The 112,919-nt window shown below is 62.8% G+C and carries 105 protein-coding genes and 1 tRNA gene (1 of these 106 running past the window's edge); 40 read left to right on the top strand and 66 right to left on the bottom strand.

Annotated elements, in window-relative coordinates; translation table 11 throughout:
- Window positions 1-101: 101 nt before the first annotated feature.
- Window positions 102-1,022 (bottom strand): polyphosphate kinase 2, encoded by a 921-nt coding sequence (gene ppk2, locus AC0L24_RS24315; RefSeq protein ID WP_473564206.1) that lies wholly within the window; start codon window positions 1,020-1,022, stop codon window positions 102-104.
- A gap of 277 nt (window positions 1,023-1,299) precedes the next feature.
- Between ppk2 and AC0L24_RS24320 the strand changes: the two genes are divergently transcribed.
- Window positions 1,300-2,343, top strand: a complete 1,044-nt coding sequence (locus AC0L24_RS24320; protein ID WP_127323004.1) for an aldo/keto reductase — start codon at window positions 1,300-1,302, stop codon at window positions 2,341-2,343.
- 176 nt (window positions 2,344-2,519) lie between these two features.
- A complete protein-coding gene (locus AC0L24_RS24325; RefSeq protein WP_013532262.1) occupies window positions 2,520-2,672 on the top strand; it encodes a hypothetical protein in 153 nt (50 codons plus the stop codon).
- Window positions 2,673-2,738: 66 nt separating this feature from the next.
- Here AC0L24_RS24325 and AC0L24_RS24330 read toward each other — a convergent pair whose 3' ends face one another.
- Window positions 2,739-2,972 (bottom strand): DUF982 domain-containing protein, encoded by a 234-nt coding sequence (locus AC0L24_RS24330; RefSeq protein ID WP_244506945.1) that lies wholly within the window; start codon window positions 2,970-2,972, stop codon window positions 2,739-2,741.
- A 113-nt stretch (window positions 2,973-3,085) separates the two neighbouring features.
- Entirely contained in the window at window positions 3,086-3,751 is a 666-nt protein-coding gene (locus tag AC0L24_RS24335; RefSeq protein ID WP_127810711.1) for a GntR family transcriptional regulator, read from the bottom strand.
- 180 nt (window positions 3,752-3,931) lie between these two features.
- On the opposite strand from AC0L24_RS24335, the gene AC0L24_RS24340 reads away from it, so the two are divergent.
- Window positions 3,932-5,194, top strand: a complete 1,263-nt coding sequence (locus AC0L24_RS24340; RefSeq protein ID WP_127810712.1) for a multidrug efflux MFS transporter — start codon at window positions 3,932-3,934, stop codon at window positions 5,192-5,194.
- A 38-nt stretch (window positions 5,195-5,232) separates the two neighbouring features.
- Window positions 5,233-5,607: a DUF423 domain-containing protein gene (locus AC0L24_RS24345; RefSeq protein WP_473564207.1), complete on the top strand. Its 375-nt coding sequence runs from the start codon at window positions 5,233-5,235 to the stop codon at window positions 5,605-5,607.
- Between the two features lie 34 nt (window positions 5,608-5,641).
- Here the strand turns inward: AC0L24_RS24345 and AC0L24_RS24350 are convergent, their stop codons facing one another.
- Window positions 5,642-5,791 (bottom strand): hypothetical protein, encoded by a 150-nt coding sequence (locus tag AC0L24_RS24350; protein WP_127321981.1) that lies wholly within the window; start codon window positions 5,789-5,791, stop codon window positions 5,642-5,644.
- 62 nt (window positions 5,792-5,853) lie between these two features.
- The gene (locus AC0L24_RS24355; RefSeq protein ID WP_473564208.1) at window positions 5,854-6,069 is read right to left on the bottom strand and encodes a hypothetical protein; all 216 of its coding nucleotides are present in this window, start codon (window positions 6,067-6,069) and stop codon (window positions 5,854-5,856) included.
- An 82-nt stretch (window positions 6,070-6,151) separates the two neighbouring features.
- Between AC0L24_RS24355 and AC0L24_RS24360 the strand changes: the two genes are divergently transcribed.
- Window positions 6,152-7,231, top strand: a complete 1,080-nt coding sequence (locus AC0L24_RS24360) for a LacI family DNA-binding transcriptional regulator (RefSeq protein ID WP_473564209.1) — start codon at window positions 6,152-6,154, stop codon at window positions 7,229-7,231.
- Window positions 7,232-7,233: 2 nt separating this feature from the next.
- On the opposite strand, the gene AC0L24_RS24365 is transcribed toward AC0L24_RS24360, so the two are convergent.
- Entirely contained in the window at window positions 7,234-8,490 is a 1,257-nt protein-coding gene (locus AC0L24_RS24365; protein WP_127810715.1) for an OpgC family protein, read from the bottom strand.
- Window positions 8,491-8,692: 202 nt separating this feature from the next.
- Here AC0L24_RS24365 and AC0L24_RS24370 point away from each other — a divergent pair, with 202 nt between their 5' ends.
- On the top strand, window positions 8,693-9,361 hold the full coding sequence (locus AC0L24_RS24370) for an alpha/beta hydrolase (protein ID WP_127810716.1): 669 nt from the start codon (window positions 8,693-8,695) through the stop codon (window positions 9,359-9,361).
- A gap of 26 nt (window positions 9,362-9,387) precedes the next feature.
- On the opposite strand, the gene sthA is transcribed toward AC0L24_RS24370, so the two are convergent.
- Window positions 9,388-10,776, bottom strand: coding sequence for a Si-specific NAD(P)(+) transhydrogenase (sthA, locus tag AC0L24_RS24375; RefSeq protein WP_127267508.1), 1,389 nt, complete (start codon window positions 10,774-10,776; stop codon window positions 9,388-9,390).
- Between the two features lie 208 nt (window positions 10,777-10,984).
- Here sthA and AC0L24_RS24380 point away from each other — a divergent pair, with 208 nt between their 5' ends.
- The 3 genes from AC0L24_RS24380 (at window position 10,985) to AC0L24_RS24390 (ending at window position 13,386) form a co-directional block, all read left to right on the top strand.
- Window positions 10,985-11,455 (top strand): RDD family protein, encoded by a 471-nt coding sequence (locus tag AC0L24_RS24380; protein ID WP_127322646.1) that lies wholly within the window; start codon window positions 10,985-10,987, stop codon window positions 11,453-11,455.
- A 140-nt stretch (window positions 11,456-11,595) separates the two neighbouring features.
- Window positions 11,596-12,360 carry an arginyltransferase gene (locus tag AC0L24_RS24385; RefSeq protein ID WP_023810205.1) on the top strand — a complete coding sequence of 255 codons (765 nt, stop codon included), beginning with the start codon at window positions 11,596-11,598 and terminating at the stop codon, window positions 12,358-12,360.
- A 129-nt stretch (window positions 12,361-12,489) separates the two neighbouring features.
- On the top strand, window positions 12,490-13,386 hold the full coding sequence (locus AC0L24_RS24390; RefSeq protein ID WP_127810717.1) for a DMT family transporter: 897 nt from the start codon (window positions 12,490-12,492) through the stop codon (window positions 13,384-13,386).
- A 12-nt stretch (window positions 13,387-13,398) separates the two neighbouring features.
- On the opposite strand, the gene AC0L24_RS24395 is transcribed toward AC0L24_RS24390, so the two are convergent.
- Both AC0L24_RS24395 and parC read right to left on the bottom strand, forming a co-directional pair.
- The gene (locus tag AC0L24_RS24395) at window positions 13,399-14,613 is read right to left on the bottom strand and encodes an AI-2E family transporter (RefSeq protein ID WP_127810718.1); all 1,215 of its coding nucleotides are present in this window, start codon (window positions 14,611-14,613) and stop codon (window positions 13,399-13,401) included.
- Between the two features lie 241 nt (window positions 14,614-14,854).
- A complete protein-coding gene (gene parC, locus AC0L24_RS24400; RefSeq protein ID WP_473564210.1) occupies window positions 14,855-17,107 on the bottom strand; it encodes a DNA topoisomerase IV subunit A in 2,253 nt (750 codons plus the stop codon).
- On the opposite strand from parC, the gene AC0L24_RS24405 reads away from it, so the two are divergent.
- Entirely contained in the window at window positions 17,063-17,332 is a 270-nt protein-coding gene (locus AC0L24_RS24405) for a hypothetical protein (protein ID WP_145967439.1), read from the top strand. The two genes, parC and AC0L24_RS24405, sit on opposite strands and share 45 nt — an antisense overlap.
- Window positions 17,333-17,435: 103 nt before the next feature.
- Window positions 17,436-18,626 (top strand): hypothetical protein, encoded by a 1,191-nt coding sequence (locus AC0L24_RS24410; RefSeq protein WP_127395851.1) that lies wholly within the window; start codon window positions 17,436-17,438, stop codon window positions 18,624-18,626.
- A 232-nt stretch (window positions 18,627-18,858) separates the two neighbouring features.
- Here the strand turns inward: AC0L24_RS24410 and aspS are convergent, their stop codons facing one another.
- A complete protein-coding gene (gene aspS, locus AC0L24_RS24415; RefSeq protein ID WP_164873999.1) occupies window positions 18,859-20,646 on the bottom strand; it encodes an aspartate--tRNA ligase in 1,788 nt (595 codons plus the stop codon).
- A 138-nt stretch (window positions 20,647-20,784) separates the two neighbouring features.
- Window positions 20,785-21,651 carry a LysR substrate-binding domain-containing protein gene (locus AC0L24_RS24420; protein WP_127810720.1) on the bottom strand — a complete coding sequence of 289 codons (867 nt, stop codon included), beginning with the start codon at window positions 21,649-21,651 and terminating at the stop codon, window positions 20,785-20,787.
- A gap of 92 nt (window positions 21,652-21,743) precedes the next feature.
- On the opposite strand from AC0L24_RS24420, the gene AC0L24_RS24425 reads away from it, so the two are divergent.
- The 3 genes from AC0L24_RS24425 to rnd all read left to right on the top strand — a co-directional run bounded on the left by AC0L24_RS24425 (window position 21,744) and on the right by rnd (window position 25,267).
- The gene (locus AC0L24_RS24425) at window positions 21,744-22,661 is read left to right on the top strand and encodes a DMT family transporter (protein ID WP_127810721.1); all 918 of its coding nucleotides are present in this window, start codon (window positions 21,744-21,746) and stop codon (window positions 22,659-22,661) included.
- Between the two features lie 134 nt (window positions 22,662-22,795).
- On the top strand, window positions 22,796-24,037 hold the full coding sequence (locus AC0L24_RS24430; RefSeq protein ID WP_127395849.1) for an MFS transporter: 1,242 nt from the start codon (window positions 22,796-22,798) through the stop codon (window positions 24,035-24,037).
- A 78-nt stretch (window positions 24,038-24,115) separates the two neighbouring features.
- Window positions 24,116-25,267 (top strand): ribonuclease D, encoded by a 1,152-nt coding sequence (gene rnd / locus AC0L24_RS24435; protein ID WP_127810722.1) that lies wholly within the window; start codon window positions 24,116-24,118, stop codon window positions 25,265-25,267.
- A 49-nt stretch (window positions 25,268-25,316) separates the two neighbouring features.
- Here the strand turns inward: rnd and AC0L24_RS24440 are convergent, their stop codons facing one another.
- The 5 genes from AC0L24_RS24440 to AC0L24_RS24460 all read right to left on the bottom strand — a co-directional run bounded on the left by AC0L24_RS24440 (window position 25,317) and on the right by AC0L24_RS24460 (window position 28,703).
- Window positions 25,317-25,736 (bottom strand): MAPEG family protein, encoded by a 420-nt coding sequence (locus tag AC0L24_RS24440; RefSeq protein ID WP_127321444.1) that lies wholly within the window; start codon window positions 25,734-25,736, stop codon window positions 25,317-25,319.
- Window positions 25,737-25,773: 37 nt separating this feature from the next.
- Window positions 25,774-26,397 carry a hypothetical protein gene (locus AC0L24_RS24445; RefSeq protein WP_127269488.1) on the bottom strand — a complete coding sequence of 208 codons (624 nt, stop codon included), beginning with the start codon at window positions 26,395-26,397 and terminating at the stop codon, window positions 25,774-25,776.
- Entirely contained in the window at window positions 26,348-27,850 is a 1,503-nt protein-coding gene (gene guaB / locus AC0L24_RS24450) for an IMP dehydrogenase (protein WP_127269487.1), read from the bottom strand. The genes AC0L24_RS24445 and guaB overlap by 50 nt, the downstream gene beginning before the upstream one ends.
- Before the next feature lie 155 nt (window positions 27,851-28,005).
- Window positions 28,006-28,461 carry a PIN domain-containing protein gene (locus AC0L24_RS24455; RefSeq protein WP_127329885.1) on the bottom strand — a complete coding sequence of 152 codons (456 nt, stop codon included), beginning with the start codon at window positions 28,459-28,461 and terminating at the stop codon, window positions 28,006-28,008.
- A complete protein-coding gene (locus tag AC0L24_RS24460; RefSeq protein ID WP_127810723.1) occupies window positions 28,458-28,703 on the bottom strand; it encodes a type II toxin-antitoxin system Phd/YefM family antitoxin in 246 nt (81 codons plus the stop codon). The genes AC0L24_RS24455 and AC0L24_RS24460 overlap by 4 nt, the downstream gene beginning before the upstream one ends.
- A gap of 287 nt (window positions 28,704-28,990) precedes the next feature.
- Between AC0L24_RS24460 and AC0L24_RS24465 the strand changes: the two genes are divergently transcribed.
- A complete protein-coding gene (locus AC0L24_RS24465; protein ID WP_127810724.1) occupies window positions 28,991-30,412 on the top strand; it encodes an MFS transporter in 1,422 nt (473 codons plus the stop codon).
- 70 nt (window positions 30,413-30,482) lie between these two features.
- Here the strand turns inward: AC0L24_RS24465 and AC0L24_RS24470 are convergent, their stop codons facing one another.
- Both AC0L24_RS24470 and AC0L24_RS24475 read right to left on the bottom strand, forming a co-directional pair.
- Window positions 30,483-31,280 carry an RlmE family RNA methyltransferase gene (locus tag AC0L24_RS24470; protein ID WP_127810725.1) on the bottom strand — a complete coding sequence of 266 codons (798 nt, stop codon included), beginning with the start codon at window positions 31,278-31,280 and terminating at the stop codon, window positions 30,483-30,485.
- A 22-nt stretch (window positions 31,281-31,302) separates the two neighbouring features.
- The gene (locus AC0L24_RS24475) at window positions 31,303-32,661 is read right to left on the bottom strand and encodes a Ppx/GppA phosphatase family protein (protein ID WP_127810726.1); all 1,359 of its coding nucleotides are present in this window, start codon (window positions 32,659-32,661) and stop codon (window positions 31,303-31,305) included.
- A gap of 376 nt (window positions 32,662-33,037) precedes the next feature.
- On the opposite strand from AC0L24_RS24475, the gene AC0L24_RS24480 reads away from it, so the two are divergent.
- Window positions 33,038-33,970: a lysylphosphatidylglycerol synthase domain-containing protein gene (locus AC0L24_RS24480; protein WP_127810727.1), complete on the top strand. Its 933-nt coding sequence runs from the start codon at window positions 33,038-33,040 to the stop codon at window positions 33,968-33,970.
- A gap of 187 nt (window positions 33,971-34,157) precedes the next feature.
- Window positions 34,158-34,231: transfer RNA gene (locus tag AC0L24_RS24485), tRNA-Gln, on the top strand.
- A gap of 227 nt (window positions 34,232-34,458) precedes the next feature.
- Here AC0L24_RS24485 and AC0L24_RS24490 read toward each other — a convergent pair.
- Entirely contained in the window at window positions 34,459-34,701 is a 243-nt protein-coding gene (locus AC0L24_RS24490; RefSeq protein WP_127810728.1) for a hypothetical protein, read from the bottom strand.
- Window positions 34,702-35,436: 735 nt separating this feature from the next.
- Between AC0L24_RS24490 and AC0L24_RS24495 the strand changes: the two genes are divergently transcribed.
- The gene (locus tag AC0L24_RS24495) at window positions 35,437-36,087 is read left to right on the top strand and encodes a hypothetical protein (RefSeq protein ID WP_127810729.1); all 651 of its coding nucleotides are present in this window, start codon (window positions 35,437-35,439) and stop codon (window positions 36,085-36,087) included.
- 106 nt (window positions 36,088-36,193) lie between these two features.
- A complete protein-coding gene (locus AC0L24_RS24500) occupies window positions 36,194-37,873 on the top strand; it encodes a tetratricopeptide repeat protein (protein ID WP_127810730.1) in 1,680 nt (559 codons plus the stop codon).
- Window positions 37,874-37,983: 110 nt separating this feature from the next.
- Here AC0L24_RS24500 and AC0L24_RS24505 read toward each other — a convergent pair whose 3' ends face one another.
- The gene (locus tag AC0L24_RS24505) at window positions 37,984-38,190 is read right to left on the bottom strand and encodes a hypothetical protein (RefSeq protein WP_164873861.1); all 207 of its coding nucleotides are present in this window, start codon (window positions 38,188-38,190) and stop codon (window positions 37,984-37,986) included.
- A 247-nt stretch (window positions 38,191-38,437) separates the two neighbouring features.
- Between AC0L24_RS24505 and AC0L24_RS24510 the strand changes: the two genes are divergently transcribed.
- Window positions 38,438-39,442 carry a L,D-transpeptidase family protein gene (locus AC0L24_RS24510; protein ID WP_127395491.1) on the top strand — a complete coding sequence of 335 codons (1,005 nt, stop codon included), beginning with the start codon at window positions 38,438-38,440 and terminating at the stop codon, window positions 39,440-39,442.
- A gap of 64 nt (window positions 39,443-39,506) precedes the next feature.
- Here the strand turns inward: AC0L24_RS24510 and AC0L24_RS24515 are convergent, their stop codons facing one another.
- Window positions 39,507-40,193 (bottom strand): D-lyxose/D-mannose family sugar isomerase, encoded by a 687-nt coding sequence (locus tag AC0L24_RS24515; protein WP_127395494.1) that lies wholly within the window; start codon window positions 40,191-40,193, stop codon window positions 39,507-39,509.
- 189 nt (window positions 40,194-40,382) lie between these two features.
- Between AC0L24_RS24515 and AC0L24_RS24520 the strand changes: the two genes are divergently transcribed.
- Window positions 40,383-41,441, top strand: coding sequence for a D-TA family PLP-dependent enzyme (locus AC0L24_RS24520; RefSeq protein WP_164874000.1), 1,059 nt, complete (start codon window positions 40,383-40,385; stop codon window positions 41,439-41,441).
- 115 nt (window positions 41,442-41,556) lie between these two features.
- Here AC0L24_RS24520 and AC0L24_RS24525 read toward each other — a convergent pair whose 3' ends face one another.
- The 8 genes from AC0L24_RS24525 to hutI all read right to left on the bottom strand — a co-directional run bounded on the left by AC0L24_RS24525 (window position 41,557) and on the right by hutI (window position 59,526).
- Window positions 41,557-42,360, bottom strand: a complete 804-nt coding sequence (locus AC0L24_RS24525) for a heme ABC transporter permease (protein ID WP_127322087.1) — start codon at window positions 42,358-42,360, stop codon at window positions 41,557-41,559.
- Window positions 42,361-42,496: 136 nt separating this feature from the next.
- Window positions 42,497-44,278 (bottom strand): glucan ABC transporter ATP-binding protein/ permease, encoded by a 1,782-nt coding sequence (locus AC0L24_RS24530; RefSeq protein ID WP_127267279.1) that lies wholly within the window; start codon window positions 44,276-44,278, stop codon window positions 42,497-42,499.
- Window positions 44,279-44,787: 509 nt separating this feature from the next.
- A complete protein-coding gene (locus AC0L24_RS24535; RefSeq protein WP_473564211.1) occupies window positions 44,788-53,370 on the bottom strand; it encodes a glycoside hydrolase family 94 protein in 8,583 nt (2,860 codons plus the stop codon).
- 267 nt (window positions 53,371-53,637) lie between these two features.
- On the bottom strand, window positions 53,638-54,225 hold the full coding sequence (locus tag AC0L24_RS24540) for a HutD/Ves family protein (protein WP_128362688.1): 588 nt from the start codon (window positions 54,223-54,225) through the stop codon (window positions 53,638-53,640).
- A 12-nt stretch (window positions 54,226-54,237) separates the two neighbouring features.
- Window positions 54,238-55,908, bottom strand: a complete 1,671-nt coding sequence (gene hutU, locus AC0L24_RS24545; protein ID WP_128362687.1) for a urocanate hydratase — start codon at window positions 55,906-55,908, stop codon at window positions 54,238-54,240.
- 26 nt (window positions 55,909-55,934) lie between these two features.
- Window positions 55,935-56,753: an N-formylglutamate deformylase gene (gene hutG / locus AC0L24_RS24550; RefSeq protein WP_127810735.1), complete on the bottom strand. Its 819-nt coding sequence runs from the start codon at window positions 56,751-56,753 to the stop codon at window positions 55,935-55,937.
- Window positions 56,753-58,294: a histidine ammonia-lyase gene (gene hutH / locus AC0L24_RS24555; protein WP_127810736.1), complete on the bottom strand. Its 1,542-nt coding sequence runs from the start codon at window positions 58,292-58,294 to the stop codon at window positions 56,753-56,755. The genes hutG and hutH overlap by 1 nt, the downstream gene beginning before the upstream one ends.
- The gene (gene hutI / locus AC0L24_RS24560; RefSeq protein ID WP_127810737.1) at window positions 58,291-59,526 is read right to left on the bottom strand and encodes an imidazolonepropionase; all 1,236 of its coding nucleotides are present in this window, start codon (window positions 59,524-59,526) and stop codon (window positions 58,291-58,293) included. Before hutI ends, hutH begins: the two co-directional genes overlap by 4 nt.
- A 98-nt stretch (window positions 59,527-59,624) precedes the next feature.
- On the opposite strand from hutI, the gene AC0L24_RS24565 reads away from it, so the two are divergent.
- Both AC0L24_RS24565 and hutC read left to right on the top strand, forming a co-directional pair.
- Window positions 59,625-60,977, top strand: coding sequence for a formimidoylglutamate deiminase (locus AC0L24_RS24565; RefSeq protein ID WP_128362686.1), 1,353 nt, complete (start codon window positions 59,625-59,627; stop codon window positions 60,975-60,977).
- Complete coding sequence (hutC, locus tag AC0L24_RS24570) at window positions 60,974-61,711, top strand: histidine utilization repressor (RefSeq protein WP_127810739.1); 738 nt, start codon at window positions 60,974-60,976, stop codon at window positions 61,709-61,711. Before AC0L24_RS24565 ends, hutC begins: the two co-directional genes overlap by 4 nt.
- Before the next feature lie 142 nt (window positions 61,712-61,853).
- Here hutC and AC0L24_RS24575 read toward each other — a convergent pair whose 3' ends face one another.
- Window positions 61,854-62,198 (bottom strand): RidA family protein, encoded by a 345-nt coding sequence (locus AC0L24_RS24575; RefSeq protein ID WP_127271894.1) that lies wholly within the window; start codon window positions 62,196-62,198, stop codon window positions 61,854-61,856.
- Window positions 62,199-62,423: 225 nt separating this feature from the next.
- On the opposite strand from AC0L24_RS24575, the gene aztA reads away from it, so the two are divergent.
- The 4 genes from aztA (at window position 62,424) to AC0L24_RS24595 (ending at window position 65,566) form a co-directional block, all read left to right on the top strand.
- Window positions 62,424-63,233 (top strand): zinc ABC transporter ATP-binding protein AztA, encoded by an 810-nt coding sequence (gene aztA / locus AC0L24_RS24580; protein ID WP_127322948.1) that lies wholly within the window; start codon window positions 62,424-62,426, stop codon window positions 63,231-63,233.
- On the top strand, window positions 63,233-64,108 hold the full coding sequence (aztB, locus tag AC0L24_RS24585) for a zinc ABC transporter permease AztB (RefSeq protein WP_031212890.1): 876 nt from the start codon (window positions 63,233-63,235) through the stop codon (window positions 64,106-64,108). Before aztA ends, aztB begins: the two co-directional genes overlap by 1 nt.
- A gap of 27 nt (window positions 64,109-64,135) precedes the next feature.
- Complete coding sequence (gene aztC, locus AC0L24_RS24590; RefSeq protein ID WP_292658999.1) at window positions 64,136-65,077, top strand: zinc ABC transporter substrate-binding protein AztC; 942 nt, start codon at window positions 64,136-64,138, stop codon at window positions 65,075-65,077.
- 150 nt (window positions 65,078-65,227) lie between these two features.
- Window positions 65,228-65,566: a protein tyrosine phosphatase family protein gene (locus AC0L24_RS24595; protein ID WP_127270126.1), complete on the top strand. Its 339-nt coding sequence runs from the start codon at window positions 65,228-65,230 to the stop codon at window positions 65,564-65,566.
- Between the two features lie 12 nt (window positions 65,567-65,578).
- On the opposite strand, the gene AC0L24_RS24600 is transcribed toward AC0L24_RS24595, so the two are convergent.
- Complete coding sequence (locus tag AC0L24_RS24600; RefSeq protein ID WP_127270128.1) at window positions 65,579-66,046, bottom strand: Lrp/AsnC family transcriptional regulator; 468 nt, start codon at window positions 66,044-66,046, stop codon at window positions 65,579-65,581.
- A 138-nt stretch (window positions 66,047-66,184) separates the two neighbouring features.
- Between AC0L24_RS24600 and hppD the strand changes: the two genes are divergently transcribed.
- Window positions 66,185-67,300: a 4-hydroxyphenylpyruvate dioxygenase gene (gene hppD, locus AC0L24_RS24605; protein ID WP_128362684.1), complete on the top strand. Its 1,116-nt coding sequence runs from the start codon at window positions 66,185-66,187 to the stop codon at window positions 67,298-67,300.
- 57 nt (window positions 67,301-67,357) lie between these two features.
- Entirely contained in the window at window positions 67,358-67,546 is a 189-nt protein-coding gene (locus tag AC0L24_RS24610) for a type II toxin-antitoxin system Phd/YefM family antitoxin (protein ID WP_127270132.1), read from the top strand.
- Here the strand turns inward: AC0L24_RS24610 and AC0L24_RS24615 are convergent.
- From AC0L24_RS24615 to hmgA, 5 genes are read right to left on the bottom strand one after another with little or no spacing between them, the layout of a single operon-like run.
- Window positions 67,543-68,079 (bottom strand): DinB family protein, encoded by a 537-nt coding sequence (locus AC0L24_RS24615; RefSeq protein WP_292631836.1) that lies wholly within the window; start codon window positions 68,077-68,079, stop codon window positions 67,543-67,545. The genes AC0L24_RS24610 and AC0L24_RS24615 overlap by 4 nt on opposite strands.
- Before the next feature lie 4 nt (window positions 68,080-68,083).
- A complete protein-coding gene (locus tag AC0L24_RS24620; protein WP_127270135.1) occupies window positions 68,084-68,371 on the bottom strand; it encodes a hypothetical protein in 288 nt (95 codons plus the stop codon).
- A gap of 4 nt (window positions 68,372-68,375) precedes the next feature.
- Window positions 68,376-69,389, bottom strand: coding sequence for a fumarylacetoacetate hydrolase family protein (locus AC0L24_RS24625; protein ID WP_127810743.1), 1,014 nt, complete (start codon window positions 69,387-69,389; stop codon window positions 68,376-68,378).
- The gene (locus tag AC0L24_RS24630) at window positions 69,386-70,273 is read right to left on the bottom strand and encodes an MBL fold metallo-hydrolase (RefSeq protein ID WP_164874002.1); all 888 of its coding nucleotides are present in this window, start codon (window positions 70,271-70,273) and stop codon (window positions 69,386-69,388) included. Before AC0L24_RS24630 ends, AC0L24_RS24625 begins: the two co-directional genes overlap by 4 nt.
- Window positions 70,274-70,284: 11 nt before the next feature.
- Window positions 70,285-71,598 carry a homogentisate 1,2-dioxygenase gene (gene hmgA, locus AC0L24_RS24635; protein WP_127810745.1) on the bottom strand — a complete coding sequence of 438 codons (1,314 nt, stop codon included), beginning with the start codon at window positions 71,596-71,598 and terminating at the stop codon, window positions 70,285-70,287.
- A gap of 88 nt (window positions 71,599-71,686) precedes the next feature.
- Here hmgA and AC0L24_RS24640 point away from each other — a divergent pair, with 88 nt between their 5' ends.
- Both AC0L24_RS24640 and AC0L24_RS24645 read left to right on the top strand, forming a co-directional pair.
- A complete protein-coding gene (locus tag AC0L24_RS24640; RefSeq protein ID WP_127810746.1) occupies window positions 71,687-72,160 on the top strand; it encodes a MarR family winged helix-turn-helix transcriptional regulator in 474 nt (157 codons plus the stop codon).
- A 154-nt stretch (window positions 72,161-72,314) separates the two neighbouring features.
- Window positions 72,315-72,821 (top strand): DUF2380 domain-containing protein, encoded by a 507-nt coding sequence (locus AC0L24_RS24645; RefSeq protein ID WP_127810747.1) that lies wholly within the window; start codon window positions 72,315-72,317, stop codon window positions 72,819-72,821.
- A 7-nt stretch (window positions 72,822-72,828) separates the two neighbouring features.
- Here the strand turns inward: AC0L24_RS24645 and tdh are convergent, their stop codons facing one another.
- Both tdh and AC0L24_RS24655 read right to left on the bottom strand, forming a co-directional pair.
- The gene (gene tdh / locus AC0L24_RS24650; protein ID WP_013533376.1) at window positions 72,829-73,863 is read right to left on the bottom strand and encodes an L-threonine 3-dehydrogenase; all 1,035 of its coding nucleotides are present in this window, start codon (window positions 73,861-73,863) and stop codon (window positions 72,829-72,831) included.
- 52 nt (window positions 73,864-73,915) lie between these two features.
- Window positions 73,916-75,103 (bottom strand): glycine C-acetyltransferase, encoded by a 1,188-nt coding sequence (locus tag AC0L24_RS24655; protein ID WP_292659467.1) that lies wholly within the window; start codon window positions 75,101-75,103, stop codon window positions 73,916-73,918.
- 331 nt (window positions 75,104-75,434) lie between these two features.
- Between AC0L24_RS24655 and AC0L24_RS24660 the strand changes: the two genes are divergently transcribed.
- Both AC0L24_RS24660 and AC0L24_RS24665 read left to right on the top strand, forming a co-directional pair.
- On the top strand, window positions 75,435-77,501 hold the full coding sequence (locus AC0L24_RS24660; RefSeq protein ID WP_127320491.1) for a putative bifunctional diguanylate cyclase/phosphodiesterase: 2,067 nt from the start codon (window positions 75,435-75,437) through the stop codon (window positions 77,499-77,501).
- A gap of 86 nt (window positions 77,502-77,587) precedes the next feature.
- Window positions 77,588-78,328: a polysaccharide deacetylase family protein gene (locus tag AC0L24_RS24665; protein ID WP_473564212.1), complete on the top strand. Its 741-nt coding sequence runs from the start codon at window positions 77,588-77,590 to the stop codon at window positions 78,326-78,328.
- 55 nt (window positions 78,329-78,383) lie between these two features.
- Here AC0L24_RS24665 and AC0L24_RS24670 read toward each other — a convergent pair whose 3' ends face one another.
- Both AC0L24_RS24670 and AC0L24_RS24675 read right to left on the bottom strand, forming a co-directional pair.
- The gene (locus AC0L24_RS24670) at window positions 78,384-79,121 is read right to left on the bottom strand and encodes a hypothetical protein (protein ID WP_473564213.1); all 738 of its coding nucleotides are present in this window, start codon (window positions 79,119-79,121) and stop codon (window positions 78,384-78,386) included.
- A gap of 212 nt (window positions 79,122-79,333) precedes the next feature.
- A complete protein-coding gene (locus AC0L24_RS24675) occupies window positions 79,334-81,379 on the bottom strand; it encodes an oxidoreductase (protein ID WP_473564214.1) in 2,046 nt (681 codons plus the stop codon).
- Window positions 81,380-81,479: 100 nt separating this feature from the next.
- On the opposite strand from AC0L24_RS24675, the gene queF reads away from it, so the two are divergent.
- A complete protein-coding gene (gene queF, locus AC0L24_RS24680) occupies window positions 81,480-81,941 on the top strand; it encodes a preQ(1) synthase (RefSeq protein WP_010915503.1) in 462 nt (153 codons plus the stop codon).
- A gap of 7 nt (window positions 81,942-81,948) precedes the next feature.
- Here the strand turns inward: queF and AC0L24_RS24685 are convergent, their stop codons facing one another.
- The 5 genes from AC0L24_RS24685 to AC0L24_RS24705 form a co-directional block, all read right to left on the bottom strand.
- Window positions 81,949-82,824, bottom strand: a complete 876-nt coding sequence (locus tag AC0L24_RS24685; RefSeq protein WP_473564215.1) for an alpha/beta hydrolase — start codon at window positions 82,822-82,824, stop codon at window positions 81,949-81,951.
- 7 nt (window positions 82,825-82,831) lie between these two features.
- Window positions 82,832-83,443, bottom strand: coding sequence for a hypothetical protein (locus AC0L24_RS24690; protein WP_473564216.1), 612 nt, complete (start codon window positions 83,441-83,443; stop codon window positions 82,832-82,834).
- A 4-nt stretch (window positions 83,444-83,447) separates the two neighbouring features.
- On the bottom strand, window positions 83,448-83,927 hold the full coding sequence (locus AC0L24_RS24695) for a DUF3828 domain-containing protein (protein WP_473564217.1): 480 nt from the start codon (window positions 83,925-83,927) through the stop codon (window positions 83,448-83,450).
- Between the two features lie 96 nt (window positions 83,928-84,023).
- On the bottom strand, window positions 84,024-85,673 hold the full coding sequence (locus AC0L24_RS24700) for an ABC transporter substrate-binding protein (protein ID WP_473564218.1): 1,650 nt from the start codon (window positions 85,671-85,673) through the stop codon (window positions 84,024-84,026).
- A gap of 42 nt (window positions 85,674-85,715) precedes the next feature.
- Window positions 85,716-87,266 carry a trimethylamine methyltransferase family protein gene (locus tag AC0L24_RS24705; RefSeq protein ID WP_128288677.1) on the bottom strand — a complete coding sequence of 517 codons (1,551 nt, stop codon included), beginning with the start codon at window positions 87,264-87,266 and terminating at the stop codon, window positions 85,716-85,718.
- A gap of 90 nt (window positions 87,267-87,356) precedes the next feature.
- On the opposite strand from AC0L24_RS24705, the gene AC0L24_RS24710 reads away from it, so the two are divergent.
- Both AC0L24_RS24710 and mutL read left to right on the top strand, forming a co-directional pair.
- Window positions 87,357-88,259, top strand: a complete 903-nt coding sequence (locus AC0L24_RS24710) for a LysR substrate-binding domain-containing protein (RefSeq protein ID WP_127408827.1) — start codon at window positions 87,357-87,359, stop codon at window positions 88,257-88,259.
- Window positions 88,260-88,345: 86 nt separating this feature from the next.
- Window positions 88,346-90,214 carry a DNA mismatch repair endonuclease MutL gene (mutL, locus tag AC0L24_RS24715; RefSeq protein ID WP_473564239.1) on the top strand — a complete coding sequence of 623 codons (1,869 nt, stop codon included), beginning with the start codon at window positions 88,346-88,348 and terminating at the stop codon, window positions 90,212-90,214.
- 26 nt (window positions 90,215-90,240) lie between these two features.
- Here mutL and AC0L24_RS24720 read toward each other — a convergent pair whose 3' ends face one another.
- The 4 genes from AC0L24_RS24720 to AC0L24_RS24735 all read right to left on the bottom strand — a co-directional run bounded on the left by AC0L24_RS24720 (window position 90,241) and on the right by AC0L24_RS24735 (window position 92,730).
- The gene (locus AC0L24_RS24720; RefSeq protein WP_127398926.1) at window positions 90,241-90,480 is read right to left on the bottom strand and encodes a hypothetical protein; all 240 of its coding nucleotides are present in this window, start codon (window positions 90,478-90,480) and stop codon (window positions 90,241-90,243) included.
- 12 nt (window positions 90,481-90,492) lie between these two features.
- Window positions 90,493-90,819 (bottom strand): antibiotic biosynthesis monooxygenase family protein, encoded by a 327-nt coding sequence (locus AC0L24_RS24725; protein ID WP_127810753.1) that lies wholly within the window; start codon window positions 90,817-90,819, stop codon window positions 90,493-90,495.
- 56 nt (window positions 90,820-90,875) lie between these two features.
- Window positions 90,876-91,751, bottom strand: a complete 876-nt coding sequence (locus AC0L24_RS24730; protein ID WP_127810754.1) for an alpha/beta fold hydrolase — start codon at window positions 91,749-91,751, stop codon at window positions 90,876-90,878.
- A gap of 85 nt (window positions 91,752-91,836) precedes the next feature.
- Window positions 91,837-92,730 carry a DMT family transporter gene (locus AC0L24_RS24735; protein ID WP_127810755.1) on the bottom strand — a complete coding sequence of 298 codons (894 nt, stop codon included), beginning with the start codon at window positions 92,728-92,730 and terminating at the stop codon, window positions 91,837-91,839.
- Between the two features lie 91 nt (window positions 92,731-92,821).
- On the opposite strand from AC0L24_RS24735, the gene AC0L24_RS24740 reads away from it, so the two are divergent.
- Window positions 92,822-93,748, top strand: a complete 927-nt coding sequence (locus AC0L24_RS24740; protein WP_127320850.1) for a LysR substrate-binding domain-containing protein — start codon at window positions 92,822-92,824, stop codon at window positions 93,746-93,748.
- 42 nt (window positions 93,749-93,790) lie between these two features.
- Here the strand turns inward: AC0L24_RS24740 and AC0L24_RS24745 are convergent, their stop codons facing one another.
- The gene (locus AC0L24_RS24745) at window positions 93,791-94,378 is read right to left on the bottom strand and encodes a hypothetical protein (protein ID WP_128288689.1); all 588 of its coding nucleotides are present in this window, start codon (window positions 94,376-94,378) and stop codon (window positions 93,791-93,793) included.
- Between the two features lie 125 nt (window positions 94,379-94,503).
- Between AC0L24_RS24745 and AC0L24_RS24750 the strand changes: the two genes are divergently transcribed.
- A complete protein-coding gene (locus tag AC0L24_RS24750) occupies window positions 94,504-94,737 on the top strand; it encodes a DUF2093 domain-containing protein (RefSeq protein WP_128288671.1) in 234 nt (77 codons plus the stop codon).
- On the opposite strand, the gene lpxK is transcribed toward AC0L24_RS24750, so the two are convergent.
- The 6 genes from lpxK to AC0L24_RS24780 all read right to left on the bottom strand — a co-directional run bounded on the left by lpxK (window position 94,734) and on the right by AC0L24_RS24780 (window position 100,353).
- Window positions 94,734-95,759 (bottom strand): tetraacyldisaccharide 4'-kinase, encoded by a 1,026-nt coding sequence (gene lpxK, locus AC0L24_RS24755; RefSeq protein WP_473564219.1) that lies wholly within the window; start codon window positions 95,757-95,759, stop codon window positions 94,734-94,736. The two genes, AC0L24_RS24750 and lpxK, sit on opposite strands and share 4 nt — an antisense overlap.
- Before the next feature lies 1 nt (window position 95,760).
- Window positions 95,761-97,077: a lipid IV(A) 3-deoxy-D-manno-octulosonic acid transferase gene (gene waaA, locus AC0L24_RS24760; protein ID WP_027038607.1), complete on the bottom strand. Its 1,317-nt coding sequence runs from the start codon at window positions 97,075-97,077 to the stop codon at window positions 95,761-95,763.
- Window positions 97,074-97,865, bottom strand: coding sequence for a lysophospholipid acyltransferase family protein (locus AC0L24_RS24765; RefSeq protein ID WP_127266858.1), 792 nt, complete (start codon window positions 97,863-97,865; stop codon window positions 97,074-97,076). Before AC0L24_RS24765 ends, waaA begins: the two co-directional genes overlap by 4 nt.
- A gap of 5 nt (window positions 97,866-97,870) precedes the next feature.
- On the bottom strand, window positions 97,871-98,116 hold the full coding sequence (locus AC0L24_RS24770) for a DUF4170 domain-containing protein (protein WP_027038609.1): 246 nt from the start codon (window positions 98,114-98,116) through the stop codon (window positions 97,871-97,873).
- 103 nt (window positions 98,117-98,219) lie between these two features.
- A complete protein-coding gene (locus AC0L24_RS24775; RefSeq protein ID WP_127810757.1) occupies window positions 98,220-99,023 on the bottom strand; it encodes a 3'(2'),5'-bisphosphate nucleotidase CysQ in 804 nt (267 codons plus the stop codon).
- On the bottom strand, window positions 99,010-100,353 hold the full coding sequence (locus AC0L24_RS24780; protein WP_473564220.1) for a TldD/PmbA family protein: 1,344 nt from the start codon (window positions 100,351-100,353) through the stop codon (window positions 99,010-99,012). Before AC0L24_RS24780 ends, AC0L24_RS24775 begins: the two co-directional genes overlap by 14 nt.
- Before the next feature lie 166 nt (window positions 100,354-100,519).
- Between AC0L24_RS24780 and AC0L24_RS24785 the strand changes: the two genes are divergently transcribed.
- Window positions 100,520-100,936, top strand: coding sequence for a VOC family protein (locus tag AC0L24_RS24785; protein WP_127266861.1), 417 nt, complete (start codon window positions 100,520-100,522; stop codon window positions 100,934-100,936).
- A 23-nt stretch (window positions 100,937-100,959) separates the two neighbouring features.
- On the opposite strand, the gene AC0L24_RS24790 is transcribed toward AC0L24_RS24785, so the two are convergent.
- Entirely contained in the window at window positions 100,960-102,210 is a 1,251-nt protein-coding gene (locus tag AC0L24_RS24790; RefSeq protein ID WP_292693426.1) for an NAD(P)/FAD-dependent oxidoreductase, read from the bottom strand.
- Window positions 102,211-102,314: 104 nt separating this feature from the next.
- Window positions 102,315-103,355 carry an EF-P lysine aminoacylase EpmA gene (epmA, locus tag AC0L24_RS24795; protein WP_473564221.1) on the bottom strand — a complete coding sequence of 347 codons (1,041 nt, stop codon included), beginning with the start codon at window positions 103,353-103,355 and terminating at the stop codon, window positions 102,315-102,317.
- A 117-nt stretch (window positions 103,356-103,472) separates the two neighbouring features.
- Here epmA and efp point away from each other — a divergent pair, with 117 nt between their 5' ends.
- Complete coding sequence (gene efp, locus AC0L24_RS24800) at window positions 103,473-104,042, top strand: elongation factor P (protein WP_027038615.1); 570 nt, start codon at window positions 103,473-103,475, stop codon at window positions 104,040-104,042.
- 295 nt (window positions 104,043-104,337) lie between these two features.
- On the opposite strand, the gene AC0L24_RS24805 is transcribed toward efp, so the two are convergent.
- From AC0L24_RS24805 to rsmD, 8 genes are all read right to left on the bottom strand, one after another.
- A complete protein-coding gene (locus AC0L24_RS24805; protein WP_473564222.1) occupies window positions 104,338-105,285 on the bottom strand; it encodes a DUF3732 domain-containing protein in 948 nt (315 codons plus the stop codon).
- Window positions 105,260-106,198: a hypothetical protein gene (locus AC0L24_RS24810; RefSeq protein WP_473564223.1), complete on the bottom strand. Its 939-nt coding sequence runs from the start codon at window positions 106,196-106,198 to the stop codon at window positions 105,260-105,262. The genes AC0L24_RS24805 and AC0L24_RS24810 overlap by 26 nt, the downstream gene beginning before the upstream one ends.
- Entirely contained in the window at window positions 106,195-106,641 is a 447-nt protein-coding gene (locus AC0L24_RS24815) for a three component ABC system middle component (protein ID WP_473564224.1), read from the bottom strand. The genes AC0L24_RS24810 and AC0L24_RS24815 overlap by 4 nt, the downstream gene beginning before the upstream one ends.
- Window positions 106,638-107,852: a hypothetical protein gene (locus tag AC0L24_RS24820; protein ID WP_473564226.1), complete on the bottom strand. Its 1,215-nt coding sequence runs from the start codon at window positions 107,850-107,852 to the stop codon at window positions 106,638-106,640. Before AC0L24_RS24820 ends, AC0L24_RS24815 begins: the two co-directional genes overlap by 4 nt.
- Window positions 107,853-108,308: 456 nt before the next feature.
- Window positions 108,309-109,172: a patatin-like phospholipase family protein gene (locus tag AC0L24_RS24825; RefSeq protein ID WP_473564227.1), complete on the bottom strand. Its 864-nt coding sequence runs from the start codon at window positions 109,170-109,172 to the stop codon at window positions 108,309-108,311.
- Between the two features lie 273 nt (window positions 109,173-109,445).
- Window positions 109,446-110,825, bottom strand: coding sequence for a M16 family metallopeptidase (locus tag AC0L24_RS24830; protein WP_473564240.1), 1,380 nt, complete (start codon window positions 110,823-110,825; stop codon window positions 109,446-109,448).
- Between the two features lie 190 nt (window positions 110,826-111,015).
- Window positions 111,016-112,404 carry a M16 family metallopeptidase gene (locus tag AC0L24_RS24835; RefSeq protein WP_473564228.1) on the bottom strand — a complete coding sequence of 463 codons (1,389 nt, stop codon included), beginning with the start codon at window positions 112,402-112,404 and terminating at the stop codon, window positions 111,016-111,018.
- A 137-nt stretch (window positions 112,405-112,541) separates the two neighbouring features.
- On the bottom strand, window positions 112,542-112,919 hold the 3' portion of the coding sequence (rsmD, locus tag AC0L24_RS24840; RefSeq protein WP_127810766.1) for a 16S rRNA (guanine(966)-N(2))-methyltransferase RsmD. It continues 177 nt past the right edge of the window; only the last 378 of its 555 coding nucleotides appear in the window; the start codon falls outside the window, past its right edge — the gene reads right to left on this strand; the stop codon is at window positions 112,542-112,544.

The following is a 112,919-nucleotide window of genomic DNA, read 5'->3' on the forward strand; positions in this document are numbered from 1 at the left end:
AAACTGTCACCCATCTAATCAGTCCATTCTGTTACCTATCTATCCGGTTCGGACACCGGCACCTTCTCCCCGTATAGTGACGGGGAGAAGGGAGCGATCCATTAATACTTCTCCGGCACGTAGAGCTCGCGCGGCAGCACTTGGCGCTCGTATTCGGGGTTGAAGACGCGCTCGGGCAGCGTGATCTCCTCATGCGGCACTTCCTCGTAAGGCAGCTGCTTGAGCAGATGGTCGATGCAGTTCAGCCGCGCGCGCTTCTTGTCGTTGCCCTCGACGATGAACCAGGGCGCTTCCGGGATGTTGGTGCGGGCGAAGGTCTCTTCCTTGGCCTTGGTGTACTGCTCCCAGCGCACGCGCGACTGCAGGTCCATCGGCGACAGTTTCCACTGCTTCATTGGGTCATGGATGCGCATCAGGAAGCGCATCTGCTGTTCCTCGTCGGTGATCGAGAACCAGTATTTGACCACGGTAATGCCCGAGCGGACCAGCATGCGCTCGAACTCCGGCACGTCGTGAAAGAATTCTTCGACCTGATCGGGCTGGGCAAAGTCCATCACCCGCTCGACGCCCGAGCGGTTGTACCATGAGCGGTCGAACAGCACGATCTCGCCGCCGGCCGGCAGATGCGGGACATAGCGCTGGAAATACCATTGCGACTTTTCGCGCTCGGTCGGTGCCGGCAGTGCCACGACGCGGCAGATGCGCGGATTGAGCCGCTGGGTGATGCGCTTGATGACGCCGCCCTTGCCGGCCGAATCGCGTCCCTCGAAGATCACCACCAGCTTCTTCTTGTGGTAGGCGACCCAGGACTGCAGCTTGATCAATTCGGACTGCAGGGTGATGAGGTCGCGAAAATACTGCATGCGATCGATCGAAGGCGGATGCGAGTTCTTGTAGATCTTGGCGATCTCCATCGACAGCGCCGGCTCCGACATTTCGAGCTCATAGTCTTCGTCGAGCGTGTCGGCGAGCTCGGCTTCAAGCCAATCCCTGGCCGGAGAATTCTGTTTTAGCTCGGTCATTATCGGCTGCTCCACTTGCAAGCTCTGTCGATCCACGTCCGGCGCCCCAAACTCCGGCTTACAGCCCGGAACGGCAACGCCTGAGCCGACTTCAATATAGGCCTGCAATGACGGTTTTATTGCAGCCCGAGCGTGATCGCCGCCGCTGCCAATCCCGCCAGGCATGATCGATCCGGCGTCCTGGCATGGCGACAAGTCGCGCAAATTGTCCTACAAATAGCGGCCACATTCGGGCACCCTCCCCAGCCCCTTTCTCAACGCAATCGCGAGGATCGACATGGAATACCGCACCCTCGGCCGTTCCGGCCTGAAAGTTTCGACGCTGACCATGGGGACCATGACGTTCGGCGGCGCCGGCGCATTTTCGGCTGTCGGCAAGACCGATCTCGACGAGGCGCGCCGGATGATCGATCTCTGCATCGACGCCGGCATTAATGTCATCGACACCGCCAACGTCTATTCGAATGGCATTTCCGAAGAAATCATCGGCGAAGCGCTCGGCGGCAAGCGCAAGGGCGACGTGCTGATCGCCTCCAAGGCACGGATGCGGATCGGCAAAGGCCCGAACGATGAAGGCCTGTCACGCCATCACCTGATCCGCGAATGCGAGAAAAGCCTGAAGCGGCTCAGGACCGACGTCATCGACATTTATTTCCTGCACGAATGGGATGGCGTGACACCGCTGGAGGAAACCATCGGCGCGCTCGACACGCTGGTTGCCCAGGGCAAGATCCGCTATGTCGGCTGCTCCAATTATTCCGGCTGGCAGGTGATGAAGGCGCTCGGCATCAGCGACAGCCATCATCAGCCGCGCTTCGTCACGCAGCAGATCCATTACACGCTGGAAGCGCGCGAGGCGGAGTACGAGTTGCTGCCGATTTCCGTCGACCAGGGGTTGGGCGTCCTGGTCTGGAGCCCGCTTGCCGGCGGATTGCTGTCCGGCAAATACCGCCGCGACAGCCCCACCGCCCGCCAGCTTGCCGGCTGGTCCGAACCGCCGATCCGCGACGAGGACCGGCTGTGGCGGATCGTCGACGTGCTTGTCGAGATCGGCGCGCAGCGCGGCGTGTCGGCAGCGCAGGTGGCGCTGGCCTGGCTGCTTGGCCGGCCGGCCGTCAGTTCGCTGGTGATCGGCGGCAGGACGGAAACGCAGTTCCGGGACAACATCGCGGCGGCAAGCCTGATGCTCTCCGGCGAGGAGCGCGAGCGCCTCGACGCGGTCAGCCGGCCACCCTTGCTCTATCCCTACTGGCACCAGCAGCTGACGGCAAAGGACCGTTTTGGTGCCGCCGATCTGGTGATTGACCGAAGCGGCATCTGACCGGCAAATCGATGGCGATAGGTATCGGCCGCCGCAATGATGAACCTGGCCTCTTCATTGCAACGCACATCTTGCAAGCCTGGCCATCATCGACGCACTATCGCTTCAGCTGTTGTGTTTGACGGCTAATGCTCCTAGGCAGGACCAGAGCCGCAAGGCAGTGAAAAGGAGCCGATATGGCGCGACCACCAAACTACGATCAGGAACGCAAGGAACGCGACCGCCAGAAGGCGGCCAAAAAGGCCGAGAAGCTGGCAGCCAAGGTTGCAGCGCGGGAACGTTCGAAGCCCGAAGACGAGACTGAAGCCGAAACCGAAACGGCAAAGTGACGGCAAACGGCCCGCAGATGCGGGCCGTGCCTCAATCCAGATTGCCGCCTCAAATGTCGGCTTGTGTCAGGCGGGCGCCTTGTCGCTGACGAACACGTCCACTTCGCGTGCTGCCGCGATGAAGGCGCGCCTGGCGTTCATCGCCGGCTTGTCGCCGGCGAGTGCGTCATGGCAGGCCTGCAGGGCCGCGCGATGCTTGGGGCTGCGCTTGCCGGGCCAGCTGTTGAGGAGGTAGTCGGAAGCCTCACGCGCCGTGCGCAAGAGCTGAGTGCTTCCCGCCGCGACTGACTTCACAGTCACAGGTGTTTCAAATCGGTTGTTTTCCATGGCCGCTCCTTACGCCATCGGCGTCTGCGAAGCGAGGCGAAAGTGCGCATACGTCCAGACGCCGCTTTGCGCCCCTTCATCCACCTTTAAGCAGCAACGACGGCAAAGCCTCTGGCGCGAAGACCGCGCCGATCGTTGGCGAGCGACGTCACCAGTCGGTCGCGGCTGCCGACGATGTGGCCTGACAGCAGGCGCGCGGCTTCATCGGCGTCGCCAAGGCGTGCCGACGCGAGTATGGCGCGATGTTCGGCCCAGGCGCGGCTGAGGGCCGCTTCGTCGCGGACCTCCAGCCAGCGCGCCCGCGACAGGCGCGTCATGGCATCGCGCACCGCCCGGAACAGGAATTCATTGCCCGACAGACGAGCCAGTTCGATGTGAAAATCCATGCCGACGCGATGCCATTCCTCGCGCGGCGTGTCGTTGTCGCAGGACTCGAGCATCGCCTCGATGACATCGACGGCGCTCCGGTCCGCCAGGCCGCATGTCAGGCGAAGTGCCGCAACCTCGACCGCCTCCCTGTAGACGGCGATCTGCTCGAGTTCAGCCAGATTGATCGGCGACACCGTCCAGCCACGTCCGTCCCTGCCGACCAGGCCCTCGGTCTCAAGCCGCAGAAGTGCTGCCCTGACCGGGGTTCGCGACGCGCCGAAGCGGCTCTCGATCCAGCGCTCGGTCAGCTTCTCGCCGGGACCGATCTCGAGGCCCAGGATCATTTGCCGAAGCTGTTTTTCGACGCTCTGCATCTGCGACATTGTCGTTTCCATTTTCTGATCGTTGCTGGCGATCGTCTTGCCGGCCGCCTTTTCCGATCACGTTTGAGACGGTCGCATTGACAGCGGTCAAGCTTGCGTCCATCAGGGGCACCATCTTGGTATCCCAAATTGGTATCCGCAGCAAGCATCGATAAGAGTTGCTGGGACAGGACATATGACATGCAGCAGCAGAACACGCCCCCGGCGACCGACAGCACCTACAACATCCACTGGCGGCGCAATCTGTTCGTGTGCGTTGCCGGATCGTTTTCGACGCTTGTCGCCATGACGCTGCTTTTGCCGTTCCTGCCGCTCTATATCGAGCAGCTCGGCGCCGAGGGCCACGCGGCGATCGTGCAATGGTCGGGGATTGCCTATGGCGCGACGTTCTTCGCGGCGGCGCTGGTGGCGCCGCTCTGGGGACGTCTCGGCGACCGCTACGGCCGCAAGGTGATGCTGGTTCGCGCCAGCTTCGGCATGGCCATATGCATGTCGCTGACCGGCATGGTGCAGACGGTCTGGCAACTGGTGCTGCTGCGGCTGCTGATCGGGTTTGCCGGTGGCTATTCCTCGGGATCGACCATCCTCGTTGCCATGCAGACGCCGAAGGAACGCTCCGGCTGGGCGCTGGGCCTGCTGTCGGCCGGCATCACGGGTGGGGCTCTGGTCGGCCCACTGGTGGGCGGCGCCCTGCCGCCGCTGATCGGCATCCGCGCCACCTTTCTCCTCTCCGGCGGCGTCATCTTCCTGGCGTTCCTGGCGACCACGTTTCTGATCAAGGAGAATCCCCGGCCGAAAACAGCGGACGCCGCAGCGAAGCAGAAGCAGAAAGGCGGCTGGGCACAAATCCCGGACAAGCGGCCTGTCGTCGCCATGCTGGCGACCGGCATGCTGTTGAGCTTCGCCACCATGTCGATCGAGCCGATCATCACCGTCTATGTGCAGCAGCTCATCGAGGACCAGAGCCGCGTCACGCTGATATCAGGCGTCGTCATGTCGGCGGCGGCCCTTGGCGCCATCCTGTCGGCTTCGCGCCTCGGCAAACTCGCCGACCGCGTCGGCCACTGGAACGTCATCATCGGCGCGCTTGCCGTCTCGGCACTGCTGCTGATCCCGCAGGCCTTCGTCACGCAAAGCTGGCAACTCATCGGCCTGCGTTTCCTGATGGGCCTGGCGCTGGGCGGGCTCTTGCCCTGCATCACCAGCGTGATCCGCCACAATGTTCCCTATGGGGTCGGCGGCAATGTGCTCGGGTTGTCGATTTCCGCCCAGTATGTCGGGCAGGTCGCCGGTCCCCTGCTCGGCGGCTTTGCCGGTGGCCATTTCGGCATGCGCTCGGTGTTTCTGGGCACATCCGTCTTGATGGCCGGGGGCGCGGTGTATAACTGGCTGGCACAGTCGCGCCGCGAGCAGGACATGCTCGCCAAAGCCGGCAAGTCCTGACGGGATTGGGCATCCCCTGATATCACGGAGCCATGGACATGAGCACGGCCGAACGACCTTCCGATAACAGCGGCCGTATCCTCGTCCTGGCCGGCGGCCTGTGCGGCGGCGCCGGCGTGGCGCTGTCGGCCGCGGCAGCGCATCTGGGCGGCGCCTTCGTCGGCACCGCCGCGTCCTTCCTGCTGATGCATGCGCCGGTCTTCCTTGCCGCCGGATTGCTTGGGGCGAACCGGATGCTGCGCATCGGCAGCCTGATCCTGCTGGTTGGGCTTCTGCTGTTCTGCGGCGATCTGCTGGCCCGCGATTTCGTCGGGTCGCGGCTGTTCCCGCTGTCGGCGCCGATCGGCGGCACGCTACTCATTACCGGCTGGCTGGCGATCGCCGCCTCGGCGCTGGTGCGCATGCGTTCCTGACGCCTGCCCGCGCCAAATGTAAAAGCGTGGGCTGCTAGTCCTGCCGGCGCTCGGGCTTGATGAGCAATTCGCGATTGCGTCGCCGCAGCTTCGCCAACCAATGCCGTTCCGGCCTCTTGGAGGCCGGCGCGATGCCCCAATAGTTGCGGTAGATGTCTTCGAACAGATAGCTGACGGGATGCATGATGTGCGCTCCTTCTAGTCCTTGAATCGATCCAATCGACAGGCGCGAAAAACCGACCCCGATCAGCTCCGCTTGCGCTCCACAAGGAACCGCAACTCGCGAACCCATGGGCTGGCTTTGCCACGGCGCTTCTGCGTCGTGGTGTTCGACGAGATGCTCCAGTCGTTGCGGTAAATATCTTCGAAGAGAAATTGACGGGATGCATGGCACAACTCCCCTAAATATGTTGAATCGATCCAATTTAGAGAACCGCCGTTCGCTTGGATCGATTCAAACATACGCCTTGCCGAGACTGTGATCAAGTCAAAATTTGAACCGATCCAACGAAAGTGTTAGATGGGAGGAATTCAGGAGACGAAGATGGCGCCATTGACCTCTGCAAAGACAAGACCGGTCCGTCTGGCGGACATTGCCAAGGCGGCCGGCGTGTCGCACGGCACCGCGTCCAACGTGTTCGCCCGGCCGGAGATCGTGCGCGAGGAGGTCCGCGAGCGGGTCAAGGCGGCAGCCGAGGCCATGGGATATGGCGGACCGGATCCCAAGGGCCGGCTGCTGCGCGCCGGCAAGGTCAATGCCATCGGTGTCGCGACCGCGGAACCCCTCTCCTATTTCTTCGACGACCCCTTTGCCCGGGTGATGATGGCCAGCATCTCGCAGGTCTGCGACGCGACCGGTGCGGGGATTTCGCTGGTCTCCGCAGCCAACAACGAACAGCTTGCCTGGAACATACAGAGTGCGTTGGTCGACGGTTTCATCGTCTTTTGCGTCGATGGCGGTTCAAGGCTGGTCGAACTGGCGCGTGAACGCAAACTCCCTTTTGTCGCGCTCGATCTCGATTCGGACGACGACGACGCCGTCGCGGCGATCGGCGTCGACAACATTGCCGGGGCTGGCCTGGCCGCCCGCCACCTGACCGAACTCGGACATCGCCGCTTTGCCGTGCTTACCCTGCCCTGTGCCGACGCAGGCTTCGGCCCTACCACAAGGGAGCAGGTGGAAATGGCCCTCTACTCCGCTACGCGCGACCGCTTGCGTGGCTATTTCGCTGAACTCTCCCGGGTCGGCGTCGACGTCTCGCGGGTGCCTATCTACGAAACCGTCAATGACGAGAAGAGCGTTTGGGCCGGCCTCGACCATATTTTCGCCGGTGCCGAGACGCCGACAGCCATTCTGGCGATGTCCGACAGGATGGCGCTCCATGCGCTGGACTGGCTGCGGCAGCACGACATTGCGGTGCCGGGCGATGTTTCGGTCGTCGGCTTCGACGGTGTTCCGGAAGGGGCGATTTCCAAGCCGCCGCTGACCACGATCGTCCAGCCGATCGCCGAGATGGGCCGCCTTGCCGTCAAGGCGATCCTTGAAAATGACGGTTCGTTCAGCCGGCAATCGCTGCCGGTCCAACTCGTGGTGCGAGCCTCATCCGGCCCCTCGCCCGCCTGAGCTCAACGGCCCATTCTTGTAGCCATGGCCGGCATCGCGAAGGATGCAGCATGGACGGGCGGTGCGGCGTTGTGAGCCGGCCTGCTTTTGCCGGACCAGCCAAGGCCCGATAGCCATTCGAGATAGTAGGCGAGCGCGAACTGCATGACGATGCCGGCCGATATCAACAGGCTGTCATAGGCAAATCCGCCCGGATTGATCAGCTTCAACACTTGCGCCGCCATTGCAAGCACCGTGCCGGCAATGAAAACCGGCAGCGATCGTTTGCCCAATATGGCAAGCGGATGATCGCGTCCGGTGCGAAACAGGTTCGAGACCGCCGGGAATGCCACGATCAGGTAGCTCACCGCCAATATATGCAGCAGCCTCGGCAGCGACAGGAACGTCTTGTCGAAGCCGGTCAGCACCGGAGGCAGGCCAAACCAGGAGATATGCCCCCAAAGCGGGCTGTGCACCCAGACCAGTGCCACAGCGGTGTAGGCCAAGGCCCCGCCAACCAGCCAGCGATTGACCGGGATGGTACCGCCGCGACGCACATGCAGCGTGCCTGCCAAGCCGATGTTGAAAAGGAACTGCCACGACAGCGGGTTGAGAAACCAGAAGCCGGGCTCGGGATAGTTGGGCGGGGCAATTTGGTAAACCCCCGCGACCAGCCACAGGGCGCCGGAGGCGACCAGTGCCAAGACCGGCCGATAGCTGACAATGAGCAGGAACACCGGCGTCAGCAAGAGCAGCACCGCATAGACGGGCAGTATGTTGTTGTAGCCGAGTTGGTGGCCGAGCGTCACGATGCCGATCAGCACCTGCGGCGTATTCTTGATCAACGGCTCGATGTTGATCATCGTCAAAAGCTCCGGCCGCCTGGCAAACACCGCCGCAGCGCAGAACATGGCCATCACCCCCATGGTGGTGACGATGTGGGTGGCATAAAGCACACCGGCGCGGCGCAACATCTTCAGGGTTGCCAGCAGCCGGTTTCCGGGCTCGAATTTCCTGCCATAGGCGAGCGCGACCGAAATGCCGGAGATCAGCACGAAGACTTCCGCCGCATCGGAAAAGCCGAAATTCTTGTAGGTCAGATACTCGAAGGCGGTACCTGGCACATGGTCGACAAAGATTGTCAGCAGAGCGAGAGCGCGGAACACATCTATGCGCGTATCGCGCTCAGTGCGATCCGGGATACGCGAATCGCGATCCGACACGCGCGACTCGCGGTCTGGGACACGCGCATCGCGGTCCGGGGAAATCTGGGTGGTCATCGACAAAAAGGCCTCAAAGGTGGTTGTTCATGCCGGGCAATGCGACCCCCGGCGCACCGCTTCGATTCCTCCCGAAGGAATGTTATCGGCGGAGAAACGGACTGTAATGCGCCCGGTTCAATCAACTTTCGCGGAGCTTGAAAATATTGCGTTTTGAAGCCGGCAAATTGAGCGAAACCTCATATAATCAAGAGGATACGCGATGATCGAAGAGACCTCACAAGATGGTGCGCTGCGGCGTGATCTGGCCTTCAGCTACCGGCTTTACAGCCCGGCGGATTCAACCGGCGAATGTCTCTTCCTGCTGCATGGATCGGGTGTCGACGAGACGACATTGGTACCGCTGGCGCGAGAGATCGCACCGCGGGCCAAGCTGATCGCGGTGCGTGGCCGCATTGTCCAGGAGGATGGTTTCCGCTGGTTCGCGCGCATCACGCCGACGCGCTTCGAACAGCACAGCATCCGCACCGAAACCGATGCCTTTGCGGGCTTCGTCGCCGACACGGCCACACACCACCATCTCGATCTCTCACGCGCGACGTTCCTCGGCTATTCGAACGGCGCCAATCTGGTTTCAAGCCTGATGCTGCTACATCCGGAGCTCGTCGAGCGCGCCGCGCTGCTGCGGCCGATGCCGGTGCTCGATCACGTGCCAGCGACGGATTTGTCAAAGGTGCGCGTCCTGATGATCGCCGGCGCCGCGGATCTCACCTATTCGCCCTTCGCCCCTGCTCTGGTGACATTGCTCAGCCAGCATGGCGCCGAGATCGACGCCCGGATTGTCCCATCAGGTCATGAATTCGGCAGCGCCGACGCCGCAATCGTCAGGCAATGGCTGTCGGGATCCGCGGCGGTGGCGCAGGCAAGCTGACAGGCTCGCCGCCACGACCAGCCGGCCTACCCTCGTCCCATCCTGTTCCAGGCGTCCAGCCCTGCAATCTTGTAGGCTTCGGCGAGCGTCGGATAGTTGAAGGTGTTGTTGACGAAGAAGTCGACGGTGCCGCCGAGATTGATCACCGCCTGGCCGATGTGGATGAGCTCGGTGGCGCCCTCGCCGATGATGTGCGCGCCGAGCAGACGGCGCGTTTCGACCGAGAACAACAGTTTCAGGAAACCGGTGTTGACGCCCATGATGTGGCCGCGCGAGGTTTCGCGAAAGCGCGCCACGCCGATCTCATAAGCCGCACCGCTCTCACGCACCTGTTCCTCGGACTGGCCGACCGTCGAGATTTCCGGCACCGCGTAGATGCCATAGGGAAAGGTCTCCGGTGGTGGCGGCAACGGCACGCCGAAGGCATGGCAGGCCGCCACTCTGCCCTGCTCCATCGAAGTCGAGGCCAGGCTCGGAAAGCCGATGACGTCGCCGGCGGCGTAGATGTTGGGCACGCTGGTCTGGAACGTATGCGGGTCGACCTTGATACGCCCTCTGGAGTCGGCATCGATGCCGACGACATCCAGGCCCAGGTTGCCGACATTGCCGGTGCGGCCGGCGGCGTAGAGCACGACCTCTGAACGAATGGTGCGGCCATCGGCCAGTTCCACTTCGGCGGCGTCCGGCTTGGAGCGGATTTCCTTCACCGCGCTGCCCAGCCGGATGGTCATGCCGCGATCGCGCATCTGGTGGATGAAATCGTCGACGATCTCGCGGTCGACGAAATCTAGGATGGAGTTCCGCGGCTCGACCAAGGTTACCGGCACGTCGAGCGCGGAAAAGATCGTTGCATATTCGACCCCGATGACGCCGGCGCCGATCACCGTCAGCGTGCGCGGCAAGCGGTCGAGTTCCAGCATCTCGTCGCTGTCGAAGATTCGGGTCTTGTCGAAAGGCACATCGCGCGGCCGGTGCGGCCTGGTGCCGACCGCGATCAGCGCATTGGCAAAACCGACCTCGCTGTAATCGCCGGTGTCGGTGGTCAGGCTGACCTTGTTGGGGCCAAGGAATTTCACCGCAGCCCGGGCGCTCTTGACCGTGTTGCGCATGAACTGGTGCTGCAGCACCTCGACCTCATGGTCGAGCGTCTTGTGCAGGCGCTCGACCAGATCGCCGACCGAGATATCCTGCTTGACCCGGTAGCCGCGCCCGTAGAAGCCGCGCTCACGCCAACCCGAAAGGTTGAGCACCGTTTCGCGCAGCGTTTTCGACGGGATGGTGCCGGTATGCACCGAGACACCGCCCAGACGCCGGCCGCGATCGACCACCAGCACCGATTTGCCGAGCTTGGCCGACTGCACCGCGGCCCGGCGACCGGAAGGGCCGCTGCCGATGACCAGCATGTCGTAGTCCATATTGCCCCGTCCCCTGCCATGTGCGCTTTTGCTGCGCCGCAGCAAGCTAATGCTATCCGCGCCGCAAATTCAACCGGTTCAGATTGCGCCTGGCGCCTTGAAGGCCGGCGCACCGCAAGAAGCCCGATCTTGATTCCGCCACAGGCCTTCACCATTTCATGGCTGAACGGTCCGCACCCTATGTCGGACCTTGTTACGAGGAAATGACATGAACGCGCGCGTTCTCGACGGCGAAATCATCACCAGCAGGCTCGACGATGTCAGGGCCTATGACGGCGTGCGCACGAAGCGCATCCTGGCTTTCGTGATCGACTATGTCATCGTCGCGCTGCTTACCATTCCGTTTGCCATTCTGGTGTTCTTCCTCGGGCTTTTGACCCTCGGGCTTGGCTGGATGCTGTTCGGTATCCTGTTGCCGACTGTGGCCATCCTCTACATCTGGAACACGCTGGGCAGCACCGACCAGGCCACCACGGGCATGAAGATGGTGGGCATCCGCCTCGACCGGCTCGACGGGAGGCCGATCGACGGCCTCACCGCGGTCGTCCATTCGGTGCTGTTCTGGGCCGGCAATGTCATCCTGTCGCCGCTCGTCCTGCTGGTGACGCTGTTTTCCGACCGCAAGCGCACCTTGCACGATCTTTTGCTTGGCACGGTCGTCAGCCGCACGGACCGCTGAAACGGCCCTCTGAAGAGCAGTCGCAACCGATTGAGCACAAATGTGAAGGCGTCGAGTCGACCACGCTCACATAATCCTGTTGAATTTTTCGCCGTCCGCGCCAAAGGTAGAGCGATTCGAAGGAGTGTTTCCAAGGCTCGATGACGCAGCATCCGACCCAGTCGCCGCAGTTCTTCCTGACCGCGCCGTCGCCGTGCCCCTATCTCGACGGCCAGTTCGAGCGCAAGGTGTTCACGCACCTGGTTGGCGACAAGGCGGCGGAGATGAACGACCTCTTGACCCAAGGCGGCTTCCGGCGCTCGCAGAACATCGCCTACAGGCCGGCCTGCGAGACCTGCCGCGCCTGCGTTTCGGTACGCATCCTCGCCCAGGAATTCGTCGCCAGCCGCAACATGAAGCGCGTGCTGCAGCACAATTCCGATCTCGTCGGCCACATGCACAATGCCGAGCCTTCGACCGAACAATATTCCCTGTTCCGCAGCTATCTCGATGCCCGCCACCGCCGTGGCGGCATGTCCGATATGACGGTGCTCGACTATGCGATGATGGTCGAGGATACCCATGTCGACACCAAGGTGATCGAGTATCGGCGGCGTGGACCAGACACGTTCATCACCGGCAAGGGACAGGGCGAGCTGATCGCGGTGGCGCTCACCGACAAGATGGCCGACGGCCTGTCGATGGTCTATTCCTACTTCAATCCCGATTTCGAGGAACGGTCGCTCGGCACGTTCATGATCCTCGACCACATCGCCCGCGCCAGGGCGATGGGCCTGCCCCATGTCTATCTCGGCTACTGGGTCAACGGCTCGCGCAAGATGAATTATAAGATGCGCTTCATGCCGCAGGAGCATCTCGGCCCGAAGGGCTGGGAGCGCTACACCAACGAAGCGGTCGCGCGCTGATTACTCTTTCCCAAGTCCGGGCTTAAACATTTTCAATCGAGACGATGCTGGTCTTTCCGCTGATTGGCGGAGAGCGTGCGATTGCGCCGGTCCGCCATCCTCTCCCGAATTCATTGTGAAAGTCGCTGCATGTCGTCTCACGATACTCACACCAAAGGACTTCTGCTCACCGCATTTGGCGGGCTGACGCTGACCGTGGACATCCCGCTGATCCGGCTCGCCCACGGCGAGGCGTGGACAATCTTGCTGCTGCGCACCGGCTGCACCTTGGCCGCGGCACTGATCATGTGGACCATCTGGCGCTCGTTCAGCAAGGATGCGCCGCAGCTGATACCTGGCTGGTCGGGCCTGATCGTTGCCGCGATCTACGGGCTCGGCGCGATTGCGTTCATCACAGGCGTCTACAACACCTCGACCGCCAACCTGGTGTTCATCCTGGCCTTCACAACCATGTTCGCCGCGCTGCTTTCATGGGTGTTCCTGAAGGAGCGACCGCGGCCGCTGACCTTTGCGGCATTGGCCATGATGATTGTCGGCGTCGTCATCATCGTCGGCGATTCCGTCGGCACCGGATATCTGTTCGGCGACCTGATGGCGTTGTGTTCGGCCTTCCTGATCGCCTGCGCCATCACCATCTCGCGCGCCAGCGGCAAGGATATGGGCTTTACCTCACTGATCGGCGTCGTCCTGCCTTTCGGGCTGGCGGCGTTCATGGTTTCCAAGACCGGCTTTCAGGTCGAGGCGCCCTGGTGGATCATCCTCAACGGCGCCGTCATCATGCCGATAGCGTTCTTCTGCCTTGCCGCCGGGCCGAAATACATTTCGGGCCCTGAAGTGGCGATGTTCTACCTGCTCGAAACCGTGCTGGCGCCGGTCTGGGTGTGGATGATCTTTGCCGAAACACCGACGCGCAACAGCCTGATCGGCGGCGCGATCCTGATCGTCACCCTGATTGCGCATTCGCTGTGGCAGCTTCACGAAGGACGCAAGCGGCGTGGCGACCTTGCGGTGCAACATCCGGTCTAAGGCGCGTTGAGATCAGGCGCTGGCCTTCTTCGCCACGTCAGGTTCCGGCAAGGCTTCTATTTGCAGGCCGGCTTCGATTTCGGCTGGCGAGCCGGGGGCGATTTCGTCGGCCAGTTCCACCTCGCGAAGCCATTCGCGCCAGATTGCGACCAGCAGGGCCATCAGCACCGGGCCGATGAACAGACCGAGAAACCCCATGGTCTTGACGCCGCCGATGAGGCCGAAAAACGTCGGCAGGAAGGGCAGTTTTATCGGCCCGCCGACCAGCTTCGGGCGCAGTGTCTTGTCGACGATGAACAGTTCGACCGCGCCCCAGAGGAACAGCGCCAGCCCGGCCATCGGCGACCCGCTGGCGGCGAGGTAGATCGAGACCAGTGTGAAGGACAGTGGTGCACCGCCCGGGATCAGCGCCATGACGCCGGTCAAGGCGCCAAGCGTGACCGGCGACGGCACGCCGGCCAGCCAGTAGGCGATGCCCAGCACCAGGCCTTCGCCGATGGCGATCACGGTCATGCCGGTCACCGTCGAGGAGATCGTCGCGGGCACGACGCGCGAAATCCGTTCCCATCTGGTCGGCAGGATGCGTTCGCCGAGACGATCGACCTGGCCGGCAAAATGCTCGCCGTCGCGATAGGCGAAGAACAACGCGATCATCATGAACAACAATGTCAGGAGCAAGCCGAAAGCGCTGCCGCCGGCGGCCAGCACACCGCGATAGATGCTGCCGATGTTGGCGCCGCTGACCAGCTGGATCAGTTCACCAATGCCGCCTGGATGGCCGAAATTGGTCGTCCATTGCTCGTTCAGCCACTCGCCCACGACAGGCATGGTGGCGATCCAGTGCGGCGTCACCGCGCCGTGACGGTTGGTCTCGATCGCCCAGGCGACCCATTCGCGGACCTCGTTGATCGCATAGGTGCCGGCGAGCGCGATCGGGATCACCAGGAAGGCGAGGATGAAGAGGATGGCTAAGGTCGCGGCGATGGTGCGGTTGCCACTGACCGCGACAAGCAGGCGGCGGTAAAGCGGCCAGCTGGCGAAAGCGATGACGAGCGCCGCCAGCACCGGAAACAGGAAGCCGTGGAAGAAATAGACGCCGGCGGCGACGATCAGCACCAGCAGCCAACGCGCCGCCGACAGCGGCGGAATGACGGCAGCCCTGAGCGGCGTCGACAGGCCGAACAGGCGCTGTTGCCGTTCCGGTTTCTGGATTTTTGCTTCCTTCAAACGCCTGGCTCTCCCAAACACCCCTCCTGTCTATGCACTGATATAGTGTAGCAATCGTGACGATAGTCCAAATGATTGGGGATCTCCCCCCTCGAGAGGGAGATGGCCGGCAGGCCAGAGGGGGTCGCCGCGCGTGAAGCGCTAGCATTCTCTGTTCGCAAAGCAGGAGGTCGCGTCCAGTCGTGCCGACCCCCTCTGTCGCCTTTGGCGACATCTCCCCCTCGAGGGGAGATTAGCAGCGCTACCCAAATTTCCCCGTCCTCGGGAATCCCTTCGGCACCATCCGTCCGGCCGACGCACGGGCACCGATCCACTCGGCCAGTTCCTCGCGTGACCTTGTGAAGGTGCGGTCGGCCGAATCCTGCCAGGAGAGGCCGGTCTCCAGCGTGAACGGTTTGAGATCGAGAAGGCCGCCATCCTTGTATTTCTGCAGCCGCACGCCCTTGCCGCGGCCCATCTCCGGAATCTCGGCGAGCGCGAACACCAGCATCTTGCGATTCTCGCCGACGATGGCGAGATGGTCGCCGGTGACCGGGATGCAGCGCTTGGCTTCGTCCGGCGCCTTGACGTTCATCACCTGCTTGCCCTTGCGGGTGTTGGCGACGACCTCCTCCTCCGGCACGATAAAACCGTTGGCGTCGTGCGAGGCCAGCAGCAGCTTGCGCTTCGGGTCGTGGACGAAGGCGGTGACGATGTCCTGGTCATTGTCCATATCGACGATGATCCGGATCGGCTCGCCATGGCCGCGCCCGCCAGGCAGCCGGTCGGCGCCGATGGTGTAGAATTTGCCGCCGGTGGTGAAGAGCAGCACCTTGTCGGTGGTCTGGGCATGGAAGGCGAGCTTGAGGCTGTCGCCCTCCTTGAAGGTCAGCGTCGAGAGATCGGCCAGATGCCCCTTCATCGCCCGCAGCCAGCCCTTTTCCGAGACAACGACGGTGACCGGCTCGCGCTCGATCATGGCATGTGCGATGTCGGTCAGATCATGCTCGGGCGCGTCGGCGAACTGGGTGCGGCGCTTGCCGAGTTCGGTCTCCGGGCCGAACTTGTCGCGGATGTTGGTGACTTCCCATTTGATCGTCGCCCACTGCTTCTCGTTCGAAGCAAGCAGTGCCTCGATCTGCTTTTTCTCGGCGCTCAGGCCGTCGAATTCCTTGCGGATCTCGAATTCTTCAAGCTTGCGCAGAGCGCGCAACCGCATATTGAGGATGGCTTCGGCCTGGGTGTCGGTGAGCGACCAGCGGGCCATCATCACCTGCTTTGGCTCATCCTCCTCGCGGATGATCCTGATCACCTCGTCGATGTTGAGGTAGGCGATCAGGTAGCCGGCAAGTATCTCCAGCCGTCTTTCGATCTCGCCAAGCCGATGTTTCGAGCGGCGGATCAAAACCTCGCGGCGATGCTCGAGCCACTCCTGCAGTACGCCCTTCAGCGACAGCACGTTGGGCACCTTGCCGCGCGACAGGACGTTCATGTTGAGCGGGAAGCGGCTTTCGAGCTCGGTCAGCTTGAACAACGATTCCATCAAGATGCCGGGATCGACCGAACGGCTCTTCGGCACCAGCACGACGCGGACGTCCTCGGCGCTTTCGTCCCTGATGTCCTCGAGCAGCGGCAGCTTGCGTGCCATCAGCAGTTCGGCGATCTTCTCGATCAGCCGCGCCTTCTGCACGCCGTAGGGTATTTCGGTGACGACGATGCTCCAGGTGCCCCTGCCCTGGTCCTCCTGGAACCACTTCGAGCGCACGCGAAAGCCACCGCGGCCGGTTTGATAGGCTTCGAGGATCGAGGCGCGGCTGTCGACGATGATGCCGCCGGTCGGGAAATCCGGCCCCTGGACAAACTCCATCAGCTTCGCCACCGGCGCGTCCCGGTTTTCGATCAGGTGAAGTGCGGCATCGCAAAGCTCGGCGGCGTTGTGGGGCGGGATCGATGTCGCCATGCCCACCGCGATGCCGGACGAGCCGTTGGCCAGCAGATTCGGAAAGGCGCCGGGCAAAACCACCGGCTCCTCGTCTTCTTCATTGTAGGTCGGCCGATAATCGACGGCATCCTCGGTGATGCCGGACAAGAGTTCGGTCGCCACATCGGTCATGCGCGCTTCGGTGTAGCGCATGGCGGCGGCGTTATCACCGTCGATGTTGCCGAAATTGCCCTGCCCGTCGACCAGCGGATAGCGCATCGAGAAATCCTGCGCCAACCGCACCAGCGCGTCATAGATCGACTGGTCCCCATGCGGGTGGAACTTGCCCATCACCTCGCCGACGATGCGGGCGCATTTGGCAAAGCCCTGGTCGGGGTTAAGCCGCAGCAGACGCATGGCGTGCATGATGCGGCGATGGACCGGCTTCAGTCCGTCGCGCACATCGGGCAGTGCCCGGTGCATGATGGTCGACAGCGCATAGGCCAGATAGCGCTCTTCCAGCGCCTTCTTCAGATCGACCGGTTCGATATGATCGCCACCGCCATTTTCAGGCGGCAAAAGCCTTTTTCCCATGGGCTCGGACTAGCCGAGCGGGTGATTCGCGGCAAGAGCCCGACAGAGATACCGGCCCTTCTGCAACATGAAACCGCACCCCGGGGGATGTTGGCCAACATCAGCCTGTTACATGCGGGTTCTATGGCCAAGCGCGACGGTATCCGGCTATCGGCTCTTCATGACAAATTCACCGGTTTGCGCAAAGACGGTGGGATCGGGTTTGCCTTTCACCGCGATTTTTGACCAATGTGCCGGGACACGCCTTTTTCCGGTCCAGTTCGTCACGGAATGGTGATGGCGCAAATAATTGAAAAAACAATTTCAGGACACTCTCAGGGACCTTGCGATGACAATCAAACGCTCAACTCTCAGGAAATTAGCCCTTTCGACCTTCTTGCTCACGCTGCCGCTGAATGCGGCCCTCGCACAGGATACGGCAGTGGCCGACCGGCTGAAGGCCGCGCTTGTCGCACAAGGTGTCGACATCACCTGGACTGGCGTGACCGGCGACAACACCAACATGGTGCTGCAGGGCGTTGCCATCAAACCGGCGGCGGAGAAGGAAGCGCTTCCCATCGGCGACGTCAAACTCGAAGGTGTGACCGAGGCAAATGGCGGCTATGACATCGCCACCGTATCGACGGCTGCCTTCACACACAGCAAGGACGGCGTCACCCTCGACCTCAGCCCCTTCGTCATTCATGACATGACAGTTCCGGCCGACGGCGCCACCGGCCCGCTCGGCTCGCTGATGATGTACAAGTCAGCCGAACTCTCGAACATGACCGTCAAGGTAGCCGACAAGACCGCCTTCTCGATGGACGGCCTTGCCATCGAAATCACGCCGCCGGCGGACGGCAAGGCGATGGAATTCACGGCCACCACGGAGAAATTCAACGCCGACCTGACGCTGGTGGACGATCCGAAGTCCAAGGAAGTCATCAACGCGCTCGGCTACCAGAACATCGCGGGCAATCTCGAAATGGCCGGCACCTGGCAGCCCACGGACGGCAAGATGGAACTGTCGAAATACGACATCTCGGTCGAGAATGCCGGCACGCTCGGCATGACCTTCAATCTCGGCGGCTACACGCTGGACTTTATCAAGTCGCTGCAGGAAATGCAGAAGAAGATGGCGGCACAGCCTGAAGGCGCCGACAATTCGGCGCAAGGCATGGCCATGCTCGGCCTGTTGCAGCAGCTTTCGTTCAACAGCGCCTCGATCCGCTTCGACGACGATTCGCTGACCAACAAGGTTCTGGACTATGTCGGCAAGCAGCAAGGCATGTCCGGCAAGGACATCGCCAACCAGGCCAAGGCGATCGTGCCGTTTGGCATGGCGCAGCTCAACAATCCGGAACTGACGGCGCAGGTTACGGCCGCGGTCAGCAAATTCCTCGATGATCCGAAGAGCCTCGAAATCTCGGCCGAGCCGCCGGCATCCGTGCCGTTCGCACTGATCATGGCGGGCGCCATGTCCAACCCGCTCGACCTACCGAAGACGCTCGGCGTCACCGTCAAGGCCAACGAAGACTGATCGAAGTAGTTCCCTTCTCCCCGTCACTATACGGGGAGAAGGTGCCGGCAGGCGGATGAGGGGCAGCGCCGACGCCTACAAATTGCAATTCATGCCGAACCGATTGCCTGTCAGAAGGCGTCAGCTGCAACGGCCGTTCGCCAATTGCCCGCATCCGCGCTGCCCCTCATTGTCCTGCCGGACATTTTTCCCCGTATAGAGACGGGGAGAAAGGGCAGTTGCAACGCCGCCGTCAGTCCTTCTTGGGCACGGCAACGCGCAGCGCCAGGTCGCGAAGCTGCTGCGGGCTCGCTTCCGACGGTGCGTTCATCAACAGATCGTAGGCCTGCTGGTTCATCGGGAACATGGTGATCTCACGCAGGTTCTTGGCGCCGAGCAGCAGCATGACGACGCGGTCGACACCGGCGGCCATGCCGCCATGCGGCGGCGCGCCATACTGGAAGGCGCGGTAGAGGCCGCCAAAGCGCTCCTCGACCGTGGCGCGATCCAGCCCGACCGTCTCGAATGCCTTGACCATGGTTTCGGGCAGATGGTTGCGGATACCGCCGCTGGCGATCTCGAAGCCGTTGCAGACCATATCGTACTGGAACGCCTTGATGCCGAGCAGGTCCTCGCCATTCAGCGCATCGATGCCACCTTGCGGCATCGAGAACGGGTTGTGGGCGAAGTCGATCTTCTTCTCTTCCTCGTTCCACTCGAAGAACGGGAAGTCGACGATCCAGCACAGTTCGAAACGCTCGCGGTCGACAAGGTTCAGCTCCTCGCCGGCACGGGTGCGCGCAGCCCCCGCGAAGGAGACGAACTTCTTCGGATCCCCGGCGACAAAAAAGGCCGCATCGCCGTCGGCAAGGCCGAGTTGAAGGCGGATCGCCTCTGTGCGCTCCTCGCCGATGTTCTTGGCGAGTGGGCCGGCGCCTTCGAGCTTGTCACCCTCCTTGCGCCAGAAGATATAACCCAGCCCCGGCTGGCCCTCGCCCTGCGCCCAGGAATTCATGCGGTCGCAGAAGGCGCGGCTGCCGCCGGTCTTTGCCGGAATGCCCCACACCTCGGCCTTCGGATCGTTGGCCAGGATGTTGGCGAACACCTTGAAGCCGGAATCGCGAAAATGGTCGGAAACGGCCTGCATTTCGATCGGGTTGCGCAGGTCCGGCTTGTCGGAACCGTATTTGCGCATGGCCACATCATAGGGGATGCGCTGGAAATTCTGCGTCACCGGCTTGCCGTTGGCGAAGGTCTCGAAGACCCCGCGCATGACAGGTTCCATGGTCGAAAGCACGTCGTCCTGCTCGACGAAGCTCATTTCAAGGTCGAGCTGGTAGAACTCACCAGGGAGACGATCGGCGCGCGGGTCCTCGTCGCGGAAGCAGGGCGCGATCTGGAAGTAGCGGTCGAAGCCCGACACCATGATCAGCTGCTTGTACTGCTGCGGCGCCTGCGGCAGCGCGTAGAAGGTGCCGGGATGGATGCGCGACGGCACCAGGAAGTCGCGCGCGCCCTCGGGCGACGACGCGGTGAGGATCGGCGTCGAGAATTCGGTGAAGCCGACCTCGCCCATGCGCTTGCGCATTTCCGCGATGATTTTTGTACGCGCAATGATGTTCTTGTGCAGCGTCTCGCGGCGCAGATCGAGGAAGCGGTATTTCAGCCTGATATCCTCGGGATAGTCAGGCTCGCCGAACACCGGCAGCGGCAATTCCTTGGCGGCCGACAGCACCTCGATCTCGCGGGCGAAGATCTCGATCTCGCCGGTCGGCAAATTGGCGTTGGCGGTCTCGGGCAAACGCGCCTTGACCTCGCCGTCGACCCGAATGACCCACTCGCCGCGCACGGTTTCGGCGACCTTGAAGGCAGGAGAATCCGGATCAGCGACGATCTGGGTCAGGCCATAATTGTCGCGCAGGTCGATGAAGAGAAGGCCGCCATGATCGCGCACGCGATGCACCCAGCCCGACAGGCGAACGGTCGAGCCGACGTCGCTCTTCCTCAACTGGGCACAGGTATGGCTGCGGTAACGGTGCATTGTCATTGGTAAGGTCCGGGGTGCTGGGTTGCAGGCCGAAGCATCCGGCCTGAAAATTTGCGCGAAAAGCGCATGGGAGGCCGGATTTGTCAAGGCAACAGCCCGGGTTGGTATCTCGGCCCCGCTTTCCCAGGCGACCTATGAGCCCAGTGCCGATAGGCGAAGACGCTGAGCAAGGTGATCGACGACCAATGCAGCGCTGGCGGACGACGTTGCGGCACGATGAAGGCGAATCTCCGCCCCCGGCAGCGGCGGTACATGCCGGCCGGGATGGACATCTCGCAGGCCTGGCGCAAGCATGCTGCCTTTAACCACGGTGACCGCCAGGCCCTGTTCGACAATTGCCTCCGTGGCTGAGAGGCTCGGGCTGACATAGGCCAACCGCCATGGCCGGCCTGCCTTGTTGAGCGCCTCAATGGCCCAGGAACGAAACAGGCAATCGGGGCTCGACAGAGCGACGGGCAGCGGATCGAGTTCCTCGACGGCCCGCGTCGCCGCCGCCGCCCAAATCGCCCTTTCGCGGCATATCAAATCCCCCTCGGTTGTGCCTTCCGGGTGCATGGCGATGACGGCGTCGAACGACGACCCAAGCCGTTTCAGGAGCCGGGTGGTGAGACCAATCTCCATTTCGACCTGCACCAACGGAAATCGCTCGGCGATGCCGGCAAGGAGGCGCGGCAGGATCTTGGTGCCATAATCTTCCATGACCCCGATGCGAACCTGTCCGGCCACCTGCTGACCGGAAACACGCGCAATCGCCTGCTCATTGAGAGCAAGTATGCGGCGGGCATCGATCAGAAAGCCCTCCCCGGCGGCGGTGAGTTCAACGCGGGCTGTCGAGCGCGCGAACAAGATGGTCTCGATGCGCTCCTCAAGACGTTTCACCTGCAAGCTGACGGCCGCCTGCGTTCTATTGAGCTGCTCGGCGGCTCGCGTGAACGAGAGGCGCTCGGCAACGACGACGAAGGCCCGCAGAAGGTCCGGATCCAGATTCGGGATACTCATAGTGGAATGTTATCAAACTCATTGAGCTTATTCGATTCCTTATGGCCCGCCTTCCCGATATTCCCGGTTCCGAGCCAGCAAGGTCGGGAACCATGGAAATCACAGGAGTGCTCGCCGCGATTCTCTCCAGCGCTTTCGGGGGCACCGCCGTTGGCGCAACGCGATATCTCGCGGGCACGCTCGATCCTCTGGCTATCGGTGCGGTCCGGTTCGGCGGCGGCTTTCTGGTTTTGGCCGCCGTCGCTCTCTGGCGGCGAGACAGGTGGCCGCCGAAGAGCGACTGGCTCGGCACTGGCGCATTGGGTCTTCTGTTCTTCGGGCTGTTTCCGGTGCTCTTCGATGGAGCCCTTGTCTACACGACGGCCGCGCGAGGTGCGCTTGCGCTTTCGACACTGCCTCTGCTCACGATGCTTGCCGCGGCAGTTCTGAAGATCGAGCCGCCGACCATCCGCAAGATCGTCGGTGTCCTGATCGCAATGGCAGGAGTGGCCGTAGCGCTCGGCACGAGCCTGACGACTGCTCCCCCAGATGCCTGGCGCGGAGATCTTCTCATGGTCGCGGCCGCTTTCTGCATGGCGCTCTACAACGTCTGGTCGAGACCATTTCTATCCCGCACCGCGCCAATCCCGTTCGTGGCGTTTGGCATGGGCGTGGGCGCGGTCTGCCTATCGGTGCTGGTGGTTTCGAGCGGAGGCTTCGCGCGACTTGCCACTCTCAGCGCACCTCAGTGGATCGCGAGCGCTTATCTGGCCATAATTTGCGGCGCCTTCATTTTCTTCCTCTGGGCATTCGCGCTCGAGCGCGCGTCGCCGACACTGGTTGCCGTTTCCGTTGCGGTGAATCCGGTGACGGCATCGATCTTCGGTGTTGTCTTCCTGGGCGAACAAGTGAGCGCGAACCTGATTGTCGGGCTGATGGCAGTCCTCGCAGGAATAGGCGTCGCAACGGGAGCAGCCGAGCGGCTTGGCCTGTGGCCCGACGATCGGCAGTCACGTCGAAGGCAGCCCTGAGCGCTGACCAAGCAAAACGGGGGAAACGAATCCAGGCGAATACAGCGATCATCCCTGTTGGCGCAGGGAATTGCTGCTGGCGTTGGCCAGGGCGATGGTCCAAGAAGGGATCACCGACACGTGATCGCCTCTTCATGTCCTCCATCCGCCCGATGATCCCGCTTCTTCTCGCCGCCGGCATCCTGCTCGGCGGCAATGGGCTGCAGAGCACGCTGATCGCGCTGCGCGGCGCGCAGGAAGGGTTTTCGGCTTCCGACATCGGCCTGATGGGCACCTTCTACTTCGCCGGCTTCCTGCTCGGCTGCCTGGCCATCACCCGCATCATGAAGGCGGTCGGCCATATCAGGGCATTTTCGGCGCTGGCGGCAATCGCCTCGGTCGGTACTTTGCTCCTGGTGCTGGTCATCGATCCGGTGATGTGGTGCGCGGTGCGCCTCGCCGGCGGCTTCTGCTTCGCCGGGCTGTTCACCATCGTCGAAAGCTGGCTGAATTCCGGCGTCGGCAATCACGACCGGGCACGCGTGCTGGCGATCTACCGGATGGTCGACATCGGTTCGGTGACATCAGCCCAGTTCCTGATCCCGGTCTTCGGCGCCGGCGGTTTCGCCATCTTCGCCATCATGTCGATGATGATCACCTTGTCGCTGGTGCCGGTGTCGCTCGGCGACCGCTCCAACCCGGCACCACCCGATGAGGTCAAGCTCGACCTGGCGCGCGTCTGGCGGATTTCGCCGCTGGGCTGCTTCGGCTGCATCGCCGTCGGCGTCACCAACAGCGCCTTTCGCACCTTGTCGCCGGTCTATGCCGAGCAGATCGGCATGTCGGTCGCCGATGTCGTCACCTTCGTCAGCGTCGGCATCTTCGGCGGCGCCATCATCCAGTATCCGCTTGGCTACCTCTCCGACCGCTGGGATCGGCGCCGCGTGCTCTTGATCACGACCTGCTGCGCGATGCTTTCGGCACTGGCGCTGGTGTTCATCGCCGGCAGCAATCCGGCGCTCAACTTCATCCTCATCTTCATCTTCGGCTGTTTCGCCATGCCGCTCTATTCGCTGTCGGCGGCGCATTCGAACGATCGCGCCGACACGGGCGAGTTCGTGCTGATCAATGCGGCGCTGATGCTGTTCTATTCCTTCGGCGCCATTGGCGGCCCGTTCGCCGCCTCGACGGCGATGCAATATTTCGGACCGGGCGCCCTGTTTGTATTCAGCGCGGTGGTCTATGCGATCTTCATCGCCGTCATCCTTTACCGCATGCAGGCCCGGTCCGGTGTGCCGGCAGGCAGGCGCGGCCGCTTCACCGCGCTTCTGCGCACTTCGACGGTTTTCGCGCGGCTGGCCAGGAGAAACGACGATTCCGATGGTCCGGGAACCTGATGATGGCGGTGCCAAAGCTTGACGAAAGCCCCGGCGGCTGAAATCTAGGAAGACCTTACTCCTGTCAAAAGCGATTTGATGCACGTCATCACCACCCAGAAAGAACTCGAGACCGTTCTCGCCGCTTTCGAAAAGTCGGATTTCGTCACCGTCGACACCGAATTCATACGAGAAACGACGTTTTGGCCGATCCTGTGCCTCATACAGATGGCCGCACCCGGCGTGACGGCGTTGATCGATCCGCTGGCTCCCGATATCAACCTGAAGCCGTTCTTCAGGCTGATGGCCAACGAGGCGGTGGTCAAAGTCTTCCACGCCGCGCGGCAGGACATCGAAATCATCGTCCACCTCGGCGATCTGGTTCCGCATCCGGTGTTCGACACGCAAGTGGCGGCGATGGTCTGCGGCTTCGGCGACAGTGTTTCCTACGATCAGCTCGTGCAGCGCATCACCGGCGCACGGCTCGACAAGTCATCGCGCTTCACCGACTGGCGCCACCGGCCGCTTTCCGACAAGCAGCTCGACTACGCGCTGGCCGACGTTACGCATCTCATCGAGGTCTATCAGCACCTCAGCGCCGAATTGGAGCGAGAAAACCGCGCCCATTGGCTCAACGAGGAGATGGAGGTCCTGACCTCCCGCGAGACCTATGATCCTCATCCCGAGGACGCTTGGAAGCGGCTGAAGATGCGGTTGCGGAAACCGCAGGAACTGGCGATCGTGCAAGGCGTTGCGGCGTGGCGCGAGCGCGAGGCGCGCGAACGCGACGTGCCGCGCGGCCGCGTTCTGAAAGACGACGCGATCTACGAGGTGGCGCAGCAGGCGCCGCGCGACGCGGCAGCCCTCGGCAAGCTGCGCACGACGCCGAAGGGCTGGGAGCGCTCCTCGACGGCAACGGCGCTGCTTGGCGCGGTCAACACCGCGCTTGCCTTGCCCAAGGAAGAGATGCCGAAACTGCCAAAGAGTTTCCAGCCGCCCGAGGGCTCGAGCGCCGCGGCGGAACTGTTGAAGGTGCTGCTGCGGATCGTTGCCGAAAAGGAGGGCGTCGCTTCCAAGGTGCTGGCCTCCAGCGACGACATCGACCGTATCGCCGCCGAGGGCGAGGAAGCCGACGTACCGGCGCTGCAAGGCTGGCGGCGCGCGGTGTTCGGCGAGGCCGCGCTCAAGCTGGTACGCGGCGAGATCGGCATCAAGTTCGACAAGCGCAAGATCGCGGTGTTCGACCTTTAGGCGAACGGACTTCCCTTCTCCCCTGTGGGAGAAGGCAGAAGCGCTCTGCTCAGACCGCGCCGAGCAGGTGCAGCGCGAACCAGATCCATCCCAGCAGGAGAATCACCGCACTGACGAAGAATGACCGGCTGCGCAGCAGCAGATTGTTGCTGGTCAGGTGAATCCAGGCATGGAAATAGCGGGACGCGACGAAAACCCACATCAGCGACAAGGTCAGATAGTTGACGCCGTTGGTCAGGTGCAGCGTCAGGCACAGCACGTAAAACAGCACCGGCAGTTCGAACTGGTTGGTGAGATTGGCGGCAACGGTGACGCTGGAGGCCGGTTCGGCCGAACGCACCTTGAACTGACCGGCCTTCGCCTCGCCTGACCTTATTGCGCCGTATCTGCGACGACCCAGGACGCAGTAGACGATGTAGATCAGCAGCACATGCGCGAGAACGGGCCAGAAGATCGTGGTCTGGTTCATCAAGTGCCCCCTGCCCGGTTGGGCTTCGCGTGCGGCATCAGGCCTGGCGTTTCTGGCCCGCCAGCCAGAAGGCCGCGATGACGATCACCGGTATGGCGAAAAGCGCGAATTTGGTGACGGTGAGCGCCGAGGCGAAAGACAGCGAGTCCGGGTTGGCCGACAGGAAATCGGACAGAAGCCGCGCCACCGCAAAGTTCTGAACGTAATGTGCAAGCGTGTAGGGAAGCACCAGGACCAACGCGAAAATCGACTGCAGCTGCGCTGGCAGCACGCGGAAAGCCTTCAATCGCCGGCCGGTGGCCAGGATGAGGCTGACCAGCGTGACCGACAGCAGCGCCGGGAACAACAGATCGAAGGTCAGATAGTGCCAGACGAGAATGATCTCGCCGCCGCGCCGGCCGAGCGCCGTCAGCCAGGCCATGCCTTCGTCCGGCGTAAACCCTAAAATGCGCATGTCGAGCGACGGCAAGCCGCCGCTCAACTGGCGGAAATAGAAGAATTCCAGAGCCGTCATGGCGATGAAAACCACCGCCGACAGGAAACAGAGCGCGCCTGCGTGGCGAGACAGCCGCAGGATCGTTGCCGTCAGGTTCCGCCCGAGCCCGTACTGGTCAGGCTCCACCGGGATAGTTCGGGCTTTCGCGGGTAATCGTGACGTCATGGGCGTGGCTTTCACGAAGTCCGGCATTGGATATGCGCACAAAAGTGGCGCGCTCGCGGAAATCGGCAAGGTCGCGGCCACCAACATAACCCATAGCGGCTTTCAAGCCGCCCGCAAGCTGGTGCAGCACGCCAGACACAGGTCCCTTGTAGGGAACCTGCCCTTCGATGCCTTCCGGAACCAGTTTCAGCGTGTCGCGCACCTCGGCCTGGAAGTAGCGATCGGCGGAGCCGCGGGCCATCGCGCCGACCGAGCCCATGCCGCGATACGCCTTGAAGGAGCGGCCCTGGTGCAGATAGACCTCGCCGGGGCTTTCGTCGGTCCCAGCCAGCAGCGAGCCGATCATGGCGGCACTTGCGCCGGCGGCGAGCGCCTTGGCGAGATCGCCGGAATATTTGATGCCGCCATCGGCGATAACCGAGACGCCGGATTTGTGCGCCGTCTCGACCGCCGACATGATCGCCGAGAGCTGCGGCACGCCGACGCCGGCGACGATGCGGGTGGTGCAGATGGAGCCCGGACCGATGCCGACCTTGACGGCGTCGGCACCGGCGTCGATCAGCGCCTGCGTGCCCGCGGCGGTGGCGACGTTGCCGGCCAGGATGCGAACTGAGTTGGAGAGTTTCTTGGCGCGCGTCACCGCGTCGAGCACGCGTTGCGAGTGGCCATGCGCGGTGTCGATCACCAGAAGGTCGACGCCGGCATCGATGAGACGTTCGGCGCGTTCATAGCCGTCATCGCCGACGCTGGTGGCCGCGGCGGCGCGCAAGCGGCCCTGTGCGTCCTTGCTGGCGTGCGGGTTGAGCTGCGACTTCTCGATGTCCTTGACGGTGATCAATCCGACGCAGTTGCCCTGCCTGTCGACGACAACCAGCTTTTCGATGCGGTGCTGATGCAGAAGCCGCTTGGCCTCGTCCTGGTCGACGTTCTCCTTGACCGTGATCAGGTTGTCACGGGTCATCAGCTCATGGACCTTCTGCGCTGGATCGGAGGCAAAGCGCACGTCGCGATTGGTCAGGATGCCGATCAGCCGCCCGACTTTGTGGCCGCCAGTGCCACCATTCTCGACCACCGGAATGCCCGAGATCGAATAGCTGCGCATCAGGCCCAGCGCGTCGGCGAGCGTCGCGTCGGGGCCGATGGTGACAGGATTGACCACCATGCCGGATTCGAATTTCTTGACCTGCCGCACCTGCTCGGCCTGTTCGGCCGGCGAGAAATTGCGGTGGATGACGCCAATGCCGCCGGCTTGGGCCATGGCGATGGCGAGCCTGGCCTCGGTGACGGTGTCCATCGCCGCCGAGAGGATCGGCACGTTGAGGTCGATGTCGCCGGCGATGCGGGTGCGGACATCGGTCTCGCCGGGCATGACCTCGGAATGGCCGGGCTGCAGCAGCACGTCGTCAAAGGTCAGCGCCAATGCGCCAGTGGACGTTTCGATGATTTTTGCCATGGCCAGTCCCTTGAATATAAAACGCGGTGGGGGAATACAAAAAAGCGCTGACCGGAATGGACAGCGCCGACTCGTTTCTTCCCTTTCAGGATTGGCGCTGGCTGGTACCACGTCCAAGCGCCAATGAAAAGCCGATCGTCTCGGTGTTTCGCGTTCTATCCAGAAGACTCCCCCAAGAGAGCATTGAGCAGTGCGTGACGCGGCGATGCGAAAGGGCTGACGACAGTTACCCCACCCCATGTGAAGCCATCTTGCAGGTCTTCCGAAAGGAGCATCCGACAACCGGTTTGGGAAGCGGTGGACAGAATGACCGCGTCCCAAATGCTGAAGTGGTGGTCCGTAGCCAGATCAGCCGCCATCATCATTACGTCTTGCACTGTCGCGGCAACTGGAAACGCGTCGCGCCAGCTCAGAAGGGCATCCCGAGCTTCCACAGGCGGTCTTCCGGCCTTGCGGACAAGAACATTGTACAGCTCACCAAGGACCTGGACAGGAATAACAGCAGCCTCTTGCGGCAGGTTGCGCAGCAGTTCGAGAACGATATCGCGCTTCTCGGCACCGTTGACCCCTTCCGCGTAGGCAAGGACATTGGTGTCGAGCGCGACCTTCATCGCTCGTCCCCGTAGAGCTCGTCACGGGTCCAACGTCCGACATCCAAAACAGGCTGGCGTTCGAGGCGCGACAACAACGCTAATCGCGAGCGGGAAGCCACACCCTGCTGTCGATCGGCGGGCACGATCCGCGCGACGGGTCGCCCATGACTGGTCACGACGTAGCTTTGTCCTTCGCGAACACCGCGCAGGATGAGAGAAAATCTACGGTTGGCATCGGCTGCCGAAACGGCTTCTTCCATGACAAAGTCCATATAGTAGTTATATACACTACAATAGCGTGGCGCATCTCCATTCGCAAGCTATTCTTTGCTGCTTGGCCAGCGCCTGGAGACGGAACGAGAAGACCTTGGCCGTCCCGGCAGTTCTGATTTAGGCACGGCGGCAGGCCAAGCGAACTGCCTGTCTCCCCGCAGTCGCACAAAAGTGACAGCAAATTAATGCGACATCAGAGCCAGCCCATGATAACCGCCCTGCATGTTGGCTTGCCTCCCGGTCAACCGTAAAAGAATCAAGTCGGACGCTTTTTGTGAACCGCACCATCCCGCTCATCCTGGCGGTCGCCCTTTTCATGGAAAACATGGATTCGACCGTCATTGCGACATCGCTGCCGGCGATCGCCGTCGACATCCACACCAGTCCGATCGCGCTCAAGCTGGCGTTGACTGCCTATCTCGTGTCGCTGGCGATCTTCATTCCGATCAGCGGCTGGATGGCAGACCGTTTCGGCGCCAAGAATATCTTTCGCGCCGCGATCGCGGTCTTCATCGTCGGGTCGATCGCTTGCGCCCTCTCCGGCTCGCTGCCGGCTTTCGTGGTGTCGCGCTTCCTGCAAGGCATCGGCGGCGCCATGATGACGCCGGTTGGGCGTCTGGTGCTGGTGCGCGCGACACCGAAAAGCGAACTCGTCGCGGCGATGTCCTGGCTGACCGTTCCGGCGCTGGTCGGGCCGCTGGTCGGACCGCCGGTCGGTGGCTTCATCACCACCTATTTCACCTGGCACTGGATCTTCCTGATCAATGTGCCGATCGGCGTGGTCGGCATCTGGTTGGCGACGCGTTTCCTGCCGGAGACCGAACCCGCGCAGACCCCGCCACTTGATTTCATCGGCTTCGTGCTGAGCGGGCTGGCGGCATCCGGGGTGGTGTTTGGCCTGTCGGTGGTCAGCTTGCCCTATCTGCCGCCAATCGTCGGTGTCACCACCGTAACGGTCGGCCTCGTGTCGGGGGCGCTCTATCTGCTGCACGCGCGGCGCGCCAAAAACCCGCTTCTGGCGCTCGAACTGTTCCGCAACCAGGTGTTCCGTTCTTCGGTGCTCGGCGGGTCGCTGTTTCGCATCGGCATCGGCGCGGTGCCGTTCCTCCTGCCGCTGATGTTCCAGATCGGCTTTGGGCTGACGCCATTCCAGTCCGGCATGATCACCTTCGTCTCTGCAATCGGCGCCATCGGCATGAAATTCGTCACCGCGCTGATCTTCCGCGTCGCCGGCTTCCGCCGCGTTCTGGTTGTCGGTTCGCTGGTCGCCGCCGCCTCGATCGCCATCAACGGCCTGTTCACACCCGACACACCTTATCTCTTGATGCTGGCCATGCTGCTCGTCGGCGGCTTCATCCGCTCGATGTTCTTCACTGGCGTCAATGCGCTCGCCTATGCCGAGGTTTCGGCTGAAGACACCAGCAAGGCGACGCCGATTACAGCCGTGTTCCAGCAGTTGTCGATCGCGCTCGGCGTGGCGCTGGCCGGCGGAATCCTGGAAGTATCGACGTCAATCCATGGCGGCCCGCTGTCGCTGGATGACTTCCACATTGCCTTCTTCATCGTTGCAGCGGTCTCGGCGGCGGCATCGCTATCCTTCGTCCGGCTGGCACCCGACGCCGGCAACGCCATTTCCGGTCACGGCCGGCTGACAACACCCAAGACGCTGGAAACGGTGAGCCCACCCGGCAACTGATGGCAGCCTACGCTTCGGCCTCGCCTTCTCGACGGCCCGATTCGCCCGACGGCGGACCGGCGGTGCCCTGTCAGTCGTCGGCGTCCCCCGGCCCTTCGCTATGGCTCCGGGCGCTCGAGGCCTTCGGAACGTCCACTGGACGTTCCGATCCGCCTGACGACGGACCGGCCTCTCGCCCTTTAAAATCTTTGGCCAGCAAATAGAGCTCGACCGATTCATCCCGCGACGCCGGCGGCTTGACGTGATGGACGGAACGGAAGTTCTTCTTGAGCATGGAGAGCAACTCGTTTTCGGCGCCGCCCTGGAAAGTCTTGGCGAGGAAATGCCCGCCCGGCTTTAGCACCGACAGCGCAAAATCGGCCGCCACCTCGCACAGATGCATGGTGCGGATGTGGTCGGTCCGCTTGTGCCCGGTGGTTGGCGCCGCCATGTCGGACAACACGATATCGGGATCGCCGCCCAGCGCCTCGGCCAGCTTTTGCGGTGCCAGCGGATCGAGGAAATCCATCAGCAGCACCGGGGCGCCTGGCACGGCGTCCATTTCCAGATAGTCGATGCCGATGACATGCGGCTTGTCGGCCGTCGATTTCGTCCGCGCGGCGGCGACCTGGCACCAGCCGCCGGGGGCGGCGCCGAGATCGATCACCTTCATGCCGGGTTTCAGGAGATGATGCTTGTCGTCGATCTCGATCAGCTTGTAGGCCGCGCGCGAGCGATAGCCGTCAGCCTTGGAGCGCTGGACATAGGGATCGTTGATGTGGCGCTGCAGCCAGCGGCGCGACGATTCCTTCAGCCCGCTCTTCTTCTTGATCCGCGTCTTCAGCACACGAATGCTGGCTGATCCTGGTTTTTCCGGTTTCTTGGTCATTGCTTATTTCTTCGGTTCGGGCTCACGCTCTGCCACGCCCATCGTTGCGCCAGACGCCATCATCGGCCATCAGTTCGCTCAAAATACCTTCGCGCAGGCCACGATCGGCGACTCGCAGCCGCTCGGACGGCCACACGGCGCGGATCGCCTCGAGGATAGCACAGCCGGCCAGCACCAGATCGGCGCGATCTGCACCGATGCAAGGGTTGGCGCAGCGCTGCTGGAAATCCCAGCCAACCAGTCTTTCGACCATGCGATCGACGCTGTCGCGGTCCATCCACAGCCCATCGACACGGCGGCGATCGTAGCGCTCGAGCTCGAGGTGGACACCGGCCAGCGTCGTCACGGTTCCGGACGTGCCCAGCAGATGGAAATTCGGGCTGGCCTTGAGATGGCTCAGCCGATCGCGACCGTCGAAGCTGGCCAGCCGGCCGGCAACGTCGTCGACCATGGCGGCGAAGATCTCGCGCGTCACCGTGCGGCCGCCAAAGCGCTCGGCCAGCGAGACGACGCCGACCGGCAGCGACGTCCACGACACGATGTGATTGGCCAACCTTGGCGAACGGCGGCCGGCGAGATCGATGAGCGCGATTTCCGACGAACCGCCGCCAATATCGAACAGGACGACGCCTTGGGTGTCGCGCTCGACCAGCGAGCCGCAGCCGGACACCGCCAGCCGAGCCTCGGTCTGGCGGTCGATGATCTCAAGCTTCAGGCCGGCCTCGCGTTCGACGCGGTCGATGAACTCGACGCCGTTTTCGGCCGTGCGGCAGGCCTCGGTGGCGATCAGCCGGGCTTTTCTGATCTTGCGGTTGCGCAATTTGTCGCCGCAGATTTTCAGCGCCTCGACCGCGCGGTCCATCGCCGGCTGGCCGAGCCGGCCATTGGCGGTGAGCCCCTCGCCCAGCCGGACGATGCGCGAAAAGGCGTCGATGACGCGGAACTGGCCATGCCGCGTCGGCACGGCGACCAACAGCCGGCAATTGTTGGTGCCGAGGTCAAGCGCCGCAAACACCGGAAGCTCCTGGACCGGCGGCCGACGGGCGCTCTGTTCCGGCCGTGGCACTACAGCGGCGGGCGAGGCCACCGATTCCGACGGTCTGTGGGCCTCCGCCGCCGGGGCACCGGTTTTGGCTGGCGCCGGCGATCGATTCTCCGCGGGACGCACTTCGTCGCGCGCAAAAACCTTGCGCCCGCGCCTTCGCTTGCGCCGCTTCTTGGGCTTGCCTTTGTGGGGTGCGTCGCCCGCCTGCCCGTCTGCGGAGCGGAGCTCCGTCGGGCGGCGTTGCTGCCAGCTTGCGTTCCCCGGGCCAGCCGACCGCTGGGAAGCGCTGGACACGCCCACCTCCGGCGCGCCCGCGCCGGTGTCGTGGTCTTCCACTGTCGTTCCTTCCGGCGCCGCGCGAACCTATGATGGACGCAGCAGGCGCTTCAGTGTTTTAAGTTGCCGCCAGACTAACAGCGCCGCGCCCGATCACCAAGAGCCGCATGCCGAATTTTGCCGGCAGGCCGCTGACCGCCGTTCCAGCGCGGCCGCGTAATGAACCCGCACGCCGCAGTTGCCGGCGCTACGCCTGCCGGCATCTCTTTCGGCCGCTCACTGCGGCAAATCTAGCCGGCCGACGCTGCGACAAGGGTTCGCGGTTGAATAGCCGGCTTCGATGAGGCATTTCTGAAATGAGCGGAAGAATCCGGCAAGGCCGGCCTCCCACCAGCCACGAAAAGGAAGCGGACCCGCAACGCATGGCAGTCAGGCAATGAACTGGAGACGCTATTTCTGGCCGGTTGTCGGCATCGCCGCCGTGATCTTCTCGCTGCTGCTGCTCTGGCACGAATTGCGCGGCGTTTCGCTCGACGACGTCTGGGACGGTATCACGGCCATTCCGACCCGGGGCTGGGTTCTTGCCGCGCTGAGTTCGATCATCGCCTATGCCTCGCTTGCCGGCTACGACCACATCGCGCTCCTGCATATCGGCAAGCGCGTGTCGTGGCTGTTCGTCACGCTGTGCTCCTTCACCACCTATGCGCTGTCGCACAACATTGGCGGTTCGGTGTTTTCGGGCGCCGTCATCCGCTATCGCGCCTATGGTACCAGGGGCCTGACCGGACAGGATGTCGGCGTGCTGGTGGCGGTCTGCTGGATCACCTTCGTGCTGTCGACGATTTTGGCCTCGGGCCTGGTTCTGGTGTTCGAGCCTGAGATACTCGACCGGTTTTCCGGCATCGCCCATCATGGCCTGTCGGAAGCGGCCGGCATCGCGATGCTGCTGCTCGTCGCCGCCTATGTCTTCGGCAGCTGGCTGCATCTGCGCCCGCTGAAGATCGCCAGTTTTCAGCTCCACTATCCGGCGCTGCCAATCGTCGCGCGGCAATTGCTGATCGGCCCGATCGAGCTGCTGGCCGCCGCCGCGATCATCTTCTTCGCCCTGCCCGCAGCCCAAAATCCCGGCTACTTCGTCATACTGGGCGTCTTCCTAGTCTCCTTCTCGATCGCGCAGATCTCACATGCGCCGGGCGGGCTCGGCGTGTTCGAGGTGGTGTTTCTCGCCGGCCTGTCGGACATGGATCCGGTCGGCGTGCTGGCGGCGCTGCTGGTGTTCCGGCTGTTCTACCTGATCATCCCGTTGATTCTGGGCCTGGGGGTGGTGCTGTTCTTCGAACGCTCGCAGTTCAGTCGGACGGAGGGTTGAGACGCGTCCAGCGGACTTCTCCCCGTTCGCGGGAGGAGGTGCCGGCAGGCGGATGAGGGGCAGCGCAAACTTGTGCGATTGCCCAATTTGAACCGCAGAGCAGGCTTGACTATTTTCCGCTGGCGGCTACAAGGCAGCGCTCAAGCGGCTCAGCCGCTCGGCCCGCGCGGTTCATTACCGCGCCTGCTGGGGAATAGGTTAACGGTAGACCCACGGACTCTGACTCCGTTAGTCCTGGTTCGAATCCAGGTTCCCCAGCCAGACATTTCTCAAGTATCTACCAGTGCGGAACCTCCCGACGCCGGCCACGTTCGGCTGCATGGCTTTCTTGACCGGGTTTTCATCTGCAGTGGTCGTTCTGTTTATCGTGCTGCTGTTCACCCACGCAGCCCGTGATCTTCAAAGCTCACCTATGTATCATCGGATATATCACCGACTCCGCCGAGGCTTTAGGTCTTCGTTTTGAAGCGCAACGATGGCTGAACGCGTTATCCCGCCGTCTGCGGCCTAACCGGCCCAGCAGTGTTCCACCGGATGAACTCGGCTTTCTTACGGGTGACGTGCCGCAAGGTCTTCAACAACACCTCATGCGGGACACCGGTCTGCCTGTAGTGGTCGTAATACGGCGATATGAATGGCTTAATGATGCTTAGGTGCAGCGCTTCCGCTGCCATTAGAAAGCGATCAATTTCAGCTTGTGATAATTGCTTTGAGGGTTTTGACCTAGTCATTGCGACACCTTTTGAGAGTCGCCACCCGAGGACAATTCCTACAGCACACCGAACCGGGCCGGCGAGCTTCCCGTCATGTCGAGATCGGCTCAGTCCGACGTAACAGGACCCGACTCGACGACTTGCGCCGTGACTGAGGAAAGGATTCCTCGCTTCGCCAGGACAGGCTTTTCATAGTTCTTTTTCATAAATGCTCCTCGCATCTTCCACTCGCCGAAGGTGCTTTGGAGCGATCAAGTTGTCAAGCTGATGCTAAAAAGCCGCCAAAAGGATAGGAAGTTGGCAAACTCGCCGGGCGAAGACCCCAACGCCCTCGGAGCCCGGCGAGCCTACTACCTAATCGGGTACGCGATCAGGACCGGGGTTCACCCAGTAACAGGTCCGGTGCAAGAGCAATGCCAGCAACCCTGTGCTGAAATGGGACGGGCGGCAAAATGACCGTAAACTTGGCCCCAGCGGAATATGGTCCTTTAATTAAATTAGCGTAGACGCATAAAAAGGCTTATAATTCGGACAGCCGGCACTGCCCCCTCCAAGCCGGTCAGGCTCGGCGCCAGTCCCCCTCGATACCCCCCGACGCCGGGCCGCTGCTCCTAAGCCGCTGGTCAGGACGAGCGCGCTAGCGATACGGCGCGTCATCGGTGTCTATGCGACGGAATCATGGAAGGCGAGATTGCCTGGTCGTTGCGTCCGCCTTAGTGAAGCTTCATGAAGGCTCCTCCACAAGGCCGCGTCATGCTCACTGATAGCCAGTACATTCTCGAACGCATGAGCCAAGGCTGCGTGACGCTCTCCGACGACGCGTTCGTCATCGACAGGCTGGTCAAGTATTTCGGCAATGGGAAGATCCGCTGGCATGTCGAAATCCGTGGGCATCGCATCGAGCTGACGACAGGCCAGCTTAAGAAGCAGCCGACCTTCCGCAGGAAGATACTCGAACAGGCTGGCGTGCTGCCGCCCCAGCGTGCCGGGACCGACTACAGGCGATGGGCACTCGATTTGAGGAAGAATGCCATCGAGCTTCCGTGGCGGGATAGGCCGGTGGACGTCGGCTTCGCCATCGACAGGCTCGCCAGCCACGGCGACGGGCGCTGGACGGTCGAATACCAGGGCAAGGCAATCAAATTCACGACGACCAAACTCCGCAGGCAGGTTAGTTTCCGCAAACGCATGTTGGCCAAGGCCAAGGTGCTGCCGCCCCAGTTGGACCCGGCTGCCTATCGCAAGTGGATGGACTGGATCATTCAAAACGCCACCGAGGCTGACCCGCAGGCCGGCGATGCCTCGATGACAGAAAAAAGTTGGCTGGACGACCTGCCAGAGCTGGCCGGCTGGCAAGACGAAACGCCGGCCAAACGACCAACCGGAGGTGGCGGAAATATCTAAGCAAAGCCGCAATGGCACTCGTTGCCACGCCTACGGATTTCGGCACACATCGATAGTGAGGACTCTGCGACAGGGGTCGCACCCCACAAGATTTGAGTGAGACCCCATGGACCGCTTCGACCTCGGCACCTACCGCCGCCCCATCTCCACTCGCTCCACAGAAACCCAGCGTTGGTTCGACGTTGGCCTCAACTGGTGCTACGGCTTCAACCATGAGGAAGGCATCAAGTGTTTTGAGAAGGCGCTCGAAACAGATCCTGAATGTCCGATGGTGCATTGGGGCATCGCCTATGCCGCCGGACCTTTCTACAATCTGACCTGGAAGGAACATGGCGAGGCCGAGGCCGACAGCGCGACAAGGCGCTGCTTCGAGCATGTCCAGCTGGCGCGGGCCAATGCGGCTTCCGCCAGTGAGATCGAGAAGCGGCTGATCGAGGCGCTGGCCGCCCGCTTTCAGAAGCCGCACCGGGTGAGCCCGGAGGACTTCGAACGGTGGGATGATGCCTATGCCGCCGCGATGCGGCTTGTGTATCGGGACTTTCCCGACGACCATGATGTGATGGCACTGCTGGTCGAAGCGCTGATGATGCGCACGGTGCGGCGGCTGTGGAACCTCAAGACCGGCGCGCCGGCGCCGAATTCCGATGTCGTCGAAGCGCTCGACGTCTGCGAGCGGTCGATCCGGCTTGCCGGTGCGGCCGGCGCAGCACAACATCCGGCGATCGTCCACCTGCACATCCATCTCCTGGAAATGTCCACCATGCCGGAGCGCGGCATCCGGTCGGCGGATTTGCTGGGCGAAATGTGCCCCGATGCCGGGCACATGAACCACATGCCGGGGCACATCTATGTGCTGTGCGGCGAGTATGAGAAAGCAAAACGTGCCAGCGAAAAGGCGGTACGCGCCAACGACCTCTATCTCGCCTATGCCGACGAGCCGACCTACTATTTGCTCGGCTGCTGCCACGATCTGCATCTGATGATGTTCACCTGCATGTTGTCGGGCCAATACCAGCCTGCACTGTGGGCCGCCGATCGAGTGCGCAGCCTGGTCGCGCGCGACGTGGTCGCCATCCAGGGCCGGCCCAAGCTCACGCAGACGGTCGAAGGCTACCATGCGATGAAATCGCATGTGCAAGTGCGCTTCGGCCGCTGGCAGGAGATCATCGACGAGCCTGAAACCGCGGAGCCGGGCCTCTATGTGCTGACGGCGGCCATGCAGCACTACGCCAAGGGTGTGGCGCATGCGACGCTCAGGCAATTTCCTGAAGCCGAGCGCGAGCGCGAAGCGTTCCATCGGCATCTGAAAGGCATTGCGCCCGAGCGGCGCTTCCTCAGCAACCCGGCGCAGGCTTCGCTGGCTGTCGGTGTCGCCCTGCTCGACGGCGAGCTGGCGTACCATCAGGGCCGGCATGACGAGGCCTATGGCCATTTGCGGCAGGCGGTCGAGCTTGACGACAATTTGTCCTACACCGAACCGTGGGCCTGGATGCACCCGCCGCGCCATGCGCTGGCGGCGCTGCTTCTCGACCAGGGCCACTCTGCAGAAGCTGAACAGGTCTATCGCGACGATCTCGGCCTGAGCGGCAAGGTGCAGCGCTGCGCCCAGCACCCGAACAATGTCTGGGCACTGCACGGGCTGGTGGAATGCATGAATCGGCGCGGCGAGACTGATGAATTGCCGATATTGCAGACAAGCCTTGCCGCGGCGCTGGCCAGGGCGGATGTGCCGATCACCTCGTCCTGCCTGTGCAGGACGGGCGCGCAGCAAGGCTGCTGTCACTGACGCGAAGTCAGCCTGCCGCCACTGTTGCGGCCGATCGGCTCGCCAAACAAATTGTCGACCGATCATCGTTGGCGGTGGAACCCTCGCCGCCCGGTCGTGTCACCTGCCGATCAGCCCAGGCTCCACGCTTTGTCTCGTATCACGCCTTCCTCGATCAGCACCGAGCAGTCTATCTCATCGTGAAGTTGGGCGTTTGGGTCGGACAAAAGCCAGGAAGCATAGGACCGAAGCTGCTTGAGCCTGGCTGTTTTCTCAAGCCGGGCCTGGCGCTCATCCTCGGCTGCCGGTCTTCTGTCCTTCTGGGCAGGAAATTGCATGCTGGCTCTCCTCGGTCACCGAGCTGCGCTTCGACTTGAAGCCAACACATGCGCTGGCGAGAGTCGCCATCCATCTGGATGATGGCGGACCCTTATCAACAATGCACCCGCGCCACCGCCGGGTGCTCCCTGGTCCGGGTTCGCTGCGGCGCATCGGCACTCGGCAGTCGGACGCAGCCAGGGGAATGGAACCAGATCGGCCGTGCGACGTCATAGAAGCAGGTGCTCATACAGGAGTGTGACCTCCATGATCAGGCTCGTTCTTGCCGCTGCCGCCATGCTCGTCATGGCATGGGATGCAACGGCGGCGGCAAAACTGGACGCGGTCACCGTCAACAACGCCCAATTTGACGGCAGCGAAGCGAAAGGCGTCAGTGCGACCGTTCTGAAGGCGCAAATCCTCCTGGATCGTGCACGCTTCTCGCCAGGCCTGATCGATGGCCGCCAAGCAGAGAACTTCAGCCGGGCAGTCAGTGCGTTTCAAGCGGCCAACGGATTGCCTGCCGACGGCAAGCTTACCCGCGAGACATGGGACAAGCTGGTCGCGAGCTCCTCGCGGCCCGCGCTTGAGACCTACGAGTTGACGCGCAAGGATGTGCAGGGACCGTTCACCAGGCGAATTCCGACGCGCATGGAGAGGATGGCCCGCCTGCCCAGGCTGGCCTACCACAATGCCCTGGAAAAGATGGCGGAGCGCTTCCACAGCAGCGAGGAACTGCTTGAACGCCTCAATCCCGGCATCGGCTTCAGGAGAGCGGGGCAAAAGCTGCTGGTGCCAGCTGTCGCCCGAGGTGATCCGCCGCAAGACATTGGGAACGTCGAGGTCGACAAGAGCGCTCGCCAGGTTCGCGTGCTCGACCCTTCCGGCAAAGTGCTTGCGACGTACCCCGCCTCGATCGGGAGCCAGGAGAAGCCCGCGCCGAGTGGCGAGGCAGAGGTCAAACGCGTGGTGCGCCACCCAACCTATCACTACGATCCCGAGTTTGCCTTCAAGGGGGTGAAGACGAAGCGCCCCTTCACGATCGCTGCCGGGCCAAACAATCCGGTGGGATCGGTCTGGATCGATTTGTCCATCGATAGTTATGGCATTCACGGGACTCCGGACCCAGGCAAGATCGGAAAGACCTTCTCGCATGGTTGCATCAGGCTGACCAACTGGGATGCCGAAGACCTCGCCTCCGAAGTGCAAAGAGGCACAAAGGTCGTCTTCAAAGAAGAAGCGGCAGGATCGGTCGAACAAGGATCGCAGTAGGCAGGCGCCACGGGCTAACTTTCGACCGTGTGACTGGCGTCACCGAAGGCGTAGGGCGGCGCCCCTACCCCAGCCACTTCTCGTAGTCGGACACCAGCAGATGGACCGGGGCAACGTCTTCGTCGATGTTGGAAAAACGGCCGATCGGTTCGCGAAACACATTGTCGGTGAGATCGTCATTGACGGTCGAGACCTCGCCGATCAGCACGTCCTTGCCCTCGGCCCAGAAGGCATGCCAGACGCCGGGAAGCAGCGTGACGCTCTGGCCCGGGTCGAGCTTCAGGAGCCCGCCCGCAGGCAGCCTGTGGATGGTTCCGTCGACCGGCACCGAAACCTCGGCCTTGGGATCGATGCCGCCGTCGCGGTCATGCATGAACAGTTCCAGCACCAGCTTGCCGCCGCCACGGTTGATGATGTCCTCGGCCTTGATGTTGTGGCGGTGCATCGGCGACAGCTGGTCCTTGCGCGAGATCATGATCTTCTCGGCATAGAGCATGCCCATGCCCTTCTTCATGTCCTCGTAGCGGCCGTTGCGAACGGTGAACAGGAACAGCCCGAGCTCCTTGAACTTCTCCTGGCCGTAATCGGTGATGTCCCAGCCGAGTCGCGAGGTAAACACGGCCGCGGAATCGGCTTGGCGTGCCTTCGCCTCCTGCGGCGACCAATAGGCGAAGGGCGGCATGATGTAGCCGAACGAGCGGATGAAAGCGTCGGCTTCGCGGATAATGTCGTTGATGGCGGAGCGCTTCATGATCATGATCCCTTCGTATCGATTTGTCTGGCAAATCGCATAGCCGAACGTCGATGCTGTGTCGATCCATCTCGCCGTCCAGTCCGGCGTTGCGCAGGGCGTATGGACCACAGATCCGCTTGCCTGGCCGCGTGACATCACGGATTTTCAGGGCCATAAAACCCGCGGTTCCTCATGGGGTGAAAGATGATGCCGACCGTCCAAGATCTCGATACGCCATCCATCCTGATCGACGCCGCGCGCGCGGAAGCCAACATTGCCCGCGCCCAGGCGCATGCCGACAAGAACGGGCTGAAGCTCCGGCCGCATATCAAGACGCACAAATTGCCCTACTGGGCGAAGAAGCAGATAGCGGCCGGCGCCGTCGGCATCACCTGCCAGAAGATCGGCGAGGCCGAGGTGATGGCCGATGCCGGGCTGACCGATATTTTTCTTCCCTACAACATCCTTGGGCGCGCCAAGCTGGAACGGCTTCTGGCGCTGCACGGGCGCGTCACCCTGTCGGTGACAGCGGACAGCATGGAGACGCTCGAAGGGCTGGCAACCACCTTCACCGATGCCGGCCATCGACTGCCGGTGCTGGTCGAATGCGACACCGGCATGGGCCGCTGCGGCGTGCAGACGGCTGATGAAGCAGTTGCGCTGGCAAGGCAGATCGACAGAGCCGGTGGCCTCACCTTCGGAGGACTGATGACCTACCCGGCCGCCGGGCGGGCGGCGGAGGCCGAAGCCTGGCTCGCCGGGGCCAAGCAGGCGCTGGCCGCGTCGGGCCTCGCCTGCGACCGCATCTCCAGCGGCGGCACGCCGGATATGTGGCGCTCCAGCGATACATCCGTTGTCACCGAGTATCGTCCAGGCACCTACATCTATCTCGACCGCTATCAAGTCGCCAAAGGCGTCGGCGGCCTCGACGACTGTGCGCTGACGGTGCTGTCGACGGTGGTCAGCCATCCCACAGCGACGCGCGCTATCCTCGATGCCGGGAGCAAGGCGCTGTCCAGCGACACGCTGGGTCTCGCCGATTTCGGCGAGTTGCTCGGCGTGTCGGGAGCGCGGGTGACGGGCCTGAGCGAGGAGCACGGCACCGTCACGCTTTCGGGCGAAGGCAAGCTGCGCATTGGCGAGCGCGTGCGTGTCGTGCCCGACCATTGCTGCGTCGTCACCAATTTGTTCAACGAGGTCAATCTGGTCGACGGCGACAAGGTGCTGGAAACGCTGCCGGTGGCCGCGCGGGGAAGGATGGGGTGAACTAAGAAGCGTCTTGCCTTCTTCCCCTGTGGGAGAAGGTGAATCGGCGCGCAGCGCCGAGACGGATGAGGGGTGTTCCAGCGGAATGAGACGTTGGCGTTCCCTGGAACACCCCTCATCCGTCGCCTTCGGCGACACCTTCTCCCACAAGGGGAGAAGGGGGAGAGCGCTCGGCCTGCCGAGCCGCGACCCGCCTCATGGCAATCACCCGGCGGCGGCGGATTTCGGTGCGCATCGCCATCAGGTGCAGCGCGAAGAACAGCACGGTGAAACCGAGCGCCATCACCAGCAGCGGCCATAGCAGGCTGGGGTCGATGGTGGAGCCGCCCATGCGGAACACCGAGGCCGGCTGATGCAGCGTGTTCCACCAGTCGACCGAGAACTTGATGATCGGGATGTTGATGAAGCCTACCAGCGTGATGATGGCCGCGGCCCAGGCGGCGCGGCTGGCATCGTCGAGCGCGCGGGTCAGCGCGATGATGCCGAGATACATCAGGAGCAGCACGAACACCGAGGTCAGCCGAGCATCCCAGACCCACCAGGTGCCCCACATCGGCTTGCCCCAGATCGAACCGGTGATCAGCGCCAGCGCGGTGAAGACGGCGCCGATGGGTGCGGCTGATTTCAGCGCGACATCGGCCAACGGATGCCGCCAGACGAGCGTGCCGAGCGCCGAGACCGCCATCAGCGTGTAGCACATCATGGCGAGCCAGGCGAAAGGCACGTGGATGTACATGATGCGGACGGTGATTCCTTGCTGGAAATCCTCAGGCGCGGCGAAGCTCATATAGAGCCCCACGGCGAGGATCAGTGTGGCGATCGTGGCCAGCCATGGCACGACCTTGTCCGCCAGCCCGACGAAGCGCGTCGGGTTGGCGAGGTCCATCCAGCCGGTCAGGCGTGAAGTCGTGTCGCTCATGCGGTTCTACATAAACCGCCGCGGCGTTCGGGGCAATCGAGCGGTGGTGTCGCAGACGCAATCGGGGCGGCCGTGCCTGTACTCTCACCCGGACCTAGGGTCCGACCTCCCACAAGAGGAGGTCGGAGAAAGAAGCTCAGGCGGCTGCTTCCTGCTGTTGCTGTACGGTGCGGCTGAGGCGGCGAACCTCCTCGTCGTTGAGCAGGCCGCCGGCGCGCAGCAGGCTGGCGAAGCGGCCATTGCGCAGCGACAGCTCGGTGAAGCCGCCCATCTCGACCACCCTGCCCTTGTCCATGAACACGACCAGATCGGCGTCGCGAACGGTGGTCAGGCGGTGGGCGATGATGAAGGTCGTGCGGTCGCGGCGCAACTCGTCGATCGCTTCCTTGACGCGGTCCTCGGTCTCGACGTCGAGCGCGCTGGTCGCCTCGTCGAGCACCAGGATCGGTGCGTCCTTCAGCACGGCGCGGGCAATGGCGATGCGCTGACGCTCGCCGCCCGAGAGCTGACCGCCACGTTCGCCAACCACCGTGTCGTAGCCATTGCTCTTGGACAGGATGAAGTCCTGTGCGGCAGCCGCATTGGCGGCGGCATGGATCTCGTCATTGCTTGCATCGGCGCGGCCAACACGGATGTTGTCCTCGATCGAGCGGTTGAGCAGCCCGGCATCCTGGAACACGGTGGCAATCGAATGGCGCACCGACTTGCGGGTCACGGTGCGGGTGTCGATGCCGTCGATCAGGATACGGCCATGGGACGGCGAGAAGACACGCTGCAGCAGGTTGATGAGCGTGGTCTTGCCGGCGCCCGTAGGGCCCACGATGGCGACGGTCTGGCCCGCCTGCACCTCGAAGGACACGTCGTCGATGCCTTGGCCGGAATTGGCGAATTCGAAGCCGACATTCTCGAAGCGGACATGGCCGGTGACGTTGGCAAGATCGCGCAGGCCGTCCGGCTCGGCGGCATCAGCCGCGGAGTCCTCGAGATGGTAGAAATCCTCGAGCTTGGCACGGGCCTCGGAAATCTGGTTGGCGAAAGCCGACATCTGGTCGAGGCGAGCGATCAACATCGTGGCAAAACCGGTGAAGGCAATGACGTCGCCGACACCCAACTGACCACGGGTGACGAGATAGGAGCCGATCGACAACACGATCAGCATCGAGATTGCCGATGACAGACGGTGCAAGGCATTGGCCAGCGCCCACCAGTCGAGAACAGGGTTCTGCGCGTCGAGCAGGTTCTTGACGTAGCGGCGCAGCGTATCGGCCTCGTGGCCGAGGCGATTGTAGCTCTGCAGCACCGCAACGTTGCTGACCGAGTCGGTCACATGCGCGAACACCTTGTGGTAGTGGCGCTCGACCGCGGCCTGACCCGCCTTGGTGCGGCGCATGACCATCCGGCCGATGCCGACATAGAGCAGCCCGAGGCCAAGCAGCACCAGCGACATGCGCAGGTCCATGCTGATCGCGGTCGGGACCAGCAGTACGAGGGCGACAGCCGTGGACAGATGCTGGCGCATGAATTCGAGCCAAAGGCTGAACAGGGTTTCGACGGCGCGCAGCATCGTATGCAGCGCATTGGAGGTGCCGTGCTGATGGTGCCAGGCGAGCGGCATGGTGATCACACGCTCGAAGGACTCGCAAAGCACTTCGCTGCGCCGCGCGTGTGCAAAGCGGTCAGCGCCGCGCGCCACCATGACGAAGGCAACGATGTTGAAGGCTCCGAGACCGGCCCACATGACCAGCGTGGTGAAGACAGAACCACGCTCGGAGATGGCGCCGATGACGCGACCGAACATGATCGGCTCGAGAAGCGCTACGATGGCGAGAGCCACGTTGGCCGAACAGATCAACGCAACGCGTTTCCTGTCCGCCGCCAGATAACCGAGAGCTCGCCAGTAGATTTGCAGAAGGGTCACCCCAGTTACTCCGCCACGCTGTTTATTGTGCACTGCATCATTTTATTCGTACCGGTTGATACGTCGCAAAACAATGGCCGTGTACCCCTTCAGTTCCCCTAGAGCGAACAAAAGATGGCGACGTTCCGAAATCTGCCGTGATCACCTAACGGTTTGAGAAGACAGGTAAAATGTCAGGCATGCGGCGAAATCATGGCAGTTGGCACGTACTGCCACAATTTTAATCAGCAACAATGTCGGGCGGATGACTAAGGCCGAAATCACCTTTTGCGAAGTATAGAGCGAAACAAAGCTGCAGTGCGCCCTTCCAGGTGAAGGGAGGCCAAACTCTCACTGCTCGTGGCGCCCCTGTCGGACGCCTCAAGCCTTTGATTTAATGCACTCCTCGGTGGCATGTCCTTCAATCGGCAGGCGGCAACGCCGGGCGGGACGGCCTCTCATCCCGCCGTGGCGGCAAAAGTCGCGCCCAAGATCCCAGGCCCGAGCGCATAGTTTTTGAGCAACATGCATCAGGCCGGGATCCTGATGACCACCTCGGCAACTTCGCCGTCCTTCAGTTCGACTGCCGAACCCTTGGTCTTTGCCCCATTCACCTCCAGCGACACGGCCTTGGCCTTATTGTCGCGGATCACGCGAATCTTGAGTTCCGCCCCCAGCATTTTGAGATTTGCCGAGTACCCATCCCAGTGTCTGGGTAGCTTCGGCTTGAACTGGACACGCTTGCCGCGCCGCTCGATGCCCAGAATGCCTTCGACCGCAGCCCTGTAGAGCCAGCCGGCGGAGCCGGTGTACCAGGTCCAGCCGCCACGGCCGCCCTTGCCGTTGCCGGCATTGTCGTCCCCGGCATAGATATCGGCCGCCACGACATAGGGCTCGACACGATAGTGCTCGGCCGTGGCCTCGTCGGTCGCATGGTTGACGGGGTTCAGCATCGAGAAACAGCGATAGGCCTCGTCGACCTGTCCCATCTCGGCGAGCGCGATGACGAACCATGTGGCGGCATGGGTGTACTGGCCGCCATTCTCGCGCACACCGGGCGGATAGCTCTTGATGTAACCCGGGTCCTTCTCCGTCTTCGAGAAGGGCGGCGTGAAAAGTTTGACGATCTTCAGCTTGTCGTCCACAAGCAGCTTCGTTGCTTGCTCCATCGCGGTGGTCGACCGTGCCGGATCGCCCTCTCCCGAAAGCACGCTCCAGGACTGGGCGATCGAGTCGATCTTGCACTCCTGCGAGTTGCGGGACCCCAAAGGGGTGCCGTCGTCGAAACTGCCGCGCCGGTACCATTCGCCGTCCCATGCGGTGCTCTCAAGCGCCCGCTTCAGAACATCGGCATGCTTTGCCCAGGCCTGTGCTCGCTTAGCGTCGCCCTCGGCCTTGGCGACGGGGGCGAAATCACCAAGCGTCTTCAGCAGGAACCAGCCGAGCCAGACGCTCTCGCCCTTGCCGTGCTCGCCGACGCGGTTCATGCCGTCGTTCCAGTCGCCGCCGAGGATCAGCGGCAGGCCCGCGGGGCTGCTGCGCTTGATGGCGAGATCGAGCGCACGCGCGCAATGGTCGTAGAGCGACGCCGTCTTCTTCGAGATTTCCGGGGTGAAGAAGGCATCGTGCTCGCCATCGCCCAGCGGCTGTCCATCGATGAACGCCAATTGCTCCTTGAGGATGGTGGCATCGCCGGTGACCAGCAAATAGCGCGCCGTGGCGTGGGCAAGCCAGACCACGTCGTCGGAGATCAGCGTGCGTACGCCAGCACCCGTGCGCGGCAGCCACCAGTGCTGCACGTCGCCTTCGGGGAACTGCCGCCGTGCCGCATTGAGTATCTGGTCGCGCGCCAGTTGCGGGTCATGCGCCAGCAGCGCCAGCGTATCCTGCAACTGGTCGCGGAAGCCGAAGGCACCGCTGGCCTGATAGAAGGCGGAGCGGGCACGGATGCGGCAGGCCAGGCTCTGATAGGGCAGCCAGTGATTGACCATGGCGTCGAGCGCCTTGTCAGGCGTCTCGACCTGGATGGTGTCGAGGAAGCCGCGCCATTCGCGCTCATTGTCGGTCAGCCGCTGGTCGAAGTCCTTGACCTTATGCTCCTGCACCAGCGCGCTCGCCTCCTCGGCGGACTCGGCGTCACCGAGCAGCCAGAGCAGCGTCACGTCGCCGCCAGCCGGGATCTCGACGTCGCGGGCAATCGCCGCGCATGGATCGTCGCCGGCCTCGACACGGCCAGACAGCGCTGCACCACTCAGCACCGCCTGCGGCAGCTCGCTGGAGCCATGCCGGCCCAGGAACTCCGTCCGGTCTGTCGTCACCGAATGAACGCCGCCGTCAGCCGCGAGGAATGCAACGCGCTCGCCGAAATCCAGCCCGTAGGGGTTTTGTGCCAGCAGCGCCCCGCTGGCGGCATCCCGCGACGGGACGATGGTTGCCGCAGTGCGCGACCGGTGCCCGCCGAGCACCCATTCGGCATAGGCATAGACACGCAGCCGCGCCGGCACCGAACCGGAATTCTGGATGCGCAGCCGCGAGATCTTCAGCGGATCGACCGGATCGACGACATGGGTGAGATCCATCGACAATGGTCCGCGCTTCGAGCGGAAGGTCGAGAAACCCTGGCCGTGCCAAGCCTCGTAGGTCATCGTGGGATCGCGCACCACGGCAGCGAGCGGCGAGAATGCCTTGCCGCTGGCCTGATCGTAGATATAGAGGCCCTCGCCCGGCCGGTTCGAGACCGGATCATTCGACCACGGCGTCAACTGGTAGTCGCGGCTGTTTCGGCTCCAGGTGAAGGCAGCGCCCTCGGCGGAGGTATGGAAGCCGAACGAGGCGTTGGAGACGACGTTGATCCACGGCTGCGGCGTCGTGCGGCGGCCGGCCAGGCGCACGACATAATGCCGCCCGTCGCCGTCGAAACCGCCAAAGCCGTTCCACTGGCTGAGACCGCTTCCATCGGCGCTGACATTGGCCACTGCCTGCGAGGCAGGAGTATGCGTCGTGGGTGTCGGCGACGGCAATTCACGCGGAATTGGCAATGCTGCCAGAGCGTCGCGCGCCTGCAGAGCCGCGGCCTCGGCGCGCTCGATCTGGTCGAAGATGGTGCCGTTGCGCGTGTGCAGGACCACCCGGGCGACAGCGAGCAGCGTCTTGTAGGTGGTCTCGTCCATGAGATCGCGGCGCACCGCGAATATGTGCTGGCGAGGTCCGAGCTCCTTGCCGCGCAGGCGGCTGTTTTCGCACAGCGTCTCGACCGCCCGCTGCAGGTCCTGGACATAGGAGGACGCCTGCTCGTTGACGACGACGAAGTCGATCATCATGCCGCGGGTGCGCATATATTCCTGGAAACGCAGCGCCTGGGCAACGATTTCGAGATCGGCGACGTCGCCGATCCTGACCAGGAAGATCGGGAAATCGCCGGAAATGCTTGTCGGCCACAGGCTCGACTGCTTGCCCAGCCCCGAGGCGATGGATTCAGCGGGAAGACGCAGGAACGGATCCGGATAGATCAGATAGCGCGCCAGCTTCTGCACATTGGCGGCATCGGTCAGACTGAGGCCCATATGGCGGGTCTGCACCTGGCTGCGCGTCCAGGCAAGCATGGCCTGGCGGGCAAAGCTCTCCGGATGGTCGAGGCGGGCGATGGCTTCGTCCAGCTCGGTGCGGCCAGCGCCGACGACGGTCCAGAAGGTCAGCGATATCTTCTTGTTGGCCGGCACGCGCACCTGGCGGCGCAGCGAGGCGACGGGATCGAGCGTAAAGCCTGAGTGGCCGCCCAGCCTGGCGCCCGGGTCGAAAGCGGCCGCATCGACGATGGTACGGCCACGGCCGATGAAGGCGCGCCTGTCGGTTTCGGCCTCGGCATCGCGCGCCGATCCGGACGGATCGGTGACGAAATGCACCATGGCGATATCGGGCTCACTGGTCTCGCGCTTGCGCCGCGTGGCGAAGATCGCCGCGTTGTTGGCAGAGATTTCGGTTTCCACGAACATCTTCGAGAAGGCCGGATGCGCGTTGTCGGACGCCTCCAGGCCGAGCACCAGTTCGGCAAAGGAGGTCACTTCGATGTGACGGTCGGACGGACCGTCATTGTAGAGCGTGACCCGACGACCCTCGCCATTGCCTTCCGAGATGACAATGCATTCGACCTCGGAGCGCAACGTGCCCACGGATTTGACGAAGCTCGCCTTGTCGTCGGAGAACAAGGTCTGCGCCTTTTCCTCGGCGGCGCGCTTCGGCTCGGCCGTAGCCGACCACCAATCGCCGGTGCCGGCGTCACGCAGGAAGATGTAGGAGCCGAGCCGGTCCTCGGTCGGATCCGGCTGCCAGCGTGTGACGGAGAGATCGCCCCAGCGGCTGTAGCCCGAGCCGGTCGCGGTGACCATCACCGAATAGCGGCCGTTCGACATGACGTTGGTCGACCGCAGAGACTGCAGCGGATTGAGCACGATGCGGGTGTCGGGGCTGTCGACTTCGGTCTCGTCCTTGGAGCGTTCGTCGGCCTCGGTCCTGACGGTCGCGGTCGGGATGTCGCGCGGCGCCCTCTCCTGCAGCAAGAGTTCGGCCGATTCGATGACCGGATCGCTGTGGAAGCGGTCGCGCATGCGACCTTCGAAGATGGCGTCGGCAACCGCCGCGATCGACATGCCCGAATGATGGGCCATGTAGTTCTGGACGACGACATGATCCGTGCCTTCCGGCACGCGCTGCGGCGTGAAGTCGACGGCATCGTAGTAGCCGTGGCGGCCGAGCGCCCCGATCTCCCGCAATCGGGCGAGATTCAGCACGGCTTCACGCGGATTGAACTGGGCCGCCAGTATGGTGGCGTAGGGCGCGATCACCGTGTTCTGGCCAAGGCCGCGCTTCAGCCCGAGGCCTGGAACGCCGAAATTTGTGTATTGGTAGGTCAGTTCTCGGTCGCGCGCATTGTAGGCGGCCTCCGAAATGCCCCACGGCACGTTCTTCTGGCGGCCATACTGGATCTGGCGCTTGATGATCAGCTTGCTGGTCTGGTTGAGGATCGAGCCCTGCGGCTCCTTCATCACCAGCGGCGGCATCAGATATTCGAACATCGAGCCGGACCAGGACATCAGGGCGCCCTGGAAACCGATTTCGACGATCGGCCGGCCAAGCCGGAACCAGTGCTCGGTCGGCAGGTCGCCCTTGGCGATGGCGAACAGGCTGGTCAGCCGCGCTTCGGAAGCCAGAAGGTCGTAGCAGCTCTCGTCGAGCTGGTGTTCCTCGACCCGGTAGCCGATCGACAACAGCTTGCGCTCCGGCCGCATCAGGAAGGAGAAATCCATCTCGAAGGCGTAACGGCGCGTGCGCTCGCGCAAGGTGAGCAGCTTGGCACGCAGCGCCTCGACGGCATTGTCGTCGCTGTGCGCGTCATGGACGTGCGCTTCGCAGGTGGCTTCCAGCCTTGCCGCCCAGTCGACGATAACGTCGCTCTGGGGCGACACCGCCTCGGTATGGATGGCGGTGGCCAATTTGCGGATCTCGCCGGCCAGCACAGCCAGGTTGATGGTGCGGATCGACGCCATTTCGGGCTGCGCCTTGATGGTGTCGACAGCGCGCCGCATGCCGTCGAGGCGGTCGGCGAGACGCTGGCGCAGCGGGCGCAACTGACGGCGGTCGTCGGGCAGATCATCGAGGCTTTCGCTGAGGATGGTGACCGTGTCGAGAATGCCTTCGAAATCGCCCTGGAGATGGACGGAAGGTGCTTCGGCCCATTCGGCGCAGGCCGCCGCCACCGCCACCAGATGGCCAGCGAGATTGCCGCTGTCGACAGCCGAGATGTAAAGCGGATAGAGCGGCTTCAGTGTCGTCGTGTCGTACCAGTTGAAGAGGTGACCGCGCTCACGCGGCATGCCCTCGATCGTCGCCATGGTGGCGTCGATGCGGGTGATGGCGTCGGACAGGCTGATCCAGCCGAAGTCGCGGGCGGAAACGACGGACAGCAGGTAGACGCCGATATTGGTCGGCGAGGTGCGTGGCGCCACCACCGGCGCCGGGCTTTCCTGGAAATTGTCCGGCGGCAGATGGTGATGCTCTGCCGTCACGAAGCTTTCGAAATAATGCCATGTGCGCCGCGCCACCGTGCGCAACGTATGGATGTCGGCCTGCGATATGCGCAGCCGATCCTCGGTTTCAGCCGAACGGCTGATCCAGCTGGCGATGGCCGGCGAGCCAATCCAGAACAGGGCGAAGAAGAAGGCGACGAAGGCGCCGGTCGAATCGGCCAACACCGGAATGGCAAGGCCGACGAAGCCGATGATCACGGCGCCATACATCATGCCGTAATACGACCCGACATCGTTGTCGCCCGCCTTGTGCGCCTGCGAGGCGGTGCGCCATTCCAAAAGGTTCTGGCGGCTGACGAACAGCCGGTAGAGCGTGCGCACGATGGCATCGCCCATCATCCAGGCATTGTGCGCCATCAGCACGATTTTCAGCGCCACCATGGCGGTGCCGAAGGCGACGTCGCGTGCCAGGGCCGAGAAATGGCCGCGTGGCGTCTGGTCGCCGCTCTTGGGCAGGATGGCGTTGACGATGTCGAATGTCGGCGCCATGAACAGGCTGAGGATCAGCAGGGCCTGCCATTGCGCGGCTTGCGTGAAGGGCAGCAGCGTCCAGCCGGCGATCGCCGCCATCACCCAGAAGATCGGCGTCAGCGAGCGGCGCAGATTGTCGATCATCTTCCAGCGCGACAGCGCCGGCACGCCGGAGCGCGGATCGAGCATGAAGCCGAGCAACTGCCAGTCGCCGCGCGCCCAGCGATGGTGGCGCGAGGCGTCCACCGAGTAGCGGGTCGGATAGTCCTCAACCAGTTCGACGTCGGTGACCAGCGCCGCGCGCGCCAGCGCGCCTTCCAGCAGATCGTGGCTGAGGATGGTGTTCTCCTCGATGCGGCCCTGCAGGGCGGCCTCGAAGGCGTCGACATGATAGAGGCCCTTGCCGGTGAAGGACCCGTCGCCGAAGACGTCCTGGTAGAGATCAGACACGGCAAAGACATAAGGGTCGAGGCCGCGATTGGCCGAAAAGACCCGCTGGAAGAACGACGCATCGTCGCCTGAGGTCAGCGACGCGGTGATGCGCGGCTGCAGGATCGCGTAGCCGGCGGTGACGACGCGCTTGCTGGCGTCGAAATGCGGCCGGTTGAGCGGGTGGCAAAGCTTGCCGACAAGAGTGGCGACCGCGTCACGGGTGGTGCGCGTGTCGGCATCGAGCGTCATCACATGGACGACGTTCTCCGGCAGCGGCACGTCGAGCGGCAGGAACGTGGTGTCGCTGTCGCCGCGCAGCAGAAGATCGAGCTCGTGCAGCTTGCCGCGCTTGCGCTCCCAGCCCATCCAGGCCCCTTGCGCCGCATTGAACAGCCGGCGCCGGTGCAGGATGTAGAAACGCGGCGCGCCTTCGGACGGATAGCGGGCGTTGAGACGAGCGATTTCGGTACGGGCGAATTCGAGGATTTCGGTGTCCGCCGCATCGATCTCGGTCTTCGAGTCTGGCCAGTCCGACAGCAGCGCGAAATGGATTTCATCGGCCGTGTTGGCGAGATGATGCACCTCGATGTTGCGGATGTTTTCCTCGACGTCGTCGCGCGAGCCGATCAGCGACGGCACCACCACCAGCGTGCGCGCCTCGGGCGGAACGCCGTGCCGGTAATCGTAGCCGACGAGACGCGTCGGTTTCAGGAACAGCGATACGACCGTGTTGAAGAAGGCGAGCGCGCCCTCGCTGGCCGGCACGGCAAAAAGCGCCAGCATGAGGACGATCGAGGGCACCGACAGGCCGAGATTGGCAAGCGCGTTGCCGGAAAGGACGAGAAGCAGGGCCGTCAGCGCAAACACGGGCACGACGATGCCGAGCCACCCGGTCTTGCGGAAGGCACGCTTGACTGTCTGGCTGATGGTGGGCCGATAGCCGATCGCCTTCTCCAGCTCCAGCCGGCGTGGGCCGACGAGAAAGAAGCCGACATCGGTGTGGGCGGACCCGGTTAAAACGACGTCGCCGTCACCATCGCTGGCGGCGTGGCCGGCCAACTCAATGGCCATCTCGGCAACGCGATATTCCGAAAGGTTCGAGCGGCGCGCCAATTCCTCGATCGCGGTCCGGTACTGATCGCGCGAGAAGAAGTCGAGCGCGGCGAAATCGGTGCGCTCGCGCAGCACGGTGTCGATGCGGCTGACGCCTTCGAACCACACCGTCCAGTCGACGTCGTTGATGAGGCGCAGGCCGCGGATGATGTTGCCCGTCGTCACATTGCCGCTGGACAGTGTGTGATGTTCGGAAATGATGATTTCCTCGGCATCGGAGCCGGTCTTTTCGAGCTCGCCTTCCAGCCATTCCAGAGCCTTGCCGGCATTCTGCGATCCATCGCGCAGGCGGTAGAGCAGTTGGGTGGCGAAGGTGGTGTCCTGCGCATGCGCGCTGAAATTGGACAGGATCGACTGCCGGTCGGCGCTGTCGTCGGTCGCCAGGACCTTGTCGGCCACATCGTTGGCGATCTGGCGCATCTGGCGGGTGCGATTGACCCTGACGGCCAGCCGGCGGAGATTTTCGATCAGGACGAAGCGCAACAGCGAAGGCAGCGCCCAGAGTTCGCCGATCTTCAGCGGCTCGACCGACTGAAAACCCTGGACGATGGACTTGAACATCGTCGCCGAAACGGAACTGTCTGAATGCGCCACATAGGTCCAGGCCAGCGCCAGCGCGCGCGGCACGCTGCCGTTGTCAGGCAGTTTCAGCGTCGGCAACTGACGATAGAAGCGGCGCGGCAGGTCGCGCTTGACCTGGAAAATGGTCTCTTCGACCAGGTAATTGTTGTCGAGCAGCCATTGTGCCGCCGGCGTGATCGTCTCGCCCCTCGCCTGCGCCGCATTGGTCGACCGGTAGACTTCCAAAATCTTCTTGGCGCTGTCGCGGACACGCGCCTGAAAATCGAAGGGCGTCAGGCCGAACAGATCGGTGAGGTCGCCTTTTGCCAGGCTTTCGCCAAGCAGCCGAAGGCGCTCTTCGGGCAGGTAATTGGAGCGAATCGGCTCTTCCGTGATGGCCGGGAAGCTCGCGCTTGTCTTCTCGATTTGGGCAGGATTCGTCTGAATATTCATTGAAAATTCCGTAAGCGGGCACTGAGCGGCGTCACCGCCACGGCAATGGCCCTAAAACCGGTTCAAATGCAATTGGTTGCATAAACCCCACTTGCCGAAAGTTTGTTTCCGCACCACGACAGGGCGTCGTCTCTCAGCAAAACTCAAAGACAAGCACCCCACTTCCCGCCAGGCCAGATCGGCGGAGAGGATTCAGGCTTTTTCGTGATGCCGCCAGCAGCTTACGCTATATTTCGCCGGTGCCGCGATCATGTTTGGAAACAAGCGTTAATCGTTGCCGGCAATGGCGCCGATCCGGATCACGAACAGCGTTGCCTCATGGGCGGGTTGGACGAGCAGGCCGGTGCTGACCGGACCGGACAGCAGCGTGTCGAGCGGACCGAGGCGGACCGGTTCAGCGGCGGGCACGCTGACGTCGCCCTCCAAGCATAGGATGAGCGTTGTGCCGGCTTCAGTCCGGACTTCCACGGGGGCCGAAATCACCAGGCGTTCGACCGAATGCGTCACCCGGCTTCGGCGGGTCATGACATTGAGATCGGTGATCGGCCCGCCGATCAGTGCAGCCGAGGTCTGCACGTCGGCAGGGAAAGAAAACAGGGCCGTCGTCCTGTTTATGGATGTCGGCGGGTGGCCGGCAATCTCAAGGACGATGCCCTCGCCTTCGAGCACGGCAAGGGTGCGATCGATCCCGGCAAATTGCGAGAAAGGACCGCTCAGTTCGACGCGCGCCATCGAGACGCGCCAGTCGAAGTCGTCGAGACCGGCACCCGAGGGCGAAACGGCGATTTCCGTCGTCACGCCGCCGCCGTTCTTCCACGGCATCGACCGGTATTCGGCTGCCCGCAGGATGCGCATCGGTTCAGCCAATCAGCCGAGAATGCCGGGCAAATTGAGCTGGTGCTCCTTGGCGCATTCGATGGCGACGTCGTAGCCGGCATCGGCATGGCGCATGACACCGGTCGCCGGATCGTTCCACAACACCCGCTCCAGGCGCCTTGCGGCGTCCGGCGTGCCGTCGGCGACGATGACCATGCCGGCGTGCTGCGAGAAACCCATGCCGACGCCGCCGCCATGGTGCAGCGACACCCAGGTGGCGCCGGACGCCGTGTTGAGCAACGCGTTGAGCAGCGGCCAATCGGACACAGCGTCCGAGCCGTCCTTCATGGATTCCGTTTCGCGGTTTGGCGAGGCGACCGAGCCGGAATCGAGGTGATCGCGGCCGATGACGACAGGCGCCTTCAGCTCACCCTTGGCCACCATCTCGTTGAAAGCGAGTCCGAGCCTGTGGCGGTCGCCAAGGCCGACCCAGCAGATGCGCGCCGGCAGGCCCTGGAAGGCGATGCGCTCGCGCGCCATGTCGAGCCAATTGTGCAGATGGGTGTTGCCGGGCGTCAGTTCGCGCACCTTGGCGTCGGTCTTGTAGATATCCTCAGGATCGCCGGAAAGGGCTGCCCAGCGGAACGGCCCGATGCCACGGCAGAACAGCGGGCGGATATAGGCCGGCACGAAGCCGGGGAAGGCAAAGGCGTTCTCGAACCCCTCCTCCTTGGCCACCTGGCGGATGTTGTTGCCGTAGTCGAGCGTCGGCACGCCGGCGTTCCAGAACGCCACCATCGCCTCGACATGTTCGCGCATGGAAGCGCGTGCCGCCTTCTCGACCACCTTGGGGTCGCTGACGCGCTTCTCGCGCCACTCGGCCATCGTCCAGCCCTTCGGCAGGTAGCCGTTGATGGGATCATGCGCCGAGGTCTGGTCGGTGACCATATCGGGGTGAATGCCACGCCGGAACATTTCCGGGACGATCTCGGCCGTATTGCCAAGCAGGCCGACCGATTTCGCCTCGCCGGCCTTGGTCCAGCGTTCGATCTTTTCCAGCGCCTCGTCGAGCGTGTCGGCGCGCTCGTCGACGTAGCGGGTGCGCAGGCGGAAATCGATCGAGTCCGGGTTGCATTCGATCGCCAGGCAGCAGGCGCCGGCCATGACGGCGGCGAGCGGCTGGGCGCCACCCATGCCGCCGAGACCGCCGGTCAGTATCCATTTTCCCTTGAGATTGCCGCCATAGTGCTGGCGGCCGGCCTCGACGAAGGTCTCGTAGGTGCCTTGCACGATGCCTTGCGTGCCGATGTAGATCCACGAGCCGGCCGTCATCTGGCCGTACATCATCAGGCCCTTCTTATCGAGCTCGTTGAACTTTTCCCAATTCGCCCAGTGCGGCACCAAATTGGAGTTGGCGATCAGCACGCGCGGGGCGTCCGGGTGGGTCCGGAACACGCCAACCGGCTTGCCGGACTGGACCAGCAAAGTCTCGTCATCGGCCAGCGTCCTCAAGGAGGCGACGATGCGGTCGAAGTCGTTCCAGGTGCGCGCCGCCCGGCCGATGCCGCCATAGACGACCAGCTCGTTGGGATTTTCTGCAACATCCGGGTCGAGATTGTTCATCAGCATGCGCAGCGGCGCTTCCGTCAGCCAGGAGCGCGCGCTGATTTCGGTGCCGCGCGGGCTGCGGACTTCGCGGATGTTGTGGCGAGGATTGTTCATGGCGTCACTCCATAAAGGACCTGATGTCAGACGCGCGCCCAGGATGTCGCGGTCTCGAGGATTTTCCGCAGCGTGGCGCGGATCGGTGCTGCGAACTCGGCGTCATAGGGCACCGGCCAATTGTCCGGCGTACCCTTGCCATCTGGCTCGCGCATATAGCCGCGGTTGGAGAGTTCCATCTGCAGCGCATGCACGCCTTGTTGCGGCTGGCCGAAATGGCGTGTGATCCAGCCGCCCTTGAAGCGGCCGTTGATGACAAAGGTTTCACCGGTTTCGGCCATGATCTGGCCGACCATCGCCTGCAGCGTCGGATCGGCGCTCCTGCCGTCATTGGTGCCGAGGTTGAAAACCGGCAGCGTGCCTTCAAACAGGCGCGGCAGCACTGAACGGATCGAGTGGCAGTCATAGAGGACGATCTTTTCGTGCAGGCCACGCAACCGGTCGATCTCGACCTGCAAGGCGGCATGGTAGGGCACGAAGAATTTCTCGCGACGCTCGTCGATCTCCGACGGCCCCGGTTCTTCGCCCTCGCGATAGAGCGGATCGCCATCGAAAGTCTCGGTCGGGCAAAGGCCGGTCGTCGCCTGGCCGGGGTAAAGCGAGGCGCCGGAGGGATCGCGGTTGACGTCGATGACGGTGCGCGAGATCGCGGTGTGCACCACCGTCGCCCCGAGGCCGGCAGCAAAGTCATAGAGATTATCGATCCACCAATCGCAGTCGCGGCGGCCGAGCCAGGGCGAGACCAGCCGATTCTCAAGGCCGGCGAGGTCGATGCCGGTGTGCGGGATCGACACCAGCAACGGCGCTGTGCCGGGCGTGACCGTCAGCCAGGGCGCGCTTGCCATCACATCGCTCCGGAAACCGACGGCAGAGCCACGCCGCCGGCGGCCTCGATGGCCGCACCGCTGCGCACCATGGCGATGGCTTTTTCCATATCGGGGTGGAAATGGCGGTCATTGTCGAGATGCGGCACTTCGGCCCGGACCAGCTTGCGCACTGCCTCCAGGGCGTCGCTCGAGGCCAGCGGCGCATGGAAATCGCAGCCTTGGGCCGCGGCCAGCAATTCGATGCCGATCACGGCGGTGGCGTTCTCGACCATCCCGATCAGCCGGCGCGCACCGTGCGCGGCCATCGAAACATGGTCTTCCTGGTTTGCCGAGGTGGGGATCGAATCGACGCTGGCCGGATAGGCTTTCTGCTTGTTCTCCGAAACGAGCGCCGCCGCCGTCACCTGCGGGATCATGAAGCCGGAGTTCAGGCCGGGCTTCGGCGTCAGGAAGGCCGGCATGCCGGACAGCGCCGGATCGACAAGCATGGCGATGCGGCGTTCCGACAGCGAACCGATTTCGCAGATGGCGAGCGCGATCATGTCGGCGGCGAAGGCCACCGGCTCGGCGTGGAAATTGCCGCCGGAAAGCGCGGTGTCATCCTCGGCGAAGATCAGCGGATTGTCGGTGACGCCATTGGCTTCGGTGCCCAGCGTGTCGGCCGCCTGGCGCAGCACGGTGAGTGCAGCGCCCATCACCTGCGGCTGGCAGCGCAGGCAATACGGATCCTGCACGCGTTCGTCGCCAACCCGATGCGATTCACGGATGGCGCTGCCGGCCATCAGATTGCGCAGGGCGTCGGCCGTCTCGATCTGGCCGGGATGCTTTCTCAGCACATGGATGCGCGGATCGAAGGGGGCGTCGGACCCTTTTGCCGCGTCGGTCGACAGGGCACCGGCGACCAGCGCCGATTGGTAGAGCACTTCGGCCTCGAACAAGGCGGCCAGCGCATAGGCGGTCGAAAACTGGGTGCCGTTGAGCAGCGCCAGGCCCTCCTTGGCGCCCAGCGTCACCGGTTCCAATCCATGCGAGACGAAGGCGACCTTGGCCGGGAAACGGCCATGCGGGGTGAAGCATTCGCCGACGCCGATCATCACCGCCGTCATGTGCGACAGCGGGGCGAGGTCGCCGGAGGCGCCGACGGAACCTTGCGCCGGCACCACCGGGATGACGTCGTTGGCCAGCATTGCTTCCAGCAATTCGATGGTTTGCGGCCGCACGCCCGACGCGCCCTGCGCCAGGCTGGCGAGCTTCAGCGCCATCATCAGCCTGCAGACAGCAACCGGCATCGGCTCGCCAACGCCGGCGGCGTGCGACAGGACGATGTTGCGCTGCAAGGTCTCGAGATCCTCGGCCGGGATGCGGACGCTGGCCAGTTTGCCGAAGCCGGTGTTGATGCCATAGACCGGCTCGCCCTTGGCAACGATCCTGGCGACAGCCTCGGCGCTCGCCTTGATCTTTGGCCGGCAGGCATTGTCCAGCTTGGGCACGGCGCCACGATAGATGGCGCGCCAGTCGGCCAGCGTCGCATTGCCGGGCTTCAGGGTCAGTTCGGTCATTGTCCTCTCCAGATGCGGGCATGCAGTGGGTTGAAGCCCATGCGATAGACGAGTTCGGCGGGGCGCTCGATGTCCCAGATCGCCAGGTCGGCGGATTTTCCGGCTTCCAGCGTGCCGGTTTCACCCAGCAAACCAAGCGCGCGGGCGGCCTCGCGGGTGACGCCGGCGAGGCATTCATCGACCGTCAGGCCGAACAGGGTCGCGGCCATGTTCATGGTCAGAAGCAGCGAGGTCAGCGGCGAAGTGCCGGGATTGTTGTCGGTGGCGACAGCCATCTTGACGCCGTGCTGGCGAAACAGGCCGATCGGCGGCTTCTTGGTTTCGCGAATGAAATAGTAGGCGCCGGGCAAGATCGTCGCCACGGTTCCGGCCTTGGCCATCGCCGCTGCACCGGCATCATCGGTGTATTCGAGATGGTCGGCCGACAGCGCACCGTAACGGGCGGCGAGTTCGGCGCCATGCAGGTTGGACAGCTGGTCGGCATGGAGCTTGACCGGCAGGCCTGCTGCTTTGGCCGCATCGAAGACGCGCGCCATCTGTTCCGGCGAAAAGGCGATGCCTTCGCAGAAACCGTCGACGGCATCGGCCAGCCCCTCGGCGGCAACCGATGGAAGAATCTTATTGGCGACCAGATCGATAAAGTAGTCCTTGTCGCCCTTGGCTTCCGGCGGCAGCGCGTGAGCGCCGAGGAAGGTGGTGCGGATCGTCACCGCCCGTTGCGCGCCCAGTTGGCGGGCTGCACGCAGCGATTTCTTCTCGTTTTCGAGGTCGAGGCCATAGCCGGACTTGATCTCGACGGTGGTCACGCCTTCGGCGATCAGCGCATCGAGGCGCGGCAGCGATTGAGTGACCAGTTCGTCTTCGCTGGCGGCGCGCAAGGATTTGACCGACGAAACAATGCCGCCGCCGGCCCGGGCGACCTCTTCATAGGTGGCGCCGGCCAGCCGCATCTCGAATTCGTTGGCGCGGTTGCCGGCGTGGACCAGATGGGTGTGGCAGTCGATCAGGCCAGGCGTGATCCAGCGGCCCTCGCAATCGACCGTTTCTGCGGCCAGGGCAAGTGTTGGGGGCAGCTCCGACTCGGGGCCGGCATAGACAATGCGGCCGTCACGCGCAGCGACCGCGCCATGTTCGACGACGCCAAGTCCGGCAGACCCGTCGGCCATTGTCGCTAGCCGCGCATTGCGCCACAGACGAAGATCCCCTGCCCGGCTTTTGCTCTGTCCAGCCATCATCTTTTCCGTTTCAATCGATGACGATTATGTATATACATATTGAAACGCACTGCAAGTGCCATCATCGCATGAGAGACAGAGAACCGGAGAGAAAAGTGGCAGCGATCTTTGCGGAACAGGCGCTCCTTCCCGATGGCTGGCGCGATAATGTGCGGCTCACCCTGGCCGAGGGACGCATTACAGCCGTTCAGCCTGGCGCCGCAGCAGCAGCCGGCGACGAACGCCACGCGATCCTGTTGCCCGGCATGCCCAATTTGCACAGCCACGCCTTCCAGCGCGGCATGGCCGGCCTTGCCGAACTTCGCGGCCCCTCCGCCGACAGTTTCTGGAGCTGGCGCGAGGTGATGTACCGTTTCGCCCTGTCGATGACACCCGATCAGGTCGAGGCGGTTGCCGCACAACTCTATGTCGAGATGCTGGAGGCCGGTTTTTCCCGCGTCGGCGAATTTCACTATCTACATCACGACCGGGATGGAAAATCCTACGCCAATCTTGCCGAGATGGCCGAGCGCATCGCGGCGGCGGCCGGCGAAACAGGTATCGGCCTGACGCTGCTGCCAGTGTTCTATGCGCACTCGTCTTTCGGCGGCGCCGCGCCAAACCAAGGCCAGCGGCGATTCATCAACGATGTGAATCGGTTCTCGCGGCTTGTTGAGAAATGCCGCGAATCGGTTCGCGCGTTGAATCAGGCTGTCGTCGGCGTCGCTCCGCACAGCCTTCGCGCCGCGACGCCGGAAGAACTGATTGAGGTGACTGCCCTAGCGCCGGATGGGCCTATCCACATCCACATTGCAGAGCAGGTGAAAGAGGTCGAGGATTGCCTTGCCTGGTCGGGCGCGCGGCCGGTCGAATTTCTGCTTGGCCATGCCAAGGTGGACAAGCGCTGGTGCCTAATCCACGCCACGCACATGACCGATGCTGAAACCGTTGCCATGGCCAGGAGCGGCGCCATCGCCGGTCTCTGCCCGATCACCGAAGCCAATCTCGGTGACGGCACTTTTGCCGCGCCACTGTTCAGAGACCATGGCGGCCGCTTTGGCGTCGGCTCCGATTCCAACGTGCTCATCGGCCTGCCCGACGAATTGCGCCAGCTCGAATATTCACAGCGCCTCGCCCACCGCGCCCGCAATGTGCTGGCGGTCGCGGGCGGCTCGACCGGCCGGGCGCTGTTCGATGCCGCGCTGGACGGGGGCAGCGTCGCCCTTGGCGCCGGCATCTCGCAGATCGCCGCCGGCGCATCCGCCGATCTCGTCTCGCTCGATCCCAAAAATCCCTCGCTGGCCGGCAAGAGCGGCGACGCGATCCTGGACGCCTGGATCTTCGCCAATGGCGGCAAGGTCGACTGCGTCTGGGTGCATGGGCTCAAGCAGGTCAGCGGCGGCAGGCATGTGGAGCGAGAGGCTATCGCCGAGCGGTTTCGCAGCGTGATGACGGCGCTTTCGGCATGAGCATGGCCGGCACAGTGGTAGCGGAAGGTGGCGGCTCGCTGCACCAGCGCATCCTGACCGACATTAGCGAGAAGATCACGTCCGGTGCCTGGGCGCCCGGCCATCGCATCCCGTTCGAGCACGAACTGAGCGTGCAATACAATTGCTCGCGCATGACGGTGAACAAGGCGCTGTCACAGCTTGCCAAGGCCGGGCTGATCGAACGACGCCGCCGCTCAGGCAGCTTTGTGCGCCGGCCGCAGTCGCAAGCGGCGGTGCTGGAAATCCACGATATCCGCATCGAGGTCGAAGCGCTCGGCTTGCCTTACCGCTACGAGCGCGTCGCTCGGCACAAAAGGCGCAGCAGCGCCGAGGATCGCGCCCTGCTGGAATTGGGCTTGGCCGGACCGGTTGTGGCGCTGGAATGCGGGCATTTCGCCGGCGAGCGGCCGTTCGCGCATGAACAGCGGCTGATCAACCTCACCGCCGTACCCGAGGCAGCAGACGTGGAATTCGTGGCCATCGCACCAGGACCATGGCTGATCGGCCGCGTGCCGTGGAGCGAAGCCGAGCACCGGATTCGCGCTGTCGCCGCCGACAGACATATAGCGGCCGCGCTCGACATCGAAGCCGGCGCGCCGTGCCTGGTGGTAGAGCGACGGACATGGAGCGCCGAACATCCGGTCACCCATGTGCGCTTTACCTACGCGGCCGAGAGCCACACGCTGGTGGCAAGGTTCAGGCCGCAGGGGTGAGGCGTGTCCAGCCGCAGGCTGGCGAAAAGCCAACGATTTGGCTTTTCGAACGCCGAACGCCCGGAGCCATAGCGGAGGGCAGCGGCGCCGACCTCCACCCGGACCCTCGGTCCGGCCTCCCCACAAGGGGGAGGCTAAAAACTCAAATCGCGGCGGTAATAATAATCTCGACCAGATAGTCCGGGGTGGCGAGCTTTGCTTCGCCGGTGGCACGGGCTGGCGTGTTGCCCTGCGGCACCCACTTGTCCCATTCCGCGTTCATCTCGGCAAAGGTGCTCATGTCGGCCAGCCAGATGATCGCCTGCAGGATCTTGGTCTTGTCGGAGCCAGCCTTGGCCAGCAATTCGTCGACAGCCGCCAGGATGTCCCTGGTCTGCGAAGCGACGTTGCCGGTTGGCTGGCCGACCTGACCAGCCAGATAGACGGTATTGCCATGGATGACGATCTGGCTCATGCGCGGGCCGACATCGATGCGACGAATGCTCATTGGATGGTTCCTTCCTGTGACGGTTGCGCTTCTTTAGAGTCGCGGCCGGCTTGGGGCAAGGTCGCCAGGTCGAATCCCCTTGGGCCAACGGCATATGGCATGCACACACGGCAAGTTGCCCCGCGGCCGCAATTCCGCCGGATTGGCTTGTTGACTAATGTAATAACATCACATATCCAATCGGCCGCTGCCAGCAGCCGGATTTCGCCGCCTACGGATCGCAGAATGACAAATACCTGCCTGACATTCCGCGACCTGACGCTTGGCTACGGCAGCCATCCGGCGATCCATCATCTCGACGGCACCATCCGCAAGGGCTCGCTGACCGCTGTGGTCGGCGCCAATGGCTCCGGCAAATCGACGCTGATGAAAGGCATTGTCGGCGTCCTGAAGCCAATGGCCGGCGAGGTTATCCGCGCGCCCGGTGTACGTGCCGCCTATCTGCCGCAGCAATCGGAGCTCGACCGCTCCTTTCCGGCACGGGTGGTCGATCTGGTTTCGCTCGGCCTGTGGCCACGACGCGGCCTGCTTGGCCGCTACACCAAGGAAGATCGCGATGACGTCAGCAAGGCGCTGATGGCGGTCGGCCTCGGCGGCTTTGAAAAGCGCCCGATCGACACGCTGTCGGGCGGTCAGTTGCAGCGCACGCTGTTTGCGCGCGTCCTGCTGCAGGACGCCGACCTCATCCTGCTCGACGAACCCTTCAACGCCGTCGACGCCAAGACGGTCGGCGACCTCATTGCCCTGATCAAGCACTGGCACGGCGAGGAACGCACCATCATGGTTGTCGTCCACGATCTGGACCTGGTGCGGCAGAATTTCCCCGAAACGCTGCTTCTCGCCCGCCAGCCGATCGCCTGGGGCGAAACCAGGGAAACGCTGAAACCTGACAACCTGTTGCGCGCCCGCCGCTTCCACGAAGCCTGGGAAGAAAATGCACCCTGGTGCGAGCCGGGCGAGGACGCTCATGGTGACGATCACCATGGCCACGATCACCATGACCATCGACACGGCGTCGGACCGAGGGCTGCCTGATGGACATGCTTTACGGTCTTGTCATCGCGCCCTTCGCCGATTTCGGCTTCATGCAGCGGGCTTTGATCGGTTCGCTGATGCTGTCGCTCGGCGCCTGCCCTATCGGCGTCTTCCTGATGCTGCGGCGCATGAGCCTGTCGGGCGACGCGATGGCGCATGCAATCCTGCCCGGCGCGGCCGCCGGCTTCCTGTTCTATGGGCTGGAGATCCTGCCGATGACCATCGGCGGCCTGATCGCCGGCGTCATCGTCGCGCTCGGCGCCGGCGCCGTCTCGCGCTTCACCATACAGCGCGAGGACGCCTCGATGGCGGCGTTCTATCTGATTTCGCTCGCCATCGGCGTGCTGATGGTGTCGATCCGCGGTTCCAGCGTCGATCTCATGCATGTGCTGTTCGGCACCGTGCTGGCGCTCAACGATGAGGCCCTGACGCTGATCGGCGGCATCGTCGCGGTGACGCTGGTCAGCCTCGCCATCTTCTGGCGGGCGCTGGTCGCCGAATGCCTCGACCCGCTGTTCCTGCGCTCGGTCAGCCGGCTCGGCAGTCCGGTGCATTTCATCTTCCTCGGCCTTGTCGTGCTCAACCTTGTCGGCGGCTTCCAGGCACTCGGCACGCTTCTGTCGGTTGGGCTGATGATGCTGCCGGCCGCAGCCGCCCGCTTCTGGACAGTTCGCGTCGAGCCGATGTGCGTGCTGGCGGTGCTGATCGGCTTTGCGTCCTGCGTCGCCGGGCTGCTTTTGTCCTATCACGCGTCGCTGCCATCCGGCCCGGCCATCATCCTGTCGGCCGGCGTCGTCTATTTCGCCTCGATCCTGTTTGGCACGCGCGGCATTCTGCGCGCGCGCATCATCCATCACCGTCACAGAACGGCCTGATCCCCGCCCCTAGAAGGAGACCCGTCTATGCTGAAATCGATCCATGCCGCCCTGGCGATGAGCGTTATAACATTAACCGCTTTTGGCGCATCGTCGGCCTTGGCCGCACCGCTGAAAGTGGTCGCCAGCTTCACCGTCATTGCCGATTTCGCCAAAAATGTCGGCGGCGACCGCATCGACGTCACCACCATCGTCGGGCCGGATGGCGACGCCCATGTCTACGAGCCGAGCCCGGCCGATGCGGTGGCCATGGCCAAGGCCGACATCGTTCTGGTCAACGGCCTGCATTTCGAAGGTTTCCTGCAGCGGCTGGTCGATGCCAGCGCCACCAAGGCGTCTATCATCACCTTGACCAAGGGCGTGACGCCGATCGATTTCAAACCTGAATTCGCGGATGCCGACGCGGCCGAAGGTGCCGGCACCGACGGCCGCAAGACGGTCACCGATCCGCACGCCTTCCAGTCGATCGCCAATGCCAGGATCTACGTGAAGAACATCGCCGAGGCTTTCTGCGCAGCGGATGCGGAAGGCTGCGTCAGCTACCAGACCAATGCCGCCGCCTACACGAAGAAGCTCGACGCGGTCGAAGGCGAAGTGAAAGCGGCGATCGCCTCAATCCCGGAGAGCAAGCGCGTCGTCATCACCTCGCATGACGCCTTCGGCTATTTCGAACACGCATACGGCCTGACCTTCCTCGCCCCGCAAGGCATCTCGACCGACTCCGAACCATCCGCCGCAGACGTCGCCAAACTGGTCACTCAGGTGAAGCAGGACAAGGCGGCTGCGATCTTCGTCGAGAACATCACCAACCCGCGCCTGATCGAACAGATCGCCAGCGAAACCGGCATCAAGGTCGGCGGCACGCTCTATTCGGATGCGCTGTCGCAGCCCGACGGCCCGGCCGCGACCTATATCGACATGATGCACAACAACATCCGTCAGATCAAAGGCGCCATTCTCGGCAGCTGAGTATGGAGGATTGTCCAGCCGGGCCGCATCGGCCCGGTTGGATTTTCCGGCACGCAGTGTCTATTTGGCAGAGAATTCCTTCGGTACGGATTGCCGCCCATGTCGGGGAGTGGCAAGACTGCCGCCTGACCAGTTTGCGAGGATGCTGCCATGGAATACCGCGAAATCAGCGAGGACTATTCGGTTTCGGGCCAGATCCAGCCTGAGGACGTCGCCGCCATCAAGGAAGCCGGCTTCAAGAGTGTCATCTGCAACCGGCCCGATGACGAACAGCCCGGCCAGCCTTCTGCCGACACCGTCAAGGCGGCGGTCGAAGCCGCAGGGCTCGCCTTCCGCTACATCCCCGTCATCAGCGGCCAGATCACCGCCGAGAATGTCGAGGATCAGGCCGAAGCGCTCGACGAGCTCGACGGCCCGGTCTTCGCCTATTGCCGCTCCGGCGCCCGCTGCACCAATCTCTATGGGCTGATCCAGCAGTCGAAGGGTTGATCCGCCCAAGATTTAGATCGGCAGCGCGCCGGTCTCCTTCAACGTCTCCAGCACGATCGCTGTCTTCACGTGCTGCACGGATTCGTGTGGCAGGAGCACGCCGTTGACGAATTCAGACAGCGATTTCAAGTCGGGCGTCACCACTTTCAGGATGTAATCCATCTCGCCGGTCAGCGCGTGCGCTTCCTGCACCTCAGGCAGCCGCGCCACCAGTTCACCGAAGCGCCGCGCATTGTCGCGGTTGTGCGTGGCGAGCGTGACCGAAATGACGTTGACCAGGGAAAAACCGAGCTTGTCGCGGTCGAGAACGGCGCGATAGCCCTTGATAAAGCCGTCCTCCTCCAGCCGCTGGCGGCGGCGCGAGCATTGCGACGCCGACAGGTTCACCCGCTCCGAAAGATCGTTGTTGGTCAGCCGCGCATCACCCTGCAACAGCGCCATTATCTTGCGGTCAAACTGGTCAATGCGCGCCTCATCCATGGTTTTTCCTCACATCATGCACGCTTCACGCATGACATCATCATTTCAAGCGTTTGAATGCAAGCACCGTGCGCCTCCTCCGCGTTATGATCGTGTCAAATGGCCTTTTCAGGCCAGGCCAGCTTTCGGAGGAATATCATGGGTCCATTCCCGCACGACGCCCCGCCCGCCAGGATCGGCAAGGACAACCCGGCCGGCACCGACGGCTTCGAGTTTGTCGAATTCGCGCATGCGGAGTCGGAGAAACTGGCCGAACTGTTCACCCGCATGGGCTATCTCGCCGTGGCCAGGCACCGCACGAAAGACGTCACCATCTGGCGGCAGGGCGACATCAACTATGTCGTCAATGCCGAGCCCGGCTCGCATGCGATGAAGTTCGTCGACAAGCACGGCCCCTGTGCTGCCTCGATGGCCTGGCGGGTGGTGGATGCCAAACACGCTTTCGATCATGCGGTTGCCAAGGGCGCCATGCCTTACGAAGGCGCCGACAAAGCGCTCGACGTGCCAGCAATCATCGGCATTGGCGGCTCGCTGCTCTACTTCATCGAGACCTATGGCAAGAAGGGTTCGGCCTATGATGCCGAGTTCGAATGGCTGGGCGCTCGCGACCCACGGCCGGAAGGCGTCGGCTTCTACTATCTCGATCACCTGACCCACAATGTCTATCGCGGCCAGATGGACAAATGGTGGGATTTCTACCGCAATCTGTTCGGCTTCAAGCAGATCCATTTCTTCGACATCGACGGCAAGATCACCGGCCTGGTGAGCCGCGCCATCACCTCGCCCTGCGGCAAGATCCGCATTCCGCTCAACGAGTCCAAGGACGAGACCAGCCAGATCGCCGAATATCTGAAGAAATACAATGGCGAGGGCATCCAGCACATCGCTGTCGGCACCGACGAGATCTATGCCGCCACCGACAGGCTGACCGAGAACGGGCTGAAATTCATGCCCGGTCCGCCGGAGACCTACTACGACATGTCGTACGACCGCGTGAACGGCCATGACGAACCGATCGAGCGCATGAAGAAGCACGGCATCCTGATCGATGGAGAAGGCGTCGTCGATGGCGGCACGACCAAGATCCTGCTGCAGATCTTTTCGAAAACCGTGATCGGGCCGATCTTTTTCGAGTTCATCCAGAGGAAGGGCGACGAAGGTTTTGGCGAAGGCAATTTCCGCGCGCTGTTCGAATCGATCGAGCAGGACCAGATCAAGCGCGGGGTGATCAAGGTGGACGGCAAAGCGGCGTAAGGTTACTCTCGCTGCGGCCCGGCTTTGGCTTAAGGTTGGGCCTAGCGAGGTCGAGCCGTGCACGTCTCTATTACGGAAGCCAGAGCCAAACTGTCGGAACTCGTCAGGCGTGCAAATGCCGGCGAGGAGATCGTAATCACCCGGCGCGGCAGGGTCGTAGCGCGTCTCTTGCCGCCCCCCGGCAAGGAAAGACCTATCGGCGCCACCGCTGCTCTGAAAGGGCCGAGCGGCTTGACGATTAATTAGAGCCCCAACCGCTCGACCTCTCTCTCCCTCAGCTTCGCATCATAATAGAGCAGAAACTCATCCAGTTGCGGCGGCTTGACCGACGTCCCCGAAAGCATGGCGTGCACCTGGCCGCGATGATGGATGTCGTGCAGGAAGACATGGGCGAGGATGTCGCCGATGCGCTCGGGGATCATGCCGTCCTCGCGCCGGTCGGTGATAACCTGCCGATCGAGGTCGTCGGCCGACAGTCTATAGCAAAAGGCGATCAGCCGCCGGTCGGCTGCGACCTGCACCGCAAACAACGCCCCCGGCTCGTCGAGGGGCACGAAGTCGTCATGGGCGGCAGCACCGAGACCACCCTCTTCGAGAAAATCGAGGTAGAGAAGATCGACCGCAAGGATGTGGTTGAGCGTCGCCTTGATCGATGGAAAGAAGCTGGTGCGTTCGGCCTCGAACTCGCCTGGCTGGAGCGACAGCACCGCGCGGTAGAGCCGGTCGTTCGACCACAGATTGTTGCCGGCCATACGGCGCAGATGGTCGAGCAGGTTCACGAGATCATCCCCCTGCCCGCATCAGATGCAAGCCTGCCCCCATGATCGCGAATCCGGCAAGAACGATCAGCAGAAGCCGGTTCATGCGCCGCCGCATGGCTTGCGTTTCCTCGTCGCGCGCGACGTTCATGTTGGTGATGGTGTGGAACATCATCGCCTTGCGCGGAAAGCCGCTGCGGTTGGTCAGGCCGGGCGATCGCGCCTCAATGCGGTAGCTCAGCCGGATCGCCTGGATGAAGACCGCCAGTATGGCGAGTGCCCAGACACCGGCCAGAAGATAGTCCCCCGTCATGCCCTTACCTCTCGTATTTCTCGACCTTCTGCTCAATGGCGCCGAAGATCGAATGCCCGGCTTTGTCCTTCATCTCGATGCGCACCGTGTCGCCGAAGCGCAGGAACGGCGTTTTGGGTTCGCCTGACACAATGGTCTCGATCATGCGCAGTTCGGCGATGCAGGAATAGCCAGCGCCACCGGCCGAAACAGGCTTGCCCGGCCCGCCGTCGAGCTTGTTGGAGACGGTCCCCGAGCCGATGATCGTGCCGGCCGCCAATGGCCGTGTCCTTGCTGCGTGAACGATCAGCGCCGGAAAATCGAAGGTCATGTCGATACCGGCATTGGCCCGGCCGAACGGCTTGCCGTTGAGATCGGCGAGCAGCGGCAGGCTGACCTTGCCGCCGTCCCAGGCATCACCCAGTTCGTCCGGCGTCACCGCGACAGGCGAAAACGCCGAGGACGGTTTTGACTGGAAAAAACCGAAACCTTTGGCCAGTTCCGGTCCGGTGAGCGCGCGCAGCGTGACGTCATTGACCAGCATGACCAGCCGGATCGCCGCGCGCGCCTCATCGACACTGGCGCCCATCGGCACGTCGTCGACAATGACGGCGACTTCGCCTTCCATGTCGATGCCGAAGGCTTCGTCAGCCATGCGGATCGGATCGCGTGGCGGAATGAAAGAATCTGAGCCGCCCTGGTAGATCAGCGGGTCGGTCCAGAAGCTCGCCGGCATCTCGGCGCCGCGCGCTTTGCGCACCAGTTCGACATGATTCACATAAGCCGAGCCGTCGGCCCATTGATAGGCGCGCGGCAGCGGCGAGTGGGCGTCATGCTCGTGGAAGCGCTCCGCCGGCATCGCATTGTTCTCAAGCGATTCCGCTATTGTCGCGAGATGCGGGGCGACGCGGCGCCAGTCGTCGAGCGCCGCCTGCAGCGTGCGCACCAGGAACGAGGCGTCGGTGAAGCGTGTCAGGTCGCGCGAGACGACGACGAGTTTTCCATTGCGCGTCCCGTCCTTCAATGTGGCAAGCTTCATGCGGTTTCCTCTCCTGCTGCAGCTTTGGCGCTGCTTAAGCCCACAACAAGACCGTCGCGGGCGATCGTCAAGTCGCCGGCCCATGTTTTCCTGACAGCGGCAGTCCAATCGGCCTCCCCGATCCCGGGATCGTCGGCCGGAATGAGGTGATTGAGCACCAGTCTCTTGACGCTGGCATCGCTGGCGATGCTGCCGGCCTCTTCGGCAAAGCTGTGGCTGGCGAGCAGGTGGTCTTTCAGCCGCGCACCATTGCCGGTCCTGGCCACTAGCCGCTCGATGCCTTCCTCCAGCATGGCTTCGTGGACGAGGATATCGGCGCTTTGGGCAAAATCCGCCAGCGGCGGAAAGAAGGCCGTGTCAGCGGAGAACACCACGCTTTTTCCGCCATGCTCGAAGCGCAGGGCAAAACAGTCGGTCACCGGCGGATGCTCGACGCGCAGCGCCGAAACCGTCAAGCCGCCCTGTTCGACCACCTGGCCTTCGCCGAATTCGCTGATCGAAACCAGGTCGCGAATATCCGGTCGGCCTTCATCGACGATGCGGATTTCGATATCGAACTCCATCGCCTGGCAAAAGCGCCGCCAGTAGTGGCCAGTGCCGGGCGGACCGAAGACGCCGACGGGCGTGGCCAGACCCGCCGTCCAGGCGGTGTGGATCAACGGCCCCAGTTCCAGGACATGGTCGGAGTGCAGATGCGTGATGAAGATCAGGTCGAGCGCCTTCAGGCTGATGCCCGCGTCGACCAGACCGCGCGTCACGCCAAGCCCGCAGTCGACGACGATGCTGCGGCCTCCGATCTGCAGCAGCGACGAACTCGGCCACGGACCACCCGGCCGCAATGCCGGGCCACCCTTCGAGCCCAAAAGCACCAGCCGATCCGGCATTGGCTCGGTGCTCAAGACCAGTCGCCCTCGGGCGTGCCATTGAAACGCTTCTTCAGATCCGCCCAGCAGTCGATATAATTGTCCTGCCGGGTTTCGAGTTCGGCGCCGTAGCGGGTCAGCATTTGCGGAAATCGGGTCTCGAACATGAACGCCATGGTGTTGTCGAGCTTGACCGGTTTCAGGTCCGCGCGCGAGGCCTTTTCGAAGCCAGGCGCATCCGGTCCATGGGCCAGCATCAGATTGTGCAGACTGATGCCGCCGGGCACAAAGCCCTCTTCCTTGGCATCGTACTGGCCATGGATCAGGCCCATGAACTCGCTCATGATGTTGCGGTGGTACCAGGGTGGCCGGAACGTGTCTTCGGCCACCAGCCAGCGTGGCGGGAAGATGACGAAGTCGATATTGGCCGTGCCCTCCTCGCCGCTGGGTGCCGTCAGCACAGTGAAGATGGACGGGTCGGGATGGTCGAACAGCAGCGCGCCGACAGGCGAAAAGGTAGCCAGATCATATTTGTAGGGGGCGTAATTGCCGTGCCAGGCAACGACGTCCAGCGGCGAATGGCCGATCTCGGTGACATGGAAATTGCCGCACCATTTCACCGTCAGCCGGCACGGCGTTTCCTTCTCCTCGAACCAGGCGCAAGGCGTCTTGAAATCGCGCGGATTGGCCAGGCAGTTGGCGCCGATCGGGCCGCGGTCGGGCAGCGTCAACTTGGCGCCGTAGTTCTCGCAGACGTAGCCGCGCACTTCCTTGTCGACCAGCTCGACCTTGAAGACCAGACCGCGTGGCAGCACCGCGATCTCGCCGGGCCGCAGCTCAATGACGCCCATCTCGGTGACGAAGCGCAATGCGCCGACCTGCGGTACGACCAGCAATTCACCGTCGGCGTTGAAGAAATGGTCGTCGACCATCGAGGTGTTGGCGACATAGACATGTGCCGCCATGCCCGTCTGCCCGAGCACGTCGCCAGCGGTGGTGATGCTGCGCATGCCGGCGATGAAATCGGTCGGCTCCTTCGGCATCGGCACCGGATTCCAGCGGTATTGGCCAAGCGCCAACTCATGGTCGCCGACATTGGGCGCACTCTTCCATAAGGGATAGCTCGCAGGCTTGAAGCGGCCAGTGTGCTTGACGCTCGGTCGGATGCGGTACAGCCAGGAGCGCTCATTGGTGCCGCGCGGCGCGGTGAAGGGAGAGCCGGAAAGCTGTTCGGCGTAAAGACCGTAGGCCGGCCGCTGCGGCGAATTCCGTCCCTGCGGCAGCGAGCCGGGCAGCGTCTCGGTTTCGAAGTCGTTGCCGAAGCCCGGCATATAGGAAAAGGCCATTGCTTCCTCCCCGGAATGGATCTCAATTGACCAAACTGGTTTCATTTGTAACCATTGAAAATGTAACCATCAATGGCGGCTTTGAAAAATGGCGATCAAGAGCGAAGCGTCCGACGCGCCTGAAATTCTCAATCTGGAAAATTTCCTGCCTTACCGGCTCTACCGGCTTGCCGACGCCGTCAGCCGCGAATTTTCGCGGATTTACAAGGATAGCCACGGCCTGACGCGGCCGGAATGGCGCACCCTTTCGGGGCTGGGGCAGCATGGAACGATGACGGCGTCTGCAATCGGTGAGCAATCGGCCATGCACAAGACAAAGGTTTCGCGCGCTGTCGCCGAGCTCGAACGGCGTCGCTGGCTGACGCGAAAACCGGACGAAAAAGACGGCCGTATCGAACATCTGACGCTGACCGGAACGGGACTTGCCGCCTATCGCGAGATGGTGCCGCTGGCCAAGGCGTTCGAAGGGGATTTGCTGGCAAGGCTCAGCGCTGAAGAGCGCAAGGCGATCACCAGCGGACTGGCTGCATTGGAGACCAGCCTGGTCCCGAGCAAGGGTTAGTCCAAGATCAAGCCAATCACCCTGAACGACAGAGTTCGAGCGAGACTGCGTGGGAGCTCCCACCACAGCCAAAGCATAGCATTGCCTTCGATTTGTTCGTGATTTGCGTTGTCAGGCCGCGTATAATGCCCATTACACCGACGGGAGGACTACGATGAGCATTCGCACATTAAGTGTCCTGGTGACGCTGCTTTTAGGCACCTGCACATTTGCGCAGGCCGAGCAGACAAAGCCGATGTCGATCGAAGTGTTCCCTTTCGAATTGGAGGATAAGAGCGCCGGGGCGGGAATAATTCCCCCGGATGAATATGACAGGCGCTATCTGTCCGAATCGGCACAAATTGCAAGGGACATGCTCTCCCAGTCTGGGCGCTTTACAGTAATTGATGTGCCGGCGCGGGATACACAGGCTGCTGCGCCGCACGGATTGCGCAACTGCGCTGGTTGTGAAGGACCGATTGCCAAGGAGCACGGCGCGTCGCTTGCCTTGCTTGGCGTCGTAACGCGCGTCAACCGAACAGAACATACTATGTTCATTCGCATCCTTGACGCCGAAACCGGGAGACATGTTTCGGAGGGGTTTACCGATCTTCGCATGGGTGCGAACCACGCGTGGCCCCGCTCCGTGAAATGGTTGATGAAAAACAGAATCCTGCGCTAGGCGGCATCTACCAGTCCATCACCACCTTGCCGGAACTGCCGCTGCGCATCGCATCGAAGCCGGCTTGGAAATCGTCGATGCCGATGCGGTGGGTGATCAGGCCGGAGACATCCAGCGGGCCCTGCACAAGCGCGATCATCTTGTACCAGGTTTCGAACATCTCGCGGCCGTAGATGCCCTTGAGATGCAGCATCTTGAAGATGACCTTGTTCCAGTCGATCTCGAAGCCGGTCGGCGCGATGCCCAGAATGGCGATCTTGCCGCCATTGTTCATGGTGTCGATCATGTCGCGGAAAGCGGGGGCGGCGCCCGACATTTCGAGGCCGACGTCGAACCCCTCGGTCATGCCGAGCACCGGCATGACGTCGCGCAGCTTTTCCTTCGAGGCGTCGACGACATGCTGGACGCCAAGTTTCTTGGCCAGCGCCAGCCGCACCGGGTTGATGTCGGTGATCACCACTTTGCGCGCGCCGACGCATTGCGCGACGAGCGCGCCCATGATGCCGATCGGCCCGGCGCCGGTGACCAGCACATCCTCGCCGACCAGATCAAATGACAATGCGGTGTGAACGGCATTGCCCAGCGGATCGAAGATCGCGGCGATCTCGTCGGGCACATCATCGGGGATCGGCACGACATTATGCTGCGGGATCGCCAGATACTCGCCGAAAGCGCCGGGACGGTTGACGCCGACGCCGAGCGTGTTGCGGCACAGATGCCCTCGCCCGGCGCGACAGTTGCGGCAATGGCCGCAGACGATGTGGCCTTCGCCCGATACACGCTGGCCGACCTTGTATTCGGTGACCGCTGCGCCGAAATCGGCAACGGTGCCGACGAATTCATGGCCCGTCACCATCGGCACCGGCACCGTCTTTTGCGCCCACTGGTCCCAATTGTAGATGTGCACGTCGGTGCCGCAGATCGCCGTCTTCTTGATCTTGATCAGCACGTCGTTTGGGCCGATCTCCGGCACCGGCACCTCTTCCATCCAGATGCCCGGTTCGGCCTTGGCCTTCACCAGCGCCTTCATCATGTTCGACATGCTTTTGTCCCTTGAATCTCTTGATCCGGAATCGCTTTTCGATTCCAGCCCTTCAGGAAATGACCCCGAGTTCACGCCCGACGGCGGCAAACGCTTCCACTGCCCGATCGATATCCGCGCTGGAATGCGCCGCCGACATTTGCGTGCGGATGCGCGCCTGGCCTTTCGGCACCACCGGGAAGGAAAAGCCGATGACATAAATGCCGCGCTTCAGCATGCGCGCGGCCATCTCCTGCGCCAGGCTGGCATCACCCAGCATCACCGGTATGATCGGATGATCGGCTCCGGCCAGCGTGAAGCCGAGCTTGCCCATCTGCGACCGGAAGCGCGCTGCATTGTCGTAGAGTTTGTCGCGCAGCCCATCGCCGTCCTTGATCAGTTCGAACACCTTGATCGAAGCGCCGGCGATCGCCGGCATCAGCGTGTTGGAGAAGAGATACGGCCGTGAGCGCTGGCGCAGCCAGTCGACCATCTGGCCTTTGCCCGAGGTGTAGCCACCGGAGGCCCCGCCAAGCGCCTTGCCGAGCGTGCCGGTGATGATGTCGACCCTGCCCTCGACGCCGCAATGTTCGGCCGAGCCGCGGCCATTCCGGCCAACGAAGCCGACGGCATGACTGTCGTCGACCATCACCATGGCGTCGTATTTCTCGGCGAGGTCGCAGACACCCCTGAGATTGGCGATGATGCCATCCATCGAAAACACGCCGTCGGTGGCAATCAACCGGAAGCGGCAGTCCCGGGCTTCCTTCAGGCGCGCCTCGAGATCGGCCATGTCGTTGTTGGCGTAGCGGAAACGTTTGGCCTTCGACAGCCGCACGCCATCGATGATCGAGGCATGATTCAAGGCATCCGAGACAATGGCGTCTTCCTCGCCCAGCAGCGTCTCGAACAGGCCGCCATTGGCATCGAAGCAGGAGCCGTAGAGGATAGTGTCTTCCATGCCGAGGAAAGAGGAAATCGTGGATTCGAGCTGCTTGTGCTCTTCCTGGGTGCCGCAGATAAAGCGCACCGATGCCATGCCGTAGCCATAGCGGTCGAGCGCCTGCTTGGCAGCATTGCGCAAATCGGCGCTATCGGCGAGGCCGAGATAGTTGTTGGCACAGAAATTCAGCACCTTGCCGCCGCCAACCTCGATCTCGGCCGACTGCGTTGAAGTGATCACCCGCTCCGACTTGTAGAGGCCTACCGATTTGAGCCCCGCGAGCTCGCTGTCGATGTGGGAGAGGAATGCTGCGGTCATGGTCGGCCTCGTTTGATGTGGGCTGACTGTCGTCTCGTCCGCGTGAAAAATCCATCGCAAAAACGACCGGATCGGTGGCAAGCAGCACGATGCCGCCCCGATGTCGATCATCATGCGGCGGCGGAAACGACGTCGCGACAAGGGTTCTGGCCGATGACCGCTCAAATGCCGGTACGGCGCTAAACGAGCCGATAACCATTTCGCGATCTTTCGACAGCCGCCCCTCGCCGGGCAGCCGTCGATTTCCGGTCCTGTTAACGTTTGCAGTTCAATGGTGCTCATACAAGAATCTTTAGGCAAGAATCCGTAGGCGAGAGGGCCGCCCCCGAAAATGTCGCAGCAGCCGGTGCAAACCGTTTCAGGCAAGCTCATACTGCTGATCAAGGCCGGCTATTGGCTGGCCCTGCTGATCATTGCGGCCATGGTGATCGCCTCCTTCATCCTGCTGCAGCAGATGATGGCCACCCAACAGCACAATCACACTTTGCTCGACATCGTCAGCACACAAAAGACGCTGTCGCAGCGCATCGTCTTCCTTGCCGGTGCAACGGGCGCCGGCTCACGCGACAAGCAACCGGCGCTGGTCAGCGCGCTCAAGCAGGCAACGGCGGAGTTCGAGACGAACTACGACCTGCTGCTCGATCAGACGGGAGCCGATCCGCAATCGCCGGCCAAGCTTGACCCGAAGTCGATCGAAAGCGTCCTTTTCGCCAAGCCCTTCCACCTCGACTATTTCTCGGTCGGGCTGATCGCCAATGGCGACCGCCTGATCTCGGCCTATGAATCGCAATTCAGCGGCAATGGCGGTTACAAAGGCGGCGACGAACGCGTCAATCTCGACGCCTCCGTCGCCAATGCGACCTTGTCGGGCTACGCCGCGCTTGGCCAGCGCATCACTGCCGACGCCGACGACCGCTCCGAGAAGCTGCTCGCTCTCCATCGCACTCTGTTCTACGCCACAATCGGCGTCATCATACTGGTGGCGCTCTTCATCTTCAGGCCGATGTCGAACGCCATCCTGCGCAAGACGCATGAATTGATCGACGCGCGCAATTCCATGGCCTTCATCGCGGTGCATGACGGCCTTACCGGCCTGCACAACCGCACGTTCCTGACCGATCATTTCGACACGCTGATCAAGGGCACGCACCGGCGTCGCGAACGCCTTGCCGTCGTCCAGCTCGATCTCGACCGATTCAAGCAGATCAACGATACGCTCGGCCACGCCGCCGGCGACTATGTGCTGGTCGTGACGGCACAGCGCATGCGCGATTCCTGCCGGGCGTCGGATCTGTGCGTGCGCCTGGGCGGCGACGAGTTCGTCATGATCCTCGGCGGCGCCGGCGGCACCGAAGACATCAATATGCTGGCGCGACGCATCCTGGCACATATCAACGAGCCGATCGTCTTCCAGGGCACGACCATTCTCCCAGGCGCCAGCGCCGGCATCGCGGTCTATCCGATCGACGCCGACAATGCCGGGGATTTGCTGGTCCACGCCGATCTGGCGCTTTACTCCGCCAAGAAGCTTGGCGGCGGCAACTTCTCCTTCTTCTCCGAGGAGCTGCGCCGCGAACTCGACTATCGCAAGCAGCTCGAGCACGACATCAAGGTTGCCATCGCCGAGCGGGCGTTCCAGGTCTATTTCCAGCCGCAGGTCTCACTGACCCACGGCACGATCAGCGGCATCGAGGCGCTGGTGCGCTGGAACCATGCGGAGCGCGGCATGATCCCGCCCGGCGAGTTCATTCCGGTCGCCGAGAAATGCGGCTTCATGCCCGAGATCGGCCGCATCGTCATCACCAAGGCGATCAACGAGGCGGCCGAATGGAATCGCGCCGGCATTGCCTTCGGACGGCTTGCCGTCAATGTTTCCGGCACCGAGCTGCGCGAACACGATTTCGATGCGTTCTTGTTCGAGACGCTGGAAAAGGCCGGGCTGCCGCCGCAGAAACTGTCGCTGGAAATCGTCGAATCCGTCATCCTCGATGACGAAAAGACGGGTATCGCGGCCAAGCTGCGGCACATCCGGGCAGCCGGCGTCCATCTCGAACTCGATGATTTCGGCACCGGCTATGCTTCGCTCAGCCATGTCAACCCGAACGAGATCGACCGGCTGAAGATCGATCGCCGCTTCGTCCAGAACATCCATGAGAATGGCGACAACTCGAAGATCGTGCGCGCCATCACCGAGCTGGCGCGTGGCCTTGGCATCTCGATCGTCGCAGAGGGCGCCGAAACCGAGGCCGAGCTCGATTCGCTGATGGCGATCGGCTGCGACCAGGTGCAGGGCTACTCCATCGCCTTCCCGATGCCGCACGACAAGGCGCTGGAATGGCTGACCGCCCGCATGCCCAAGAAGGCCAAGCTGACGGTGCTGCAAGGAAGCCTGGCATAGGTAAGGCCATAGGTAAGGCCGGCTGCCTTGACAACCGCGTGTGAAGATGGCGGCCTTGTCGTGATCGCAACCGGATATCGGGGCTGATGACACCGTTTCGGTTTGTGCTGGCGGCGGTTTTGATTTTTGCGGTTCCCGCCCAAGGGGCCGATCGCATAATATATCTTACCTTCGACGATGGGCCGCTGAACGGCACAAGCAACATCCTCGATGTGCTGGAAGCCGAGCAGGTTCCTGCAACCCTATTCATGGTCGGCATGCACGCACAGGCGAGCGCCGCCAACAGAGCGCTCGTCCAGCGCGCCAGGCAGCTTCCTCTGGTGACGCTCGGCAACCACAGCTACAGCCATGCCTACAATCACTACCGGCATTTCTACGGCGACACCGAAGGTGTCGTCGCCGACATGGTAAGGGCAAACGCGGTGCTCGGCTTGAAGCCCGTGGTGCATGCAAGGCTGCCGGGGCGCGACGTGTTCAGGCTGCCCTCCATGTCGAAGAACGACACTTCGCTTGGCCTCGCCCAGGAGGGGCGTGAAGAGCCCGACTACGAATTTGTCGCGGCCTCAGGCTTCTATCTCTACGGCTGGGACCATGAATGGGTCCACAAGGACAACGGCGAGCCGGTGCAGAGCGTCGATCATCTGGTCAGCGAGATCGATCACCTGTTCGGCTATGGCCGCTTCGTCAAGCCCGGCAAGCTGATCCTGCTGATGCATGACGAGATGTTCCAGGACGGTTTCGACGGCAAGACGAAGCTGACCAATTTGATCACCGCGCTGAAGCTGCGCCGTTACACCTTTGGGGCAATCCAGGGCTATGACGACTGAGGCGACAAGGACGGCCAGTTCTCAGCGGTTTGCGCGTCGCGGGATCAGCAAGGTGTCAAAGCACCTCGACCGATTCGCCGCGTAACTTGTGGCGGCGCAATTTGATGTATGTGCGTAAATTTGGCGTAATCTGAAAGCCAATCAGCTTCGTCTCCTGGAGGGGAGCAGCCCACGCCATGGTCTCGTAGCGGGCACCGTAACCTTCGATAGTGACGGCAAGATTTTCGCGGCCCAGATACCTCGCCAGAGTGGCACAGGCAGCAACCCTCGATCGTATGGACTGACCGTATTTGGGCGCAAACGCCAATCCTCCGTCCGCCAGGTCATCCACCTCATGGGCAAGCACTAGGAACAAGATGTCCTCGTCGCCGGCCGGCACACCGGCATCCACAAGGCGCTCGGGGTCTCCGGTATCGAATTTCAGTCCGACCAGGCGGGCGACAAGACCTTCAACCCGGGGACCGATTATTTGCTCCAGCCATCTGCGGTGTGCATCGGTGCGCCTGCTGGACTTTCCGTCCGGATAGTGGCCGCTGTCGTAGGCAGCGTGAAACATCGCGGCCAGGACAAGATCGACGCTTTTATCGAAATGCGCGGCCGATGACGCAGCTCCCACCGCATGGCAGATGAACGGCCGTCCTGTCTTGCGGTAGCGGCCGTTGAACATCGCGCAACACACACGATACGTCTTTTGCACCCGGGCGATATCGGCAACCGGATATCCAGCCTCGTATAGCTGCATGTAGAGCGCCGTATTGGTCTGGCGCGGAACGAACAGATCTTCTGTGGTCAACTTGTCCCCCCGGACTTTCTTAGGTTTTCGTCAACTTTTCTCGGCAGAAGACGCACTGCTTCGCGATTTCCCTGCAGACTTGCAGTAGAATGAAACTGATCCCAAGCGTTTGGATCACCCTAGATCGTTACAAGTACGACAGGGAAAGTCCAGTCTAGGGGCTCTTGCAGGAAGCTTCGGCCGCGCGCTACCGATCCTGGCGATAGCTAATTTCAGATCCGCAAGCCGAACCTGATGCCGTCATAGATGGCGGCGTGGATGTTGCGCGAGGCGACCGCGTCGCCGATGCGGAACAGAACAAAGCCGCCTTCTGGATTGCGCTTGGGAAAGATGTCGCCACCGCTCACCAGCCGTTCGTAGTCGACCGCACCGCCATTCTTCGACAGCGGCTTCAGCGAGAGGTAGAGATCGTCGAGCGGCAGCGTACCGTGCTCGACCACCACCTGATCGACCCTGCGCTCGCCGCGCCAGCCATCGGCGAAATCCGAAGCCAGCTCTGCGATCAGCTGGTTGCCCTCGCGCCGCACCGAACGCAGCCGCGTGTTGATGGTGATGGTGACGCCCTTTTCCTGAAAGGCCCTGATATAGGGCACATGGTTCATGCCGCCCATTTCCGGGGCAAAGAAACGCTCCGGCGAGACAAGTTCGAGTTTAGCGCCGGCATTGGCGATCAGTTCGGCGGCGCCCATGCCCTGATGGCCGCCATTGTCGTCATAGAGCAGCACATTTTCGGCCGGCTTGACGCTGCCGGCCATGATGTCCCAACTCGAGGTGACAAGGTTGTCGCCTGATGTCAGCGGCGGGTTCTGCGGCAGGCCGCCGGTAGCGACCACCACCACATCGGGCGACAGCGCCAGAACATCGTCTTTTTCCGCCCAGGTGTCGTAGCGGATCTCGACACCGAGCCGGTCGAGTTCAGCCAGCCGCCAGTCGATGATACCGATCAGCTCCTTGCGGCGCGGGTTCTGCGTCGCCAATCGCACCTGGCCGCCGGCCTGGCTCGATGCTTCAAGCACCATCACCTTATGGCCGCGCTCGGCCGCGACCCGCGCAACCTCCAGTCCGCCGGCGCCGGCCCCGACGACCACGATTTTCTGCTTCGGTCCTTCGGTCTTGACGATGATATGCGGGATTTCGGCCTCGCGGCCGGTCGCGGCATTGTGGACGCAGAGCGCTTCGCCGCCCTCATAGATGCGGTCGAGACAATAGGTGGCGCCCACGCACGGGCGGATCTCATGCTCGCGCCCCTCCATCACCTTTTTGATGATGTGCGGATCGGCGATATGGGCGCGGGTCATGCCGACCATGTCGAGCTTGCCGGTGGCGATGGCGTGGCGTGCGGTGGCCACGTCGGATATGCGCGCCGCGTGGAAGGTCGGGAATTTCGTCGCCGCCCTCACCTCTCCGGCGAAATCGAGATGCGGCGAAGAACGCATGCCGGTTACCGGGATGACCTTGGTCAGCGCCGCATCGCTCTCGATCGAGCCACGGATGATGTTGAGGAAATCGACCTTGCCGGAGCCCGCCAGCCGCCTGGCGATTTCGATCCCCTCCGCCTTCGACAGGCCTTTTTCGAAATCTTCGTCGGCGACCATGCGGATGCCGACGACGAATTTGTCGCCGACAGCTGCCCGCACGGCATCGAGCACCATGTTGGTGAAGCGCAGGCGATTGTCCAGCGAGCCGCCGAATTCGTCGTCGCGATGATTGGTGGCTGGCGACCAGAAGCCGTCCATCAGATGGCCGTAGGATTCGAACTCGATGCCGTCGAGGCCGGCGGCCTCGCAGCGCTGGGCGGCTGAAGCATAGTCGGCGACGATGCGCTCGATGTCCCAGTCCTCGATCGTCTTCGGGAATGCGCGATGCGCCGGCTCACGCACCGGCGAGGCCGAGAGCACCGGCAGCCAGTCGGCCTTGTTCCAGCCGGTACGGCGGCCGAGATGGGTGATCTGAATCATCACCTTGCAGTCGTGCTCGTGGCAGGCGTCAGCGAGTTCGGCGAGCCACGGCACGATCCTGTCGTCATAGACATGCAGATTGCCGAAAGCGGCCGGGCTGTCGCGCGAGACGATCGCCGAGCCAGCGGTCATGGTCAGAGCCATGCCGCCCCTGGCCTTCTCGGCATGGTAGAGCCGGTAGCGCTGTTTCGGCATGCCGTCTTCCGAATAGGCCGGCTCATGGCTGGTCGACATGACCCGGTTCTTCAGCGTCAGGTGTTTCAGCTGGTAGGGCTGGAGAAGAGGATCGTTGCTGGTCATCGTCTTCCTGCGGTTTCAAATTGTGCTAATGAGCGGCAAAATTCGTTTTCAAGCATGTCGTCCCGCACGCACTCCGGGCGCTTGCGACAAGGATTGGCCCATGATCGACACCAAAACCCTCACCCAACTCGGCGCGCACGTCGAGACGCCACAAAGCCCCGAAGCAGCGGTCCTGGAGACCGTACCGTTTTCGCGCGGTGACGGACCGCCGGCGATCGTGCGCTTCACCTGCCCGGAATTCACCTCGCTGTGCCCAGTCACCGGCCAGCCGGACTTCGCCCATATCGTCATCGACTACGCACCCGATGCGGCTCTGGTGGAATCGAAGTCGCTCAAGCTGTTCATGACCTCGTTTCGCAACCATGGCGCCTTCCATGAAGACTGCACCGTCATGATCGGCCGCCGCATCGTGGCGGCAACCAAGCCGCTGTGGTTGCGCATAGGCGGCTATTGGTATCCACGCGGCGGCATTCCGATCGATGTGTTCTGGCAAACCGGCGCTCCGCCCGAAGGCGCCTGGCTGCCCGACACCGGGGTAGCGCCTTATCGCGGGCGGGGTTGAGCGAACGTCAACCATGGATGGCACCCGTCCGGCAGAGCTTTGTTGCAAGAAAGGAAAAGATAGCATCGCTGTAGCGCAGTTGGTCGTAGCGCAGCAGATCGACATGGCCTGCGCCTCCAAACCAGACGAGTTGTGAACCAACGGCAGCATTCTGCAGCGCCAGCACCTGTCCATGATCGATGAAAGGGTCGTTGCTGCCTGCAAGCAGCATCAGCGGCTTGCCGATAGCAGCAAGATGGTCGACCGGCTTGACATCATCGGCGCTCAACCCGAGACGAAGCGGCATCTGTGCCAAAAGGACATCGGCTTGGAAACCGCGCCAGAAGTGGAAAGGCATTCGCCACGCTGTGGTTTCGCGCAAGGTTGCGTAGAGCTGCTCCAGCACATAGGCATCGGCAGGCGCTTGCGGCGCGGCAAAGACAAGTGCGGCGGCGCCAAGCGACGAGCCGATGGCGCCAAGCTTCTGGCCTGGAAAGCGTTGCCGAGCAAAGGTAATAATACGGGCGGCGTCCGGGCCTTCCGAATACCCGAAGCCCTGAACGGCGCCACCGCTCTCTCCATGACCGGAGAGGTCGAACAAGACAACGGAATAGCCAGCGTCGAACAAGAGCTTCGCCCTTTGAACCAAGGTCAGCCTGTTGGCGCCGCGCCCATGTAGCAGCACAATCGCACCGCAACTGCCCTTTCGATCGGCTACCCAGCCGACAAGCTCGGGCGCATCGGCCTGGCCGAGTACGATGCGCTCGACGGAGAAGTCGCCAGGCGCTGCCAGAGCTTGCCGCGGCTGGCGAGCGACCAGTATCGTGCCGATGTGCCAGTCGAACACGCCCCCGGCAACGCCGAGTCCGACCAGCACGATGGCTAGCGAAAAGCAAAGCTTCATCGCCGGTTCATTCGCACTGATACTGGCTGAGTGCCCATTCGCCGGTCACCGACAATAGGTCCGATATCTTCCAGTCGCCGTCGACCCTCTTGAATTTCCATTCCAGCCGGTGCGGGTTGCCCGATATGACGAAGGCGACGATGACCTTGGCCTGGTCGCCGTTGATCGCCTCGAGCGTCTTCAGGCTCTTGTCGATCTCGGCCTTGTCGTAATCGGCATTGTCGAGCGCCATGTTGGGGTCGAGGCACTCGCCCTGCCCGGATTTGCGCAACGCGTCGCTCTTGTCGAGCACGGTTTTGGCCGGGTCGATGAAATGGCTTCGCTCGGCCGGATCGATCTCCAGCCCGACCTGATCGTAAAACGGCCGCACCACGGCGGTCGGCGAGCCCGGCTGGATCGGTGCGGCGGGCGCGGCTTCGGCTGGCGACCATCCCACCGGCGGCGTGGCCGGTTCCGCCGCTCCGCCCGGCGCATTTGCGGGCGGTGCCCCGCTGTCGCCCGGCTGGGTGTCGGCCGCGGCGTTTGCCGGCGGCGCACCCAACAAGCCTTGCGCGGCGGCCCCGTTCAGAGCCGCCAGCAGGCACACACCCGACAGCGCCAGGAACCGGCGATGGGCCATCGCTTCACTCCGGCGTCTGGCCGGCCATGCATTCCAGCGCGCTGAGCGTCCAGTCGCTGGTCTTGGAAGCGATGTCCGATACCTTCCACTTGCCGTCGATCTTCTTGAGCGACCAGAGCATTTCACGTTTGGAATCATCGCCCTCGGAGAACAGGCTGAAGGATGCCGTGACCTGTGCGTTATCGCCATCCAGCTTCTCAGACAGTTTTAGCGTTTTCGAGACGGTTTTCTGATCGAAATCCTGGGCGTCGAGACCAGGATCGAAATCGATGCAGGCGACCTGGTCCGGGTTCGTCTTCGTTGCCTGGTCGTTCAGCTCGAACAGTTTCGTCACCGGTTCGGTGAACCGATCCCGATATTGTTCGTCGGCCTCGAACTTGACCGCCGGGACATAGAAGAACTTCACCGCGTCGGACGCCGGTCCGGCGACGGCGGCGCCCGGCAGGGCTATCGAAAGGGCGGCAACGAGCACTGTCAGTCTCATGCAGAATCTCCGGCTTTTGATGGCTTGAGCCTATCAATACCACGCATCCTGCATATCGGCTTTTTTGCGGCTCATGAAGTCCTGCCGCGCCTTGTTTCAGCCGTCCAGCCAGACGTTCTGAAGGTCCATCTCGAATGTCTGGTGGACACCGTAGTTCTTCACCTTCTTGTTCTGGTGGCTGTAGAGCTTCTGCCAGAACGGCTGAATAATGACGCCCGAATCCTGCAGGATCTGCTCGACATCCTTCATGACCTCGCGTCGTTTCTCCACGTCGATGAGCGATAGCGCCTGCTTGAGCTTGGCGTCGAAATCGGGGTTGGAATATGCCGATTCATTCCAGGCCTCGCCGGTGCGATAGCCCAGCGCCAGCACCTGGACGCCAAGCGGGCGCATGTACCAGATCGTCATCGAATAGGGATATTTCGTCCAGTCGTTCCAGAAGGTCGAACCTGGCAGTACCGTGCGCTTCACCTTGATCCCGGCATCGCGCAGCTGGCCGGCAATGGCGTCGCCGGTATTCTTCTGCCAATCGTCCTCGATGGTGATCAGCTCATGCTCGAAGTTAGTCTGTCCGGCTTCCGCCATCAGCTTCTTGGCGCCGGCGGCGTCGCGTGTCTTCTTGGGCAGCGGATAGTATTCCGGATGGATCGGGGCAACGTGGTGGTTTTCGCCAGGGGTGCCTCGCCCGGCATAGCCGAGTTGGAGGACCGCATTGTTGTCAACGGCCATTTGCAGGGCGTTGCGCACCCGCTGGTCATCATAGGGCTTGTGGGTGATGTTGGTGCGGGCAACCAGCGTCGTCGCCGTCGCCACCTCCGATTTCACCATATCCATCTTGTCGAGAATGTCGATGAAGTCGGCGGGCGACTCGAAATTGAGGTCGATCTCACCGGATTCGAACGCGTTCACGGTGGCGTTGAAATCGGTGCCGTAGTCGATGAACTCGACGCTGTCGAGCGGCGCTTCACCACCCCACCATTTGCCATTCTCGCGACGCTTGACGACCGCCTTCTGGCCGACATCGTAGGAGACCAGTTCGAACGGTCCCGTGCCGATCGGCTTCTTGATCGGATCGGCACCGTCGGCATCGAAGTTGCGATGCACGACGAGCGCCGGATAGTCGGTGAAATTCGGGATCAGTGAAATGTCTGGTTCGCTTAGCTTCAGCTTGACCGTGTTGTCGTCGACCTTGGTGATCGCGCCATCCCTGGCCTTGCCGGTCTTTGCGTCGATCAGCGCGCCGACACGGGCGGCCATGGAATTGCCGGCGACATTCTTCTCGCACCAGCGCGTCAGATTGTGAGCGACGTCATCGGCGTTGAAGGCATCGCCGTTGTTCCATGTGATGCCCTTGCGCACATGCAGCACGTATTCGGTGGCGTCGTCATTGATATCCCAGCTTTCGAGCAGAACCGGCTCGAAGGTGAACTGCCTGGTATAGCGGACAAGCGGCTCCAGCCAGCAGCGCGAAATGTTCGCCAGCTCAACCCAGTCGTAGGTGCGCGGATCCTTCTGCCCCTTCACCGACATCGAGACGCGCAGCGTTCCGCCTTTCTTCGGCTCTTCGGCCAAGGCCCGATCCGGCACGGCAAGGCCGATCATGGCGTAGGCAAGCGCCGTCGATGCGCCGAAGGCGCTTGCCAGCGCCAGGAACTCGCGCCGATCGACACGACCCGCGCGTGCTTCGACCGCCATTGCCTCGATAGCGCTCGGCACGCGATCGCCACTGCTTCTGAAGAATGCCATTTTTTCCTCCCGTCTGGTTCCCTTTGATCTTGGTTCTTCGCGTCAACTGACGCTGTCCGGCAGCCTCTCCTCGCGCCGCGCGATGAAATCCATCAGGCCATCGGCGATGCCTTCGTCGAGCTTCGGCTCCTCGTAATCCGCCAGCATGTTGCGCGCCTTCTCGCGACCGCGCGTGTCGTGGTCCTTCGCCCCTTCTGCCTTCCACTGTTCGTACGAATTGAAGTCCATGATCGAGGGTATGAAGAAGGCCGACTCGAAATGTTCGAGCGTGTGTTTGGTGCCGAGGAAATGGCCCTGCGGCCCGACTTCGCGGACCGCTGCCATCGCTTCCTTGAAATCGTCGAACGGAAGGCCGCCTGCATATTTGTACCAGCCAACCAGCTGTTCGCAGTCCGTAGCGAACTTCGAATAGCCGCAGCTCAGGCCGGCCTCCAGCCACCCGGCGGAGTGCCAGATGTAGTTGGCGCCGGCGAGGATGGCGGCATGCATCAGCATGTTGGCCTCGTAGCCCGCCTGGGCGTCGTTGAGCTTCGATCCGACATGGAAGCCTGAGGTGCGCCACGGCAGTTTGTATTTCCGCGCCAGCGCGCCCATCAGGTACATCATCTGGGCCGCCTCCGGCGTGCCGCCCATCGGAGCGCCGGTCTTCATGTCCACGGTGACCATGAACTGTCCGTAGATCTGTGGCGACCCTGGGCGCAGCAGTTGCGTGAAGGCGACGCCCGCCAGCGCTTCCGCATTGACCTGCGCGACTGCCCCGACGGCCGACGCCGAAGTCGAGGCGCCGCACAGTGCGAAGGGTGCGAGGATCAGCGGCTGGTTGCTTCGGGCATAGACCTTCATCGCGTCCAGCATGGTGGCGTCCCACACCAGCGGCGAATTGCAGTTGGTGATCGACACCAGGACCGGATTGTCGCGGACGTAATCCTCGCCGAACACGATGCCTGCCATCGCCATCGTGTCTTCCGCCCGCTCCTTGGACGTGACGATGCCCATGAACGGCTTGTCGGAATGCTTAAGCGCGGAATGGATGATGTGGAGGTGACGCTTCGGTACCGCGATTTCCATCGGCTCGCAAATGACCGAACTCGATGAATGCAGCGCCGGCGCCATGTAGGCGAGCTTGTGGAAATTGTTGAGGTCCGCGAGCGTGCCGTAGCGCCTGTTGTTGTCGAGGTCACGCACATACGGCGCGCCATACATCGGCACGAAGATGGTATTGTTGCCGCCCACCCGCACCGTACGCTGCGGATTCCTCGCATTGAGCGTGAACTCCGACGGGACCTTCGATACCAGTTCCATCAGCAGGGCCCGGTCGATCCGCACACGAGTTTCCGAGACATCCGCGCCCGCCGCCTTCCACAGTGCGATAGCCTCGTCGTCACGGAATTCGCATCCCACCTCTTCGAGGATCAAGAGCGACTCCTCGTGGATCAGCTCGACCGCCTCATCGGGGATCATCTGGTAGACGGGGATCTGGCGGACCAGGGTCGGAAACGACGTTACCGGAGCTCCGCGCAGGGCCTTGCGTCCCAGGCGGCCGCCACTGCGGCGGTTGGCATGTTCGGTCACTTCAGGGGCCGGTGCGTTCATGGCAACTCCATTCCACTCATGAAGGAGCCTAACGCGACAAAATGGTGATGTGACGCTGGAAAATCCTGATCTCTTGTATAAGCTCAGCTTATGCGAAGCCTGCGCCACCTCCTTCCCTCGGCCGGCAGCCTGATCGTCTTCGAGGCGGCCGGGCGGCTGTCGAGCTTCACCGCCGCCGGGCGCGAGCTCGGCATGACGCAGGCCGCCGTCTCCTATGCCGTGCGCGGGCTGGAAGAACGGCTTGGCGCCAAGCTGTTCCAGCGCCGCCACCGCCAGGTTCTCCTGACCGAGGCCGGCGAGCGCTTCCATGCCGATGTCTCGCTCGGCCTTTCGCATATCCGCAAATCGGCGGAGGATCTGCGCCTGCAGGCAACCGGCGGTCATGTCACGCTGGCTGCCTCGACCGCGTTCGGCTCGTTCTGGATGATGCCGCGCCTGCAGCAGTTCCGCGACGAACTGCCGGGCATCGACCTGCGTATCCAGACCGCCGACCGCGACCTCGACATCATCGCGGAAGGCATTCCGCTCGGCGTGCGCGGCGGCGCGCCGCGGGACTGGCCGGACTATCATTCGTTGCCGCTGGCCGACGAGGAGATATTTCCCGTCGCCGGCACCAGTTATGCGGCAAAGTTCGGCCTGCCCCAATCCGCTGCCGAACTGGCCACGCACCGCCTCATCCATCTGGAGGAGCCGTATCGCGAGGCGGCCAGCTGGGACGAATGGTTCCAGTCGGCGGGCGCCAATCTCAGCGATACCGCGCGCGGCCTGCGCATCAACGACTACGGCCTGGTGATCCAGGGCGTCATGGAAGGCCAGGGCATCGCGCTCGGCTGGCGGCACCTCGCCGAGCGGCTGCTGGCGTCGGGCTTGCTGGTGCCGGTGACGGATCATGTGCTGAAGACCGGCAAGGCGTTCTATGTCGTCTGGCCGAAAAACCGGGAACTCAGCGACAACGCCCGCAAGGTGCGAGACTGGCTGGCGGAGCAAGCGTGAGGGGCAGCGCCTCCCAGCCAGCCTATCCACTGTTCCGCAACACCGAATCCTTCCGCATCAGCCTCGAATCCGCCTATAGTGCTGCCATGCCCATCCGCCAGCTTTCCGAAACGATGATCAACCAGATCGCCGCCGGCGAAGTCATCGAGCGTCCGGCGAGCGTCGTCAAGGAACTGGTTGAGAATGCGCTCGATGCCGGCGCTTCGCGCGTCGAGATCGTCACAGCCGGCGGCGGGCTGAACCTGATCCGCGTCACCGACGACGGCTCTGGCATTCCCGAACGGGAGCTGGCGCTGGCGATCGCACGTCATTGCACCTCCAAGCTCACCGAGGATATCAACGACATCCGCTCGCTGGGCTTCCGCGGCGAAGCGCTGCCGTCGATCGGCTCGGTGTCGCGACTGTCGATCCGCTCGCGCACGGCAGCAAGTGACAGCGCCGCCGAGATCGGCATCGAGGGTGGCCGCGTCCTGCCTGTCAGGCCGGCGGCGGCCAATCGCGGCACCACGGTCGAGGTGCGCGACCTGTTCTTCGCAACGCCGGCCCGATTGAAGTTCATGAAGGGCGAGCGCGCCGAAAGCTCGGCCACCAGCGATGTGGTCAAGCGCATCGCCATCGCCTTCCCCGCCGTGCGCTTCACGCTGGCCGGCTCGGACCGCTCTACGCTGGAATTGCCGGCGACGGATGACAGTGCGGAAGGCAGCCTGCGCCGTGTCGCCCAGGTGATGGGCGCCGACTTTCCCGACAATTCGATTGCCATCGATGCGATGCGCGAAGGCGTGCATCTGACCGGCCACGTGCCGATCCCCTCCTTCACCCGCGCCAACGCGCTGCAGCAATATGCGTATGTGAACGGCCGCCCGGTGCGCGACAAGCTGATCGCCGGCGCCATACGCGGTGCCTATGCCGACGTCCTGCCGCGTGACCGCCATGCGGTGACGGTGCTGTTCCTGACGCTCGACCCGGCCATCGTCGACGTCAATGTCCATCCAGCCAAGGCCGATGTGCGCTTCCGCGATCCCGGCCTTGTGCGCGGATTGATCGTCGGTGCAATTCGACAGGCACTGGCCGATGCCGGCGTCCGCGCCGCCACCACGGGTGCCGCCGGCATGATGGCCGCGTTCCGGCCAGGGGCCGCATCCTACGGCCACGGCGGACCGGCAAACGGCCACCGCAGCTACGACGCGGCCTACCGCGCGTCGGGCCCGTCCGGCTTCGACGCCGCCCGGTCGCCGCAGCGGCCACTCGACATGGGTTTCCAAGGCGCGGGATTCGATCAGCGCGGTTTGCGTGATAACGAGCAGGCGGCGTTCGATGCCGGCGCCAGTGCCGATGCGCGCGCAGGGCAGGATGAAGCGGCCGAGACCCTGCTCGGCGCGGTGCTGGGCGCGGCGCGCGCCCAGGTGCATGAGAACTACATCGTCGCCCAGACCAGGGATTCGCTCATCATCGTCGACCAGCATGCGGCGCATGAACGGCTGGTCTACGAGGCGCTGAAGAATGCGCTGCACTCACGCCCGGTGCCCTCGCAGATGCTGCTTTTGCCCGAGATCATCGACCTGCCGGAAGAGGACGCCGAGCGGCTTGCGCTGCATTCGGAAACGCTTGCCCGCTTCGGTCTCGGCATCGAGCGCTTCGGCCCCGGCGCCGTCGCGGTGCGCGAGACGCCGTCGATGCTGGGCGAGACCAATGTCGGGCAATTGGTGCGCGACCTCGCCGACGAGATCGCCGACAACGACACGGTCGACACGCTGAAGGAGCGGCTGGACAAAATAGCCGCGACCATGGCGTGCCACGGCTCGGTGCGCTCCGGCCGCCTGCTCAAGGCCGAGGAGATGAATGCCCTGCTGCGGCAGATGGAGGCGACGCCTGGCTCGGGCACCTGCAACCACGGCCGGCCAACCTATATCGAACTCAAGCTGGCGGACATCGAACGGCTTTTCGGGCGGCGATAGCTGCGGACGGATTGCGGGCCATCGCTTCACCGCTCGTAGGTGCTGGTGTTGACCAGCAATGCCGAGATTATCGTCCGCCCCGTTCGCCCGTGGGCGAACGCCGCGCCGGCTCCACGCACCGCTGTTGCCAGAAGCGCGGCGGTCAGCAAATAGCGTGCCGCCGCCAGCAGGAGCGGAGGCACGTCATCGAGACCGAGCTTGATCGCCGCCCAGGTCAGACCCCAGATCAGCGACATCACCGCGAAGAAGGCGAGATTGCGAACCACCAGATTCGCCGTTCAGCGCAGTCCCTGGCGATCGACGAGTATCCGGTGGATGTCGATCCGCTCCGGCAGCTCGATCAGGAACTCGGCATCGCGGTCCAGATGATGGACTTTGGTCGGTTCGCCTTTGGTAAAGGCGGTCATCGCTTGCATGTCGGCCCAATACGAGATGGTTGTGAACCACGTCTCCTCACCTCGGTCTTCGCGCAGCAATTGGACACCAAGCGCCGTCTTCTCGAGGGGCGGAATACCCTCGGCACGGAGGTATGGCTCATAGGCGTCGGCGATGTCGCGGCGGGTGCGACCGCGCCAGATGCGCGCGATGGTCGGTTTGGTCGGCATGAGGTTCTCCTTCAGTCAGGCGGACGCAAACTGAGCAGGGCAGACGCCGGCTGTGATCAGCCGTGAACACGAGCCAGGAAATCGCGGACCAGCGGCAGCGCGTCGTCGAAATGTGTCTCCAGCAGCCAGTGACCCGCCCCCTCGATCAGATGCAGTTCCGCATCGGGCAGATCGCGATGATAGGCCTGCGCCGACGCCGCGGGCATATAGCCGTCCTCTGGCCCCCAAACGATCAGCGTCGGCGGATGGTGTTCACGCAAATAAGCCTGGTAGCGCGGAAACCAGGTGAGATTGGCTTCCAGCTTCTCCATCAGACCGACGGCGATCTGCCGACGAACCGGCGTGTTCATCAATGGCCAGTGAAGGCTCCAGAGATCGGGCGGCACGCGCGTGGCGACGTCGTCAGACACTTCCCCGATGAACTCGGCCCGGAACCCGTCCTCACTTATCGCGGCCTCGAGCGGACGGTGCTTGTCGGGCGTCTTGTCGGTCCACCAAGCCTTGATCGTGGCGTATTTCGGACCAAGCACGTCCTCGTAGATGTCGCCGTTCTGGATGATCAGGGCACTGATCCGCTCGGGGTGCGAGATCGAATGCCGGAGTCCTATCTGCGAGCCGTAATCATGCAGCCACAAGGCGTAGCGTTCGAGACCGAATTCATCGGCAAGTTTGGAAAGCACGTCGCAATAGGCGTCGAAATCATAGCCAAAGGCGGCCGGATCGGGCGTGCCACTGTATCCGAAGCCCGGCCAGTCGAATGCAATCGTTCGCCAGCGGTCGGCGAGCGCCGGCATCAGTCGGCGGAATTGGAACGAAGAGCAGGGATAGCCGTGCGGCAACAGCAAGACAGGTGCTTCTGGCGGCCCTGCCTCGCGATAGAAAATGGATAGATCACCCAGTTGCATGCGTCGGTGCGTCGTTGCACCCGGCATTCGGACCTCCGTCGAATAAACACCGGCTAAACGCGTTTGACCGAGGCATCGTTCCCGAATGAGGGAAGCGGACGGCCGGCAATATTCATCTCTTCAAATTCACCACGATGACACCGCCCAGCGCCAGCGCGCCGCCGATTATGCCGAGCAGCGTCGGGACTTCGCCCAGCCAGAAGAAGCCGATCAGCGCGGACATCGGCGAGACCAGATAGAGGAAGTTGGAGGCACGTGCGGCGGGCAGACGCGACAGTGCGGTCGCCCAGGCGGCATAGGCGATCAGGCTGGGCACGATGCCAAGAAAGATGACGGCGCCGAGGCCTGCTGCGTCGGCAACCGCCGCCTGCGAAAAGGCCGACGGCAGGAAGGGTGCCAGGCATAGTGCGCCGAGCACCATGTTCGAAGCGGAGATGGTCAACGGATGATGGCGGGCAAACAGCGGCTTCTGGACGATGGTGTTGACGGCCGAGCACAAGGCCGAACCAAGCACCAGAAAAGCACCGGTGTTAAAAGACAGTCCATTCCCGTCGGCCATGGCGATGACGCCAATGCCGGCGAAGGAAATCACCGTACCGGCCCAGGCCATGCCCGAAAAGCGCTCGCCCAGCAGGACCATCGCCATGATGGCGGTGAAGATCGGGCTGACATTGATGATGAAGCCGGCGGCACCGGCAGAGACGGTCAGTTCGCCGAAATTGAGCATGACGGTGTAGAGCGCGACGAAGATGGCGCCGCCAAAGACCAGGCGCCACACTTCGTCGAGCCTTGGCAGCGCCGGGCGCTTGATGGCCAGGAAGATCGCCGCCGGCACCGCGGCGATGGCAAAGCGCAACGCGCCGAGTTCCAGCGGTCCGAAGGCGGCGAGACCGGCGCGGATCGCCGGAAAGGCGGAGGCCCAACCAACCACCGTCAGTGCGACAGCAATGGCTGCCGTGGTGTCCATCCGCTGTGTCGAATTCAACGTGCCCGTCATTGCGTTCATCTCACTGCCCTCGCATTCTTCGGTCCTGAAAGGCAGAAAACGCCATTTCAGGCCAGTTGACAAACGACCAAATCGAGGATCACCTGTGACTATGGATCACAGCTCGGACACAATGGTACCGCTCGAAACACTGCGCGCCTTCGATGCGGCGGCGCGAACAGGCAGCTTTTCGGCGGCCGCCGAAAAGCTCAACATCACCCATGGCGCCGTCAGCCGGCAGATCGCCAAGCTCGAGGACTGGCTGGGATTGAAAGTCTTCGACCGTGGGGCGCGCGGTGTCTCGCTGACGATCGAGGGCAACCGGCTGCATCTGCGCACGGCGGAAGCCTTTGCGCTGATATCGACCCATTCCGACCGCTGGGTCGAGCCGCGTGGCACGGCGGTGGTGCGGCTGACCTCGATCCCCTCGGTCAGCGGACTGTGGCTGATGCCGCGCATGGCGGCTCTGGAGAACAACCCCTCGAAGCTGCGCATCGTGCTCGATGTCGACATCCGCCAGGCCGATCTTGCCGATGAGGGCATCGATCTCTCCATCCGCTGTGGACGCGGCGGCATTCCGGGCCGCGTCTCGGTGCAGCTTTTCGAGGAACATGTCTTCCCCGTCGCGTCACCCGAGCTTGCCCGCGAGATCGGCCGCGGCGACCCTGCCCGGCTGCTCAAATATCCGCTGATCAACGATTCCGACGCGTCTGCCTGGCGCGCCTGGTTTGCCGCGCAAGGCATGGATTATCGCCCGCGCCCGCAGGACCGTCGCTTCGAGGACTACAATCTGGTGCTCGACGCCGCCGCCTATGGGCTCGGCATCGCGCTGGCACGCCCACCCCTGACCGGGCATCAATTGCAATCGGGCCGCATCACGCCCGTCGATGAGCGCACCGCGCTCAATCCGGTGTCCTACTGGCTCGACCGGCCGATCGGGCGGCCGCGTACCGCAGCCGCCGACCTCGCCCGCCGCATCGCGGCGGAGGCCGGGCTGGCGCCGGAAAAGATCGAGGCGTTCATCGAAGCCGAGCGGTAGGCCTTCCGCCGGGCATATATCGAGAACCAGCCGATTCGAAGCTCAGCGAAGCAACAACAGAACGAACCCAAGGATCACGGTTCCCAGCAAACCGGCCATTATCGAAACAAAGCCGACCTTCACCAGCAAGTGCTCAGGGTTCGGCGCCGCACCATGGGATTGATTGGCCGGCCTGTGCCTGCCCGCCAATGCACCCAGAGCGGCAGCGTTGCGCGGGACTGGAGCCTGCGGCGGGATAAGCGACAGCAATGACAGCCCCGCAACCCTGGCAGGAGCATTATCATTAGCCGTTGTCGAAGGCGGCAAGAAGGCTCGCGGCGTTTCGGCTTCGGGTTTTGCCTTTCTCGCCGCGATCGTTGCCAACGCCGCCTCTTCGCCCGTCTCAAGTTGGGCAAGATAGGCATCGACGATGCCAGCCGATGCGATCTGCTGCGATTTGACGGCCATTGGCGCGGCCGGCAAAGTCAACAGCGCTGGCGCTGTCTGTTGTGCGAGCAGAGACGGCGCCGGCGGTTGGACCAGCGCCTTGACCAGTGCCGTCATGACTGGATCAGCCTGCCCCGAGGGCACGGCCTGCGGCGTCATCACTTCCCTGAGCAAGGCGGGAAGACGAGTGGAGGAAATGTCCATTGCGGCCCACCAACACCATTTTTCCGCCTCACAATAAGCGTTCAGCATTGTCTCAGGCTTGTCGCATGCTTGACCTCGCCGGGAATTTATGGCGATGAAATCCTCATGAACCCTGGCGTCCCCGCATGATGAACCGTTTCGAAGGCCCCGGCGGCAAGGAAGCCCGCATCCGCTATCTGGATGGCGACTTCCAGGTTACCAGTCCCGGCGCGTTCGTGCGTTGCGCGGTGACAGGCGAAACCATTCCGCTCGACGAGTTGAAATACTGGAGCGTCGCCAGGCAGGAGCCCTACATCAGCGCCACCGCCTCGCTGCGCCGCGAAATCGAGATGCATCCGGAGCTGCGCAAGCGCGGTTAACCCTTCAGCTTGCGCTGGCGCCAGGCATCGAGCGTCTCGTCGATGATGCGCTCGGGAACGTGATCGAGTTCGAAGACCGTGTCGATCTCCAGCACCTCGAGCCGGTCGAGAAAGTCCTGTGAGGCGCCGTGGCGCAGTCGGGCGGCGTCCTTGGCGGTGGTGATGAGCACCAGCCCTTCGGCGCGTGCGGTCGCCACCAACTCGGCAAGTTCGTCCTCGGCATAGAAATGATGGTCCGGAAACGGCCGCGTCAACGCCAGTTCGCCGCCGGCTTCGCGCACCGTGTCGAAGAATTTCTCGGGATGGCCGATACCGGCGAAGGCGAGGAACCGCTTGCCGGCAAGCCCTGCCTTGCCGCTTGGCTCTGTATGGGCCTCGAAGATCGGCCGGCCGGCGCGTGCGGCCTGGCGGACCACGCTGTCAGCGGCAGTGCCCTCGCCCATTTTCAACAGCCCACTGGTGAAGACCAACTGGTCGACGATTTTGGCCCTGAGCGGCCCCCCCGGAATGACGCGGCCATTGCCGATCCCATAGCGCGCGTCGACGACGACCAGCGCGTAGTCGATGTGGATGCGGGCGCTCTGGAAGCCATCATCCATGATCAGGAAATCGCAGCCATGCCGTTCCAGCAGCAGCCGGGCGCCGGCGGCGCGGTTCGGCGTCACCGCCACCGGCGCGTGTTCGGCGAGCAGCAGCGGTTCGTCACCGACATGCCTGGCACTGTCATGGTCGATATCGACCACGTGAGGCTCGGCGAACGAGCCGCCATGGCCGCGCGACAGGAAGCCTGGTTTCAGATGCATTCGCTTCGCCTGCTCGGCGAGCGCGATGGCCACCGGTGTCTTGCCGGTGCCGCCAACCGTGAAATTGCCGATGCACAGAACGGGTGCTTGGATCTTCTCGCGCTTGGCCCGCCGCATGCCGCGGCCGGCGGCGGCGGCATAGATGGCCGATAGCGGCGACAGTGCCAGGACCCGCCAGTCCGGCTCTTCCCACCAGAATGGTGGTGCTTCCGAGGCCACGCTAGCGACCGTTCGCGCCCTTCAGGCGCGACTTGACGACCAGCGGCTGGATATAGGGCTCAAGCGATTTCAGCGTGCGCGCCAGCGCGCCACGCATCTCGTCGACGGTCGCCACACCCGCCGCCATCATCTCGTGGCGCGCCACTTCGTTGGTCAGGAGGAAATTGACGGCGCCGGCCAGCATGTCGCGATCGCGCACCAGCTTGGCGCCGCCGCTGTCGAGCAGACGCTGGTAGGCCTCGCGAAAATTCTGAACATTGCGCCCGGCGAGAACCGCCGTGTCGAGCATGGCCGGCTCCAGCGGGTTCTGGCCACCCTCGGAGGTCAGCGAGCGGCCGACGAAGGCGATTTCGGTCAGCCGGAGATAGAGTCCCATTTCGCCGATCGTGTCGCCGAGCAATATATCCGTGTCGGCGGCTATCCTGTCGCCCTTGCTGCGCCGCGCGACCTTCAGGCCCATGCCGGAAATCTGCGCCGCAAGCGCCTCGCCGCGATCGGGATGACGCGGAACGACGATCGTCAGAAGACCATGGTGGCGTTTGTGCAGCGTCGCGTGGACTTCAGCCGCGACCACTTCCTCGCCGTCATGGGTCGAGATCGCCGCCCAGGTCGGGCGCGTGCCTATCTGCCGCCGCAGCGTCGCCAGCGCCCGTTCGTCGACGGGCGGCGGCGAGGTATCGACCTTGAGATTGCCCGACACGGTGACCGGCCGGGCGCCGAGCGCCAGAAACCGCTCGCCATCGACATCCGACTGCGCCACGACGTGAGCCAGGTTCTCGAACAACGCCTCAGCGATGTTGGCGCGTTTCTTCCACGATTTGAACGAGCGGTCGGACAGCCTGCCATTGACCAGCACCTGCGGCACGCGGCGCGCGCCAAGCTCGAGGATGGTCATCGGCCAGATCTCGGATTCGGCGATGATCGCCAGATCCGGCTGCCAGTGATCGAGAAACCGGCTGACCGCCGGCTTGAGATCGAGCGGTACGTATTGGTGGATGATCCGGTCACCGAGACGCTCGTCGGCGACCTGCGCCGAGGTGACCGTGCCGGTCGTCAGCACGATGTTGACGCCATAGTCGAGGATGCTTTCGACCAACGGCACGACGGCTATGGTCTCACCGACGCTCGCGGCATGGATCCAGATCACCGGCCCGTCGGGGCGCGCGCGGCCGGCGACGCCATAGCGCTCGCGGCGGCGGTAGCGGTCTTCCTTGCCGCGTGAGGTGCGCCAGGCCACATAGGGCCCGACCAGCGGATAGGCGGCCGCACCCGCGAAACGGTATGCCGACAGCATGGCTCGCGCCCAGCGGCCGCTCATCGCGGGGCATCCACGAGACGGTAGGCCTCGGCGGTCGCGGCATTGAGCGCGGTCGTCACTTCCTGGCGCTTGCGCTCCATTTCGGCCTCATCGGCGCCGGCCGCCACGAAGATCGGCTGACCGATGACGATCGACGAACGGCCGAACGGCAGGTTGATGGTGGTCTTGTCCCAGCTCTTCTCCAGTACCTTGCGGCGGCTGGTGGTGATGGCGACAGGCACAAGCGGCCGGCCCGAGAGGCGCGCCAGGAGAACGATGCCAAGCCCTGCGTCTCGCGGCGTGCCGTGCGGAATATCTGCGATCATGGCGACGTTCTTGCCGACGGCGAGCGACTTTTTCAGGGCGATAAGCGCTTTTGCCCCACCCTTGTCGAGGTGCCTGGCATTCTCCCGCCCGCCCGAGCCGCGCACCGCCTCGATGCCGAATTTTTCCAGCATCAAGGCGTTGAGCTCGGCATCGGCGCTGCGCGAAACCATGGCGACCAGCGGCTTGCGCTTGGGGTAATAGGCTGGCGTCAGCAGATGCTGGCCATGCCACAAGGCGATGATGCCAGGCTCGAATTCGGTATAGGCACCGCCCGAAAACCGTGCCGATCCCTCGACGACGCGATTGGTGAGGCGCACGAAGCGCACGAACTGGGCGAACAGGCTGGCGATGGCGTTCTTGACGAATCGCGACTGCGCCAGCGGTTGGCGAATCTTGCGCCAGAAGGCCTTGGTCGTGCGGCTGCGTCCCCTGCCCGTGGGCGCGGCATCGCTTGCTGGCCCTTTCGCCAGGTCATGCTCCATCGAAGTCAACCGGCAACCTTGTTGTCGGGGTCCAGCAGCCGGTGCAGATGAACGACGAAGTAACGCATGTGGGCGTTGTCCACGCTGGCTTGCGCCTTGGCTTTCCACGCCGTGTGCGCGGATTGATAGTCGGGATAGATGCCGACGATATCGAGGCCCTCGAGATCGCGGAATTCGGTGCCGCCAAGCTTCTTGAGTTCGCCACCGAACACCAGATGCAAAAGCTGTTTCTTTCCGTCTTCCGCGGCCATGTCGGTCCTTCACATATCGTGAGTTTGTCACAGGTCTAGACCAAAGCCGCCAACTTTGGAACCTTTAGGGCGAGATGAATTCATCTCGCCGGGGAAAACGCCTTCACGCGTCCAGGCCGGCGATGACGCCGGCGAGCACGGCCAGCAATTCACCGCTGCCGGCAGCAAGGGCGCCGTGACGGGTCACCTCGCCGGCATAGAGCGGAGCGCGACCGTGCTGGTCGAGCAGCTGGCCGCCGGCCTCGCGCAGGATGAGGTCGGCCGCCGCAATATCCCAGTCATGCGCATTCGGCTTGACGAAAGTGGCATCCAGCGCGCCATTGGCGATCATCGCCAGCCGATAAGCCAGCGAAGGGCTGTAGGGCGCCCGCTTCAGCCGCGCCTGCCATTCGGCCGGCATCAGGTCGGTCAACTGCTTCAGCCCGGAAATCTCGGCCGTGTCCGCCAGCTTGCGAACCGCAATGCGCTTGCCGTTGCGGAAGGCACCCTGGCCGGGCAGCGCCCAATAGGTTTCCTCCATCGCCGGGCATTCCAGCACGCCGGCCAGCGTACGGCCACGCTCGACGACGGCGACGCTGACGCACCAGGTGCGCTGGCCTTCCAGAAAACCGCGCGTGCCGTCGATCGGGTCGACGACGAAGGTGCGGCGTGCCGAAAGCCGGACCGGATCGTCGACCGTCTCTTCCGACAGCCAGCCATAATCGGGCCGCGCCGCCAGCAATGTTTCGCGCAGATAGGCGTCGGCGGCGTGGTCGGCCTCGCTGACCGGCGATGTGCCGCCCTTCATCCAGACTTGCGGGCTGTTGCCGAAGTAGCGCATGGCGATGAGCCCCGCCTCGCGGGCGGCATCGCGCAGCAGCGGCAAATCTTCGGTGGCCCCGGCTATGGTGAGGTCATGCTCCGGCAAGGGTCATGCCTTCGATCAGGAGCGTTGGGGCGGCGGTGCCGAAATTGCGGTCGAGGTCATCGGCCGGCACCATGTTGAGGAACATCGTCTTCAGGTTCGACGCGATGGTGACCTCGGCGACCGGATAGGCCAGTTCACCGTTCTCGATCCAGAAACCCGAGGCGCCACGGCTGTATTCGCCGGTGACCATGTCGACGCCCTGGCCGAACACTTCGGTGACGTAGAAGCCGGTCCTGAGCGATTTGATCAGCTCTTCCGGCGACCGCTCGCCCGGTTCGATGGCGAGATTGGTGGAGGATGGCGTCACGGAGGAGCCGCCGCGCGCGCCGCGGCCGTTGGTGACGAGGCCCAGTTCCCTTGCAGCCGAGGTCGACAGGAACCAGTGGTTGAGCACGCCCTTCTCGACCATCAACAGCTTTTCGCCTTCGACGCCTTCGCCATCGAACGGACGCGAGGCCTGGCCACGCCGCCTAAGCGGCTCGTCGGTGACGGTGATGGCGGAGGCGGCCACCTGCTTGCCCATCATGTCACGCAGGAACGAGGTCTTGCGCGCGACCGAGGCGCCGTTGATGGCGCCGGCCAGATGGCCGGCGATGCCGCGCGCGACGCGTGGGTCCAACACCACGTCGACCGGCCCGGTCGCTGCCTTGCGCGCGCCGATGCGGCGCACCGCGCGTTCTCCGGCCTTGCGGCCGATGTCCTCGGGCGCATCGAGATCGGCAAAGTGCTGGCGCGATGAGAATTCATAGTCGCGCTCCATGCCGGTGCCCTCGCCGGCGATGACGCTGGCCGAGCGCGAGAACCGCGAGCCGACATAGTGGCCGAGGAAGCCGTGCGAGGTGGCCAGCACCAGGCCGCCGAGGCCGGCACCGGCGCTGGCGCCGGCCGAATTGGTCACGCCCCTGACGCCAAGCGCTGCCGCCTCCGCCGCCAATGCGGCTTCCTTCAACTGGTCGGCGGACACCTCGGTGGCGTCGAACAGATCGAGATCGCGTGTCTGTTTGGCCAGCAATGCCGGGTCGGCCAACCCCTGATAGGGATCCTCAGGCGAGACTCTCGCCATGGAAACAGCGCGTTCGGCCAGCGTTTTCGGGTCGGACGCCGCTGTCGCCGAGACACTCGCCACGCGGCCGCCGACGAAAACACGCAGCGCCACATCCTCGCTCTCGGAGGCTTCGGTAGCCTCGACTTTGCCGAGACGCACCGACACGCCGGTCGAGCGGCCGCGCACGGCCACGGCGTCGGCGGCATCGGCGCCGGCCTTCTTGGCAGCCTCGACCAAGGCCGCGACGCGGTCGGTCAATTTTGCTGCGTCTGATATATCGGTCATGCCTGAAATCCTGCTGGTGCGGCCGGTGTGCGGCCGTTGCCCACCCATCTATTGTTCCGGTCCGGCTTGTGCAATGGCATAGGCTTCAATCAAAATGCAGGGTGGGCGGTTCAAATCGCGAACCCTGTCACGCAAAATCGGTTCGCAGCCTGCACGGAGCATTTCGATGACGCCTTTCCATCTCGCCTTCCCGGTCCGTGATCTCGATGAAACCCGCGTTTTCTATGGCGAGGTGCTGGGCTGTGCGATCGGCCGTTCATCCGCGACCTGGGTCGATTTCGACCTCTACGGCCACCAGATGTCGGCGCATCTGCGTCCGCAGGCCGCACAGGCCCCCAGTGACGGCAGGGTCGACGGCATTGTCGTGCCGATTCCGCATTTCGGCGCGGTGCTGCTGATGGACGACTGGCAGCGCCTGGCGACGCGGCTGGAGGCGCGCGACGACATCGACTGGCTGGAACGGCCGATGGTGCGTTTCAAGGGCGAACCCGGCGAACAGGCAACGCTGTTCATCCGCGACCCCTCGGGCAATGCCCTGGAATTCAAGGGTTTTCGCTCGCTGGAGCAGGTTTTCGCGCACTAACTCAGATCGAGGGCATCGGTCGATCAACGGCCGAAACGGCCCGCCGCGAAAGGTGCGAGCCGAGCCGGATCGCCGCGTCCGCCGATCAAGTCGGCGACCAGCCGCGCGGTGATCGGAGCCAGCGTCAGGCCGAGATGGCCGTGCCCGAAAGCATGAATTACGCGGGAGCTGCCGCGCGAAGCGCCGATGACCGGCCTGGAATCCGGCAGGGACGGCCGGAAGCCGAGCCATTGCGAGGCAGGCGAGCCGAGCCTGGGAAAAATTTGCCTGGCGCCACGGTCAAGCAGCGCCAGCCGGCGCGGATTTGGCGGCGCGACCAGGCCGCCGAGTTCGACGGTGCCGGCGACCCGCAAGCGGCCAGCCATCGGCGTCAGGTAGAAACCAAGATCGACGGGACAGACAGGTCGGTTGAGCAGCGGCGCGTCGGTCTGGAATTCCAGATGATAGCCGCGCTCGGTCTCGAGCGGAATCCTGTCGCCGGCCTGCGCGGCCAGTGCGCGCGACCGTGCACCGGCGGCGATCACCACCGTGCCAGCCTTGATGCGAACGCCGGGTCCGCTGAGCTGGACACCGTCAGCCTCGACCTGCAGCCCGGTGATCCCAGCCTGCTTCACCGATGCACCACGGGCACTCACCGCGCCCAGCAACCGCCGCATCACCATTGCCGGATCGGTGACATTGATCGAGTCGGGAAAATACACGCCATGCGCTGCTGTCGCCGGCAGGCCCGGCTCAAGCGCCGCCACCTCTTCGGGAGTCAGCACCTCTTGGTGGATGCCAAACCCAGCGCGCATTGCCCGGCCGCCGGCGCCAGCGGCAAAATCGCTCTCGCGGCGATAGAGGTAAAGACAGCCATTGCGGCGCAGCTGGTCCTCCAGCCCGGCCTCCCCGACCATGTCTTCCCAGGCCGGGAGGGCGTCGGCCAGCAGTCCGGCGAGCGCCAGCGCATTGGCCCGGGTGGCCGCCGGCAGCGATTGCCGCATGAACCGAACGAGCCATGGCGCCAGCTGCAGCAGCGCCGGCCAGCGCAGCGAAAACGGGCTGTCGGGATCAAGCAGCAGCTTTGGCAACGCCCGCAGCACCGCAGGAGTGCCGACCGGCATGCAGGCATATTCGGCGATCGTTCCGGCATTGCCTGATGACGCGCCGGAGCCCGGCTCGTTCGGATCGATGAGCAGGACTTCACGGCCGTCCGCGACAAGGCGAAGTGCCGTCGCCAGCCCGACAACTCCGGCGCCGACAATGGCGATTTCGACCGTTTCAGAAGCAGCCACTGTAGATCTTCCCGATTGACCAGTACCGATCATGTGGTCTCTTGGTTCGGGGTCGCGGTCCAGTCTTGATCCCTGGAATCGAATAGGCCAGATCTTTCCGCGCCTCAGGCAACGGGCGTCCAGATCACGTCCTCGATTTTTTGCGCGCCGGTGGCCAGCATCGCCAGCCGGTCGAAGCCGAGCGCGATGCCGCTGGCCGGCGGCATGATGGCAAGCGCGGCGAGGAAATCCTCGTCGAGCGGATAGCGCTCGCCATAGATGCGCTGTTTCTCATCCATCTCGATGATGAAGCGCCGGCGCTGCTCCTTGGCGTCGGTCAGTTCGCCAAAGCCGTTGGCGAGCTCGACGCCGCAGCAATAGAGCTCGAAACGCTCCGCCACGCGCGGGTCGCGTGGGCTCGGCCGTGCCAGTGCCGCCTCGGCCACCGGATATTCGCACAGGATGGTCGTTCGTCCCTGCCCGAGGAATGGCTCGATTTTTTCCACCATCACCCGGCTGAACAGGTCGGCCCAGCTGTCGTCGGGCGCGGTACGCATGCCGGCCCGGATCAAGGCGGCGTATAGCGCGTCGCGATCGGTGCTGCCGTCGGCGGCGACCGTGGCCAGCAGATCGATGCCGGCATGGCGAGAGAAGGCATCTGCCACCGTCAGCCGTTCCGGCTCGGCGAACGGATCGCAGTCGCGGCCCCGGAAAGAGAAAAGAGTAGCCCCTGCCCTTGTCGCGGCCAGCGCCAGAAAGGCCGCGCAATCCAGCATCAGGCTCTCATAGGCCTGGCCCACCCTGTACCATTCGAGCATGGTGAATTCGGGATGATGCAAGGGGCCGCGCTCGCGGTTGCGATAGACCGGGCCGAAGCTGAATATCCTGACCTCACCGGCGGCGAGCAGCTTCTTGCAGGCGAATTCCGGCGAGGTGTGGAGATAGAGCGGCGCCCTTGCACCGTCCGGCCCGACCGCTTCGGTGGCGAAAGCCGCCAGATGCGCCTCGTTGCCGGGTGAGACCTGCAGGGCTGCCGTTTCCACCTCGACGAAATCATGGGCAGCGAACCAGTCGCGCAGGCTGGCGGCGATGCCGTTGCGCAGCATCAGCCGCGGGCGGCGGTCGGCGTGAACGTCAGGCGTCCACCAGGGCGAAGCTTCGGTCATGCGGCTCGGATCATGGTGGAATGGGGCTGGCGGCGGCGGCCAAGATGCGGTAGGCCCCCATCCAGCGCCGCACAAGCCGGCAAACGCCAGTCAACTCTTCTTGCAGGATTTAAAACCGTGGTGAAAGTCATCGCCAGTTCGCTCCGCAAAGGCAATGTCGTCGACAAGGACGGCAAGCTTTATGTGATCCTCTTTGCCGAAAACATCCACCCAGGCAAGGGCACGCCTGTAACGCAGCTCGACATGCGCCGCATCGGCGACGGGGTGAAGGTTTCGGAGCGCTACCGCACCACCGAACAGGTGGAGCGCGCCTATGTGGAAGAGCGCGAACACACCTTCCTCTATCGCGACGGCGAAGGCTTTCATTTCATGAACCCGGAAAGCTACGACCAGGTCGCGGTGTCGGAAGCCGTGGTCGGCGACATGGCGCCTTACCTGCTGGAAGGCATGGCCGTGCAGGTGTCGCAGTTCAACGGCATCGCCATCTCCCTGGTGCTGCCGCAGCGCGCCACCTTCGAAGTGGTGGAAACCGAGCCGACCACCAAGGGCCAGACGGCGTCATCCTCCTACAAGCCGGCCGTGCTGTCCAACGGCGTACGCACCCTGGTGCCGCCGCACATCGCGCCGGGCACCCGCGTGGTGGTGATGACGGCAGATGGGGCTTATGTGGAGCGGGCGAAGGACTGAGGGGGGGGGCGGCTTTTAGCTTCAGGGGTGAGCGAGCGAAGGCGGTTATTCCTGAGCGACCGCTTCGCGCATGAGCTACCCCTCAGGGACAAGGCATCGAATAGCCGCCGTTGGGCCGGGAGCTGACAGGCTGGTTCTGGCGAGCGATCATGGGATAGCTGCCGTACCGCCCCCGACCTCGTTACTGTTGAAACGGCAGCGCTGGTCTCACCAAAAACGGCCACTAGAATAGGTTGCTGATATGGCGGTTTCAGATCAATTGCGGACATTGGCAGACGTTCGCGCCCGATACGCCCTAATCCAGCCTGGAAACGGGGATCAGGGCGTTTCCATCTCGAAAAATTTCAACTAGGTGCACGTTCTTGAGCCCGTCCCAATATCGCGGATTTATGTGCTCGAAGACGATCATCTGGAACTCTTTTCCCATTGCATTTGCCGTAGTGATGAACTGGTCCAAAAGCTCCAGTGCCAACTTGACCTTTGCGACATCGCTCTGGTCGACGTCCTTCTCGCCCTCCCCGTCCTCCTGATCATCCTCGCCCCAGTAGGGCCTAGAGAACTGATCAATAATCAGAAACGGTGCCACGTGAATGCCGTCGTTCCGCATAATCAGTTCATGCAGACCAAGGAACAGAAACAGGTGGAGGAACATGTGGTTGGAACTGCTGCCGACGTTCTCGGTCGATGCTGTTCTTGGCTTGCGCAGGTGAAGCTTCTTTTCCGAGTAATTGAAGGCGGAACCATATTCGCCATAGTTCCCGAGCGCTGCCTTTGTTAGAGAAATATAATCTTGGATTGCCTCATCAAGGGCCCTGGTGAACAGCTCTTGCCGGTCGTTGACAGGTGACACAGCGAGGTCTTCGATTTCAGCTTCCAGGTTTGCGATCAACTTACTGTTGTCTGGAGCCTTTTCTGACTCTGGATCGCCGTACAGCTCAAGCTTGGCCTTTGTTTCGCCGATGAAGATATACTTATCTTTGTCGGTCTCGAAGCTCTCCATCTCGGCGGGAAGGGCTTGAAGATCTTTTTCGAGCTTCTGGCGCTGAGTTTCCAATGCCTTGATAATTTCGGAGATGTTACTGTCCAACGGCGTCTTTCGAGCAGTAGCGTCTTTAATCTGCTGTAGACCCTCGGAAAGGTTCCTGAGGATGTCGTCGAATACGGATGTCCGAACCGTCTCCTCGTAGTTCCTCATCAGATATTCAACGGGCTGGAGGCTATCCGCTGTCTCCCTGAGGGTCATCCTTATGATTTCCGTACTCCGAAGCGAATTTGCGAAGCCCCCTGATCTTTCGAGAAACTCGGTATATCTGTGAAGAAATTTCCTCATACTGCGCGGACACATACAGATCGGGGCCACTCTCCCGCTCTGTCACCATTCGCTTCAACGCGGCGACTGAAGCATCTGCGTCTGCATCGTCGGCAAAGAGTCCGTACCCCTTCGCCCGCGCGACGGTTTCAGCCAATTGGGCGTTAAACTGATCGCGCTTTTCCTGCGTTTTCGCGGCCAGTTTTTCAAGGCGGGCGAGGCTTCGCTCCAACTCAGCCCGCTTCTCTCGCTTCAGTATGTTCTCGACCGTGTCGATCCCCACAGCAATGTCGAATATGCGCGGTAACGCCTCTTGGTAGCGAGGCTCGTTCTGCTTGTCGAAAAACTGATCGCTATGCGTGATTATATCTTGAGAGATCGTGTTGAAGAGCAGGAAGTATCGCAGCGACACCCTAGAACCGGTTTGCAGCGTTCTCCCGCCAAAGGGAATTTTGACGTCTTGGTCGATGCCGAAATCAGCGCTCAATTGCTTTTTCAAAACGCTTTCGCTGATATTCGGGATCGGCGCGGAGTCCGGCACTTCCCCTATTGAGGAGAAGTAGTAATCAGACGATGTGGTCGTTCCTGCCGGTGCCCGTCTTGCCAGCGTATAGATTTTATCGTTCACATGAATGCGCAGTCCGTACCAGGCGACATTTTCGTTGATAATGCTCTCAGAAATCCGATGCTTGCTTGCGAACATGCAATAGTCGGCGATGTCTAGGATGGCGGTTTTACCAGTGTGGCTGTCTCCGGTAATCACATTCACCTTGTTCGGCAAGAAGGTAACGGACCTTCTTTTTTCGGTTTTGAGCCACAGGTTCAGGCTTTCGATGTAGAATTTCATAGCTCGATCCTCGCATTGAGGTAGAAAACTTCAGCATCGCTGGAAACCAGGGCAGCTATGTTTGGTGACGCGCGCTTAACGCGCTCGGCGCGTTTGCCCATCGATGCGTCGAAGGGGAAGTCAGACGCAATAACCGCGCCGTCGCCTTTCAATTGAAGCACGCCCATCTCATACAAAAATTGGAGGGCATTGACGGTCGGAGTAAGCGACGCAAAGTATCGCTCATTGAAATTGTAGAAGAATTCGATGTTATCGATCAGATACTGCTCAAAACTGACAAATCGGAATCTACCATCTGCGAGCTTTTTAACCATCTTACGATGCGCAACAACTGGCAAAATCAACGCAATTTGGGAAATCTTTAGAAATTCCGCTTCTTTCAGCACAGAGGAGATCGCGAACGCATTGATCCCAAGATTGTTGTAATATGAACTGAACTTCACTTGTAGCGGTCTTTCCAGTCGCTCAACCAGCCAATCACCGGCCGATCAGAGAGATCGTAGAACCCGCCATGGCTCATGGGTATCGGAAGCTCCTGCGAAGCAAGCGTCAACTTTCTTTGCCGCAGATCTCCGACAATCGCACGGGCAGATGCGCCCTCGTCACCAGTTGACTGTTGGCCTGAGTAGGCCTGGAGGAACTTGCCTTCCCACATGACGGAAGCCTCTTCCTCCAAATCGTCAATATCAGATTGGGTGATATCCCCGTCCTGGATCAGTCGTTCCATGTTGTCGCGAAAGTGCAGCCGCCTGGTGGTGAACTTCGTATGAAACTCGATGTTATCCTCCGGGACGTCATTGATATCCACCAATTGCTTGATGAACGTCTGGTCGAGGAGATTGTCCGGCAAAATACGCGGAAATTTCCTGAAAAGCAGACTGCCGCTCCGAGCTTTATCGAAATACCGTCGGTATTTCTGGGTGAATTCGTCAAAGCTGATCGTGATTTTCTGCCCTGCCTTGACGGTGGCGTAGGAATTTTGCCGTAACTCTGAGTCGATGGCGTGAAAAACGTCGTCAATACGGGATTGGTGTATCTGCTTCTCGGCGATGGACACTCTGCATAGGTTGATGACTTCGTCCTTCCCCAAAGCGAACGACAGGTGTTCAAAAAACCTCTCTGACACGGCGGCGTCGAGTGAGAGCACGTCATCGATGTAGCCTTGAATCACCTGGTCTTTGCTTTTCGCCTTGAGCGACGTGATATCAGCGACAAGCTCAGCATGACTTTTGGTGGTAGCTTTGAAGGCTTCAATGGATATCAGAAGGGCATTTTTGTCGTTTTCTGACTTGTTGGATGCAAGCAGGAAGCTGGTCTTTTTAAGAAAGGCAAGCTGAGAATCCACGAACGCCCGTCCATCCGCCGGGTCGATGATCAATTTGCACCAGTTCGAAATGGATTTCCAAAGATCACTGTCCATCGTCGTAAGATTGATAGGAGCGCCCTGTGCACTCGTCTGAACTGTGTGCTTCAGTTGGACAAGTAGATTAGTGCCGTCTGGACGCTCTATATGAACATCATCTAAAACTTCCAAGCCAACAACTTGGCCGATTTTCAGATTTAGCAGCTCATTCAAAAAGTAATAATACTGGTAGTCGAAACCGATTGATTTATCTTCTGCACTAGTCGTATCGACACGCGACCTTCCGCTCATGACCTGCCAACAGAATTCGAGAAAACACGCCCCAAGTTGTTACTCCGACACCTAGCAGCTGCTAATCGCTATTTCAATTTACTAACAGTGGGATTTGGAGCTAAGATCCATATCAATTTAATCGATTCAGTCACCGACTTCGCCTTCTCGGGTATTGAGAAGGAATATCTGGAGATTCTCGCTCCGTTGAATAAATTTCGTCCCGTCCGGAGCCGACAGGACTCTGGAACTTTCTGTCCAACTCAGCCTGCGCGGAGGTGGCGAGCATGTCCGCTTTCAGTGGAAGGTTCCGACCGTCCGAAATGACCGATAAGAGGCGCATAGCCGCCATTCGGCCGTGAACTCGACTATATCCGCATCGGGTCAAATGCGACCGTTCCATAGGCCGCCTTTTGCTCGCTTAAGACAGTTCGGCAAGCAGAGTAGGCGTCAGGCCTCAGCGGCACGCCATCACCCTCACGCGCCAACATGGTTCCCGCGTTTGCCTCTCCCACCCCTCGCCTCCACCACCCTCTCCACCTGCCGCTTCAGCTCGTCCTTGATATCCACCGTCTCGTTCATCAGCGCATCGATCTTCAGGAAATCGAGGACGCGGTATCTCGAAACCGCCGGGCGGACCAGGATGTCGGGGCGGCATTGCTTCAGCTTGTTGGCGATGATCGACTGCATCATCAATTGCGTGGCGCCGAACATCAGGTCGACGGAGGTCGGCTGTTTGCGATCGGCCTCTTCCGGCGCGCCGACCACGTCGACGCCGATGATGATGTCGGCATCGTTCTCGATCAAGTCGAACGGCACAGGGTTGTAGATGCCGCCGTCGATCAGCAGCCTGCCGTCGCGCATCACCGGCCGGAACACGGCGGGGATGGCCGCCGAGGCCGCCAGCGCCGAGTGCAGGTCGCCGTCTTCGAAGACCGCAAGCTTGTGGCCGAAATAATCGGTCGCTGTCACCTTCAGCGGGATTTTCAGCTCGGCAAAGGTTTCGGGAATGGCCTCGGGAAGAAAGGCCTTCAGGATGCGCTCGACGTTGAACTGGCTGACGCGGATGCCGTTCTGCATGGCTTCGGCGATGGTGCCCGGCCGCGCCCGCCACATGCGGCTCGCCACCTCGGCGCGGCGGCCAAGGATCGAGCGGGCGTAGTCGTGAATGTCCTTGCCGGCCATGCCCGATGCCATGCCGGCGCCCATGATGGCGCCGATCGACGAGCCGGCGATCGCCACCGGCCTGATGCCCAGCTCGTCCAGCGCCTCGATGACATGGATATGCGCCAGCCCGCGCGCGCCGCCGCCGCCGAAGGCGATGCCGAAGCTAGGCGCCATTTTGCGTGACTCCTGCCTCGTTTCTGGCCGGCGACGGAGACCGCCAATTGTTGAAGTTGGCGCCGCCCCTCACCTGCCTGCCGGCATCCTCTCCCCGTATAGTGACGGGGAGAAGGGTGCTGCCATCGCCGATTTCGCCAATCACCAAGGTTGCAAGGTGGGGGCCGAGGTTGCGGCCAACCCCCTTCTCCCCGTTACTATACGGGGAGAAGTGCCCGGCAGGGCGATGAGGGGCGGCGCCGGCGTCCGGAAAAGAGAAATGCGTGCCGGGGCTCATCCCTTGCCGGCTCCGGCCAGTTTCGGCCCGATGACCATGATGGTCGGCTCGGCGGTCAGCAGCTTTTTCGCCGCCGCCTTGACCTGATCGAGCGTCACCGCGTTGATGTAGCCGGCGCGGCGCTGCATGTAGTCGATGCCGAGATCGTCGAGCTGCAGTTCGACCAGCGTCGAAGCGATGGCGCTGGAGGAGTCCAGATTGTTGATGGCGTAGGCGCCGATCATGTATTTCTTGGTCGCCGCCAGCTCGGCTTCGGTCGGGCCTTCTTCGGCCAGTCGCTTGACCACGTCGCGGACGATGCCCAGCGTCTCGACCGCGCGGTCGGAGCGGGTGCCGGTGCTGACGATCAGCGCGCTGGCGTGGTCCTGGTTGATGAGCGAGGAGTTGACGCTGTAGGCCAGCCCGCGCTTCTCGCGCACCTCCTGGAACAGGCGCGAGGTGAAGGTGCCGCCGCCGAGGATCTCGTTCATCAGCGCGGCGGGGAAGAAATCCGCCGCCTTGCGTTTCACGCCGGGAAAAGCGAGCTGCAGGGAGGTCTGCGGCAGGTCGTAGTCGACCTCGATATGCTGCGCCAGCTTCGGGTCGATATCGGCCACCGGCCTAAGCGCCTGGTTTTGCGGTAGGTCGCCAAACACCATGTCGAGCTTCTTCTTCAGCGTCTCCGCGTCGATGGCGCCGACAACGGCGACACGCAGCCCGCCGCGCGCGAACACCGCTTTGTGCAAGGCATTGAGATCATCGCGCGTGATGGTGGCGATGCTTTCCTTGGTGCCCTGGTCGGAGCGGGAATAGGGATGATCGCCATAAAGCGCTCGCGCCCATTTGTTCTGCGCCACCGTGTCGGGATCGTTTTCGCCGGCGATGATGCCGGACAGGATTTGGGCGCGGATGCGGTCGATCGGCAGCTGGTCGAAGCGCGGCTCGTTGACCGCCAGCCGCAACAGGTCGAAGGCCTGGTCGCGCTGCTCGGCCAGCATGCGCATCGAGCCGTAGATGCCGTCGCGGCTCTCGTCGAAGCTCATCTCGGCGCCGGCATCGTCGAGCTTGATCTGGAAGTCTTCGCTGTCGAGCGGGCCGGCGCCTTCGTCGAACAGGCCGGTCATCAGATTGGCCAGCCCTTCCTTGCCGACAGGATCCTGCGTCGAGCCGCCGCCGAAGACGAAGCGGATGGCGACAACCGGCACGGAATAGTCCTCGACCAGCCAGGCGGTGATGCCCTTTGGCGAGGTGACGGACTGGATGTCCATGGCCCGCGCGGTGAGTGCCGGCAGGATGAGGAAGAGGATGGAGAGAAGTAAAGTGATCAGCGGGGCGATGGCGCGGCTCGGGGTGGTCGTTCCAAACGAACAATTGTCGAAGTCGGCGCCGCCCCTCATCGCCCTGCCGGGCACTTCTCCCCGTATAGTGACGGGGAGAAGGAGGCTGGCCGCAACCTCGGCTTCCGTCTTGCAACCATGGTGACTGGCGAAACCGGCGATGACGGCGCCCCTCTCCCCGTCACTGTACGGGGAGAGGATGCCGGCAGGCAGGTGAGGGGCAGCGCCAACGCTCGATCTCTTCATCAAATCAATTCCCCGCCTGTTGCTGCGGCAGCAAATAACCGGTGGTCGACCGGGCGAGCACGAGATAGCGCGCGGCGGCGGCCTTGACCTCGTCTGTCGTGACCTTGCGGATGCGGTCCGTCCACTGCTGGACGTCCTGCACATTGCCGCCGGTGGCCAGCGTCGAGCCGTAGATGTTAGCCATGGAATCCTGCTTGTCGCGGGCAAAGGTCATCGATCTGATATAGCGGTCCTTGGCCTTCTCCAGCTCCGATGGCGTGACGCCATCCTTGACGATGCGCACCACTTCGGCATCGACCGCCGCTTCGACGTCGGAGATTTTGGCATCCCCGCGCGGCGCGCCATAGACGGTGAAGTTGGTGTCGTCGAGCATGGTGCCCTGGAAAAAGGCGCCGGCGCTGGATGCGATACCTTGCTGGACGACGAGCGCCTGGTAGAGCCGGCTGCGATTGCCGCCGCCAAGGATCTCCGCCAAGAGGTCGAGCGCTTCCGCCTCGCCCGGCTTGCCGGTGTGATAGGACGGCACCACCCATTGGGTGGAAAAGCTCGGCACGCTGACGCGGGCATCGGCGAGCGTCACCGTGCGCTTGGTGTTCTGCTCCGGCTCGACCGGGCGTATGCGCGGCGGCAGTTCGGGGCCGCGCGCCACCTTGCCATAGGTCTTTTCGGCCAGCGCCCGCACCGTGTCCGGTTCGACATCGCCGGCAACGATCAGCACCGCGTTGTTGGGCCGGTAATATTTGTCATAGAAGGCGACAGCGTCGGCGCGGTTCAGCTGCTGCATCTCCTGCATCCAGCCGATGACCGGGATGCGATAGGGCTGGTTCTGCCACAGCGTCGCATCGACCTCCTCGTCCAGCACGGCCTCGGGGCTGTTGTCGATGCGCGAGCGGCGCTCCTCGAGGATGACATCGCGCTCGGTCTTGATGACATCGTCGGTGAGAATGAGATTGCGCATGCGATCAGCCTCGAAACTCATCATCAGCTCGAGCGCCGACGGCGCCACCGTCTCGTGGAAGGCGGTGTAGTCGTAAGAAGTGAAGGCGTTGTTGGAGCCGCCTATATCGGAGATGGCGCGGTCGAACTCGCCCGCCGCATGGTTGGTCGTCGCCTTGAACATCAGATGTTCGAAGAAATGCGCGATGCCGGATTTGCCGGGCGGCTCGTCGGCGCTGCCGATCTTGTACCAGACCATGTGGGTGACGATCGGCGCACGATGGTCGGGAATGACAACCACCTCCATGCCGTTGTCGAGTAGGAAATCCGTAACCTTGAACTCGGCCGGAACCGTGTTGGGCAAGACGGGGCTCTCGGCCAGCACCGGGCTGGTCATGACAAAAGCCAAAGAGGTCGCCAACAGCGTTCCCCGCAGCCATTCAATCCTGGATGTCATCAACGGCTCCGGTTCTGTCTGCAGACTAGGCAAGGTACTGGCGACAAGCAAAGTTAATTGTTGGTCATTTTAGAGGCGGAGCTCGGTTCCTCGCCCCCGTGAAGCGGGGGAGAGGAACCGCCAATCGCGAAGGCGTATCAGGCCGCCTCGATAAAGCGGATGACGGTCTCGCCATAGTTGCGCTCGTCCAGCACGGAAAAGCCGGGGCCCGGCTCGAAGGGCGCCACTGCCGCCTCTTCGACCACGCACAGCGCACCAGGGCGAAGCCAGCCGCCGGCTTTCGCCGACTGCAAGGCGCGCTCGCCAAGGCCCTTGCCATAGGGCGGGTCGGCAAAGACGAGGCCGAACGGCGCCAGCGTGCCCGCTTCGCCAAGGCCGGTGGCATCGCGGCGGAAGATCTTGGTGCGGCCGGTCAGGCCGAAGGCCTCGACATTGTCGCGGATCAGGCCACGGCCTTCGGCCGATTCCTCGATGAAGACGCCGTAGGAGGCACCGCGCGACAGGGCTTCCAGCCC

This window comes from Mesorhizobium sp. WSM4809 (genome assembly GCF_055811655.1).

Excerpts from the sequence above, each read along its gene's own strand:
- AC0L24_RS24660 (WP_127320491.1), top strand. The coding sequence starts at position 75,435 with ATGTCGCAGCAGCCGGTGCAAACCGTTTCAGGCAAGCTCATACTGCTG.
- aztC (WP_292658999.1), top strand. The coding sequence starts at position 64,136 with ATGCTGAAATCGATCCATGCCGCCCTGGCGATGAGCGTTATAACATTA.
- AC0L24_RS24785 (WP_127266861.1), top strand. The coding sequence starts at position 100,520 with ATGACGCCTTTCCATCTCGCCTTCCCGGTCCGTGATCTCGATGAAACC.
- hutC (WP_127810739.1), top strand. The coding sequence starts at position 60,974 with ATGAGCATGGCCGGCACAGTGGTAGCGGAAGGTGGCGGCTCGCTGCAC.
- AC0L24_RS24710 (WP_127408827.1), top strand. The coding sequence starts at position 87,357 with ATGCGAAGCCTGCGCCACCTCCTTCCCTCGGCCGGCAGCCTGATCGTC.
- AC0L24_RS24725 (WP_127810753.1), bottom strand. The coding sequence starts at position 90,819 with ATGCCGACCAAACCGACCATCGCGCGCATCTGGCGCGGTCGCACCCGC.
- mutL (WP_473564239.1), top strand. The coding sequence starts at position 88,346 with ATGCCCATCCGCCAGCTTTCCGAAACGATGATCAACCAGATCGCCGCC.
- AC0L24_RS24655 (WP_292659467.1), bottom strand. The coding sequence starts at position 75,103 with ATGACCGCAGCATTCCTCTCCCACATCGACAGCGAGCTCGCGGGGCTC.
- AC0L24_RS24380 (WP_127322646.1), top strand. The coding sequence starts at position 10,985 with ATGAACGCGCGCGTTCTCGACGGCGAAATCATCACCAGCAGGCTCGAC.
- AC0L24_RS24350 (WP_127321981.1), bottom strand. The coding sequence starts at position 5,791 with ATGCATCCCGTCAGCTATCTGTTCGAAGACATCTACCGCAACTATTGG.
- AC0L24_RS24620 (WP_127270135.1), bottom strand. The coding sequence starts at position 68,371 with ATGACGGGGGACTATCTTCTGGCCGGTGTCTGGGCACTCGCCATACTG.
- AC0L24_RS24500 (WP_127810730.1), top strand. The coding sequence starts at position 36,194 with ATGGACCGCTTCGACCTCGGCACCTACCGCCGCCCCATCTCCACTCGC.
- AC0L24_RS24515 (WP_127395494.1), bottom strand. The coding sequence starts at position 40,193 with ATGAAGCGCTCCGCCATCAACGACATTATCCGCGAAGCCGACGCTTTC.
- hutH (WP_127810736.1), bottom strand. The coding sequence starts at position 58,294 with ATGACCGAACTGACCCTGAAGCCCGGCAATGCGACGCTGGCCGACTGG.
- hutI (WP_127810737.1), bottom strand. The coding sequence starts at position 59,526 with ATGGCTGGACAGAGCAAAAGCCGGGCAGGGGATCTTCGTCTGTGGCGC.
- AC0L24_RS24705 (WP_128288677.1), bottom strand. The coding sequence starts at position 87,266 with ATGAACGCACCGGCCCCTGAAGTGACCGAACATGCCAACCGCCGCAGT.
- hutU (WP_128362687.1), bottom strand. The coding sequence starts at position 55,908 with ATGAACAATCCTCGCCACAACATCCGCGAAGTCCGCAGCCCGCGCGGC.
- AC0L24_RS24525 (WP_127322087.1), bottom strand. The coding sequence starts at position 42,360 with ATGAGCGACACGACTTCACGCCTGACCGGCTGGATGGACCTCGCCAAC.
- AC0L24_RS24520 (WP_164874000.1), top strand. The coding sequence starts at position 40,383 with ATGCCGACCGTCCAAGATCTCGATACGCCATCCATCCTGATCGACGCC.
- AC0L24_RS24750 (WP_128288671.1), top strand. The coding sequence starts at position 94,504 with ATGATGAACCGTTTCGAAGGCCCCGGCGGCAAGGAAGCCCGCATCCGC.
- AC0L24_RS24385 (WP_023810205.1), top strand. The coding sequence starts at position 11,596 with ATGACGCAGCATCCGACCCAGTCGCCGCAGTTCTTCCTGACCGCGCCG.
- ppk2 (WP_473564206.1), bottom strand. The coding sequence starts at position 1,022 with ATGACCGAGCTAAAACAGAATTCTCCGGCCAGGGATTGGCTTGAAGCC.
- AC0L24_RS24600 (WP_127270128.1), bottom strand. The coding sequence starts at position 66,046 with ATGGATGAGGCGCGCATTGACCAGTTTGACCGCAAGATAATGGCGCTG.
- AC0L24_RS24470 (WP_127810725.1), bottom strand. The coding sequence starts at position 31,280 with ATGACCAAGAAACCGGAAAAACCAGGATCAGCCAGCATTCGTGTGCTG.
- AC0L24_RS24495 (WP_127810729.1), top strand. The coding sequence starts at position 35,437 with ATGCTCACTGATAGCCAGTACATTCTCGAACGCATGAGCCAAGGCTGC.
- AC0L24_RS24455 (WP_127329885.1), bottom strand. The coding sequence starts at position 28,461 with ATGAAGGTCGCGCTCGACACCAATGTCCTTGCCTACGCGGAAGGGGTC.
- AC0L24_RS24765 (WP_127266858.1), bottom strand. The coding sequence starts at position 97,865 with ATGGAGCATGACCTGGCGAAAGGGCCAGCAAGCGATGCCGCGCCCACG.
- AC0L24_RS24430 (WP_127395849.1), top strand. The coding sequence starts at position 22,796 with ATGTCCTCCATCCGCCCGATGATCCCGCTTCTTCTCGCCGCCGGCATC.
- AC0L24_RS24345 (WP_473564207.1), top strand. The coding sequence starts at position 5,233 with ATGAGCACGGCCGAACGACCTTCCGATAACAGCGGCCGTATCCTCGTC.
- AC0L24_RS24440 (WP_127321444.1), bottom strand. The coding sequence starts at position 25,736 with ATGAACCAGACCACGATCTTCTGGCCCGTTCTCGCGCATGTGCTGCTG.
- AC0L24_RS24320 (WP_127323004.1), top strand. The coding sequence starts at position 1,300 with ATGGAATACCGCACCCTCGGCCGTTCCGGCCTGAAAGTTTCGACGCTG.
- rnd (WP_127810722.1), top strand. The coding sequence starts at position 24,116 with ATGCACGTCATCACCACCCAGAAAGAACTCGAGACCGTTCTCGCCGCT.
- aspS (WP_164873999.1), bottom strand. The coding sequence starts at position 20,646 with ATGCACCGTTACCGCAGCCATACCTGTGCCCAGTTGAGGAAGAGCGAC.
- AC0L24_RS24490 (WP_127810728.1), bottom strand. The coding sequence starts at position 34,701 with ATGACTAGGTCAAAACCCTCAAAGCAATTATCACAAGCTGAAATTGAT.
- aztA (WP_127322948.1), top strand. The coding sequence starts at position 62,424 with ATGACAAATACCTGCCTGACATTCCGCGACCTGACGCTTGGCTACGGC.
- AC0L24_RS24505 (WP_164873861.1), bottom strand. The coding sequence starts at position 38,190 with ATGCAATTTCCTGCCCAGAAGGACAGAAGACCGGCAGCCGAGGATGAG.
- AC0L24_RS24745 (WP_128288689.1), bottom strand. The coding sequence starts at position 94,378 with ATGGACATTTCCTCCACTCGTCTTCCCGCCTTGCTCAGGGAAGTGATG.
- hutG (WP_127810735.1), bottom strand. The coding sequence starts at position 56,753 with ATGGCAAGCGCGCCCTGGCTGACGGTCACGCCCGGCACAGCGCCGTTG.
- epmA (WP_473564221.1), bottom strand. The coding sequence starts at position 103,355 with ATGACCGAAGCTTCGCCCTGGTGGACGCCTGACGTTCACGCCGACCGC.
- AC0L24_RS24445 (WP_127269488.1), bottom strand. The coding sequence starts at position 26,397 with ATGACGTCACGATTACCCGCGAAAGCCCGAACTATCCCGGTGGAGCCT.
- hmgA (WP_127810745.1), bottom strand. The coding sequence starts at position 71,598 with ATGGCCTTTTCCTATATGCCGGGCTTCGGCAACGACTTCGAAACCGAG.
- AC0L24_RS24625 (WP_127810743.1), bottom strand. The coding sequence starts at position 69,389 with ATGAAGCTTGCCACATTGAAGGACGGGACGCGCAATGGAAAACTCGTC.
- AC0L24_RS24370 (WP_127810716.1), top strand. The coding sequence starts at position 8,693 with ATGATCGAAGAGACCTCACAAGATGGTGCGCTGCGGCGTGATCTGGCC.
- AC0L24_RS24640 (WP_127810746.1), top strand. The coding sequence starts at position 71,687 with ATGGCGATCAAGAGCGAAGCGTCCGACGCGCCTGAAATTCTCAATCTG.
- aztB (WP_031212890.1), top strand. The coding sequence starts at position 63,233 with ATGGACATGCTTTACGGTCTTGTCATCGCGCCCTTCGCCGATTTCGGC.
- guaB (WP_127269487.1), bottom strand. The coding sequence starts at position 27,850 with ATGGCAAAAATCATCGAAACGTCCACTGGCGCATTGGCGCTGACCTTT.
- hppD (WP_128362684.1), top strand. The coding sequence starts at position 66,185 with ATGGGTCCATTCCCGCACGACGCCCCGCCCGCCAGGATCGGCAAGGAC.
- AC0L24_RS24810 (WP_473564223.1), bottom strand. The coding sequence starts at position 106,198 with ATGAAATTCTACATCGAAAGCCTGAACCTGTGGCTCAAAACCGAAAAA.
- AC0L24_RS24825 (WP_473564227.1), bottom strand. The coding sequence starts at position 109,172 with ATGGCGCCTAGCTTCGGCATCGCCTTCGGCGGCGGCGGCGCGCGCGGG.
- AC0L24_RS24335 (WP_127810711.1), bottom strand. The coding sequence starts at position 3,751 with ATGTCGCAGATGCAGAGCGTCGAAAAACAGCTTCGGCAAATGATCCTG.
- AC0L24_RS24390 (WP_127810717.1), top strand. The coding sequence starts at position 12,490 with ATGTCGTCTCACGATACTCACACCAAAGGACTTCTGCTCACCGCATTT.
- AC0L24_RS24805 (WP_473564222.1), bottom strand. The coding sequence starts at position 105,285 with ATGACCCTCAGGGAGACAGCGGATAGCCTCCAGCCCGTTGAATATCTG.
- AC0L24_RS24480 (WP_127810727.1), top strand. The coding sequence starts at position 33,038 with ATGAACTGGAGACGCTATTTCTGGCCGGTTGTCGGCATCGCCGCCGTG.
- AC0L24_RS24675 (WP_473564214.1), bottom strand. The coding sequence starts at position 81,379 with ATGACCAGCAACGATCCTCTTCTCCAGCCCTACCAGCTGAAACACCTG.
- AC0L24_RS24510 (WP_127395491.1), top strand. The coding sequence starts at position 38,438 with ATGATCAGGCTCGTTCTTGCCGCTGCCGCCATGCTCGTCATGGCATGG.
- AC0L24_RS24735 (WP_127810755.1), bottom strand. The coding sequence starts at position 92,730 with ATGAACGCAATGACGGGCACGTTGAATTCGACACAGCGGATGGACACC.
- AC0L24_RS24420 (WP_127810720.1), bottom strand. The coding sequence starts at position 21,651 with ATGAGTATCCCGAATCTGGATCCGGACCTTCTGCGGGCCTTCGTCGTC.
- AC0L24_RS24595 (WP_127270126.1), top strand. The coding sequence starts at position 65,228 with ATGGAATACCGCGAAATCAGCGAGGACTATTCGGTTTCGGGCCAGATC.
- AC0L24_RS24575 (WP_127271894.1), bottom strand. The coding sequence starts at position 62,198 with ATGAGCATTCGTCGCATCGATGTCGGCCCGCGCATGAGCCAGATCGTC.
- sthA (WP_127267508.1), bottom strand. The coding sequence starts at position 10,776 with ATGGACTACGACATGCTGGTCATCGGCAGCGGCCCTTCCGGTCGCCGG.
- AC0L24_RS24700 (WP_473564218.1), bottom strand. The coding sequence starts at position 85,673 with ATGGCATTCTTCAGAAGCAGTGGCGATCGCGTGCCGAGCGCTATCGAG.
- parC (WP_473564210.1), bottom strand. The coding sequence starts at position 17,107 with ATGGGAAAAAGGCTTTTGCCGCCTGAAAATGGCGGTGGCGATCATATC.
- AC0L24_RS24355 (WP_473564208.1), bottom strand. The coding sequence starts at position 6,069 with ATGTTTGAATCGATCCAAGCGAACGGCGGTTCTCTAAATTGGATCGAT.
- AC0L24_RS24770 (WP_027038609.1), bottom strand. The coding sequence starts at position 98,116 with ATGGCCGCGGAAGACGGAAAGAAACAGCTTTTGCATCTGGTGTTCGGT.
- AC0L24_RS24405 (WP_145967439.1), top strand. The coding sequence starts at position 17,063 with ATGATCGCCACCGCCATTTTCAGGCGGCAAAAGCCTTTTTCCCATGGG.
- AC0L24_RS24340 (WP_127810712.1), top strand. The coding sequence starts at position 3,932 with ATGCAGCAGCAGAACACGCCCCCGGCGACCGACAGCACCTACAACATC.
- AC0L24_RS24690 (WP_473564216.1), bottom strand. The coding sequence starts at position 83,443 with ATGGCCCATCGCCGGTTCCTGGCGCTGTCGGGTGTGTGCCTGCTGGCG.
- queF (WP_010915503.1), top strand. The coding sequence starts at position 81,480 with ATGATCGACACCAAAACCCTCACCCAACTCGGCGCGCACGTCGAGACG.
- AC0L24_RS24460 (WP_127810723.1), bottom strand. The coding sequence starts at position 28,703 with ATGGAAGAAGCCGTTTCGGCAGCCGATGCCAACCGTAGATTTTCTCTC.
- AC0L24_RS24665 (WP_473564212.1), top strand. The coding sequence starts at position 77,588 with ATGACACCGTTTCGGTTTGTGCTGGCGGCGGTTTTGATTTTTGCGGTT.
- AC0L24_RS24360 (WP_473564209.1), top strand. The coding sequence starts at position 6,152 with ATGGCGCCATTGACCTCTGCAAAGACAAGACCGGTCCGTCTGGCGGAC.
- AC0L24_RS24740 (WP_127320850.1), top strand. The coding sequence starts at position 92,822 with ATGGATCACAGCTCGGACACAATGGTACCGCTCGAAACACTGCGCGCC.
- AC0L24_RS24780 (WP_473564220.1), bottom strand. The coding sequence starts at position 100,353 with ATGACCGATATATCAGACGCAGCAAAATTGACCGACCGCGTCGCGGCC.
- AC0L24_RS24685 (WP_473564215.1), bottom strand. The coding sequence starts at position 82,824 with ATGAAGCTTTGCTTTTCGCTAGCCATCGTGCTGGTCGGACTCGGCGTT.
- AC0L24_RS24425 (WP_127810721.1), top strand. The coding sequence starts at position 21,744 with ATGGAAATCACAGGAGTGCTCGCCGCGATTCTCTCCAGCGCTTTCGGG.
- AC0L24_RS24410 (WP_127395851.1), top strand. The coding sequence starts at position 17,436 with ATGACAATCAAACGCTCAACTCTCAGGAAATTAGCCCTTTCGACCTTC.
- AC0L24_RS24730 (WP_127810754.1), bottom strand. The coding sequence starts at position 91,751 with ATGCCGGGTGCAACGACGCACCGACGCATGCAACTGGGTGATCTATCC.
- AC0L24_RS24820 (WP_473564226.1), bottom strand. The coding sequence starts at position 107,852 with ATGAGCGGAAGGTCGCGTGTCGATACGACTAGTGCAGAAGATAAATCA.
- AC0L24_RS24835 (WP_473564228.1), bottom strand. The coding sequence starts at position 112,404 with ATGACATCCAGGATTGAATGGCTGCGGGGAACGCTGTTGGCGACCTCT.
- AC0L24_RS24830 (WP_473564240.1), bottom strand. The coding sequence starts at position 110,825 with ATGAGGGGCGGCGCCGACTTCGACAATTGTTCGTTTGGAACGACCACC.
- waaA (WP_027038607.1), bottom strand. The coding sequence starts at position 97,077 with ATGAGCGGCCGCTGGGCGCGAGCCATGCTGTCGGCATACCGTTTCGCG.
- AC0L24_RS24630 (WP_164874002.1), bottom strand. The coding sequence starts at position 70,273 with ATGCCGGATCGGCTGGTGCTTTTGGGCTCGAAGGGTGGCCCGGCATTG.
- AC0L24_RS24535 (WP_473564211.1), bottom strand. The coding sequence starts at position 53,370 with ATGAATATTCAGACGAATCCTGCCCAAATCGAGAAGACAAGCGCGAGC.
- AC0L24_RS24365 (WP_127810715.1), bottom strand. The coding sequence starts at position 8,490 with ATGACCACCCAGATTTCCCCGGACCGCGATGCGCGTGTCCCAGACCGC.
- tdh (WP_013533376.1), bottom strand. The coding sequence starts at position 73,863 with ATGTCGAACATGATGAAGGCGCTGGTGAAGGCCAAGGCCGAACCGGGC.
- AC0L24_RS24695 (WP_473564217.1), bottom strand. The coding sequence starts at position 83,927 with ATGAGACTGACAGTGCTCGTTGCCGCCCTTTCGATAGCCCTGCCGGGC.
- AC0L24_RS24645 (WP_127810747.1), top strand. The coding sequence starts at position 72,315 with ATGAGCATTCGCACATTAAGTGTCCTGGTGACGCTGCTTTTAGGCACC.
- AC0L24_RS24540 (WP_128362688.1), bottom strand. The coding sequence starts at position 54,225 with ATGCGCATCCTGCGGGCAGCCGAATACCGGTCGATGCCGTGGAAGAAC.
- AC0L24_RS24325 (WP_013532262.1), top strand. The coding sequence starts at position 2,520 with ATGGCGCGACCACCAAACTACGATCAGGAACGCAAGGAACGCGACCGC.